Annotated in this window: 126 protein-coding genes, 1 pseudogene, 1 riboswitch and 1 other annotated feature (2 of these 129 running past the window's edge); of the genes and pseudogenes, 39 read left to right on the top strand and 88 right to left on the bottom strand. The window is 32.9% G+C overall.

From position 1 onward, the window contains the following. The 3 genes from RAH41_RS08925 to RAH41_RS08915 all read right to left on the bottom strand — a co-directional run. On the bottom strand, positions 1-282 hold the 5' end (the start) of the coding sequence (locus tag RAH41_RS08925) for an alpha/beta fold hydrolase (RefSeq protein ID WP_331221947.1). It extends 585 nt beyond the left edge of the window; the window shows 282 of its 867 coding nt (coding positions 1-282); the start codon lies at positions 280-282; the stop codon falls past the left edge of the window. A 122-nt stretch (positions 283-404) separates the two neighbouring features. Continuing rightward, positions 405-1,091, bottom strand: coding sequence for a DUF975 family protein (locus RAH41_RS08920; RefSeq protein WP_331221946.1), 687 nt, complete (start codon positions 1,089-1,091; stop codon positions 405-407). Between the two features lie 75 nt (positions 1,092-1,166). After that, positions 1,167-1,712 carry an NUDIX hydrolase gene (locus RAH41_RS08915; protein WP_331221945.1) on the bottom strand — a complete coding sequence of 182 codons (546 nt, stop codon included), beginning with the start codon at positions 1,710-1,712 and terminating at the stop codon, positions 1,167-1,169. A gap of 90 nt (positions 1,713-1,802) precedes the next feature. Between RAH41_RS08915 and RAH41_RS08910 the strand changes: the two genes are divergently transcribed. Both RAH41_RS08910 and RAH41_RS08905 read left to right on the top strand, forming a co-directional pair. Further along, complete coding sequence (locus RAH41_RS08910; RefSeq protein ID WP_331221944.1) at positions 1,803-1,952, top strand: hypothetical protein; 150 nt, start codon at positions 1,803-1,805, stop codon at positions 1,950-1,952. A gap of 38 nt (positions 1,953-1,990) precedes the next feature. Continuing rightward, a complete protein-coding gene (locus RAH41_RS08905) occupies positions 1,991-2,902 on the top strand; it encodes an aldo/keto reductase (RefSeq protein ID WP_331221943.1) in 912 nt (303 codons plus the stop codon). Between the two features lie 91 nt (positions 2,903-2,993). On the opposite strand, the gene RAH41_RS08900 is transcribed toward RAH41_RS08905, so the two are convergent. After that, complete coding sequence (locus tag RAH41_RS08900) at positions 2,994-3,428, bottom strand: GrpB family protein (protein WP_331221941.1); 435 nt, start codon at positions 3,426-3,428, stop codon at positions 2,994-2,996. A gap of 362 nt (positions 3,429-3,790) precedes the next feature. Here RAH41_RS08900 and RAH41_RS08895 point away from each other — a divergent pair, with 362 nt between their 5' ends. The 7 genes from RAH41_RS08895 to RAH41_RS08865 all read left to right on the top strand — a co-directional run bounded on the left by RAH41_RS08895 (position 3,791) and on the right by RAH41_RS08865 (position 12,453). Continuing rightward, positions 3,791-4,267 (top strand): MarR family winged helix-turn-helix transcriptional regulator, encoded by a 477-nt coding sequence (locus tag RAH41_RS08895; RefSeq protein WP_331221939.1) that lies wholly within the window; start codon positions 3,791-3,793, stop codon positions 4,265-4,267. Further along, positions 4,267-5,784 (top strand): MDR family MFS transporter, encoded by a 1,518-nt coding sequence (locus RAH41_RS08890; protein ID WP_331221937.1) that lies wholly within the window; start codon positions 4,267-4,269, stop codon positions 5,782-5,784. Before RAH41_RS08895 ends, RAH41_RS08890 begins: the two co-directional genes overlap by 1 nt. A 175-nt stretch (positions 5,785-5,959) precedes the next feature. Next, complete coding sequence (locus RAH41_RS08885) at positions 5,960-7,039, top strand: glycerophosphodiester phosphodiesterase (protein ID WP_331221936.1); 1,080 nt, start codon at positions 5,960-5,962, stop codon at positions 7,037-7,039. A 288-nt stretch (positions 7,040-7,327) separates the two neighbouring features. After that, positions 7,328-8,617: a hydroxylamine reductase gene (hcp, locus tag RAH41_RS08880; protein ID WP_331221934.1), complete on the top strand. Its 1,290-nt coding sequence runs from the start codon at positions 7,328-7,330 to the stop codon at positions 8,615-8,617. 368 nt (positions 8,618-8,985) lie between these two features. Next, entirely contained in the window at positions 8,986-9,702 is a 717-nt protein-coding gene (locus RAH41_RS08875) for a Crp/Fnr family transcriptional regulator (RefSeq protein WP_331221933.1), read from the top strand. Positions 9,703-10,193: 491 nt separating this feature from the next. Beyond that, entirely contained in the window at positions 10,194-11,702 is a 1,509-nt protein-coding gene (locus RAH41_RS08870; RefSeq protein ID WP_331221931.1) for an MFS transporter, read from the top strand. Positions 11,703-11,916: 214 nt separating this feature from the next. Continuing rightward, positions 11,917-12,453: a hypothetical protein gene (locus RAH41_RS08865; RefSeq protein WP_331221930.1), complete on the top strand. Its 537-nt coding sequence runs from the start codon at positions 11,917-11,919 to the stop codon at positions 12,451-12,453. A 309-nt stretch (positions 12,454-12,762) separates the two neighbouring features. On the opposite strand, the gene RAH41_RS08860 is transcribed toward RAH41_RS08865, so the two are convergent. From RAH41_RS08860 to RAH41_RS08845, 4 genes are read right to left on the bottom strand one after another with little or no spacing between them, the layout of a single operon-like run. After that, on the bottom strand, positions 12,763-13,296 hold the full coding sequence (locus RAH41_RS08860; RefSeq protein ID WP_331221928.1) for a Rieske 2Fe-2S domain-containing protein: 534 nt from the start codon (positions 13,294-13,296) through the stop codon (positions 12,763-12,765). A gap of 29 nt (positions 13,297-13,325) precedes the next feature. Beyond that, the gene (locus RAH41_RS08855; RefSeq protein ID WP_331221927.1) at positions 13,326-13,868 is read right to left on the bottom strand and encodes a 4Fe-4S dicluster domain-containing protein; all 543 of its coding nucleotides are present in this window, start codon (positions 13,866-13,868) and stop codon (positions 13,326-13,328) included. Between the two features lie 15 nt (positions 13,869-13,883). Next, positions 13,884-16,016, bottom strand: coding sequence for a formate dehydrogenase subunit alpha (gene fdhF / locus RAH41_RS08850; RefSeq protein WP_331221925.1), 2,133 nt, complete (start codon positions 16,014-16,016; stop codon positions 13,884-13,886). Then, positions 16,013-17,191 (bottom strand): MFS transporter, encoded by a 1,179-nt coding sequence (locus RAH41_RS08845; protein ID WP_331221924.1) that lies wholly within the window; start codon positions 17,189-17,191, stop codon positions 16,013-16,015. The genes fdhF and RAH41_RS08845 overlap by 4 nt, the downstream gene beginning before the upstream one ends. A 508-nt stretch (positions 17,192-17,699) precedes the next feature. Here RAH41_RS08845 and RAH41_RS08840 point away from each other — a divergent pair. After that, positions 17,700-18,578 carry a DMT family transporter gene (locus RAH41_RS08840; protein ID WP_331221922.1) on the top strand — a complete coding sequence of 293 codons (879 nt, stop codon included), beginning with the start codon at positions 17,700-17,702 and terminating at the stop codon, positions 18,576-18,578. Positions 18,579-18,801: 223 nt separating this feature from the next. Then, complete coding sequence (locus RAH41_RS08835; RefSeq protein WP_331221921.1) at positions 18,802-19,809, top strand: serine hydrolase domain-containing protein; 1,008 nt, start codon at positions 18,802-18,804, stop codon at positions 19,807-19,809. Between the two features lie 138 nt (positions 19,810-19,947). Here RAH41_RS08835 and nfsA read toward each other — a convergent pair whose 3' ends face one another. The 14 genes from nfsA to asnS form a co-directional block, all read right to left on the bottom strand. Further along, complete coding sequence (gene nfsA / locus RAH41_RS08830) at positions 19,948-20,697, bottom strand: oxygen-insensitive NADPH nitroreductase (RefSeq protein ID WP_331221919.1); 750 nt, start codon at positions 20,695-20,697, stop codon at positions 19,948-19,950. A gap of 279 nt (positions 20,698-20,976) precedes the next feature. Then, positions 20,977-21,159 carry a 2-hydroxymuconate tautomerase family protein gene (locus RAH41_RS08825; protein ID WP_331221918.1) on the bottom strand — a complete coding sequence of 61 codons (183 nt, stop codon included), beginning with the start codon at positions 21,157-21,159 and terminating at the stop codon, positions 20,977-20,979. 6 nt (positions 21,160-21,165) lie between these two features. Continuing rightward, positions 21,166-21,936: a 2-keto-4-pentenoate hydratase gene (locus RAH41_RS08820; protein ID WP_331221917.1), complete on the bottom strand. Its 771-nt coding sequence runs from the start codon at positions 21,934-21,936 to the stop codon at positions 21,166-21,168. Between the two features lie 16 nt (positions 21,937-21,952). Further along, positions 21,953-22,972: a 4-hydroxy-2-oxovalerate aldolase gene (gene dmpG / locus RAH41_RS08815; RefSeq protein WP_331221916.1), complete on the bottom strand. Its 1,020-nt coding sequence runs from the start codon at positions 22,970-22,972 to the stop codon at positions 21,953-21,955. Between the two features lie 30 nt (positions 22,973-23,002). Then, positions 23,003-23,884: an acetaldehyde dehydrogenase (acetylating) gene (locus tag RAH41_RS08810; RefSeq protein WP_331221915.1), complete on the bottom strand. Its 882-nt coding sequence runs from the start codon at positions 23,882-23,884 to the stop codon at positions 23,003-23,005. Between the two features lie 12 nt (positions 23,885-23,896). Then, positions 23,897-24,673, bottom strand: a complete 777-nt coding sequence (locus RAH41_RS08805; protein ID WP_419471581.1) for a 2-keto-4-pentenoate hydratase — start codon at positions 24,671-24,673, stop codon at positions 23,897-23,899. 29 nt (positions 24,674-24,702) lie between these two features. Next, positions 24,703-26,175: an aldehyde dehydrogenase gene (locus tag RAH41_RS08800; protein ID WP_331221912.1), complete on the bottom strand. Its 1,473-nt coding sequence runs from the start codon at positions 26,173-26,175 to the stop codon at positions 24,703-24,705. 57 nt (positions 26,176-26,232) lie between these two features. Next, entirely contained in the window at positions 26,233-26,694 is a 462-nt protein-coding gene (locus tag RAH41_RS08795; protein WP_069033372.1) for a RidA family protein, read from the bottom strand. Beyond that, positions 26,663-27,700 (bottom strand): amidohydrolase family protein, encoded by a 1,038-nt coding sequence (locus RAH41_RS08790; RefSeq protein ID WP_331221909.1) that lies wholly within the window; start codon positions 27,698-27,700, stop codon positions 26,663-26,665. Before RAH41_RS08790 ends, RAH41_RS08795 begins: the two co-directional genes overlap by 32 nt. Further along, positions 27,685-28,224, bottom strand: a complete 540-nt coding sequence (locus tag RAH41_RS08785) for a 3-hydroxyanthranilate 3,4-dioxygenase (protein ID WP_331221908.1) — start codon at positions 28,222-28,224, stop codon at positions 27,685-27,687. The genes RAH41_RS08790 and RAH41_RS08785 overlap by 16 nt, the downstream gene beginning before the upstream one ends. 52 nt (positions 28,225-28,276) lie before the next feature. Further along, positions 28,277-29,023 carry an IclR family transcriptional regulator gene (locus tag RAH41_RS08780; RefSeq protein WP_331221907.1) on the bottom strand — a complete coding sequence of 249 codons (747 nt, stop codon included), beginning with the start codon at positions 29,021-29,023 and terminating at the stop codon, positions 28,277-28,279. 59 nt (positions 29,024-29,082) lie between these two features. Beyond that, positions 29,083-30,582 carry a 4-hydroxyphenylacetate 3-hydroxylase family protein gene (locus tag RAH41_RS08775; RefSeq protein ID WP_331221906.1) on the bottom strand — a complete coding sequence of 500 codons (1,500 nt, stop codon included), beginning with the start codon at positions 30,580-30,582 and terminating at the stop codon, positions 29,083-29,085. Between the two features lie 265 nt (positions 30,583-30,847). Next, complete coding sequence (locus RAH41_RS08770; protein WP_056475570.1) at positions 30,848-31,102, bottom strand: YqkE family protein; 255 nt, start codon at positions 31,100-31,102, stop codon at positions 30,848-30,850. Positions 31,103-31,286: 184 nt separating this feature from the next. Next, positions 31,287-32,678, bottom strand: coding sequence for an asparagine--tRNA ligase (gene asnS, locus RAH41_RS08765; RefSeq protein ID WP_331221905.1), 1,392 nt, complete (start codon positions 32,676-32,678; stop codon positions 31,287-31,289). Positions 32,679-32,729: 51 nt separating this feature from the next. Beyond that, positions 32,730-32,967: a binding site (T-box leader), on the bottom strand. A gap of 496 nt (positions 32,968-33,463) precedes the next feature. Between asnS and RAH41_RS08760 the strand changes: the two genes are divergently transcribed. Beyond that, positions 33,464-33,601, top strand: coding sequence for a zinc ribbon domain-containing protein (locus RAH41_RS08760; protein WP_331221903.1), 138 nt, complete (start codon positions 33,464-33,466; stop codon positions 33,599-33,601). 110 nt (positions 33,602-33,711) lie between these two features. Then, entirely contained in the window at positions 33,712-34,632 is a 921-nt protein-coding gene (locus tag RAH41_RS08755) for an alpha/beta hydrolase (RefSeq protein ID WP_331221901.1), read from the top strand. Positions 34,633-34,670: 38 nt separating this feature from the next. Here RAH41_RS08755 and RAH41_RS08750 read toward each other — a convergent pair whose 3' ends face one another. Both RAH41_RS08750 and RAH41_RS08745 read right to left on the bottom strand, forming a co-directional pair. After that, the gene (locus RAH41_RS08750; RefSeq protein ID WP_331221900.1) at positions 34,671-35,834 is read right to left on the bottom strand and encodes an iron-containing alcohol dehydrogenase; all 1,164 of its coding nucleotides are present in this window, start codon (positions 35,832-35,834) and stop codon (positions 34,671-34,673) included. Positions 35,835-35,892: 58 nt separating this feature from the next. Then, the gene (locus RAH41_RS08745) at positions 35,893-36,480 is read right to left on the bottom strand and encodes a GNAT family N-acetyltransferase (protein WP_331221899.1); all 588 of its coding nucleotides are present in this window, start codon (positions 36,478-36,480) and stop codon (positions 35,893-35,895) included. 197 nt (positions 36,481-36,677) lie between these two features. Between RAH41_RS08745 and RAH41_RS08740 the strand changes: the two genes are divergently transcribed. From RAH41_RS08740 to RAH41_RS08730, 3 genes are all read left to right on the top strand, one after another. After that, complete coding sequence (locus tag RAH41_RS08740) at positions 36,678-36,887, top strand: CDGSH iron-sulfur domain-containing protein (protein ID WP_331221898.1); 210 nt, start codon at positions 36,678-36,680, stop codon at positions 36,885-36,887. A gap of 146 nt (positions 36,888-37,033) precedes the next feature. Then, positions 37,034-38,107, top strand: coding sequence for a processed acidic surface protein (locus RAH41_RS08735; protein WP_331221897.1), 1,074 nt, complete (start codon positions 37,034-37,036; stop codon positions 38,105-38,107). Between the two features lie 3 nt (positions 38,108-38,110). Beyond that, positions 38,111-38,731, top strand: a complete 621-nt coding sequence (locus RAH41_RS08730; protein ID WP_331221896.1) for a class D sortase — start codon at positions 38,111-38,113, stop codon at positions 38,729-38,731. Positions 38,732-38,794: 63 nt separating this feature from the next. On the opposite strand, the gene RAH41_RS08725 is transcribed toward RAH41_RS08730, so the two are convergent. The 9 genes from RAH41_RS08725 to RAH41_RS08685 all read right to left on the bottom strand — a co-directional run bounded on the left by RAH41_RS08725 (position 38,795) and on the right by RAH41_RS08685 (position 45,393). After that, positions 38,795-39,724: an aminoglycoside phosphotransferase family protein gene (locus RAH41_RS08725; protein WP_331221895.1), complete on the bottom strand. Its 930-nt coding sequence runs from the start codon at positions 39,722-39,724 to the stop codon at positions 38,795-38,797. A gap of 142 nt (positions 39,725-39,866) precedes the next feature. Next, the gene (locus tag RAH41_RS08720; protein WP_331221894.1) at positions 39,867-40,361 is read right to left on the bottom strand and encodes a DinB family protein; all 495 of its coding nucleotides are present in this window, start codon (positions 40,359-40,361) and stop codon (positions 39,867-39,869) included. Positions 40,362-40,540: 179 nt separating this feature from the next. Next, positions 40,541-40,987 (bottom strand): BclA C-terminal domain-containing protein, encoded by a 447-nt coding sequence (locus tag RAH41_RS08715; protein WP_331221892.1) that lies wholly within the window; start codon positions 40,985-40,987, stop codon positions 40,541-40,543. Between the two features lie 615 nt (positions 40,988-41,602). Next, on the bottom strand, positions 41,603-41,854 hold the full coding sequence (locus RAH41_RS08710) for a DUF4279 domain-containing protein (RefSeq protein ID WP_419471580.1): 252 nt from the start codon (positions 41,852-41,854) through the stop codon (positions 41,603-41,605). A gap of 285 nt (positions 41,855-42,139) precedes the next feature. Next, a complete protein-coding gene (locus RAH41_RS08705; RefSeq protein ID WP_331221890.1) occupies positions 42,140-42,979 on the bottom strand; it encodes a Cof-type HAD-IIB family hydrolase in 840 nt (279 codons plus the stop codon). A 201-nt stretch (positions 42,980-43,180) separates the two neighbouring features. Next, positions 43,181-43,396 (bottom strand): DUF2922 domain-containing protein, encoded by a 216-nt coding sequence (locus RAH41_RS08700; protein WP_331221889.1) that lies wholly within the window; start codon positions 43,394-43,396, stop codon positions 43,181-43,183. A 17-nt stretch (positions 43,397-43,413) separates the two neighbouring features. After that, a complete protein-coding gene (locus RAH41_RS08695) occupies positions 43,414-43,638 on the bottom strand; it encodes a hypothetical protein (protein ID WP_331221888.1) in 225 nt (74 codons plus the stop codon). Between the two features lie 77 nt (positions 43,639-43,715). Continuing rightward, a complete protein-coding gene (locus RAH41_RS08690) occupies positions 43,716-44,048 on the bottom strand; it encodes a YolD-like family protein (protein WP_056475525.1) in 333 nt (110 codons plus the stop codon). A gap of 82 nt (positions 44,049-44,130) precedes the next feature. After that, positions 44,131-45,393 carry a Y-family DNA polymerase gene (locus RAH41_RS08685; RefSeq protein WP_331221885.1) on the bottom strand — a complete coding sequence of 421 codons (1,263 nt, stop codon included), beginning with the start codon at positions 45,391-45,393 and terminating at the stop codon, positions 44,131-44,133. Positions 45,394-45,557: 164 nt separating this feature from the next. On the opposite strand from RAH41_RS08685, the gene RAH41_RS08680 reads away from it, so the two are divergent. Then, positions 45,558-45,752 carry a YqzH family protein gene (locus RAH41_RS08680; protein WP_331221884.1) on the top strand — a complete coding sequence of 65 codons (195 nt, stop codon included), beginning with the start codon at positions 45,558-45,560 and terminating at the stop codon, positions 45,750-45,752. A 47-nt stretch (positions 45,753-45,799) separates the two neighbouring features. Here the strand turns inward: RAH41_RS08680 and RAH41_RS08675 are convergent, their stop codons facing one another. From RAH41_RS08675 to RAH41_RS08665, 3 genes are all read right to left on the bottom strand, one after another. Next, positions 45,800-46,099: a DUF2653 family protein gene (locus RAH41_RS08675; protein WP_331221883.1), complete on the bottom strand. Its 300-nt coding sequence runs from the start codon at positions 46,097-46,099 to the stop codon at positions 45,800-45,802. A gap of 16 nt (positions 46,100-46,115) precedes the next feature. Then, positions 46,116-46,544 carry a hypothetical protein gene (locus RAH41_RS08670; protein ID WP_331221882.1) on the bottom strand — a complete coding sequence of 143 codons (429 nt, stop codon included), beginning with the start codon at positions 46,542-46,544 and terminating at the stop codon, positions 46,116-46,118. A 76-nt stretch (positions 46,545-46,620) separates the two neighbouring features. Continuing rightward, on the bottom strand, positions 46,621-47,223 hold the full coding sequence (locus RAH41_RS08665; protein WP_331221881.1) for a metal-dependent hydrolase: 603 nt from the start codon (positions 47,221-47,223) through the stop codon (positions 46,621-46,623). A 343-nt stretch (positions 47,224-47,566) separates the two neighbouring features. Between RAH41_RS08665 and tatC the strand changes: the two genes are divergently transcribed. Continuing rightward, the gene (gene tatC / locus RAH41_RS08660) at positions 47,567-48,295 is read left to right on the top strand and encodes a twin-arginine translocase subunit TatC (RefSeq protein WP_331221880.1); all 729 of its coding nucleotides are present in this window, start codon (positions 47,567-47,569) and stop codon (positions 48,293-48,295) included. A gap of 54 nt (positions 48,296-48,349) precedes the next feature. On the opposite strand, the gene RAH41_RS08655 is transcribed toward tatC, so the two are convergent. Both RAH41_RS08655 and RAH41_RS08650 read right to left on the bottom strand, forming a co-directional pair. Next, positions 48,350-48,667 carry a hypothetical protein gene (locus RAH41_RS08655; RefSeq protein ID WP_331221878.1) on the bottom strand — a complete coding sequence of 106 codons (318 nt, stop codon included), beginning with the start codon at positions 48,665-48,667 and terminating at the stop codon, positions 48,350-48,352. Positions 48,668-48,957: 290 nt separating this feature from the next. After that, positions 48,958-49,347 carry an FtsB family cell division protein gene (locus tag RAH41_RS08650; RefSeq protein ID WP_331221875.1) on the bottom strand — a complete coding sequence of 130 codons (390 nt, stop codon included), beginning with the start codon at positions 49,345-49,347 and terminating at the stop codon, positions 48,958-48,960. Between the two features lie 424 nt (positions 49,348-49,771). Between RAH41_RS08650 and RAH41_RS08645 the strand changes: the two genes are divergently transcribed. From RAH41_RS08645 to RAH41_RS08635, 3 genes are all read left to right on the top strand, one after another. Continuing rightward, positions 49,772-50,113, top strand: coding sequence for a YojF family protein (locus RAH41_RS08645; RefSeq protein ID WP_331221873.1), 342 nt, complete (start codon positions 49,772-49,774; stop codon positions 50,111-50,113). Positions 50,114-50,130: 17 nt separating this feature from the next. Next, positions 50,131-50,811: a bacillithiol biosynthesis deacetylase BshB2 gene (bshB2, locus tag RAH41_RS08640; protein WP_331221872.1), complete on the top strand. Its 681-nt coding sequence runs from the start codon at positions 50,131-50,133 to the stop codon at positions 50,809-50,811. An 84-nt stretch (positions 50,812-50,895) separates the two neighbouring features. Then, positions 50,896-51,276 carry a VOC family protein gene (locus tag RAH41_RS08635; protein ID WP_331221871.1) on the top strand — a complete coding sequence of 127 codons (381 nt, stop codon included), beginning with the start codon at positions 50,896-50,898 and terminating at the stop codon, positions 51,274-51,276. Between the two features lie 47 nt (positions 51,277-51,323). Here the strand turns inward: RAH41_RS08635 and RAH41_RS08630 are convergent, their stop codons facing one another. From RAH41_RS08630 to RAH41_RS08605, 6 genes are all read right to left on the bottom strand, one after another. Beyond that, the gene (locus tag RAH41_RS08630; protein ID WP_331221869.1) at positions 51,324-52,469 is read right to left on the bottom strand and encodes an ABC transporter permease; all 1,146 of its coding nucleotides are present in this window, start codon (positions 52,467-52,469) and stop codon (positions 51,324-51,326) included. A gap of 1 nt (position 52,470) precedes the next feature. Next, positions 52,471-53,595 carry an ABC transporter permease gene (locus tag RAH41_RS08625; protein ID WP_331221867.1) on the bottom strand — a complete coding sequence of 375 codons (1,125 nt, stop codon included), beginning with the start codon at positions 53,593-53,595 and terminating at the stop codon, positions 52,471-52,473. 36 nt (positions 53,596-53,631) lie between these two features. Next, positions 53,632-54,567, bottom strand: a complete 936-nt coding sequence (locus RAH41_RS08620) for an ABC transporter ATP-binding protein (protein ID WP_331221866.1) — start codon at positions 54,565-54,567, stop codon at positions 53,632-53,634. Positions 54,568-54,727: 160 nt separating this feature from the next. Next, entirely contained in the window at positions 54,728-55,828 is a 1,101-nt protein-coding gene (locus RAH41_RS08615; protein WP_331221865.1) for a sensor histidine kinase, read from the bottom strand. A 16-nt stretch (positions 55,829-55,844) separates the two neighbouring features. Then, positions 55,845-56,486, bottom strand: a complete 642-nt coding sequence (locus tag RAH41_RS08610; RefSeq protein ID WP_331221864.1) for a response regulator transcription factor — start codon at positions 56,484-56,486, stop codon at positions 55,845-55,847. A 339-nt stretch (positions 56,487-56,825) separates the two neighbouring features. Further along, entirely contained in the window at positions 56,826-57,812 is a 987-nt protein-coding gene (locus tag RAH41_RS08605; RefSeq protein WP_331221862.1) for a zinc-dependent alcohol dehydrogenase family protein, read from the bottom strand. 200 nt (positions 57,813-58,012) lie between these two features. On the opposite strand from RAH41_RS08605, the gene RAH41_RS08600 reads away from it, so the two are divergent. After that, positions 58,013-58,312, top strand: a complete 300-nt coding sequence (locus RAH41_RS08600) for a hypothetical protein (protein WP_331221861.1) — start codon at positions 58,013-58,015, stop codon at positions 58,310-58,312. A 76-nt stretch (positions 58,313-58,388) separates the two neighbouring features. Here RAH41_RS08600 and RAH41_RS08595 read toward each other — a convergent pair whose 3' ends face one another. From RAH41_RS08595 to RAH41_RS08585, 3 genes are all read right to left on the bottom strand, one after another. Continuing rightward, the gene (locus RAH41_RS08595; protein ID WP_331221860.1) at positions 58,389-58,961 is read right to left on the bottom strand and encodes a TetR/AcrR family transcriptional regulator; all 573 of its coding nucleotides are present in this window, start codon (positions 58,959-58,961) and stop codon (positions 58,389-58,391) included. Between the two features lie 15 nt (positions 58,962-58,976). Then, positions 58,977-59,669, bottom strand: coding sequence for an MBL fold metallo-hydrolase (locus tag RAH41_RS08590; protein ID WP_331221859.1), 693 nt, complete (start codon positions 59,667-59,669; stop codon positions 58,977-58,979). 152 nt (positions 59,670-59,821) lie between these two features. After that, positions 59,822-61,291, bottom strand: coding sequence for an amino acid permease (locus RAH41_RS08585; protein WP_331221856.1), 1,470 nt, complete (start codon positions 61,289-61,291; stop codon positions 59,822-59,824). Between the two features lie 199 nt (positions 61,292-61,490). Continuing rightward, positions 61,491-61,668, bottom strand: a riboswitch (Lysine riboswitch). 202 nt (positions 61,669-61,870) lie between these two features. On the opposite strand from RAH41_RS08585, the gene pdxK reads away from it, so the two are divergent. Further along, entirely contained in the window at positions 61,871-62,686 is an 816-nt protein-coding gene (gene pdxK, locus RAH41_RS08580) for a pyridoxine/pyridoxal/pyridoxamine kinase (protein ID WP_331221854.1), read from the top strand. 591 nt (positions 62,687-63,277) lie between these two features. Here pdxK and RAH41_RS08575 read toward each other — a convergent pair. From RAH41_RS08575 to RAH41_RS08505, 15 genes are all read right to left on the bottom strand, one after another. Then, positions 63,278-63,871: a YdeI family protein gene (locus tag RAH41_RS08575; protein WP_331221853.1), complete on the bottom strand. Its 594-nt coding sequence runs from the start codon at positions 63,869-63,871 to the stop codon at positions 63,278-63,280. Positions 63,872-64,170: 299 nt separating this feature from the next. Then, positions 64,171-64,878 (bottom strand): nitroreductase family protein, encoded by a 708-nt coding sequence (locus RAH41_RS08570; RefSeq protein WP_331221852.1) that lies wholly within the window; start codon positions 64,876-64,878, stop codon positions 64,171-64,173. A gap of 120 nt (positions 64,879-64,998) precedes the next feature. Further along, entirely contained in the window at positions 64,999-65,421 is a 423-nt protein-coding gene (locus RAH41_RS08565; RefSeq protein WP_331221851.1) for an Rrf2 family transcriptional regulator, read from the bottom strand. Positions 65,422-65,586: 165 nt separating this feature from the next. Further along, entirely contained in the window at positions 65,587-66,213 is a 627-nt protein-coding gene (locus tag RAH41_RS08560; RefSeq protein ID WP_331221849.1) for a class I SAM-dependent methyltransferase, read from the bottom strand. A gap of 93 nt (positions 66,214-66,306) precedes the next feature. Beyond that, positions 66,307-67,818 carry an MDR family MFS transporter gene (locus tag RAH41_RS08555; RefSeq protein WP_331221848.1) on the bottom strand — a complete coding sequence of 504 codons (1,512 nt, stop codon included), beginning with the start codon at positions 67,816-67,818 and terminating at the stop codon, positions 66,307-66,309. 156 nt (positions 67,819-67,974) lie between these two features. Beyond that, positions 67,975-68,154 carry a hypothetical protein gene (locus RAH41_RS08550; protein ID WP_069033425.1) on the bottom strand — a complete coding sequence of 60 codons (180 nt, stop codon included), beginning with the start codon at positions 68,152-68,154 and terminating at the stop codon, positions 67,975-67,977. Positions 68,155-68,437: 283 nt separating this feature from the next. Further along, positions 68,438-68,980, bottom strand: coding sequence for a hypothetical protein (locus RAH41_RS08545; RefSeq protein WP_331221847.1), 543 nt, complete (start codon positions 68,978-68,980; stop codon positions 68,438-68,440). Positions 68,981-68,984: 4 nt separating this feature from the next. Continuing rightward, positions 68,985-70,421 (bottom strand): FAD-binding oxidoreductase, encoded by a 1,437-nt coding sequence (locus tag RAH41_RS08540; protein WP_331221845.1) that lies wholly within the window; start codon positions 70,419-70,421, stop codon positions 68,985-68,987. Between the two features lie 109 nt (positions 70,422-70,530). Further along, the gene (locus RAH41_RS08535; protein ID WP_331221843.1) at positions 70,531-71,949 is read right to left on the bottom strand and encodes a PH domain-containing protein; all 1,419 of its coding nucleotides are present in this window, start codon (positions 71,947-71,949) and stop codon (positions 70,531-70,533) included. Continuing rightward, positions 71,939-72,418, bottom strand: coding sequence for a PH domain-containing protein (locus tag RAH41_RS08530; RefSeq protein WP_331221842.1), 480 nt, complete (start codon positions 72,416-72,418; stop codon positions 71,939-71,941). Before RAH41_RS08530 ends, RAH41_RS08535 begins: the two co-directional genes overlap by 11 nt. Before the next feature lie 224 nt (positions 72,419-72,642). Then, a complete protein-coding gene (locus RAH41_RS08525) occupies positions 72,643-73,428 on the bottom strand; it encodes a polysaccharide deacetylase family protein (protein WP_331221841.1) in 786 nt (261 codons plus the stop codon). A gap of 506 nt (positions 73,429-73,934) precedes the next feature. Further along, positions 73,935-75,203 (bottom strand): peptidase, encoded by a 1,269-nt coding sequence (locus tag RAH41_RS08520; protein WP_331221840.1) that lies wholly within the window; start codon positions 75,201-75,203, stop codon positions 73,935-73,937. A 5-nt stretch (positions 75,204-75,208) separates the two neighbouring features. Further along, positions 75,209-75,856, bottom strand: coding sequence for a 3-oxoacid CoA-transferase subunit B (locus RAH41_RS08515; RefSeq protein ID WP_419471579.1), 648 nt, complete (start codon positions 75,854-75,856; stop codon positions 75,209-75,211). 11 nt (positions 75,857-75,867) lie between these two features. Then, positions 75,868-76,563, bottom strand: coding sequence for a CoA transferase subunit A (locus RAH41_RS08510; RefSeq protein WP_331221839.1), 696 nt, complete (start codon positions 76,561-76,563; stop codon positions 75,868-75,870). Continuing rightward, positions 76,563-77,891 carry an aspartate aminotransferase family protein gene (locus RAH41_RS08505; protein WP_331221838.1) on the bottom strand — a complete coding sequence of 443 codons (1,329 nt, stop codon included), beginning with the start codon at positions 77,889-77,891 and terminating at the stop codon, positions 76,563-76,565. The genes RAH41_RS08510 and RAH41_RS08505 overlap by 1 nt, the downstream gene beginning before the upstream one ends. 522 nt (positions 77,892-78,413) lie before the next feature. On the opposite strand from RAH41_RS08505, the gene RAH41_RS08500 reads away from it, so the two are divergent. Next, positions 78,414-78,947 carry a GNAT family protein gene (locus RAH41_RS08500; protein WP_331221836.1) on the top strand — a complete coding sequence of 178 codons (534 nt, stop codon included), beginning with the start codon at positions 78,414-78,416 and terminating at the stop codon, positions 78,945-78,947. 48 nt (positions 78,948-78,995) lie between these two features. Here RAH41_RS08500 and RAH41_RS08495 read toward each other — a convergent pair. The 3 genes and pseudogenes from RAH41_RS08495 to RAH41_RS08485 all read right to left on the bottom strand — a co-directional run. Next, a pseudogene (locus tag RAH41_RS08495) lies at positions 78,996-79,379 on the bottom strand (IS1595 family transposase); the annotation flags it as partial. A 384-nt stretch (positions 79,380-79,763) separates the two neighbouring features. Then, on the bottom strand, positions 79,764-80,552 hold the full coding sequence (locus tag RAH41_RS08490) for an SDR family oxidoreductase (protein ID WP_331221835.1): 789 nt from the start codon (positions 80,550-80,552) through the stop codon (positions 79,764-79,766). A gap of 15 nt (positions 80,553-80,567) precedes the next feature. Next, a complete protein-coding gene (locus tag RAH41_RS08485; RefSeq protein ID WP_331221834.1) occupies positions 80,568-81,548 on the bottom strand; it encodes an MBL fold metallo-hydrolase in 981 nt (326 codons plus the stop codon). A 325-nt stretch (positions 81,549-81,873) separates the two neighbouring features. On the opposite strand from RAH41_RS08485, the gene proC reads away from it, so the two are divergent. Both proC and RAH41_RS08475 read left to right on the top strand, forming a co-directional pair. Beyond that, complete coding sequence (proC, locus tag RAH41_RS08480) at positions 81,874-82,713, top strand: pyrroline-5-carboxylate reductase (protein WP_331221833.1); 840 nt, start codon at positions 81,874-81,876, stop codon at positions 82,711-82,713. A 78-nt stretch (positions 82,714-82,791) separates the two neighbouring features. Continuing rightward, on the top strand, positions 82,792-83,043 hold the full coding sequence (locus tag RAH41_RS08475) for a hypothetical protein (protein ID WP_331221832.1): 252 nt from the start codon (positions 82,792-82,794) through the stop codon (positions 83,041-83,043). Between the two features lie 90 nt (positions 83,044-83,133). Here RAH41_RS08475 and cbpA read toward each other — a convergent pair whose 3' ends face one another. The 5 genes from cbpA to rnz all read right to left on the bottom strand — a co-directional run bounded on the left by cbpA (position 83,134) and on the right by rnz (position 87,345). Next, entirely contained in the window at positions 83,134-83,781 is a 648-nt protein-coding gene (cbpA, locus tag RAH41_RS08470) for a cyclic di-AMP binding protein CbpA (RefSeq protein ID WP_331221831.1), read from the bottom strand. Between the two features lie 634 nt (positions 83,782-84,415). Further along, positions 84,416-85,057, bottom strand: coding sequence for a PspA/IM30 family protein (locus tag RAH41_RS08465; RefSeq protein ID WP_331221830.1), 642 nt, complete (start codon positions 85,055-85,057; stop codon positions 84,416-84,418). A 15-nt stretch (positions 85,058-85,072) separates the two neighbouring features. After that, complete coding sequence (locus tag RAH41_RS08460; protein ID WP_097974594.1) at positions 85,073-85,402, bottom strand: flagellar basal body rod protein; 330 nt, start codon at positions 85,400-85,402, stop codon at positions 85,073-85,075. A gap of 158 nt (positions 85,403-85,560) precedes the next feature. Continuing rightward, on the bottom strand, positions 85,561-86,313 hold the full coding sequence (locus RAH41_RS08455; RefSeq protein WP_419471577.1) for a polysaccharide deacetylase family protein: 753 nt from the start codon (positions 86,311-86,313) through the stop codon (positions 85,561-85,563). Positions 86,314-86,418: 105 nt separating this feature from the next. Then, the gene (rnz, locus tag RAH41_RS08450) at positions 86,419-87,345 is read right to left on the bottom strand and encodes a ribonuclease Z (RefSeq protein ID WP_331221827.1); all 927 of its coding nucleotides are present in this window, start codon (positions 87,343-87,345) and stop codon (positions 86,419-86,421) included. A 146-nt stretch (positions 87,346-87,491) separates the two neighbouring features. Here rnz and RAH41_RS08445 point away from each other — a divergent pair, with 146 nt between their 5' ends. The 4 genes from RAH41_RS08445 to RAH41_RS08430 all read left to right on the top strand — a co-directional run bounded on the left by RAH41_RS08445 (position 87,492) and on the right by RAH41_RS08430 (position 91,321). Continuing rightward, positions 87,492-88,607, top strand: a complete 1,116-nt coding sequence (locus RAH41_RS08445) for a BMP family protein (protein ID WP_331221825.1) — start codon at positions 87,492-87,494, stop codon at positions 88,605-88,607. 72 nt (positions 88,608-88,679) lie between these two features. Then, positions 88,680-89,063 (top strand): hypothetical protein, encoded by a 384-nt coding sequence (locus RAH41_RS08440; RefSeq protein ID WP_331221824.1) that lies wholly within the window; start codon positions 88,680-88,682, stop codon positions 89,061-89,063. Positions 89,064-89,199: 136 nt separating this feature from the next. Then, positions 89,200-89,811: a DsbA family oxidoreductase gene (locus tag RAH41_RS08435; protein WP_331221822.1), complete on the top strand. Its 612-nt coding sequence runs from the start codon at positions 89,200-89,202 to the stop codon at positions 89,809-89,811. 568 nt (positions 89,812-90,379) lie between these two features. Continuing rightward, positions 90,380-91,321 carry a Gfo/Idh/MocA family oxidoreductase gene (locus RAH41_RS08430; RefSeq protein WP_331221821.1) on the top strand — a complete coding sequence of 314 codons (942 nt, stop codon included), beginning with the start codon at positions 90,380-90,382 and terminating at the stop codon, positions 91,319-91,321. A 401-nt stretch (positions 91,322-91,722) separates the two neighbouring features. Here RAH41_RS08430 and RAH41_RS08425 read toward each other — a convergent pair whose 3' ends face one another. Both RAH41_RS08425 and RAH41_RS08420 read right to left on the bottom strand, forming a co-directional pair. After that, complete coding sequence (locus RAH41_RS08425) at positions 91,723-92,586, bottom strand: AraC family transcriptional regulator (protein ID WP_331221819.1); 864 nt, start codon at positions 92,584-92,586, stop codon at positions 91,723-91,725. A gap of 81 nt (positions 92,587-92,667) precedes the next feature. Beyond that, positions 92,668-93,591, bottom strand: coding sequence for a DMT family transporter (locus tag RAH41_RS08420; protein ID WP_331221818.1), 924 nt, complete (start codon positions 93,589-93,591; stop codon positions 92,668-92,670). 195 nt (positions 93,592-93,786) lie between these two features. Between RAH41_RS08420 and RAH41_RS08415 the strand changes: the two genes are divergently transcribed. Further along, positions 93,787-94,710, top strand: coding sequence for an NAD(P)/FAD-dependent oxidoreductase (locus tag RAH41_RS08415; RefSeq protein ID WP_331221816.1), 924 nt, complete (start codon positions 93,787-93,789; stop codon positions 94,708-94,710). A 128-nt stretch (positions 94,711-94,838) separates the two neighbouring features. Here the strand turns inward: RAH41_RS08415 and RAH41_RS08410 are convergent, their stop codons facing one another. The 3 genes from RAH41_RS08410 to RAH41_RS08400 form a co-directional block, all read right to left on the bottom strand. Continuing rightward, positions 94,839-95,216, bottom strand: coding sequence for a hypothetical protein (locus RAH41_RS08410; RefSeq protein ID WP_331221815.1), 378 nt, complete (start codon positions 95,214-95,216; stop codon positions 94,839-94,841). Positions 95,217-95,447: 231 nt separating this feature from the next. Continuing rightward, positions 95,448-96,212, bottom strand: a complete 765-nt coding sequence (locus RAH41_RS08405; RefSeq protein ID WP_331221814.1) for a MerR family transcriptional regulator — start codon at positions 96,210-96,212, stop codon at positions 95,448-95,450. Between the two features lie 162 nt (positions 96,213-96,374). After that, positions 96,375-96,875: a hypothetical protein gene (locus RAH41_RS08400; RefSeq protein ID WP_331221813.1), complete on the bottom strand. Its 501-nt coding sequence runs from the start codon at positions 96,873-96,875 to the stop codon at positions 96,375-96,377. A gap of 215 nt (positions 96,876-97,090) precedes the next feature. On the opposite strand from RAH41_RS08400, the gene RAH41_RS08395 reads away from it, so the two are divergent. Further along, positions 97,091-97,528 carry an SET domain-containing protein gene (locus RAH41_RS08395; protein WP_331221812.1) on the top strand — a complete coding sequence of 146 codons (438 nt, stop codon included), beginning with the start codon at positions 97,091-97,093 and terminating at the stop codon, positions 97,526-97,528. Positions 97,529-97,546: 18 nt separating this feature from the next. On the opposite strand, the gene RAH41_RS08390 is transcribed toward RAH41_RS08395, so the two are convergent. The 3 genes from RAH41_RS08390 to RAH41_RS08380 are packed head-to-tail and all read right to left on the bottom strand — an operon-like array spanning position 97,547 to position 100,290. Next, on the bottom strand, positions 97,547-98,074 hold the full coding sequence (locus RAH41_RS08390) for a chromate transporter (protein ID WP_331221811.1): 528 nt from the start codon (positions 98,072-98,074) through the stop codon (positions 97,547-97,549). Beyond that, the gene (locus RAH41_RS08385) at positions 98,071-98,652 is read right to left on the bottom strand and encodes a chromate transporter (RefSeq protein ID WP_331221809.1); all 582 of its coding nucleotides are present in this window, start codon (positions 98,650-98,652) and stop codon (positions 98,071-98,073) included. The genes RAH41_RS08390 and RAH41_RS08385 overlap by 4 nt, the downstream gene beginning before the upstream one ends. Before the next feature lie 21 nt (positions 98,653-98,673). Beyond that, the gene (locus RAH41_RS08380; RefSeq protein WP_331221807.1) at positions 98,674-100,290 is read right to left on the bottom strand and encodes a gamma-glutamyltransferase family protein; all 1,617 of its coding nucleotides are present in this window, start codon (positions 100,288-100,290) and stop codon (positions 98,674-98,676) included. A 435-nt stretch (positions 100,291-100,725) separates the two neighbouring features. On the opposite strand from RAH41_RS08380, the gene RAH41_RS08375 reads away from it, so the two are divergent. Beyond that, positions 100,726-101,406, top strand: coding sequence for an N-acetylmuramoyl-L-alanine amidase (locus RAH41_RS08375; protein WP_331221806.1), 681 nt, complete (start codon positions 100,726-100,728; stop codon positions 101,404-101,406). 110 nt (positions 101,407-101,516) lie between these two features. Here the strand turns inward: RAH41_RS08375 and RAH41_RS08370 are convergent, their stop codons facing one another. After that, positions 101,517-102,755 (bottom strand): DNA polymerase IV, encoded by a 1,239-nt coding sequence (locus RAH41_RS08370; protein ID WP_331221805.1) that lies wholly within the window; start codon positions 102,753-102,755, stop codon positions 101,517-101,519. A gap of 511 nt (positions 102,756-103,266) precedes the next feature. On the opposite strand from RAH41_RS08370, the gene RAH41_RS08365 reads away from it, so the two are divergent. After that, positions 103,267-103,644 carry a hypothetical protein gene (locus tag RAH41_RS08365; RefSeq protein ID WP_025672250.1) on the top strand — a complete coding sequence of 126 codons (378 nt, stop codon included), beginning with the start codon at positions 103,267-103,269 and terminating at the stop codon, positions 103,642-103,644. A gap of 19 nt (positions 103,645-103,663) precedes the next feature. Continuing rightward, positions 103,664-104,080, top strand: a complete 417-nt coding sequence (locus RAH41_RS08360) for a thiol-disulfide oxidoreductase DCC family protein (RefSeq protein WP_331221804.1) — start codon at positions 103,664-103,666, stop codon at positions 104,078-104,080. A 50-nt stretch (positions 104,081-104,130) separates the two neighbouring features. On the opposite strand, the gene RAH41_RS08355 is transcribed toward RAH41_RS08360, so the two are convergent. Further along, positions 104,131-104,295: a hypothetical protein gene (locus RAH41_RS08355; RefSeq protein WP_331221992.1), complete on the bottom strand. Its 165-nt coding sequence runs from the start codon at positions 104,293-104,295 to the stop codon at positions 104,131-104,133. Between the two features lie 250 nt (positions 104,296-104,545). Between RAH41_RS08355 and RAH41_RS08350 the strand changes: the two genes are divergently transcribed. Next, positions 104,546-104,830 carry a YiaA/YiaB family inner membrane protein gene (locus tag RAH41_RS08350; protein WP_098847085.1) on the top strand — a complete coding sequence of 95 codons (285 nt, stop codon included), beginning with the start codon at positions 104,546-104,548 and terminating at the stop codon, positions 104,828-104,830. A gap of 49 nt (positions 104,831-104,879) precedes the next feature. On the opposite strand, the gene RAH41_RS08345 is transcribed toward RAH41_RS08350, so the two are convergent. The 3 genes from RAH41_RS08345 to RAH41_RS08335 form a co-directional block, all read right to left on the bottom strand. Beyond that, on the bottom strand, positions 104,880-106,220 hold the full coding sequence (locus RAH41_RS08345; RefSeq protein ID WP_331221802.1) for a glycosyltransferase: 1,341 nt from the start codon (positions 106,218-106,220) through the stop codon (positions 104,880-104,882). Between the two features lie 135 nt (positions 106,221-106,355). Next, positions 106,356-106,550, bottom strand: coding sequence for a DNA-binding protein (locus tag RAH41_RS08340; RefSeq protein ID WP_331221801.1), 195 nt, complete (start codon positions 106,548-106,550; stop codon positions 106,356-106,358). A gap of 17 nt (positions 106,551-106,567) precedes the next feature. Then, positions 106,568-107,251 carry an alpha/beta hydrolase gene (locus tag RAH41_RS08335; protein WP_331221799.1) on the bottom strand — a complete coding sequence of 228 codons (684 nt, stop codon included), beginning with the start codon at positions 107,249-107,251 and terminating at the stop codon, positions 106,568-106,570. Positions 107,252-107,444: 193 nt separating this feature from the next. Between RAH41_RS08335 and RAH41_RS08330 the strand changes: the two genes are divergently transcribed. Continuing rightward, a complete protein-coding gene (locus RAH41_RS08330) occupies positions 107,445-108,041 on the top strand; it encodes a DedA family protein (RefSeq protein WP_331221797.1) in 597 nt (198 codons plus the stop codon). 306 nt (positions 108,042-108,347) lie between these two features. Here RAH41_RS08330 and RAH41_RS08325 read toward each other — a convergent pair whose 3' ends face one another. The 3 genes from RAH41_RS08325 to mce are packed head-to-tail and all read right to left on the bottom strand — an operon-like array spanning position 108,348 to position 111,452. After that, positions 108,348-109,466 (bottom strand): M20/M25/M40 family metallo-hydrolase, encoded by a 1,119-nt coding sequence (locus tag RAH41_RS08325; RefSeq protein WP_331221796.1) that lies wholly within the window; start codon positions 109,464-109,466, stop codon positions 108,348-108,350. A gap of 38 nt (positions 109,467-109,504) precedes the next feature. Continuing rightward, on the bottom strand, positions 109,505-111,046 hold the full coding sequence (locus RAH41_RS08320) for an acyl-CoA carboxylase subunit beta (RefSeq protein ID WP_331221794.1): 1,542 nt from the start codon (positions 111,044-111,046) through the stop codon (positions 109,505-109,507). Further along, positions 111,033-111,452: a methylmalonyl-CoA epimerase gene (gene mce / locus RAH41_RS08315; protein WP_331221792.1), complete on the bottom strand. Its 420-nt coding sequence runs from the start codon at positions 111,450-111,452 to the stop codon at positions 111,033-111,035. The genes RAH41_RS08320 and mce overlap by 14 nt, the downstream gene beginning before the upstream one ends. A gap of 441 nt (positions 111,453-111,893) precedes the next feature. Here mce and RAH41_RS08310 point away from each other — a divergent pair, with 441 nt between their 5' ends. Together RAH41_RS08310 and prli42 are read left to right on the top strand one after the other, a co-directional pair. Beyond that, positions 111,894-113,555 carry a M4 family metallopeptidase gene (locus tag RAH41_RS08310; protein WP_331221790.1) on the top strand — a complete coding sequence of 554 codons (1,662 nt, stop codon included), beginning with the start codon at positions 111,894-111,896 and terminating at the stop codon, positions 113,553-113,555. 242 nt (positions 113,556-113,797) lie between these two features. Then, positions 113,798-113,890: a stressosome-associated protein Prli42 gene (gene prli42 / locus RAH41_RS08305; RefSeq protein WP_156339731.1), complete on the top strand. Its 93-nt coding sequence runs from the start codon at positions 113,798-113,800 to the stop codon at positions 113,888-113,890. Positions 113,891-113,960: 70 nt separating this feature from the next. On the opposite strand, the gene RAH41_RS08300 is transcribed toward prli42, so the two are convergent. Then, positions 113,961-114,476 (bottom strand): L,D-transpeptidase, encoded by a 516-nt coding sequence (locus RAH41_RS08300; protein ID WP_331221788.1) that lies wholly within the window; start codon positions 114,474-114,476, stop codon positions 113,961-113,963. A 22-nt stretch (positions 114,477-114,498) separates the two neighbouring features. Next, positions 114,499-115,343, bottom strand: partial view of an aromatic acid exporter family protein gene (locus RAH41_RS08295; RefSeq protein WP_331221787.1) — the 3' portion only. The gene runs 151 nt beyond the window's last position; only the last 845 of its 996 coding nucleotides appear in the window; its start codon lies off the right edge, out of view — the gene reads right to left on this strand; the stop codon is at positions 114,499-114,501.

The raw sequence follows: 115,343 nt of genomic DNA, 5'->3' as shown, positions 1-115,343 counted from the left end.
AGAATGCCCTACAGCAATTAATGGACTTTTAATATTTAATGCTAATAAAATATCATAGCATTCAAAAGCCTGTTGCTCTGTTGATCTTTCTGTTGTCCATATTCCACTTTTTCCATACCCTAATCGATCGTATGTTATAACTTTGGCATATTTACTCAACTCTTCTTGTAAATACTTCCATTGATGAAGAGTATGCATCATTCCACATTCTAAAAGAACTGTGACTTTTCCATCCCCTTTAACTCGAACGTGATATGTGCCAAGCTCACCATAAACAAACAATATTCTCACCTTCATCGTAATTGATTAGTTGTCTTATTGTATTCATTTTTCCCGATTTCTATTTTATCATTAAAAACGTCAAAAAAGACGTTAATAAAATTAACGTCTTAGTCGTTAGATATTTAAATTGTTTCCTTTTTTTCTTCATAGGCTACTTTTACTTCCTGATAAAATTGAGCCTGGGAAGCATAATAATATGGTCCTACATAGAACAATGCAAGCCCAAAAGTGATAATGACTAAAAGACCCCAACCGATGAATGAAAGCCCTAGTAAAAACAATTTCCATTTATATCCATCCATCATTCTTCTGCTTAGTGTAATTGCATCCAACGCTTTCATTTCTGGATAATCTTTTAAAATATAGCCAACTTGTGAATAAGAGAGTCCTTTTATAATTCCAGGAATTATTAGTAAAAGAGTCCATAATACTGTAAATAAAGTTACAAAGAATCCAACTAAAAATGCTCTAATAAATTGGGGTCCACTTATAAAATAGTTAAATAAGTCCGATATGTTTTTTTCTTCATCACGAATCAACTTTAAAAAGTAACTAATTAATCCATAACCAAGTAATGTATTAATGATTGCAGATATAACATCAATTACTGTAAGTACTCCACCTGGAATTAGTTCTTGCTGTTTAGAACTTGGAAATATAGTTCCTGTGTAATGCTTATCTACTGGTCCATTAAGTAACATATAAATAAGTCCTTCTAAAATACCAAAAACTACTAGCGTTAAAATCGCTTTTCCCCAATTACTGGATAAATGATTTTTAGCTGTTTTTTTAACTGATGAAATTCTCATCTACTCATCCTCTCAAAAAATGTCTTTTATTTAAGATGTTTATTATCATTTTTTGAGATTTATTTTTAATTTTTTTTAATTTTGTTGTAATAATTGTAAATATTGGACTGCAAAACATGTTTTTGCATCATGAATTGAACCTTTTTTTAGTTCGTCTAGACACTCGTCTAATGTTAGCTCAAAAATTTCAACAAATTCATCTTCGTCTAAATCAGCACTATTTTCTAATTTCTTTAAACCTTTTGCTACATAAATATGTATATACTCATCTGCAAATCCCGGTGAAGTATAAAATGATTGTATATGCTCCCAATTTGCTGCTTCATATCCAGTTTCTTCTTCTAGCTCTCGTTTAGCCGTTACAAGTGGCTCTTCGCCTTTTTCTAATTTGCCTGCTGGAATTTCTAGTAGACTTCTTTCTAACGCTTTTCGGTACTGCTCTACAAAAACAATTTTCCCCTCATTTGTAATTGGAATAACAGCCACTGCGCCGGGATGCTTTACAATTTCACGCGTACTCGTATTTCCATTCGGTAATTCTACCTTTTGGTGATAGAGTGATATAACTCTTCCTGTAAATACTTTTTCTTCTGCTAGTGTTTTTTCTTCAAATTTTTTCATTTTTTTCATCACCTTGTTCTATTTAATATGGTTGTCACATACATTTTATCATTTATTTCATTTAAATACTTTCTGAAATGAGGTAGTCTGATGAAAATGTCTATGACGGAAAATTCTGTTGTCCTTGTGGGCTCCAAAACAGAAATTTTAAAAACCATCGAAGTTATTAGTATGCAATATAAAACCGTTCAAGAATGGATTCAAAACGCCAATGGCAAGTTGCTCTATGTTGTAAAATAATTCTCTTTTCCCTACAATTAAATTTGGAGGGATTTATATTGAAAAAACGTAAACTTGGTTCTACTTTATTAGAAATATCCGAAATTGGTTTAGGCTGTATGTCTCTTGGGACAGAAGAAAATGAGGCGATTTCAACAATTCATGCCGCAATCGATGCTGGAATTAATTACTTTGATACTGCTGATTTATATGATTTCGGTAAAAATGAAGAAATTGTTGGAAAAGCTTTAAAAGGTCGTAGAGATCAAGTGGTTATTTCAACGAAAGTCGGAAACCGTTGGAATAATTCAAATGATAATACATGGTATTGGGATCCTTCAAGAGCATATATTAAAGAAGCAGTAAAAGACAGCTTACGTAGGCTTAATACAGATTATATCGATTATTATCAACTTCACGGTGGGACAATCGAGGATCAATATGAAGAAACTGTTTTTACTTTTGATGAATTAGTAAAAGAAGGTTTAATTCGCCACTATGGAATCTCTTCAATTCGTCCGAATGTTATTAATCGATTTGTAAATCATTCATCTATACAAGGTGTTATGATGCAATATAATGTACTAGAGCGTAGACCTGAAGAATTTTTTCCGCTTTTCGAAAAACATACGATCTCTGTCATTGCACGCGGGTCCGTGGCAAAAGGCCTATTAACAAGTAAATGGGAAAAGAAACTGTCTAATAAGGGCTATATGTCATATTCAGAACAAGAATGCCGCGATACAATTCACAAACTTCTCGGGATTCTTGATGATGAACAATCCTTACATAGCTTAGCTTTACAATATGCTCTTTCTCATAAAGCCGTTTCATCATTAGCTGTCGGAGCTAGAAATAAAGATCAATTATTAGATCATATTAACGCTTATTTTGCAAAACCATTAAAATTACAACAAATTGCGCAAATAAAAGAAATTTCACTTCTTACAAAATATGAGGAACATCGTTAAGCCACTCCTTCCTTCCATGGAAGGAGTGTTATTTCTTCCATTTACTTGCTTTTCTATCGATTTCATCTAAAAATTCTTTTTGCCCTCTTTTCTATTCTGTTTTGTCTTTTACAAGTTCTTTTTTTAATTTTATATATTCCATTGCTTGATCAGTATGCGCAATCATATATTCTCTAAATACGATATTTCGTTCTACAGCTGCATTTCCTTTTGAAAATACTTGAATATGGAAACTACAAATATCATCACATTTAATAAAAAATCTCCTGTCTTGCTTAGATTGATCCCCCATTTGTTCGTAACCTATCGTTTTTAGGACATCACTATACTCATCAAACTTTTTTAAGCATTTTACTACAATCATTAAGTCAATGATAGGCATCGCAAACAGATTGGGAATTGAAGTACTCCCTATATGATAAATTGCTACTTTCTCTGGTAATAATAGATCAATTGCCTTTTTTTCAGACTGAAAATCTTCTTCCCAGGAAGTACGATAAGGTACAATCTCAATATTCTTTTTCATTGTTTAACACCTACACTTTTTCATTAACTTCCTTTCATATCATTCGTTAAAGGACAAATAATTATTGAAAGAATTAATTGGTGAAGTAAGTGCATAAAAAAAGATTTTATACATTCATGACTTTTTACCTACCACCTAATCCATCTATTTAAACGATTTCAATTTAAATTACCTAATCCCTTTTACCCTTCGTCATCCTAAAAAATGATCAAAAATCATAATTTAATACTAAATTAAATTTTGGTTAAAATACTCACAATTTCTACTTTAATTGGTTACTTTGAATTATAATTATTTTAGTTACTAAGATATTTAGTTGCGTTAACTTTTTTGTACTTCCTATATTTTAAGGAGAGAATGAAATGTCAGAAAACCCAATCAATCGAAGTGAATTTATTCCATCACTAATAATGGAATTTAGAAAATTTAGCACTTCAATCGTCCTTTTTAACGAAGGGCTTGCCTCAATTCTTCATTTAAATGCGACTGATTTACGATGTCGAGAATTACTTTGTCACACTGGTCCGATTACAGCTGGAAAGTTATCTCAGTTAACACATTTAACTACTGGTGCTATCACAGGTGTTATTGACCGACTTGAAAAAGTCAACTTTGTTGAACGTATTCAAGATCCTAATGACCGTCGACGAGTAATTATTCAACCAGTGTATGAACGTGATGATGAATTAGCAGTACTTTTTAAACCATTATCTGACTCTCTTTCTAATATTTTTAACCAGTATAATGATAAAGAGTTAACATTATTATTTAATTTTTGGAATGATATTAATGAATTGATTCCAAAAGAGACTAAAAAATTAAATAAGGGGGAAACTTAATGGTTTCAAAAGACAGCAAGGTTGGCTTTGTCGTAGCAGGTCTATTATTAGGAATGCTCATGGCGGCTATGGATAACACAATTGTATCAGCTTCGATGCCGACAATTGTTGGAGAACTAGGTGGTTTAGACCAATTTATTTGGGTAACTTCTGCATATTTGGTTGCTACTATGGCAAGTATGCCTATATTTGGTAAGTTATCGGATATGTATGGACGTAAGCGATTTTATTTATTAGGACTTTTAATTTTCTTAATTGGTTCGGCATTGTGTGGAACAGCAAATAGTATTGTTCAATTAAGTATTTATCGTGCGATTCAAGGAATTGGCGGAGGCTCACTTATGCCAATTGCCTTTACAATTATTTTCGATATTTTCCCACCTGAAAAACGAGGGAAAATGACTGGTTTATTTGGTGCAGTTTTTGGTCTTTCTAGTGTATTTGGACCACTTTTAGGGGCTTATATTACTGATCAAATTGATTGGCGTTGGATTTTCTATATCAACTTACCTTTAGGTATTATTTCTTTATATTTAATTTCTCAGTTTTATAAAGAAAATCTGCACCTTAGAAAACTTAAAATCGACTGGTTTGGTGCTATTACACTTGTCGGTTCAGTTGTCAGTTTAATGTTTGCACTTGAACTCGGTGGAAATGAATACGAGTGGAATTCTGGTCCAATTATTTCCTTATTTGCAATCTTTGCAGTATTATTTATCGCATTTATTCTAATTGAAAGAAAAGTTGAAGAACCAATTATTTCATTTAGCTTATTTAAAAAGCAGCTATTTGCGGCAACTCAAGGTGTTGCATTTTTCTACGGTTCTGCATTTATTATTACGACTGTATTAATTCCTCTTTTTGTTCAATCCGTTTATGGTGGTACTGCTACAAATTCTGGTATCATTCTTATTCCCATGATGCTTGGTTCTGTTGTAGGTAGCCAGGTAGCAGGACAATCGGTACGTAAATTTAGTTATCGAAGCATCATGTTAGTTTCAGTTGTTTTATTCTTTATTGGTATGTATTTATTAAGTACATTAGATATTAATACAGCTCGATCAACAGTAACATTTTATATGATTATCGCTGGTCTTGGAATGGGTTGTTCATTCTCATTATTAAGTATGGCAACTCAACATAAAATCGAACCTCAAAAACGAGGCATCGCTACTTCAACTAATACTTTCTTTAGAACATTAGGTATGACAATTGGGGTTACTATTTTTGGTACAATTCAAAATCACGTTTTTAAAAATAAAGTAAGTGATTTACTTGGTAATTTAGGTGCATTTGGCGGAAAAGTTGACTCACGTGCATTATTATCCGCTGATGCTAGAGCTAAAATTCCACCAGAAGTACTTCATAAAATCTCAGAAGCAATGGCCCATTCAGTTGCAACTACTTTCAAATGGACGCTAATTCCAATTACTTTAGGTTTTATCGCGATTATCTTAATGGGTAAAGAAAAATTAACATTTGAAGTAAAAGAAAATAGAGCGAAAAAAGCTCAATAGAAATAAAGCCAAATCCTAATTCAAATGGATTTGGCTTATTTTTTTCTCTAAAAAACTAATTATTTTTACATTTTTCAACATTTATTTACGTTTATTTATTATTTTAATCATTTGAACTTTAAATTTATTATCTATTCTTATAGAGTAATAGATTTATATGAGGAGATGATTAAAATTGAATAGGAAAAAGTTAATTTTAGCAGCAATGACATCACTTATGGTATTTTCAGGAATTAACCAAGTTTCGGCACAAACAATTACTGCGAACCAGAATACATTTAAGTCGTTTGGACCAAAAGGTTTTGACCTTCAAGCTCACCGTGGAGGATTAGGTCTTACAGTTGAGTCGACTATAGCTTCATTCTCTCATGCACTTGAACTTGGCGTTAGCACTCTTGAGCTTGACGTACAAATAACTGAGGATCACCAAGCTGTTATTACACACGATCGCAAGATTACAGGTACTAAATGCTCTGACACGAAACCAGCATTTGTTGGTGATCCAAAGTACCCATACGTTGGAAAATACATAAAAGATTTAACGCTAGCTCAAGTAAGAACGCTCGATTGTGGTTCAAAAAGTCTACCCCAATTCCCTGGCCAACAACTAAGCCCTGGTGCTCGTATGCCTCTGTTAACTGAGGTATTTAATCTTGTAAAGAAATACAAAGCTAAAAAAGTGTGGATGAATATCGAAACGAAAGTTGAAGCTGGAGCACCAGAACAAACAGCTCCTCGCGAGGAATTTGTTCAGATCGTTGCCAAACAAGTTCGTGAAGCTGGGATGTTGGACCAAGTGTCAATTCAAAGTTTTGACTGGGGATCGCTCAAGCTTATGAATGAAGTTGAACCTCGATTGCCTCTTATTGCGCTAACGAACGGACCAGAATTTCTACAACCTAACAAACCTGGGAAATCACCTTGGTTAGGTGGAATCGATATTGATGATTTTGATGGAAATCTTGTTACTGCGGCCCATTCATTAGGTGTAGATGCAATTTCTCCAGTCCATGGATTCCCACAGGATGGCAAAATTACTGATGCGAACTACACGCCTTATATTACTAAAAGTATGGTTCAAGAAGCTCACAAATACGGTATGAAGGTTATTCCATGGACAGTTGATGATCAACCAACTATGCAAAAGCTTATTGATGATGGTGTTGATGGCATTATTACGGATTATCCTGACCGACTACGCGATGTGATGAATCAGAATCATTTTAAGTTACCTAAAAGTTACTTTGCTAAGTAATTCATAAAATTTACTCTATTAATCTCTCAATATATCATCTCTTTAAAAATTAATGCTTTGTTCAATCTAACTATAGATTGTTGAAAAAAAGGCTGTCTATTAGGCACCCTTTTTTTTATTAAAAGATAAATATCTTTCCTGCTCTCTATTTGTTTTTCTATGAATCTTGATTTTATATTTTGGAAAAATTTATTTTTTAGTTTAGCGATTCCATGTGATTTAAGTCACAAACAATGATTATATCCCCCCATATAATGAAGTTAGTAAAAATTGTTAGGGGGATGAAGGATGTTTTGTAACCAATGTGAACAAACTCCGGTTGGTGGTTGTAAGATTGTAGGTGTATGTGGAAAAGATGAAACAATTGCAAGTTTACAAGATACAATGGTTTATGGGTTAAAGGGAATTGCAGCTTATCGAACACATGCAGCTCAATTAGGATATACTGATCCATTTGTTGATCAAGTAACACATGAAGCTCTATATATGACTTTAACAAATTCTAATTTTAACTTACAAGAACACATTGATATGGCTATGAAAGTAGGTCAAGCCGCAATTCGTGTAATGGAGCTATTAGATGTAGCTCATATAAAACATTTTGGCATTCCTGAACCAGTACAAGTTTCTTCTAATAAAATCGAAGGAAAATGTATTGTTGTAACTGGTCACAATTTATTTGCATTAGAAGAATTGTTAATACAAACAGAAGGTAAAGGTATAAATATTTACACTCACTCTGAAATGCTACCGGCTCACGGTTATCCTGCATTGAAAAAATATCCACATTTAAAAGGAAACATCGGAAAAGCTTGGTTTGATCAACGTCGTTTATTTGAAAAATTCCCTGGAGCGATTTTAGCAACCACAAACTGTGTGATGCCAATAAAGGGAAGTTATGCAGATCGCTTCTTCTCATATGAAGTCGCGGGATTAGAAGGCGTAACAAAAATTATAAAGGAAGATTTTTCACCATTAATTCAACGTGCATTAGAACTACCAGTAGCAAATATCGAATCGGAAGAAGTAATGACTACCGGGTATCATCACGAAACCGTTTTGTCGATTGCGCCTGAAATTGTAGAAGCTGTAAAAAATGGGAAGATTCAACGCTTCTTTGTTGTAGCAGGCTGTGACGCCCCAGGTAAAGGTGGTGAATATTATCGTGAGCTTGTAACTTCTTTACCTAATGATACAGTCGTTTTAACAACATCTTGCGGTAAATTTCGCTTTAATGATGTAGACTACGGTACTGTAACTGGTACTAACATTCCTAGATTTATTGATTTAGGGCAATGTAATAATTCAATTTCAACAATTAAAATTGCGGCTGCATTAGCAAAAAGCTTTAATTGTAGTGTCAATGAATTGCCAGTGAGTATTATACTTTCTTGGTTTGAGCAAAAAGCTGTGGCTATTTTATTAGGGTTATTTAGTCTTGGAATCCAAGATATTCGAATCGGACCAAAAGCACCTGATTTTATTAACGAAGGCGTATTAAATGTATTAGTTGATACGTTTGGTTTAAAATTAATTACAAATGCACAAGACGATTTGAAAACAATATTACAAGGATAATATCCTAAAAGAACAAGGAGCTTCTCTTAAATGAGAAGTTCTTTTTTATTTTTATTTTTTAGTTCCAATACAAACAAATGCAAAATTTGTTCTAGATTTTATGACTTTCTTCTGTACGGGTTTCGGAGTATCTGTCATCTTGTTTTTCCCATATTGATTGTATGTTGTTGATGTATTTATCTGTAACACTAGTTCGCAGCATTTTCCTTAAGTCACTACAAGGCAATCTTTTATCTCCAATCTCCTTAGAGTTCTATGCTAAACAATTGCAAGGTATTATAATAATAAATGTAATACCTAAAATACTTGTTTACTTGATAAATACATAAAACATTTGTGTTCAACTATAACGGGGCGGAGATACTTTGATGGAAAAAAATAATAATCGAAAAAGTGACCTTTCAATTGTTTCTAAAGATTTGGCTTCTTTATTACAGTCAATCGGCACGACACGTTCAGTAAAAAAAGGCACCTTCTTATTTCAAGAAGGAGAAGATGCTAAAGAGTTGTATCTAATTAAATCAGGAATGATCCAAGTAAGTAAGCTAACTCTATATGGTGACGAATTGAATCTTCGCATTTGTCAAAAAGATGATTTAATTGGGGAATTGACTCTCTTTTCAGAAAATGCAAATTATATGCTTAGCGCTTATACTTTAGAAGCTGCAGAAGTACAGGTCATTCCAAAAGATGTTTTGGAGAAAAAATTAATTAACCATGCTCCTTTGACATTTGAATTTATGAAATGGATTTCTACTCACCTTAGAAAAAATCAATCTATGATTCGAGACTTAGTGTTAAATGGTAAAAAAGGTGCACTTTACTCCACACTCATCCGTATATCAAACTCTTACGGGGAATTAATAGAAAACGAAATTCTACTTAATATCCATCTTACCAATCAAGAATTAGCTAAATTTTGTGCTGCTACAAGAGAAAGTGTTAATCGGATGTTAAGTGATTTAAAGAAAAAAAATGTTATTAGTTATTCTCCTGATGGAAAAATTATTATTAAAGACTTACAATTTCTTAAAAATGAAATTGGCTGTGATAACTGCCCAAAAGATATATGTAATATAGATTAGTTCTTTACAAGACTATTAAAGTAGTCAGCTGATTAAACTTGCCTTTTCGTGATATTATTAAAAAACAAGTAACCTTAACCTAGGCTCTAAATAGTTAAGGTTATTTTATTTTTTATTGCTTTAATTATCTATAAAAATGATTGGTCCACGATAGATGCCACTTGTATAATCAAAAAAGCATACTCACGTTAACAATTCCATTCTTCTTGAAGTTGCCCAGTCTACGACATTTCTAAAAGTCCTATGTTTTTTCATAAAAAAAATTGTCTTTTAAAGAGATTTTTTTAAAACGTAATATTTTGTGCTCTTTCATAAAAATCTTCTAAGTATTTACGAAGAAATTTTTAAACTGATAAGGTAACGAATAGTTTAAAATAAGTTATTAACCCTTCCCTCCTTTGTGTGATATAGTTCACAACAATCCTTTCAATTGATTGGTAATATTTAGTTAATAAATTTTATTATTGATCCATTGAAAGGGGCATCATTATATGAAAAGTTCTAAAATCCAATTACCTCTTCAAACATCAAGTCTCATCGTAGGGTTCATGGTATGGGTACTTATTTCTTCACTTATGCCAAATATTCGCCAAGATATTGAATTAACTAATGGTCAAGTCTCCTTAGTAACTGCCATTCCTGTTATTTTAGGAAGCATCCTACGTATTCCAATTGGGTATTACACGAATCGATTTGGAGCAAGACCCATTTTCATCATCTGTTTTCTTGCACTTTTATTTCCTGTATTTTTCATTAGTCATGCTGATTCACTTTTAGATTTAGTTATTGGAGGATTGTTTGTTGGTATAGGTGGTGCAGTCTTTTCAATCGGAGTAACTTCACTACCTAAGTATTACTCTTCAAATAAACATGGTTTTGTAAATGGAATCTATGGATCTGGTAATATCGGTACAGCTATAACGGCATTTTCCGCACCTGTTTTAGCAAAATCATTTGGTTGGGAAACAACAGTCAGATTTTACTTAGTATTACTAATTGCGTTTGCCCTATTAAATTTTTTGCTTGGTGATAAAAATGAGAAGAAAGTAAATGTTCCTGTTGTAAAACAAGTAAAAGATGTTTATCGTAATTCAACTTTATGGTCACTTAATTTATTCTATTTCATTACATTTGGATCATTTGTTGCTTTTACAATTTATTTACCTAATTTTTTAGTGAATAATTTTAATTTAAGTCCTGTTGACGCTGGTATTCGAACAGCTGGTTTCATTGCTCTAGCAACACTTTTCCGACCAATCGGTGGCCTTCTTTCAGATAAATTCAATCCTTTCAACATATTATTGTTTGTCTTTGGTGGATTAACATTTTCTGGAGTTCTATTATCTTTCTCTCCTACTATTAAACTATACACTGTAGGGGTTTTATTAGTAGCAGTTTGCTCAGGGATCGGAAACGGTACAATCTTTAAATTAGTACCACTTTATTTTACAAAACAAGCCGGAATTGTAAATGGTTTGGTTGCTGCTATGGGAGGTTTAGGGGGCTTCTTCCCTCCATTAATTTTAACATCAGTGTTTAGCTTGACAGGACATTATGCGATTGGATTTATGGCATTATCTGAGTTTGCGCTTCTCAGTTTTGTAATTGTTGTACGGATGACTTTCCGTGAAAAATTGAAAACGGAATATAAAATATTGGAAAATACAGCACAAGCAATGATGGTAACAAATGAACAAGGAGTAATCCAAAAAGTAAATCCATTCTTCACTAAAGTAACAGGATATAATAAAGAAGAAGTCATTGGGAAAAAGCCAAGTATCCTTCAATCTGGACATCATAACAAAGCATTCTATTCACAACTTTGGAAACAGCTCAAAGATCGTGGTAACTGGCAAGGTGAAATTTGGAACAAGCGTAAAAATGGTGAAGTTTATTTAGAATGGCTGACAATCACTCAAGTGTGTAATGATAATGGCAAAGTGATTTATTATATCGGTCAATTTAGTGATCTATCCACTAGTAAGAGTAAAATAAACTAGCTTATAAAAAGTTTATTCTAAATTGGTAACTGGTAAAACTTATGCTTTATTTAATGTGGTCCATTTTAATAGGGACCACTTTCTTATTGTGTGATGACCAAGTTTATAATTCTCCCCCACCTACATGTAATAAATGTCACAGGATCTTTTTTCGTTATCTTCTATAATAAGGAATGGATTGATTATAAGTAAGTCACAGGAGGAGATATTCATCATGTTAACTGTTGAATTACACGCTATTAACCCTGAAATTTCTATAGCAGAGAATCTTAAGATGAAGGGATTTAAAATACAAGGTGGTACGTATTTTTACAAAAAAGGTAACATTAAATTAAAAGCTGTCATAGATTCTGATAAAAAATCTCTAAAAATCAATATTCCCCCACAATTAAATCTAAAACAATATACCATTATACACCACATTATAAAGAATCTTATTCTAGTTCTTAATGCCGAATGTAATGATTCTCAAAGTTTATTAGGCTACTTAGCTACTGGAGAAGGAGCATTCATCATTACAAATTGGGACTATTGGGTTGTCTTTCTTCAAAAAGCGAGACTACGTAGTTTAGAAGGAAAAAAAGTGCAAGTTTTCGATGAAAAAAATAAAGAAATTGCCTCTGGTCTGTTCATTAGCTACAAGATGAATGAACAGTCATCAAATATTACAGAATGTATATTGATTACACGTCTTGGTGAGAGATCCTTTAAAGGAAACAATTTATTAATTGAAGCAACAAACGAGTGGTAACTTAAAAATACTAACCTATTTAACATGTAAAATTTATGATTAATCATCAATAAAAATCCCCCAGTAGATTAAAAACCGGGGGATTTCGATGATTATTTTTAAAGCCTACATTCTATCAACCTTGATTATTTTTGATATTCTTTCTTACTCCATTTTAAGTAGGTTAGAAAGCAAACTATAGATGAAAGAACTCCTATGACAGTATATAACCTAACATGTTCATATTTTTCTCCATAAAAAGACTCGATCGTCCATTGAAGCATCACTACATTAACAATTAAGGTTACAAATATGATTATCCAATATTTTTTATGCACCATGACGAACTTTCCTTCCAACTGCGTAAACAACCCCATCTATTACTTCTAATTTAATGAGTGGTAATTCACGCTGAGGTGGGCCAGCTAGCGGCTGACCATTATCCACACTAAAAAATCCGCGGTGACAAGGGCACAATAGCTTTGATTCTTCTTTATCGTAAAAAACAGGACATTGTAAATGAGTACATTTATTATTATAAGCTTTTAGATTACCATCTTTTGTGTGTACTAGTATCGCAGGTTCATCGGCTGTTGGATAGTTAAAGTTTATTGAACTATCTTTTGGCAAGTCTTTCAACTTTATAATCTTTTGTCTGTTTATATCTTCTTTCTTGTTAGTAAGGGCAATAGCTGAAAATGGAACCGTTGCTAATCCAAGCGTAACAGAAGCACCTACAACGGATTTTAGAAATGATCTTCTGTTTAATTTTAAATCTTCATTCCTGTTTAAGTTATCGATTAAGTTAATCATATCATCATTTGTTTCTTTTACATTTCGTTTACCTTTATTTTCTTGTGGCATAGGTACGTCTCCTTTCGCCTTATATGATTTTATTTTGTATATACTCCAAAGAACTCTGGAACATATTCCCACTTATTTCCTTCTTGTGGTTTTTTACCTTCAATGAGATTCATCTGAGATCTTTTTCTACGCAGTTGCTGCATTTCATCAAAGTCTATGAAACGAATTGCATCACTAGGACATACTGAAGCACACATTGGTGCAATATCGTATTTTGAGCGATCGTAGCACATGTCACATTTGTACATTTTATTTTCTTCAAAATCAAACTTTGGAATACCGAACGGACACCCAAAAGTACAATTCCTACATCCTATACATTTCTCTTCCATAGCTGAAAGAACTACACCTTCTTCTGTTATTTGAATAGCATTCGCGGGACAAACTCGTGCACAGGCTGGATCTTTACATTGCATACAAAGCATCGGATAGGTTTGTCGACTTTCCATGAAATCAACATATTCTACATAGTTTCTTTCTTTTGCGTCATGATCACCGCATTCTCGGCAAGCTGCTTGACAAGAACGACATCCAATACATCGCTCAAACTCTAAATACATGATTTTATTCATCTATCCCGACTCCATTCAAAAGTTATTTAATTTCTCAATCTTCAGTGAGCATATTTTAAATTCTGGCATTCTCGAAATCGGATCTAAACATGGATTGGTTAATTGATTGACCGCTAATTCTTTTCCCCAATGATATGGAACAAACACCGTATCTCTTCTCGTAGCTTTTGTTAATTTCGTTTTTACAATCATAAAAGAGCGCGGTGTGGTCAATTTTACAAGGTCACCATTCTCCAATCCATATTGGCTAGCAAGTGCCGGATGCATCTCAGCAAATGGCTCTGGACATTGTTCCATAAGAAATTTGACTCTTCTTGTTTGAGCCCCAGATAAATAGTGAAACACTACCCTTCCTGTCGTTAAGAACAAAGGATACTCCTTCGTTGGAGTTTCACCTGCTTCTTTCCATTCAACACATGGGAGATTAGCTTTTCCGTCTGGCGTACCAAACTTGTCTATAAACATCGTTGGAGTTCCTGGATGGTCTTCGGAAGGGCAAGGCCAAAACACTCCGTCTTCCTTATCAATGCGATCCCATGTTATTCCGTAGTAATCTGCTTTCCCACCTTTAGATGCTAAGCGGAATTCTTCAAAAACTTCTTCAGCATCTTTATATGGAAAATATTTACCTTTACCCATTCGTTCAGCTATTAAGCTAACAATCTCCCAATCTGGCTTTGATTCACCTAAAGGTTCACGTACTTTACGAATTCGAATCACTCGACCTTCGAGGTTAGTTGTTGTTCCTTCATCCTCTGCCCAAGTAGTAGCTGGCAATACTACGTCTGCAAACTCAGCTGTTTCTGATAAAAAAAAGTCACTGACAACTAAGAAATCAAGCTTCCTAAACCCGTTCCAAATATGTTCAAGATTCGGTGCAGAGACTGCTGGGTTACTACAAATAACATGCATACCACGAATGTTACCTTTTTGAATTTCATCGAACATTTCATATGCAGAAACACCTGGCTTTGGCATTTCTTTTGGATCGATTCCCCATACTTTTGATACATACTTCACCGCTTCTGGATCTGTAAGCTTCCTATATCCTGGTAAAAGATCGGCTTTTTGCCCATGCTCTCTTCCTCCTTGACCATTTCCCTGTCCAGTAAAAGTAGCAACCCCGGAAGCAAATCTACCTATTTGACCTCTAAGCAGTGCCATCGATGTATAAAGTGAAACGTTATCTACACCTTTTGACTGTTGCTCAACACCTCTTGCAAACATAACGACTGATTTTTGAGATAGTCCATATATATGAGCAGCTTTTACGATTTTTCCAACCGACACGCCTGTTATCTTTGAAGTGTATTCGGGTGTATACTTTTCAACTGTTTTCTTTAGTTCTTCAAAATTATTACATCTTTCGTTTACATAATCTTGATCTACATAGCCATTTTTAATTAGTAGATGAAGCATTCCGTTGGCCAATGCAGAGTCTGTACCTGGCTTTAGATCCAAATGTACATCTGCAACACGCGCTGTTGGAGTCTCGCGCGGATCTGCTACAATCAGTTTGGCTCCCTTGTCCTTTGCTCTCCACAACCATTGAATACTCGTAGGATGACACTCGGCTGTATTTGAACCAGCGATAAAGAAACAATCAGTATGTTCTAATTCAGGCCAAGGAAGAGTTGAACCTCGATCAGTGCCGAGTGTCTTAAGGAATCCACCTGCAGCAGAACTCATACAGAATCGACCATTGTAATCGATAAACCTTGTGCCAAGACCAACTCTCGCATATTTACCTACTAAATAGCACTTTTCATTCGTCATAGATACCCCACCAAAAACAGATAAAGCATCCCTCCCACTTTCTTTTTGAATCCGTATAAAGTTTTCTTCTATAAGGTCTAGCGCTTCTTTCCATGTAGCTTTTATAAATTGACCGTTTTTCTTAATAAGTGGTGTAAGGATTCGTTCATCATGCTCAACAGTTTGATATGCTGTTACTCCTTTTGGACACATTTTCCCTCTTGTAACTGGCCAATCATATCTTGGCTCTACCCCAACTACCTTTCCAGTTTTCTCATTCACACGTATATGCATTCCACACTGCATACCACAGTAACAACAATGGGTAGTAATTAATTTTTCTCCTTGTTTATGAAGGTTTTTAACTCCTTCTTTGCCGATGTATTGGCTCATTCTTCACTGTCCCCTTTTGTATATTGATTAAGATCCTTTTGTACTTCCTCTGGAAAACGATAATAGTCATCTGATCTTTTTTTACTAAAACCAGACATTTGTATTCCATTTAATGTAGATATTGGGTCATTGCTTTTAAGATGTGGCTCTGAATTTAGCTGCTTCATAACTCTAATTCTTCTTCGACATGGTAAACAATAGTCTGAGAGATAACTTTTATCTTCAAGTTGTAAATCAAAGCTTTGGGCAGCTAATATATCTTTTACATCACTAATTTGATCATCAGAACTATAGAGTGTCCCACATCTTTTACATGGCCTTGTATCAACCTGAAGTTCTTGTTGATAGTTCAGCGGTACTGCTGTTGCTAATGGGCGGATCGGTAAATGAAATAACTTTCCAAATGGAAAATAGATTAGTAGAATAACGACTGAGACTTGGTGAATAAGTGTTAAGTAATGATGCATCCAACCACCTAAAAAAACATATGAAACAGTTAATAGAAGTCCCGTTATAGTTACAGCAAGTAGTAAATATAAAGGTAATAAATCAAATTCAGCTCGTTGTGTCACCTTCACATCTTGGTTCATTATTCTTCTTACAATTGCCATGATTAAACCAATAAGAACCATACTAGCTGTTATGTTTAGCCCGTTGTAAACCATTTCAGCGAATATACCGTGTGCTGCCATTGTAATAGTATCTACACCCATAACGACAATTGTGTAAGTATTCGAATCAACAAGTTCAAAGTGCATCCAACCAAATGTCAAACCAAAGGTGATTGCAAACGAACCAATGCATCCCCATGAAATTAGAAAATGCTGTACACCCCTGTAAATTCCCCTTTTAAAGATAAATTTCTGTAAGAAAATATTTTCAAATGCTGTTTTAAAAATTGAAACTAGATTACGTTTTTTTCTAGTATTTTCTCTTAAATTTTTTAAACTACGCTTTATAACCTGATGAGTTGCCGGCCTGATTAGCCATGCTGACATCCTGATTGTTAAACCTACGGCAAAAATGAGCGAAGATATAAAATAACCCATTAATGCCATATCGAAGTGTAAAAACCGGTCCGTTCCAATCCATGTTGTAAAAAGTAAAAATAAAATAATGAAAAATGAATACTTACTGTTTTTTGAGTAAAATGATCGCTCGAGGGTTTTTCTCATCTCATGTTCAACCTCCATGTGACTTTTTTAACATCGAAGTGCCTGATTAATTGATAAAATTGGGTACAAGATGCAGTCTTCTTCTATGTCATAATTGTACAAAAAGACTATATCCAAGACTGTGAAGTACATCACACAAATTGGCTCTTAAAATTAAAATGATATTCGTAAAATGCCGGGTTAATTTGTTAGCTGATCGATTAAGAACAGAAGTACTTGCAAAATTCCGATTGAGGAAGATATCGATTCATTTAGATGTTAAGGATTGAACTATATTAAAATAGCGACTTCAATTAGCAGAAGTCGCTATTCTATAATGAACTAATCAATATTCTTTGCTACAATTAAAAACAAATATCGTAGTTTGAGGTGAATTAATATGTATTGGACTCCATTATTTGAAAATGATGTACCAGTAGCACGCTTCTGCTCTTAATGGAGTGATTGAAGGTGACTACATCTCTCCGTTAGGGCAATTTGACCCAATTAAAAGACGGAGGATTTTAAAATGAAAAATACCTTATTAGGTTCCTTATATTTAACCCTAGCTTCCAGTATCTGGGGTGGTATGTACGTTGTTGTGAAAATTGTAGTATCGGTCATACCCCCATTAGAACTTGTGTGGATGCGATATTTAGTGGCAATTGTTGCACTTCTCGTTATCGGCTTCATTACACGTCAAAATTTGCGAATTGAGAAACGTTATTTCTTATTAATCGTAGCTATTGGGGTAATTGGAAATGCCATTTCAATTGTTGCTCAGGAAACTGGTACAATGTTATCTTCGGCTCAAATGGGAGCTATAATAACATCTTCAACACCAGCATTTATGGTTATTTTTGCTCACTTAATCCTTAAAGAACAGTTGACGTTAAGAAAGGGCGTTTCAGTTTGTTTAGCCACAATTGGGGTCATTCTTATTGTTGGAATTGGTGATGTGAATACGTCCAGTTTACTTGGAGGTATTTCACTACTTATAGCTGCTTTAACTTGGGCACTTATGTCTGTGCTTGTAAAGCGTTTGCCAAATGATTATTCACAAATTGTGGTTACCACTTATTCCATACTAGTGGCCCTAATCACGTTAACTCCATTCGTTTTGCCAAGACTAAACGAAATAAATATCTCTCAACTGACTCACCCTACAATTTGGGGAGGACTCTTGTATTTAGGAATTGTTTCAACAGCAGGTGGGTTTCTACTTTGGAATCGTGGATTACAAATGCTTAACGCTTCAAGTGGTGGTTTGTTTTTCTTCTTTCAACCAGTGGTTGGCACATTACTTGGATGGCTTATTCTAGGAGAAAACATTAATGTAACGTTTTGGATCGGCTCTATCTTAATTCTCACAGGTGTTTTATTCGTAATCAAAGAGAAAAAATTGTAAAAAAAAATCCCCTTCAGACTGAAGGGGATTTACTAATCTAATAGTACTACTATTAATAAATAATGATTCTTAACTTATTGAACTAACGCATGCTTTAGTTTAACAATGATCGACTGCTTTTTGCGGTCGTTTTTATTTGACTAAATAACAAGGTTAGTTGAACAAGGAAATCCTAGTTTGACGTTGAATTTATAGAAATAAAAGTAACTTAGGAGAATAAAAAATGTGTGATAAATTCAAGAAAATAATAGATTGGGTCGAGAATATAAAAGTAAGAAATCAAAGTTCGGCTTCAGCTTTAATAATTATGAAAGATAATAATATCGTACTTGAAAATTATAATGGGTTTCACAGTAATACAGATCTTTCTACACCAATATCCGCAACATCTCAGTTTAATGTTGCTTCTGCAAGAAAAAGCTATTTAGGATTAGCAGTTGCATTTGCGCTATACGAAGGTAAAATTAAAAACCTTGATGATTTTGCTATTGAATATTTTGATGATTTTGATGAAGAATTACTAGGAAAAACAACTATTAGACATTTAGTTACACATTCACATGGTTTAAGTGAGACTGATGAAGGTAATATTTTTAGAGAATTTGAACCAGGTCAAGGGTGGGCTTATAGAGGAATTAACGTATTAATGATGACAAATTTAATAAAAAAGCTTTATGGGAAAAGCTTTCCAGAATTATTAAAAGAAAGAGTCTTTACACCACTAGGATTTAAGGAAACAAGTTGGGAAACAAGAGGAAATAAGAATTTAGTAAAAGTAATTGATAATCCTAACAAAGAAGCTATATTTAAATTAGGAGATTCAGAGGATGGTTCCGAGTCTAACCTTCATGTTTCCACTAGGGAATTTACATTCTGGGGTAATCTTCATTTAAACAAAGGAAAAATAAATGGAAAGCAAATAGTCCCTACAGAAGTTATTGAAATAGCTACTCAAGTTCAAAATCTTAATTATAAAAATCAAGATTCACCTCAAAATGGGTTGTTTTGGTATGTTCAAGATACATCAAGCAAAAAAAGCGAGATTGGTGATAGAGTACCACTAGGATCTTATCAAATTTTAGGTATAACAGGTCCAACTGTTCTAGTAATTCCTAAATATAATGTGGTTGTTGCTAAAATGTATAACAAAAGATATAACTATGGTGGAGATAATTACCTCTATTATTTAAGGGAATTTAGTAATTTGGTAGCTGATGCAATTGCGGAATAGTACAAAATTAAGAACTAGCTCATGTATTTGTACAAGATGAACAAAAATCCTTCCATAATGAAAGGATTTTTTTAAGTTACTTTAATCGATTAAAGTCATATTTCTTAAAGAACTTGACTGCCAAATCGGCAGTCTTCTCTAGTTGAGATCCAGTTTATTTTTTTGAACAAAGTCTTTCATATACACTCTTTTTTGTCTTTCAAGCATAACTGCCATTTGTTCTGTCCATCTGTCTTTTCTTTTGCCACCGGTTCTTTGTTCATAATAACTTGAAACTACTTCATCGAACTCTTTTAATTGCTTTACATAGACCTCTTTATCTTGCTGATATTCGTTCTCATGGTAAATATGTTCGTACGGTAATCTCGGTTTACGGTCTGTAATCTTTTTCGGATATCCCACTGCAATTCCAAACAAAGGTAAAACTCGCTCAGGCGTTTTTAACAATTTTTTCACTTCTTCAAGATTATTTCGGATTCCACCAATATAACAAATTCCAAGCCCCATGGATTCTGCTGCAATTACAGCATTTTGTGCGGCTAAAGATGCATCGATCAATGCAACCATAAAACTTTCAGTGCTTTCTATTGATGGAAGGACACTTTTCATTTCATTTTCTCCTATAACGGAATGGCGGTAGAGATCAGCGCAAAATACAAAAAAGTGACCATTTTGCTCAACATACTCCTGGTTTCCAGCTAGCTCGGCTAACTTTTTCTTACGGAGTTTATCTTTTACACCGATGATTGAGTATGCCTGCATATAACTAGAAGTCGCGGCTGATTGAGCACAGGAAACAATCGTTTTTATTTGTTCATCCGATAGAGACTTATCCTCAAAATCACGGATCGAACGGTGTTCAATTATAGTCGATATTACATCATTCATGGAATAATACATCCTTTCTGATTTGCAATGTATTTTAAGAATTTATGTATTCTTGTTCGTTTATGCAAAGACACCTTTTACTGTGACTAATTAAGAATAAAACAGTAATTAGTAAAACTCTACCTCAAACTTTAATAATTATCATAATTAATCTGTCCCAAACAACATGTTTTAATAATTGATTGGTACTCAATTGAAAGATTGTAAAGAAATGTATTTACACCAAAAATAAAAAACTAATCTCTACAAGAAAAAAGCCCCTATAAAATAGGGACTTTCTTACTCATCCTTTGCAACTCCACCAACGGACCAATTTGCTTTTTCGAATTCATTTATTAAAATTCTTACCTGCCCTGGCTGAACATCCAATGTACGACAAACTACTTCATTTATTTCTCTCATTAATTGTTTTTTTAAATCTGGACTTCTACCTTCAATCAGTTGTATTTGGATGATTGGCATAATGTACTACCTCGTTACTTGTAGTGACATTGTCTCAATTCCGTCAAAACGCGCTTCAACAATATCGCCCTCTTCAACATGGATCGCTTCTGTAATACCACCCGTTAAGACAATCATCCCAGGATCGATTTGTTCACCGTTTTTACTTAACATTTGAACTAACTTTACGACAGATTCCACAGGATGATCTAGTACATCGGAGCTGACACCACTTTGTACTTTTACACCATTTTTATATAATTCAACATTAATTTCATCCCATGAAGTATATGTAGGTGAATATTGTTGTTTACCAATGATAAATTTTGATGAAGATGCATTATCTGCTACAACATCTGTCAGTGTAAATGAGAAATTTTTATAGCGACTATCAATTACTTCTAATGCAGGTACAATATACTCGGTTGCTTTCCATACATCTTTTGCTGTTACATCATGTCCAAATAATGGCTTGTTAATCATAAATGCGATTTCTGGCTCAACCCTAGGATGGATTGAACCTTCCATCTTTAATTTATTTTCTTCTAATTCCATCGATTTTGTTAATCGTCCATAAATCGGCTCTTCAACATTTACAGATTTTTGTTTAGCAATACTTGTTAATCCCATTTTCCAACCAATTAATGGATCGCCATTTTTAATGGCATTTTCAATACTTAATTTTTGAATTTCATAAGCATTATTAACGTTTAATTCTGGGTGATCAATCGTAATTTTATCCATTTCTAGACCGTTTTTTTGGTGCAGATATATTTTATTCGCGATTTCAGTAATCATATTACTCGTCTCCTCTTTAAAAAACAGATAATTTTTTATTTGCTAACATACAAGCAACTTCTTGAATCATATCCTCTTGCCCACCGACTACTTTTTGTTTTCCTAATTCAATTAAGATATCTCTTGCATCAACATTCCATTTTTTAGCTGCTCGATTGGCATGTAATAGAAAACTAGAATACACTCCTGCATAGCCTAAAATTAGACTACCTTTTGTAATCTCTTGTGGTGTTTGAAGGATTGGTGCTACGATTTCCTCTGCCAAGTCCATCATCTTATAGAAATCAATTCCTGTCTTGATTCCTAATCGCTCTAATACACCAATTAACACTTCAGTTTGTGTATTACCCGCACCTGCACCTAAGCAGCGTACACTTCCATCAATTCTAGTAGCTCCTTCTTCAATTGCTACTAATGTATTTGCCATTGCTAGAGAAAGATTATTATGCGCATGGAATCCAACTTCAATAGCAAGAGACCCGCGTAAAGCAGCAATACGTTCTTTTACTTCATGTGGAAGAAACGCTCCTGCTGAGTCAACCATATATACGACATCCGCACCATAGCTTTCCATTAACTTGGCTTGTTCTACTAATTTTTCAACTGGTGCCATATGGGACATCATTAAAAATCCTACAGTTTCTAATCCAAGCTCTTTGGACTTTGAAATATGTTGTTTCGAAACATCAGCTTCAGTAACATGCGTAGCGATTCGAGCCATTTTTGCTCCGATTTTTGCTGCCGTTTTTAATTCTTTTACTGTTCCAATACCAGGTAATAGTAAGACAGCAATCTTTGAGTGATTACAAGAATTTACCGCTGCTTCGATTAATTCAAATTCATTTGTAGTTGATAAACCATATTGTAGTGAAGAACCACCTAAACCGTCCCCATGTGATACTTCAATATAAGGCATTTTTGCATCATCAAGAGCCTTCGCAATTCGAACGACTTGATCTATTGTATACGAATGAGCAATTGCATGGCTTCCATCTCGAAGTGCTACTTCAGTTACAATGACTTCTTTTCCAAACATTGCACTCCCTCACTTTCTTTAGGCACTTTTTTAAACAGTTTTTACAACTTCATATTGTGCAATCTCTTCCGCTACTTTTACTGCTGATGCAGTCATTATATCTAAGTTTCCGGCATAGCTAGGTAAGTAGTCCCCTGATCCTTGAACTTCTAAATAAACAGTTACAGTTGAACCATCTATGATTGGATCCATTCTTAAACGGTATCCTGGCACATACGCTTGAACCTTTTTGATCATTTGTTTAATGGAATGAATCATGCTTTCATGGTTGAACTCTTCATTCGTAACTTTACAATAAACTGTATCTCTCATCATAATTGGTGGTTCTGCCGGGTTTAAAATAATAATTGCTTTTCCTTTTTTAGCTCCACCAATTTCTTCAAGTCCTCGAGCAGTTGTTACAGTAAACTCATCAATATTTGCACGCGTACCAGGACCGGCACTTCTTGAGCTAATTGTTGCAACAATTTCCGCGTACTCAACTTCTGCAATTTGGCCTACCGCATGAACGATTGGGATTGTTGCTTGCCCACCACATGTTATTAAATTGACATTGCTTTCATCTATATGTGAACCTAAATTTACTGGCGGTACGACAAATGGCCCAATTGCCGCTGGCGTTAAATCAATCACACGCTTCTTTAATTCACCAAGTACTTTTGCATGATGAAAATGAGCTTTTGCTGAAGTTGCATCAAACAGTAAATCAGCCAATTCTTTTCGTTCAATGAAGCCTTGAATACCATTATTGATTACTTCAATTCCTATTTCTTTTGCACGATTTAACCCATCAGATTCTGGATCAATTCCGATCATCGTTGTTAATTCTAGAAATGGATTATTCTGTAATTTCATCATTAAATCTGTTCCAATATTCCCTGAACCAATAATTCCGACTTTTAATTTATTCATAATTCACCTCGTTTATTTAAATGAAATCGAGACTTCACCTAATAATGGAAACTTCGCAGTAAAACAATCACCTGCATTTGCATTAATGGCAGCTGATAAAGCTCCTGATAAAATAATTTCTCCTGCATTTAGTGAGATTCCAAACTCACTTAATTTATTTGCTAACCATGCTACACAATGAATTGGATTTCCTAATACTGCCTCTCCCTTACCTGAATTCATCAATTCTTCGTTACGATATAATTCCATCGTAATATTCGGTAAGTCAATTTCCTTTACATCGAAACGCTCATTGCCTAGAACAAATAAGCATGATGATGCGTTATCGGCAACTGTATCTTCTAATCGAATTTTCCAATTTTCGATTCTACTATCAACTACCTCTATTGCAGGCACAATATAGTCTGTTGCATTAATTACATCCTCAAATGTAATATTTGGCCCGATTAAATCCTTTTTTAAGACAAATGCAATTTCAGCTTCTACTTTTGGTAAAATCATATTTCCAACTTGTACTTCACCGAAATTAGGTATATTCATATCAGTTAGTAAGTGACCGTAATCAGGTTCATCTACTCCTAATAACTCCTGCATGGCAATCGAAGTTAATCCAATTTTTTTCCCGATAATTTTCTGCCCTTTTTTCAATTTTTCTTCAATATTTGTTAATTGAATTTGATAGGCTTCTCTTTCAGTTAATCCGGGAAAAATCTCAGTTAAAGCTTTTATACTAACACCACTCTGTTCTGCTTCTTGTAGCAGAAGCGTCAGCTCGTCAACACTAGTAATCTTCACTTTCTTTTGCCCCCTTTTTATTCTTATAATTTAATCGTGATATTCGATAATTCACTATAGAACTCAAAGCTATGAATTCCACCTTCACGACCTAAACCGCTTTGCTTCATACCTCCAAATGGTGTACGTAAATCTCTTAAATACCAAGTGTTTACCCAAATTATTCCTGCTTCAATTTGATGAGCAACACGGTGGGCTCTGCGTAAATCATTTGTCCATATTGTTGCGCCTAGACCATAATGAGTGTCATTTGCCCATTCAATTACTTCGTCTTCAAAATCAAACGGCATAACTGTTACGACTGGACCAAATATTTCCTCTCTTACACATCTAGAGTCACGGTTTAATCCAGTAATAATTGTCGGTAAGATAAAGCATCCTTTTTCAATTGAAGCAGGTCTGCTACCACCAGTTAAAATCGTTCCGCCTTCTTCTTTTGCAATCTCGATATAAGATAATACTTTTTCATAATGTTCTTTACTAATAACCGCACCGACATTTGTTCCTTCTTCAAACGGATCGCCAATTTTTAATTCCTTTGTTTTTGCGACAAATTTATCAATAAATTCATCAAAGATTGACCTCTGAACATAAATTCGAGATCCACATAAACAAACTTCTCCCTGATTCATAAAAGATGATTTTAAAGTTGTTTCAATCACTTCGTCTAAATCAGAATCAGCAAAGATAATGTTTGGATTTTTTCCACCAAGCTCAAACGATAATTTTTTTAACGTTGGAGCTGCCGCCTTCATAATTGCTGAACCTGTTTTTGTTTCACCAGTAAACGTGATAGCATCAACATCGCGGTGCTCTGTTAAAGCTGAACCTGCCGCATTTGCTCCAAATCCATGTACAACATTCACTACCCCGTCAGGTACGCCTGCATCTTTACAAATTTCAGCTAAAACTGTTGCTGTCATTGGTGTCCATTCTGCTGGCTTCATAACTGCTGTATTTCCGGCAGCTAAGCAAGGTGCAAGCTTCCATGTCAATAATAATAAAGGTAGATTCCATGGGTTAATCATTCCGACTACACCAACTGGCCTACGATATGTATAATGTAAGGCAGTTTGATCTTGCATATGAGATTCAGAGCTTAAAGTTGTAATATAGTCAGCGAAAAAATAAAAATTATGAGCCGATCTAGTAATATCAACTTCTAAAGCAAGATCATATGGCTTTCCAGTGTCCATTGCCTCTAACGCTGCTAATTCTTCTTTTCGAGCTAATATTCCGTCGCCGATTTTTCTTAAAACTGCCGCTCTTTGATTGCTAGTAAATTGTTTCCACTCACCTTTTAATGCTCGTTTTGCTGCTTTTACTGCTAAATCAATTTCTAACTCGCTACCTTCAGAAACAGAACCTAATACTTCTTCAGTCGCAGGATTAATATTTAAAAAGGTTTTTTGATTAAAAGATGGAATCGATTGTCCATCAATAAAATGCTTACAATCGATTGGTAATATTTTATTTTTCTTCTCTGTAACTTGCATAATAGGCACCTACCATTCTAATAGAATAAAAGGTGACACAAGTGCCACCAATTTTTTTCAATCCTCTATTTCTACAACCATTTCAATTTCGATCGCTGTATTATGTGGAAGCTGTGCCATCCCAACAGCTGACCTAGCATGTTTTCCTCTTTCACCAAACACTTCTACTAAAAGATCAGAAGCTCCATTCATCACTTTCGGATGATCATAGAAATCTTCTGTACTATTTACGAAACCTAATATCTTTACAATTCGTTTTACTTTTGAAAGTTCACCTAATTCATACTTTAATACACTAATTAAATTTAACATTGACTCTCTGGAAGCTGCATAGCCTTCCTCTAGCGTCAACTCTCGTCCAACTTTTCCATGGTATTCATCTACACCTTGACCAGATGTAAATAATAGATTACCTGTACGAACAGACTTTACATAATTACCTGAAGCCGGTCTTATTGGTTTAAGTGCATAACCTAAACTTATTAATCTATCTTCTGGAGTCAATACTTTGTTTTCCATGAAGTAAATCTGCCTCCTTAATATTTAAAAATTTCAGGGCATTTTTTCCTAAAATCGCTTCTTTCATTTCTTTATTAATATCCATTTGATTAATCACTCTTCCAGGTGGCGTTTCTCTTAATAAGAAAGGATAATCCGAGCCCATCACAATTTTGTCATAACCAAATCGGTTAATTAAAAATTGAATATTAATCGGATCGTAGTGAAGAGAATCAAAATAGAAATTACTTACATAATGACTTGGTGGATAGGCAGTTTTGCGCAAATGAGGCCATACTTTCCATCCTTGATCTAATCTAGGTAGAATAAATGGAAATGAACCTCCGCCATGTGCAAAACAAATCTTTAATTTTGGATATTTTTCAATCACTCCACCAAATGTTAAGCTTGCAGCAGCCAAAGCTGTTTCACTCGGCATTCCAACCGTGTACATAAAGTTATGATCGGGTGTACGATCCTTCGCTAATGTTTCCCATGGATGAATAAACAATGGGACATTCCATTTTTCAGCCATTTCAAAAAATGGACTAAACTCGTCACTGTCTAAATTTGTTCCATTTACATTTGTACCAATTTCCAGTCCATTTAATCCAAGTGTATGAATACAGCGATCCATTTCTTGAATAGCTATTTCAGCGTTTTGCATTGGTACAGTCCCTAATCCAATAAACTTTGAAGGATTCTTTTTAACGGTATTTGCAATGAAATCATTTTGAATTTGAGCCATTTCCAATGCAGCTAGAGCTGGTGCCCAATACGAAAATGTAACGGGAATTGGCGAGAGCACTTGCATTGTCACATCTTCGTTATTCATGTCCTCAATTCTCTTTTCAGGACTCCAAACCTGATCAGTTACTTCCCTAAATACTTTTCCAGCAACCATAATATTGGCACCGCATGAACATGTCGGTTGTAAAATAGGCCATCTTTCATGACCGTATTTTTCAAAAAAATTCGGTAAATCTTCAGGAATTATGTGTGTATGAAAGTCTATACGCATACCCATTCGTCCGCTTCCTCTTTCATGACATGACCACAGTTTTTACATGTTCTTAATTCAAGGCTAGCATTGAACTGTTCAATTGCTTCTTTTACTTGCGTACCAATATCTGTTAATTGAACTGTCGTTTTATGCATTTCTTCATTACACTCATCACAAAACCAAACAAAGCTTTCTAATTCACCTTCTGCTCTTTTTCGTTCAAGCACAATTCCATATGAATCTTTTACTCTATGAGGTGAATGTGGAACAAAAGAAGGAAGCATAAAAATTTCTCCTTCAGAAACTGTTACAACTTCACGTTTACCATCCGGTGTAATACACTCAACATAGCAATTGCCTTTAATTTGATAGAAAAATTCATCTGCAGGATCGATATGGAAGTCTCTACGTTTATTTGGTCCTCCGATAATCATTGCAGCATACTCTGAATCTTCCCAAATAACTTTATTATTAACTGGTGGTTTTAATAGCTCTTTATTATCCTCAATCAATTTGAAAATATTAAAAACTCGACTTTTAAGATTCATCTCTAATCCTCCAATTAATTCATTTTTATTTAAACTTAAGTAAGCGCTATCATTATGCATTAATATAACCAAGCTGATTTGAGACTGTTTTAGCAGTTTTCACAACATCCTGAATCATTCGACCAATGTCTTGGCTCATCATATATGAAACTGGTCCAACCATATTTAATGCTGCAAAAGTTTGACCAGTATATGTTTGAATTGGAGCTGCAATTCCAAATAATCCTAGATCATTTTCATTGTTGCTAATGCTATAGCCATTTTCTTTAATCGCAATCATTTCTTTTTTTAATGCATCAATCGTCGTAATTGTATTTGTTGTATAGGCTTTAAAGCCTCTTTCAATCGTTGTTTTTAAGTATGCTGGATTATATGATAGTAGAATTTTACCGGTACTCGTACAATATGCAGGTCGTTTATCACCTATAAATGTTGGGACAGGTATCGAATGTTTAGAGGAAACTTTTAAGACAAATCTTACGTCCCCTTTATCAAACATTCCGATATGAACGGTACTATCATAATTTTTCAGTAGATTTTCTAATAATGGAATGGCTTCACTATATATGTCTTGTTGATACATAACGTGATTACTCCATTCAAGCAACTTCCAACCAAGTCGATACTTTTTCTTACTATCCTGAATTAAAATCCCTTCAGCACAAAGAGTACGAACTAAATGATGGACCGAGCTTGCATTCATATTTAACTTTTCAGCTATATCTAAATTTCCTAGGACTGGTTCTTCCTCTGTAAAGCAATCTAATATTCTAGAAATCTTTTGAACTGAAGAGATCATTAGATCCACTCCTCTTTGATGCTAAAAAATTTCATAAAATCCCTGCTTTCTAAAATTAATCAGTTAACTTTAGAATTCGCTAGATTAGTCGATACTCCTTTTAAGTTTTTTGCTCCGTTTAATGCATCATCCACCATACTAAACGTTTTCTTACGCTTCATTTGGTTATAGTAAATTGCTCTTTTTCGAATTGGATCACCAGTATAATATCTTTCATATTGAAGTGCTCTTTGTCCAAAAGCTTCTCCACATAAATCCCATGCAAGTTTGAATAATTGAACTCGGTCTAACGAGGATACACCTTCACGTCCAACATAGTATTTATCCATCGCATCTCTTAGCTCAGGATGTTCAAAGTCTGCTTCTGTTGGCGACATTAATAAGCCACCTGCACCGATTGTTTGAATCACTTCAATTGCTCTTGGGTACATAGTTGGAAGCAAGCCACGAATCGTCTCAAGTGGTTCCCATGCCGGTCTTACTTCTCCTGAAGGTAGTGTTTCATACTCTATTTCGGAAACTCGAAGTAAAGCACGAACTGTTTCAACTGATTGAAGTAGTTCACCTAAGTCATTTTGGACATTTAAATAAACATCTACTCCAATTGAATCAGCTAACCTGCATGCTACCTCTACTGCAAAAGCTAATTTTACATAACCTCTTACGCCAGACTGGTGAGCAGGCTGTTGTGCAATACCTGTTTTTGGGTATAGATTATTTGCAGCTTCAACATTATTATGAATAAATACACGATTCCAAGGAACTAACACATCATCAAATACAAGAACAGCATCCATTTCTTCGAATCTAGATGCTAATGGATGATCAAAGAATGATCTTTTACCATCTTGCATTTGTTCTCTACATAAAATTTTTAATCCTGGCGTGTCAATCGGAAGTGCAAATGCTAAAGCATATCGCTCATCGCCTTCGTGGAACCCAGGGAAAGAATATATAATAACTTCATCTGTAATCGGTGCTAATGTTGCAAGCATTTTAGCTCCTCTAACGACTAATCCATCGACCGTTTCTTCAACAGCACCTAAATGAGTAAATAAATCTTTTTGTTCATAAGATGGCTTGCTGCGATCATTTTGTGGGTTGATAATTGCGTGCGTTAAGAAGATGTCGTTATCACGAACAAATTTGAAATAATTTTGGACATTTTTTGACCACTCTGGATTATATTTATCTAAAAACCATGAATTACTTGCCATTGAAGTTAAGACAATGTTCAAGAAATCTGGTGTTCTTCCCATTAAACCAAATGTTGACTTTGCATATGTTTCGAACAAATCTCCACGCTTTTTAATATCTTCAGATGATTTAGGCACTAAAAATGCATTAGAAATTCGCTCACCAGTTTCTTCACAAATATGTGTGATTTTGTCTTGATAAGCTGGATCGAACTGCATATCATATAATTTTGCAATCTCTAGAATCGGTTGTTTGAAAACAGGATGGTTTACGATATCTTCTACCTTTTCTCCACCTAGCCATACTTCTGGCTTTCTAGATCTTAGTCCATCGATATATTGCGCTCCTGTACGAATACCCATTAAATAATTCCTCCACTCCGATATGTAATTTTTTAACATTTGTTTTTTAAATCGAATTCGGAAAATTTTTAAAGCGCTTTCAAAAGAACAATTTCACTATCTTAAATTTTTCACACCACCTACTACCTTTTGTTAACTTAATTTCACTATAAAAATTTATAAAATTTAGAACAATCAAAAAATTTCATAATATGAAATTACTGATAAAAAAAAGATCGAATTAATGTTTTTGCACGTGCAAAAAAAATAAGACGCCATTTGCGTCTTATTTAAAGTCCTTCCAAGAGATATTACTCTCGTTTAGTAACTCTTCGAATGATTTATTTTTCTCGCGTAATCTTTTTTCTTCACGAATACGTGCTTCTTCTTCCTCTTTAAGTTTTGTTTCATTTTCTTGCAATTGTTTTTTTGTATTTTTTAATTTTTGAAGAATTTCTTCATTCATTAAGGATCCTAATGATATTTTTTCCTTCTGTTCATATGCCGGTTTTACAGGCTGCTGTGGTTTTCTTTTTTTCATTTTAATATCACCTTCCATTTCCATTATTTTATCATTAATTTATAGTAGAAAGAGAAGTATTTCATGTTTTTTTATATTATAAAACTACTATTTCTCTTTTTTCAAATACTAAAACTCAGATTCTTTTTATTCTTCCTAAAAAAAACAATAGGATGCCGCAGCATCCTATTGTTCATTTTTATATTTAAAAATCTGCATTTCCTGGTGTACGTGGGAATGGTATTACATCACGGATGTTTTTCATTCCTGTTAAATACATAACAAGTCGTTCAAATCCAATTCCATAACCAGAATGTTTTGTACCGCCGTATTTTCTAAGTTCCAAATACCACCAGTAATCTTCTTCATTCATACCAAGTTCTTTGATTCGCTCTACAAGGACGTCTTCTCTTTCTTCACGTTGACTTCCTCCGATTAATTCGCCAATACCAGGAACTAATAAGTCTGTCGCAGCTACTGTCTTGCCATCCTCATTCGCTCTCATATAAAATGCTTTAATTTCTTTCGGATAGTCAGTTACATATACAGGACGCTTGTAAATTTCCTCACTTAAGTAACGTTCATGTTCAGTTTGCAAATCTGTTCCCCATTCAACTGGGTAGTCAAACTTTTTACCAGAGTTCTGTAATAATTCAACAGCTTCAGTATAAGTAACTCTACCAAAGTCAGATTCTAATGCATTCTTTAATCTTTCAATAAGAGTTTTATCAATAAAGCTATTAAAGAAGTCCATTTCTTCAGGTGCATGTTCAAATACATAATTAATGACAAATTTAACCATGTCTTCACCAAGATCCATGATATCTGGTAGTTCTGCAAAAGCTACTTCCGGCTCAATCATCCAGAATTCTGCGGCATGTCGTGCAGTATTTGAATTTTCAGCTCTAAAAGTCGGACCAAATGTATACACATTACGGAAAGCAAGGGCATAAGCTTCACCATTTAATTGGCCACTTACAGTTAAGTTAGTTTCTTTGCCGAAGAAATCCGCGCCGTCATCCACTTTTCCGCCTTCAGCTTTTGGAAGTTGGTTCAAATCCATTGTTGTCACACGGAACATTTCTCCTGCGCCTTCTGTGTCACTTCCAGTAATAATCGGTGTATGTACATATACATATCCTTTTTCTTGGAAGAATTTATGAATGGCATATGATGCAAGTGATCTTACTCTGAAAACCGCTGAGTATGCATTCGTTCTTGGACGTAAATGTGCGATTGTTCTTAAATATTCAAGAGAATGTCTCTTTTTTTGTAATGGATAATCTGTATCTGATAATCCCTCAATCACAATTTTTGTAGCCTTAATTTCAAAAGGTTGTTTCATTTCCGGAGTTGGAATAAATTCACCTTCTACTAAAACAGTTGAGCTTATAGGTAACTTTGTAATTTCTTTGAAGTTCTCAAGATTGTCCTCAAAAACTACTTGTACACTCTTAAAGAATGTACCGTCGTTTAACTCCATAAAACCAATCGTTTTAGAATCGCGAAGAGTACGAATCCATCCTGAAATTTGAACAGTGTTGTCTTTAAATTTTTCTTGATTTCTGTATAAATCTTTTACTACAGTCTTTATCATAATTTGCCTCCTTATATTAATTTCCAATAAAAAAAGCCTTCTATCCCCTAAAAAAGGGACGAAAGGCTAACTTCCGCGGTACCACCCAAATTGTCATACTATGACCAACTTTAAGCTAAAGCTGCTTATTCCAGTTAATAACGTGCTGGTAACGTCTAAGCCTACTTAAGAGATCCCTTTCGGTTAGAACTCAAAGGTGTTCTTCATTTATGCTTCATCACTAGGCTTCCACCGTCCCTAGCTCGCTATCGAATATAGCAAAAACTACTTTCCTTTTCATCGATTTAAAATATGTAGTTTTTAAAGGAATTTTTCTTGTATAATTTATCATAAATCATAATCCCTTGTCTAGTTGTCCCCTAAAATATATTCATTTGAATCTCTACTTTTAAACATCTAAATGAATTGAATCTATTAGATATACAGCATATTCGAAGTAACACAGTTAGTAGAAGAATGACTGTCCAAATTATATTACTGTTCTATGTTTAGTTTTTTGTTTGTTACTTCTTCTCGCTTTTATACTACTTATGAACACCTCATGAGGAACCAAACTCCTTCTTTTTTCTCTTTTTACTTCCTCAAAGACATCTTCTAGATAATCCAACTCAATTACTCATGAATCTCGTTAAATCTTTGGAGGAGTATTTATGAACAGTAAGCGACAATGTTCAATTTTCAAAATTGTGATTTTTGATTTAATTGTCAAAATCCCTTTATTAAATTTTCTTTTTGCTATGATACACTTTACTAAAAAGGATTTTTTTTATGGCTAGGCAGAAGAATTGATAAAGGATAAATTTGTTTGTTCAAAATGTAAACATACACACGCTAAAACGAAAGAAGAATTATCAATGTCTGGTTCAGGTTTAAGTAAGGTAATAGATATTGATTATAATCATTTTTATTTGTTTCTTGTTTAAATTGCGGTTTTGCCTGAGTTTTATAATCCTTCAATTTTAGAAGGTAAAACTCGTAGTGAGTTAACTACAATTCTTGATATTCTTTTTGGATAGAGGGTGATGGTTCTATTATGATGATCTGGCTTGTTGTAGTTGTTTTTTTTCTCATTTATTTTATTGGAGTTGGTTACTATTTTACGCAGCAAGTTTTGTTTATGAAAACAAATTCACTTGAGTTTATTTATCAGCGCGAGTTGGAAAATTTCCGATTTGATGAAGGGTTGTATCGTTCTGTTCAAAAACAGCCCTTTTCTATTCAATCTCGTTATGGGTATGAATTAAAGGGATACTTGTTTGAGGCCTTTGATACAAATAATTGGGTCATTGTTACACATGGTGTAACGGTTAATAAGAATAATTCGATTAAATATGCTGAGCTATTTTTAAAACTTGGTTTTAATGTACTTACTTATGATCATAGGCGACATGGGGAGTCAGGCGGACATACAACTAGCTATGGATATTATGAGAAATATGACTTACAAACTGTGGTTCAATATTTAAAGGATTTAAAAGGTGAGATTGTTCTTGGCATTCATGGGGAATCAATGGGAGCTTGCACAATGTTACAATATGCTGGTTTTGTTGAGGATTCTGCTGCTTTCTATATTTCAGACTGCTCGTTCTCTACTTTCGAGGAACAGCTTACATATCGTTTGAAAATGGATTATAAACTTCCAAAATGGGCAATCCTTCCAGTTTCTAGTATTTGGTTAAAGCTTCGGAATGGATTTTTCATTAAAGATATTTCCCCATTACTGGCAACACATAATATTAAAAATCCCGTTCTATTTATTCATAGTAAACCTGACCCTTATATTCCATTTACACATACACTTAAATTATATGAAGCGAAAAATCAAAATAAGAGAGAGCTATTCATTGCTGAAAATGGTGCACACGCTATGAGTTTAAATGAAAACAAAGATGAATACTATTCAATTGTTTCTTCTTTTTTAAAGAATATTGGTGTTAACCATCATTCTATATAAAAACTGGACAGAGTTACTTCTCTGTCCAGTTTTTATTTTTAAAGAGCTGCCTCTAAAATTTTCAATGCATCTTCTTGATCTAATTTTTTGAAATTACCAAATGGTCCATACTTAACCGTTTTAGTAGCCATTTCAGGTAGTTGTTCTTTTGTAATATCGTACTCACTTAAACGACTTGGCGCACCGATTGAGTTCCAGAAAGTGCGTAAAGCTTTAATTCCAGCCAATGCCCATTCTTCTTTTGACATTGATTCTTGCTGAATATCAAATACTCTTTCTGCAAATTGACAGAAACGATCAACATTTTCGCTCATTACATATTCCATCCAATGAGGGAAAATAATTGCTAATCCTCCGCCGTGTGGAATATCTGTTACTGCAGAAACTGCATGCTCAATATTATGTGTAGCCCAATCACCTTGGACACCCATACTTAAGATTCCATTTAATGCCATCGTTCCACTATATAATAGCGTTTCACGCGCTTCATAATCATCCAATTTCTCTACTGCGATCGGAGCAGTTTCGATAACTGTTTTTAAAATACCTTCACAAAAACGATCTTGAATTTTTGTATTCGTTCCATGGTGGAAATATGACTCAATTACATGTGACATGATATCCACTGACCCATAAACTGTTTGATCACGAGGAACTGTAAACGTATTTTGAGGATCTAATATTGAAAACGTTGGGTAACTAAATTTACTTCCCCAACCTAATTTTTCATTTGTTTCCCAATTTGTAATAACTGAACCCGCGTTCATTTCTGAACCTGTTGCTGCAAGCGTTAATACGGTTCCAAATTTTAATGCATCTGTTGGGACTGCTTTACGTGTAATAATATCCCAAATCTCACCTTCAAATTTCGCTCCAACTGCAATAGCTTTTGTACAGTCGATTACAGAACCACCACCAACGGCTAAAACAAAATCAATATTTTCTTCTTTACAAATTTGTATACCTTTATGAACTGTTGATAACTTCGGATTTGGTTCAACTCCGCTTAGTTCATAAACAGTTTTATCAGTTTCTTCAAGAATACCTACTATTTGATCGTATAGGCCATTTCTTTTAATACTTCCACCACCATATACAATTAAAACATTCTTTCCAAAGCTAGCTGCCTTTTCTTTTAACTTTTGTACACTGTCTTTACCAAAAATTAATTCTGTTGGATTTGCGAATGTAAAAAAATTCATATGTATCCCTCCTATTGTTCAAACTTAATTTTAACTTAAACAATCGAAAGGATGCATCTTAAACGACTTTTGTTTCGAATATTTTTTCATTTATTGGGAACACTAAATAATCGTATGAATGATTCATAATATATCTAACTTTCTCATATTTAAATCCCACTTTTTCATATAATCGGCGAGCAGAAGGTTTATCTTGATCGACATTTAATGAAACGCGTGAAATCCCTTTGTTTTTGGCAAAAGTAAGTAATTCTTCTAATAATTCAGTTCCAATTCCTTTGCCTTGATATTCTGGATGCACTGACAATGTATCAATATAAAAATCTTCATCATCTGCTTCCTTATCAACTTTAACATTTTGGATATTTAAATTACGACTTATTATTTCAAGCATTTCACGATCAAGTACTGATAATTCCAAGGAATGGTAGGCTATAATCACTCCTACAACTTTTCCTTCAATTTCTTTCACTAAACAATTATGGTAACTTAGTCGATTTTGTTCAGATTGAACATAATATTCTAAAATTGGAGTTGCTTGTTCGTATGATGTTGTCCCTGTTAACATAAATACAATATCTTCAATCGCTTGTACAATTAGAGGGACAATTTGTTTGGTATCTTCTTTTTTTGCTATTCGAATCATGAATTGTCACTCCTTAATTTAAATTTTTATTAGTTTGTCTTTACTATTTTTTAAGATAAAAAAAAACAACCTTTCCATTTTATAATAAATCCAAGTTAATTTCATGTTAAAAATTAATGTTTTATTAAAATAAACCCATTTATTTTAACATAAATGTAATATATAATAACTTTAAGATGTGTAGGAGGAATTTTAATATGTCTGATGTTCAAATTAAGGTTTTAGATAATGGTCCTTTACGTGTCACTGGTACTGTTGAGTTAGTTGATGCTGAAGGGAATACATATCCGCAAAAAGCAGCTTTCTCATTATGTCGTTGCGGCCTGTCAAGTAAATTACCATATTGTGACGGTAGTCATAAAGGAAAATTCGAATCTGTCGTTCGAGCTCCTAAAGAAGCAGAATAATAATTTTATTTTTCTGGCGCCGATTATTGAGCAATTCAAATAATCGGCTTTCTTATGCCCTCATACCTTTATTACTTTTGAATCATTCATAAAACTGATCTAATCACATTTACATTTATGGAATGAACTATTAAGGGGGAAATAATATGAAAAAGGTATTAGCTTCAGTCGTTTTATCTGCAGCATTAGTAGTACCAGGCGTAACTGCATATGCAGCGCCAGATGCAAATGAGTTAAAAACTTATTTAGTTAGTATCGACCTAACTCAAAAACAATTAGAGGATTATTTAAATTCTTACTATGGTGAGTCGATCTCTGATTTCGATTCAGTTGATGAGTTAAAAGATACTTTAGGTGAAAGACTGACTCAAAAAACGTTAGACGATCTTCTAGATGAGTACGGTTACACTGAAGATGAAATTATCGATCTAGCAGTCTACTATGATGATATGGACAAAAATGCATCATTACTAGATACGTATTATTTTACTTCTGATATCGAAAACTTAATTTATTTAGATGAAGATGAGTCAGGTAGCGAAGATGAGTTCCCTTCAGTGGATGATATTTCTTCTGCTCTTTCAGAGTTCGGAATTACTGAAGCAGAGATTAATAATCTATCTGCATATATTGAAAAAGTTGTGAATGACGACCCTGCTGTTGAAGCAAAATTAGAAGCGTTAGGAGAACGTGCATCTGCTTTAGAAGAAAAATACCCTGAATTTTTCTCAATGGATACTGAGGCTACTCCAGAAGAATTACCAGATGGGTTAAAAGTAGAATTAATGAATATTGTAAAAGAGCTTCAATCTACTTTAAAAATTGATATTAAAGTTGCAATTGATCAAAACGGTGTTAAAACTCCTTTAACTTTTGCTAAATTACTTACAATGGATGATTCTATGGATTCTATGGAAAATGTAAAAGTATATTTAGAGATTTATGACAACGCTGGTAATCTATTATTAGACGCTGTATTTTCACCTGAGGAACTTATTGGTGATGACCAAATAGTAGATATCGTTAAAGATACTCAAAAAGCAATTAAGAACCCAAAACCAGCAATTAAGAAGAACTCAAAACCTACTGTTACTGTAAGAACAGAAAATGGCGGAAAACTTCCAACTACTGCAACTCATACAACTGAATGGACAATGGTTGGTGTGTTAATGATGTTAACTGCTGTTGTTCTACGTAAAAAGGTAATAGTTAAACGATAAGCTATGAATCGTAAACGAAAAGTTCTACTAATTTTTACAGCACTCCTTTTTATTGTTGGATTATTTTTTGCTACAACAAATGCTTATTCTTTAATTAAAACCTATGTACTGTATAAACAGTCAAAGGACGATTTCAAAAAAGAAATCAAAGCAGAAACAGCAACTAAATTGAAGCAAATAAAAAGAGATGAACCGCTATACAAGACTTATCCTAAATTTGGCGATGAAATGGGTTCATTAACAATTCCTAGAATTTCTGCAACTCTACCAATCTTCCACGGGACAGATGAAGATGAGCTTGCAAAAGGAATAGGTCATTATGCTAAATCTGTGATGCCAGGTGAAAGAGATAATAGTGTTCTTGCTGGACATCGAGATACTGTATTCCGTGAGCTTGGCAAAGTAAAGGTAGGCGATCCGTTAATTGTTAAAACTTCGGCTGGTACATTTACTTACAAAGTTCATAAGATTCGCATCGTTGATAAAGATGATCGCACTGTTATTATCCCAAAACCAAGACCAACTTTAACGGTAAGCACTTGTTATCCATTTAATTTTATTGGACATGCACCTCAGCGTTATATACTTGTAGCTGGTTTAGTTAAATCAGAAGTAAATAAATAAACAAAAAAAATGCTTACTATTTAATAGTGAGCATTTTTTTATTAGTAGTTTCATATTTTTTCATTAATTTTCTAATGCATCCCAAAACTTTTCGTTATTTAAATTGCGAACACTCCATTGGTAGTGTCCATCACTGCAAGTTTCCGAAAAGAAATTTGCCGAATAGATACTATAAAAAAGAACGTACAAATGGATTGTACTTCTAACTTCTTCGCCTAATCGATTAACTACTTTATTTATATATTTTTCTAGCTTTGTTTCACCCAATTCATCATATAAATCAAATAAAATCCAACTTAATGCAACATCAAATAACGGGTCCCCATATAACGTCATTAATCCGAAATCAATTACCCCATTAATTTGTCTCTCTGCATTTACTAATAGATTTGATGGATAATAATCACCATGTACTAATGCATATTCCCCTTCATATCCAACTGAAAATGCATCCATTAATCGTTTTAATTTCACTTCATAATCTAATACATCTCTTTTTAAATACCGTTTTACTTCTGTATTCTTTCTTAGCAACGATTGTTTTAAAAAATCGTTCCAATCCTTCGAAGAAATTTCATCATAATCACTTAATAATTTAATGCTTTTAAATGGTTTTACTAATTTAATATTTTGAATACTTAATATTGTAGATAGATAGTTTTCAAAGAAAGAATCTAATACTTGCTCATCATAATTTGATAAATCCTTTTGAATATTCCTGCCTTCTATTCGTTTTTCAATTGTTAAAACAACGTCTTTTTCTTTTATAATCTCGTGAATTTCTGGTAATTCAAAATTTGCATCACTTGAATTCATTGATTCATAAAATTGCTTTAATATTTCTAGCTTTGGATATGCGGTTGGTTTATATAATTTTATGACTCTCATTTGATCATAAGAGTAAACTTCCGCTTCTTGTCCCTTTCCTAAAAAATTTGCTTCACTAATTTGGTACTTAGCCAAAATGTAATCCCTAACATTTTGTGTTATCATCTTTTGTTCCCCATTTTCCCTTAATTATCTTTTTTCAATTCTATTTCCATCTTTTTCTACTTCTTCCAAAATAGCCTACTATTCCTTACACGGCAATATAATTTATTTAATGATTACTCTGTTTATGATCCGTATTAGCTTTCTACTCTTCTTTTGATACCCATGAACCTAGTGATTTTCGTATGTAGAGTATTTGCCCAATATGATAAGCATTATGCGTACATAGATTAGATAACGCTCTCCACCAGACTGCATCTACTGGAAAATTTGGAATTTGTTCATAAAGTCTAGATTCATCTACTTCTTTTATAGCTTGTTGCCAATTCGCTAAATTCTCATCTAACCGGTTAACAAGCGCCTGCCAATCCTCTTTTGTTAAATTCTCCATCTCCCGAAAAGTTGAAGCATTACTTTCAATTACTTCAGTTGGTATTTCTCCTTTAAACCTTCTCAACCATCGTTCATTATAGAAATACAGATGGTATACAATTTCACCAATCGTATGAGTAAAATCATTTTGTCTCCAACTTATATCCTCTAAACTTAAATTCTCCAATGCAACACTTAGAGGTTGAATCCAACTTTCAACATTTCGGCAAACTTCTAATTGATCCAATAGAAATTCTTTTTTACTCATAGATCATTCTCCCTTATTAATTTTATACTTTACGATATGTACTTTCGTGGTTATTACTAGATTCACCTTTATTACTTTATGATTTTAACCTATAAAAAAAATACACTACTTCTTAAAAAGCAGTGCATTCTTGTAACGGAATAAGGAATCTTTTCGAGGAGTAACGATTAAAACTTGTACTAATGAACTCTGAATAAATTAATTGTAGCTCCAGCGCCTTGTAACAGCTTAACATCTCCAACAAAGTCAAACAGTTGAAGCGAAATTGTATCTCCAGCATCTAATGGTAAGATCATTTGGCTACCGTAAATGGATCTATTCACTTCATTTACGATTGCTGATGCATTTATAGGTCTACCATTTACTAATAGTCTTGTAGATACGTCTAATAGTGCATTTAAATTCACTGTGTAAGTAATAAAATAATTACCCGGTACCTCAACTGTTAATCGATCATTTGCTTGATCAATTGTAATTCCTTCACCTAAATACTGAAATGATGGGAAAGTTACAATTGTACCTTCTTTTGTTACGGAAACTGTTCCACCACTATTCGTAACAAATGCAAAACTTTCGCCAGGAGGTATTGGTGGAAAATGATGTCTTGGCGGTCTTGGATATCTCATACTATCACCCTTTCTTATTATTAGACATAAATCCTCTTAGGAGTAACATATGAAAGGCTTGTCTATAATTCTTGATATAGTTTATTAATATGAAAGTTTTTTCATTTCGTTACAGCATGTCCACTAGTTTTTTATTTTTTATTAAAAAAACTTAGTCACAATCGGACTAAGTTCTTTAAAATCATATTGTATTGTGCGAAAGTCTATGACCTCTCTAGTACATTTACAATCCGGTTTAGTAGTTCATTTTGCTTCTTTAGTTCCTCGTTACGGATTTTAAATAATTTATAGAAGTAGGAGATTACTACTATAAGACATACAGGAATTGCTATGTAAAAAAGCATCATAATGATTGGAATTATACTCAAGGTTGCATCCATTTTAACTTCCCACATCCTTTATAGTTTATATTTAGATTATGTTAGTCCACACAATCTTTATGTCTATAAAATAGGTGGAAGGAAACATTTGAATTGAATGCCATTACTATTTGACCTAACTCAAATTAAAACAAATGGATTAAAACTAAAAAAGAGTTGCCAAAAGCAACTCTTTTTGTACAACTATCTCAGAGCGTTAGTTGCATAAGAAAATGCATTTTAACCATCAAAATTTTCATTGTATGGGTTTCGTGTACAAATCAATATCAATTTCAGCTTTTACACTATTTGCGAATTCAATTTGTTCATTATTAAGATGCAAGCCTGGAGTGTATCCATTTTCCATAATTATTACTATTGAAAAACAACAATCAAGTTCATATTTTGTTTTTAAATTATTTATTATTGATGATTTATTTTTTAATAACTGTAAAATCTGATCAAATTGTTCCTTTACATCAAAGGACTCTTGGTAGCCAGTACTAATTTCCCAGGCTGATTCTTTTCGAAATTTTGTTTTTGTTGAATCAACATTGGTATTTCTCCAAATAAACTAAAATAAACCATAACTTGTGTTTTGTCCAATTCGAATTTAACCTCTCAAGTCTCAAAATTCATCTGTTTATTATACCATCCTTATGCAGCTATCCTGGCATTTAGCTAGATAAGATAAATCGACTTAAATCAGCAAAACATTCCATAAAAAAAAGGATTTCAAAAGTACTTTAACTTTGAAATCCCTCTTTTACGAGTCGACAAACAAAAATTTTAATTAGTTTTGCTTCAATTTTTGTTTTTGATCTAAAAAATGATAGATTGCATGGGCTACTCCTGCTTCTTCATTTGTTTTTGTAACAAATGAACAGTAGCTTTTTAGTTCTTCTTTCGCATTTCCCATTGCTACTGGAAAACCTACTCGATTAAACATAGAGACATCATTAAAACTATCTCCAATTGCCATGCTCTCATTTAAATCTACTCCAAGGATTGGTGCAAGCTTTAATAATGCTGCTCCTTTACTTACATTTGCTGCATTAATTTCAACGTTATTTGAGCTTGACGAAGTAATTAGTAGATCCTCTTCTTGCATTAGTTTTAGTCGAATGCGACTAATAGCCTCTTCATTATTAGAAAGAAATAAAATTTTGTATACATCAAGGTCTTTAAAATCTTCAATAGAAGAGTAATTTCGAACCTTTCTTAAAGTAGCTGTCACTTTATGTGTCTTGCCAGTTTGCTTATCAGTAAAAAATTCATCATATAGTGTATCTCGACACTTTGTAAACGATCCTTCACTAGTACTAATAATAAATGTTTTATTTTCTGCTTCACATATGCTTAAAGCTTTCGCAAAAATTTCTTTATTCATTGAATCGTTGTGCAAAATTTTTGCCTCATAGTCATATATTTGAGAACCATTTAAACAGACAATCGGACAAGTTAGACCAGCTTCATCTAATGCCTCCTTTGCACTTTCATACATTCGACCTGTAGAAATGACTACATGGATTCCTTCCTTTTGTGCCGCCCGGATGCTTTCAATATTTTCTATTGGTATGCCATTCTTACCATTTACCAGTGTACCATCCATATCTATTGCAATTAGTGCCATGTCGTTCTCTCCTTTTCTACTATTCTCTTATAATCTGAATGCTAACAATTCACCAATTCTACTAAAGCATTTTTATTACAATTTAACTATTTTCTATTTTATGATTTCATTCTTTATTATTATAACGCAAAAAAAGACCTTCTGCATTTTTCAGAAGGTCTTTAGTCTGCCTACAAAACTCTTTTTCTAATAGAATAGAGCCTATAACTCAATATCAATAATCTCCTTGCCAACCAAGCGTGCGCCTTGTTTGGCTACGACAATTCCGGTTGTAGAAGTGAATACGTTGTTTGCTACGATTTTATCCATTACTTGATTGATTAATGTTGGATTAACTGGAATTGTTGGATTGTCTACTGTTAGTGTTACAACTTTTTCGTTTTCATTTAAAAATTTAAGTTCTAATGTTTGAATCATATCACTTTCCTCCTTTTTTACAGACTGTTTAAAAGTAATCCATTGCTTAATACTTCTAGCTCTACTAATGGTAGGTCTTGCAATGACGCTAAGGCATTACCGATTTCACTTAGCTTCACTAAATCAACATCAACTCGGACATTTTTATATGCCTTCTTCTTGATCATGATTTTTCCTTGTGCATCTTTTCCTGCATGTAAATTTACATACAATGTTAGTTGTTGAGTAGCAATTTGTGCCATTTTCAACTCCCCCTTTCGATGTATATGTACTTAGAAAAGGGGGGATTTTCGTTAACGGTTAATTATTTTCTTGATGTTCAAGACCCAATTTTCACGTCCACAATATCACTTAATAACAGCTCCATATATCCAGCCTGTTCTTCATAAATAGATAGCCTATTTTGGTGTAAATTAATTTTCCCTATTTTTCCTTTTACATTATGGTGATAGTGGTCTTTATAATAAGTAATTTGTACACTTTCATCTTCGTGAATTGCCTGTTGAAGATGACGGTTCATTTCCTCTAATAGTTGTTCATCTACATCTTTTTGTTGTTCATAATTTTGTGATACTTTCCAATCACGAAGCATTTTTACATGTTCTGGTAACATCATTGACGTCCATTTAATCGTGCCACGGTCACGAATCATCGGCATTCTTCTCCTTTTCTTCTCTTTTTATCTTAGGTAGAACTAGTGGCTTTGCATGGGGAAAAGGACAAAAGGAAAATTTTTAACCTTTATGTCCACCGACCAACTTGCTTCGGGCAAGTGCTGTTCCTCCTTCCGCATAAGAAACAGCCCAGAGGAGCGAAGACGATCCGTATTTTTTTCGAACTGCGTCCATCACATATCCTAAATTGCGCTTTTGAGGTTTTTTCTGATCAAACAAATTTAACTGCATGATTTCATCACTTACAATATTCGAAAGAGAAATGAGAATTTGCCGAACTGTCTTCCCTTCATAGTATTGATCAAATAGTTTTGTACAGATTTCATACAAATCTGAAGTAATATTTGTAGGTTCATCCATTGTATACGCATGGGAAAATCCTCCACCGAATTCCTCACGACTATATCCAATTCCCAGTGTAATCGTACGTCCTGCCTTCTTAGCATTACGAGTTCGGCGTGCAACCTCTTCACACATTTCACGAATGACAAATTTAATTTCTTCGACTTTCGTATAATCTCTCATTAATATTTGGCTTTTACCAAAACTAATTTGTCCGTTCATTATTGGCGCACCTAGCTCAGACAGATCTACTCCCCACGCATGATGATATAGTTGATTTCCCATCACTCCGAATTTCTTCTCCAACAAATGAAGAGGATATTTCGCTAACTGTCCTACGGTAAAGATACCCATTGTATTTAAAGTTCGTTCGGTTCTTTTACCAATACCCCACATTTCACTAAGAGGACTCACCTGCCATAGTTTTTTTTCTACATCTTCATAAGTCCACTCCGCTATTCCTTCTTTTTTTCCTTCTAAATCTAAGCAGAGCTTCGACAAAAGCATGTTCGGTCCAATCCCAATCGAACAAGGTAATTGAAATCGTGCCATAATCTCAGTACGGATTTTTTCGGCAATCTCCCATGCATCGCCCCATAATCTTTTCACTCCATCCACCTTTAAAAAACATTCATCAACACTGTATACATGTAAATCCTCTAAAGGTGCAAATTCATTTAGTAACTTTACTATGTTCGTTGAGATTTCTAGATATTTTGACATTGAAGGATTTACAATTTTGATTCGCGGATCTTTTGGTATTTCAAAAACCCTTGATCCTGTTTTAATCCCAAATTCCTTTTTTAATCGAGGAGAAGCTGCAAGTACGATACTTCCTTCCCTCTCCACATCTCCAACAACTGCTAAATAACATTCTAATGGATCTAATTCGAGCATGACCGCAGAACAACTTGCATAAAAGCTCTTCATATCGATGCATAATATCCGATGATGTGGTAACTCTTCATAACAAATGCTCATACATATCACTCCGATTTTCCAAAAAATAGCAGAACTAATGTTCTTGTTTTTATTATAAACATATATTAAACGAATATACGTTCGATTTCAATAAAATTTTTTTCACTAGGAACAAGATAAAATTTTGGCTATACTAAAATTAACTTAAGGGAGGAAAGACTAAAGTGGATGGACAGTTTGTAAAGCAGATGATTAAACGAGCGTTAATGCAGTATAGAGGAGAACACGAACAGTGGATAACAGTTGATCTGTTAAATAAACTGTACGAACAAATCGTTACCGAACAATTAAATGATGACCGTGAATTATATGAATTAGTACAAGATATTGTTTACGAATACGTAACGAATTATGCCTAAACAATCGAAAAAACCCGAGAAAGAACATCTAGTTCTTTCTCGGGGTTTTATGAATAGGTAAAAGATATTTCACTCGTAATGCCTTCTTCTTCATCAAAACCAATTATGATTTCCATCGAATAGGAAGAAAAACGATGAATCTCCTCTAAATAAAAACCAATTGCGTCAGATATTTGTTGCTCGAAATAAATTAAATTCCGATGATTAGCTAATACTTCACAGCTTACGCCATCATCTTCATTAAATAGAAATTCAATTTGTACACTTTCTGGTGGAACCCCTTCCAAATCAGCCGCATATACACAAATTGCATTGGCAACATCTTGTTCATCAAAAAAGATTTTCACAAGTCACCTCACAGGGTTAATATTGGTTTCTACGAAAAATTCTCTTAATAAACCAAATAATAGCTACTATTACTAAAATATCTAGTAGTAATCCAAAAAATGAAAACCCAAAGTGTTGACCACCATAGTAGCCACCAAATGGATTTAGCATCGAGCCAAAAAGCGATCCTAACCCAAATGCACCTGCATACCCTAAAAAATTCCTCCCAGGGCTTCTATAAGGTCGATAGCTCGACCCAGGCGCTGTTGGTCGATAGCTTCTATTCGAACGATACGATCTTCTAATTGCAAGGTGTTGAAAAGAAGTTTGTTTACTCGTAACAAATGTATTCGTATCTATCTTATTCGTTTGTAAATTATAAGTACGACTTGCATCTACTGGAAACGATAGAGCTAACATAAAAAACATTACAAAAATTGATATTAGCGAATTTCTTTTTTTCAAGATTAACCCTTCTTTCATCATCACATCATTCTTAGTATGGTTCATTTTAATAAAAAAATGTGATAATGAAAGAGGTCTATAACCACTTAATTCTTTGTTTAGTAAACAACTGATCCGCTAATAGGTGAGAAAAATAACCGACCGTACCAGCTAACCATAATCCATTTATCGCTAAGTCTTTTTGTAGTAAATAACAAATTCCACTCCAAATAGCTAAAAAGTAAAGAGAATGAGTTGGTCCACGATGCTTTAATCTCGATGAAACAGCAACAAATAATCCAATCGTAAAGATTGACCAATAACCATAAAAGAAAAACCAACCAATTGCTGCAATTAATAAGCCTGTTAGCATTAAAATTGTTTTTAAATTCCGTAACCAGCTAACACAAATAATAAATAATACTAAAATACCTACTGCATAAATCCATGATCCAGAATAAATTAACTTTCCTGTTTTCACAACAATAAATAATGTAACTGCTAAAAATAATAAGCTGAAAAGAACTTTTAGCGGCATTGAAACTTTTTTTGTTAATGAACCATTATGATGATCTAAATCAGGAACTAAACTACTGATTGCACCAACTATAAGTGGGACGGTCATAGAATCATTTTTTGTTGCATACATTGTGACACCAGTTGCAAATAATCCTACAATTACATGACTTTTTCCATCCAAAATAAATACCTGCCTTATCTTACATAATCATACTTTTATTATAGTCGGATAAGGTTAGTTTTCATATGAATAAATTAACAAATGATGGTAATTTAAGAATAATTAATATCTTTATATTCATTGACGATTGTTGTTTTTTCTGACAAAATATAGGAAGCTCAATATTATAAAAAACGTCGATTACCAAGCCTTTTAGGCAAATACTAAAGACGTAGTTGTACTTACACTTTATTCCTAGGATTGGCAAACTAAAATCGAGTAACGTACATAATCGACATCACTAGCCAATTTATATTTATTAAAAAGTAATAAAATACTTTCACAGTTTGCTTTGGGGGAAATTATGCAAGAAAAAGAAATGAGTGTCATTGACCATTTAGATGAGCTTCGAAATCGAATAATAAAAGTTATTGTTGCATTCGTTATTTTTTTAGGGATTGGATTATATTATACGAAAGCTATATTTAATTTCCTTGTCCAAGGTTTGCATGGCAAGCTTCTAGCGCTTGGTCCAAGTGATGTGCTTTGGATTTATCTAATGATTGGTGGAGTGTTCGCGATCGCGTGTAGTATCCCTGTCATAGCTTACCAAATATGGGCGTTTGTAAAGCCGGCCTTGCATGTAAAAGAACGAAAAAGCACAATGCTTTACATACCAGCTTTATTCTTATTGTTCGTTTGTGGATTAGCATTTGGCTATTATTTCATCTTTCCAAACGTTTTAAAATTTTTACAGGACATCGGAGAAGACTTAGTAACAGTTACATTCACAGCTGAACGCTATTTTAGCTTCTTATTTAACTTAGTTGTTCCTTTTGCGTTTTTCTTTGATTTACCAGTCATTATACTATTTTTAACAAGTATCGGAATCGTATCACCAGCATTTTTAAGAAAATCTCGACGATTTGCATATTTTATTCTTATTATTATCGGAACAGCAATTTCACCGCCTGATTTTGTATCTGATATGATGACAAGCTTACCATTGTTAGTTATATACGAATTGAGTATTCTTGTTTCATCAATTGCATATAGAAGACGTATTAAACGCCTACAATATGAATCGGAATAAAAATAAAAAAATGGACAGCAATTAATCTGCTTGTCCATTTTTTTTGGCTATTGATTATAATAAAATATGTGATGTATACAAAGTAACAACTAAACCTGAGAAACTATAAATTAACGATGCTTTAATAGCAATTTTTCTTTGAAAATCTTTATGTAATTCATTAAATTCTAATCCAGCAGCACGCAACCATTGATACCGCTGCAGAGGAGTATAACTTACTTTTTTAGCTGTTTTCCAATAAAGGAAGACCGTCGTAACGAATCCTACCATAATAGCAATATTACTAGCCGATGAATCCGAGAGAACACTAACAAGGAACGTCAAAATTACTTGTACAATTAAAATAGCAAAAACGTAAAAGAACTTTTTCATGTTAATCCTCCTTATTTAAGCTTATTTAAATTATAACAAAGATGTATTTTTCAGAATAGTAAAAATTTTGTAGAAACCATAGGTAATTAGAACCAAATAGACAACAAAGTGATAAGAGAAAGAGTCTGTTTATAAAACGAAAATTTAAAAGATATGAAAAAATCCTATTTCCTTCTTCCTATTTAAGTTGTTACGTTCGACTTTAAACTTGTATAAAACGAACATTAGTTCTATAATGAAGATAGAAAAAAGATTCCCACATATATGAGAATCTTAAGTTTAATTAATGATTAGTTTGTGTTAATCTCATCTTTTGATTTCGGCACGATGATGATTGTTTCTCCTTTTTTAGAGAACATGTATTGATCACGAGCATAGTTTGCTATGAAATCCGGATCATTTAATAGTCTAATTTGTCTGTTTAATTCTTTTTCAGTTTTAGCCACTTTTTTTTGTTCGACATGTAATGTTGAAAGTTCATGTTCCTTTGCCGAAGCGATCTTATGTTGACTAAACATATATATTCCAGATGCGACTATTAAAGACAAAAATAATGTTGTCAAAATAATTCGATGGATTCGTATTGTTTTTCTTTTTTTAGTCTGCGGAAATTGATTACGAGAAGGCTTGTTTAATTCTTCTCTTTGTGGATTATATAGTTTTCGCGCTTCTGCCTTCACGTTAAAAACCTCCCTTTAAAAATATTATTCTACTCTAGTTTAACAATTAATATCTTTTTAGAAAAGAAAAAAAAGGTAAAACAAGTAAAAATTTGACTATTTTACACAAAAACTAGCCTTTTTTGTCGAGTTTCGGTCAAGTATGTTATCAATAAAAAGATACTAATTACCTCATTCTCTTATTTTTTGAATATTTTAAATTTTTTTAATAAAAGTAGTTGACGAATATTTCCCCATCATGTATATTAAATATAAATTAACTGAATATTTAAACAGTTAAATTTTAGTAATCATGTTATACACATCCCCCCAATCCCTATCACCCAATTAGATAGGGATCTTTTTATGTTCAAAATTACAAGCCAACAAATTACCAATTTAGAGAAAGTTGGATTATAATACTTTTTAAAGGAGGTACGAGAAAATGCAAAAATTAGAAATTGGTGCTGTCCAAGATGCACTTCAAAATTATATAAATCAAACAGTCTATTTACATTTAGAAACTACAAATGGTGCATATGCTAATCACTTTAATGAAAAAGTAATGACGGTAAATGCCTTTATCAGAAATACGAAAGTAATCATTAGTCGTGCTACGATTACAGGAAAATACCCATACCGAGTCGGATTAAAGCTTGAAGAAGGATGGGTTGTTGCAGAAGGATTAACTGATTTTGAAGTTGACCAAGGTCGCCTCCTTCTAGCAGGTCATAATGAGGATGGAAAGCTTGCAATTGCAATACATTTAAGCCATACGCCATTTTAAGAGAGGAGCACTAAAAAATGAGTCAAAAACAAGAAAAAGTATTACTTGTGTTCCCTCACCCTGATGATGAAGCTTTTGGGGCTGCTGGAACAATTTCGAAGTTTACAAATAAAGGGATTCCGGTTACATACGCTTGTTTAACTTTAGGAGAAATGGGACGAAATATGGGAAATCCATTTTTCGCAACAAGAGAATCACTTCCTACAATACGTAAAAACGAATTAATCGACGCTTGTAGAGAAATGGGAATTCAAGATTTAAGAATGCTAGGATTTCATGATAAAACGATTGAATTCGAAGACCCTGAGAATGTAATTAGTCCAATAAAAGAAATCATCGACGAGATTCAGCCAACTTTATTAATTACTTTTTATCCAGAACACGGTGTCCATCCAGACCATGATGCAACTGCAAGAGCCGCTGTTGAGGCAGTTCGACGAATGGATAAGGAAGATCGTCCAACAGTATGGTGTATCGCGATTACAAAAGAACGCTTTGAAGTATTAGGGAAACCAGATGTCGTGAATGATGTAATGGATGTTGCAACCCAGAAACTAAGAACGTTGAAAGCACACCGTTCTCAAACCGAATCGATGCTAAAAGATGTTGAAAAAATCGAAAAATTTGAGGATATACCCGACGATCGATTAAAAACATTTTTTGCGAAGGAATCGTTCTATACCTATCAGTTTGAATAAGCACTTGCCACAACCAATGAAGAAGGTAAAAACCTTATATATGTAGAAAGAAAAAGAGATTAAACTATTCTGGAGGGTAATGAAATGTTGAAAATGAGGTATTTAATTTTATATGTTTCAAATCTAGAAAAATCTCTTACTTTTTATACTGAGTCTTTAGGCCTTCCTATTCGTGGGAATCATGGTACGTATGTAGAATTAGATACTGGCAACACCGTACTTGCTATGATTGAACGTGGCAATGTTCAAGAACTTACTGGATTAAATTATAAAAATACTGAAGAATCCTCTCAAACATTTGAAATCGGATTTGTAACAGATGATGTACATTCTACAATAGAAGATTTACGAACAAAAGGTATAAACATCATCAAAGAACCAATTACAAAACCATGGGGCCAAACAGTAGCATATGTAGCAGATCCAGACGGTCATTATATTGAAATTTGTAGTTCAATGGACTAATAAAATAAAATCCATCTCTAAAATAAAGAGATGGATTTTTTTATTACTTACACAAAATTTCTAGTAGAGCTATTACGACTAAACTTATAAATAGCAATTAAGAAAAATGCGGCCGCAAAAACTAGAAGGATTAAAATGTTTAAATATAAGCTTCCTAAACTACTTCCTTGTTGCAACTTCGTCAATGTCTCTAACGTCCATCTTTGTGGAAGAAAATCCGCAATTCTTTGTACTGAAGATGGCATAATCTCGATTGGCCAGAAACAACCAGAGATCATAACAGTTGGAACAACGATTAAGTTCTGCAATGCTCCAGATGATTTTGAACTATTAGAGAACGCCACAATCATTAATGAGATCCCGACTGAGACCAAAGCAAAAAGCATCATCACAACTGCTGCTTCCCAAAACGGAATATGAATATCGATATGAAACACTTTAGTCATAAAGAGGAGCGTAATAATTACTTGGATCGTCATCACAATCATATTTACTACAACATTTGAGAATATATATTTTCTAGCATTAATAGGTGCTGACAAAAGTCTGTAGTAAATTCGATTTTCTTTTTCCTTTAAAATAATTTCAGAAAGATTCCCTGCAGACATTAACATAATCATAATCAAAAATCCTAAACTATATGTTGTCATATTTTCAGATTGAGATGAATCTGATAATGTTTTTGTTGCTACCTTGAAGCTTGCATTTTGGTAGTTGGAATACATTTGATTAAATTTAATTTGATCTGTTTTTGCCACTCTACTAATTGCTGAAACATTATCAATATAATTGTATAAATAAGATTTTACAAAACTCGTAATTTGAGCACCTTTTATAGAAGATATTTGAATATGATCTGGGTCTCCAGAGCGTACACTATTTGTAAAACCATCATGGAACGAAATCACACAATCAAGTGATCCTGAAGCGATCTTATCATTGGCATCAGAATTGTTTATTATTTCAATACGAACGTTATCTAAGTGTTGTAAAAACTTAATCGTATCATTTGCAATCAATCGATGATCCTCATTGACAATCCCAACATGAACGATCGTTTTATTGGAACCCCCATAAGCTAAAAAGGAAATAAAAATACCAATTAGAGGCACTAAAATATACATAATAATATTTTTCTTATTCTTAAAAGTAGCTCTTAAAGTATTCGAAATTAGCCAAAAAACTGTCTGCATCCTACAGCCCCTCCCTTCTTTGTAGAGAAATAGATGCAAGAAATAGGAATAAGAAAGAAAAACCTATATTAAAGACAAGCGCCGGGATAGCAGCTGACAAGTCGTTTGCATAAATAATTTTTGTAATTGCAGTATTAACCCATGTAAGTGGTGAAAGCTGGGTAATGATTTTTAAAACACCACTAGTATCGCCTAATTTAAAGTAAGCTCCACCAAAGAATGAAGATAGCTGTACAACAATCATGATGATTGCTCTAGTTGATGCATTTGATTTTGTGATATAGCTTACAACTAACCCTAAACTAATAGATAAAAGGACTTCCGTTAGTAAAACAATAAAGACAAATAATAGATGGCTACCCCAGTTGGCTTTGAAAAAGAATTTACTGAAATAGACAACAACAATAATGCACAGAAAGTTAGCAACCAAACTTCCAAGTATTTTCCCTATAAAAATCTCAAATTTAGAAATAGGAGAAACGATTAATCGATCAGCAGTTTTTCTCATTCTTTCTCCAGTAATCAACTTACTTGCAGACATTGCTGCATAAAGAGCAATCATAGTCGTCATGGCAATCGCGTAATAATCCATTGACCCTGGTTGTTTATTTGATGCAATCGACGTATCCTTAATATAATCATCATTAGAATTACCTAAAAAGACTTCTTTAACTTGAGTTGGATCGACTTTCGCAACTTCCATGCCAACATTATATTTATCAACAAAAGAAGTTAGCATTCCTTGGATAACACTACCCTCAACACTGTTTCCTTCATTTATATAAAGCTTAATTCCGCTATCTTGAATAGAAATATAGCCATCATAGTGATTTCGTTTGACTTCATTCTCGCCATTTGTTTTACTCGTAGCTTTTTTAAAATGAATCCCAGACTTTTTCGTACCTTTAATAAATTCATTAAAATACTTTGAAAACTCACCAGTAGTTGATTGATCTTTATATAAAACATGTACATCCTTAATTGGGACGGATGTAGTAAAAGCATTTGAAAGTGAAGTACCTAACACTAGCATTAAAATGATTGGAAATGCCAACATAAAAAATAAGGTCCGTACATCTCGAAAGTCGCGCTTAATTTCCATGAAAGCAATATTAAAAATATTCAAGTCAATTGCCTCCCTAATAAATGATTTTTCATGAAGTTAATCACGTAAATTTCGACCTGTTAATGTAAGGAAAACAGTTTCTAAGTTAGGAGCATTTTCCTGTAATGAACTGATTTCGATTTCATTATTAATAAAATGTTGAATGATATTATTTAAATTATTCACACCATTATCTGAAGTAATCGTAATAGCATTATCTAAAATATGAACGTTCTCAACGCCATTAATCGCTTTAAGCTCCGTAATATCAATATTTTCAGTCGTTTTAACTTCAATTCGAATATCCCTTGTATTCGTAATAATCGATTTAAGCTGTTCTTTTGTTCCTTCAGCGATGATTTTTCCATGGTCAATAATCGAAATACGTGAGCATATTTCTTCAACTTCTTCCATGTAATGGCTCGTATAAATGATTGTACAGCCCATTTCATTAAGCTTACGTACACTATTAAGAATATAGTTTCGTGAATGTGGATCAATCCCAACAGTTGGTTCATCCATAATAATCAGTTTAGGTCGGTGTGCAATCGCACACGCAATATTTAACCTTCTCTTCATTCCGCCAGAGAAATTTTTTGGATATTCCTTAAATTTATCTTCTAACCCTACAAATTGCAGGGCTTCTTCTACTCTTTCATTTAATTCCGAACCTCTTAAACCATATAGACCAGCGAAAAATCTAACATTTTCATAGGCAGTTAAATCTTCATAAATAGCTAAGTCCTGAGGTACCATTCCAATATTCATTTTTGCGAACTTACTATTCTTCTTACTGTTTTTACCTAAGATTTCTACAGTACCTTGATTACTTCGAAGTAGCCCTGAAATAATATTAATTGTCGTACTTTTTCCCGCTCCATTTGCTCCAAGAAATCCAAAAATTTCTCCTTCTTCAATTGATAAAGACATATTATCTACTGCTATAAAATCCCCGAACTTTTTAGTTAAATTTTTTATCTCTAAAACTTTCATCCTCTCACCTCTTAAGCTTTCTAGTATGATGCTATTATAAGCAAAAGGGTGAACTAATATCAGTGTATTAGTTCACCCTTTTCACATGAGAATATTCATGTTTTTATTTAGGCAAAATGATGATGGACTTAATAGAAATTCATATCACACGATGAAATTATTAGATTGGAAGCAAAGTTGTAACTGAAAAACCATCATGACCATCCACTATTATTTTCCCGTTTATAGCCGCTGTTCTCTCTTCCATCCCAATGATGCCCAAACCTTTTTTAATTTTCACTTTCCCTTTACCATTGTCTTTTACATTTGTTTTAATCATTTTATTCATGACATGTATTTCAATCGAAACCTCTGTAGCATTTGCATATTTCATCGTATTTGTTAGAGCTTCAACTACATTTTCTTGAATTACTTTCCATTGAATTGGCGTAATAAGGTCGAGATTTCCTTTATAGACAAACAATGTTTTTAAGTCATGCTTAGCAGAAAATTCATCTATGAATAATTTCATATGATGAATTCCCATCTGTTCAGTTGGAGGCTTCATATTTTTTAAAGTAAGTCTTATGTTTTCAATTCCATCCTTTGAAATATTAATGGCATTTTGAAGCAATTCTAATGCTTTATCTTGATTCGTACTCATTAAATGTTTAGCTGCTTCCATTTGATAGAGCGCACCTGTCATTGAATGCCCTATTTTATCATGTATTTCTTGAGAAATACGATTTCGTTCTTCCAATTTAAAGGTATATTCCGATTGCTCAATAAACTCATTATGGTTATTTATTTTTTTTGACAGCTTTTGAATGGTACTTCTCATCTTGTCAATTTGATCTTCTTTAAACTGTAATCTGGTGTTATACAAATTAACAAGCGAAAAGACGATAAAACTAAATAATGAAATTAATCCATAAATAGGCTGTAAAGAATTAGATAAGTAGATAATTGGAAGTAGCGCAAGAAGGCAACCAATCCATTTTTTCGAAGTAAAAAAAGAAACGAGCTCTAAGATTGACATTGGCAGTAGTAAAACAAATAAAGGCTGAATCTTTAAATTTGAATAGACAATTAAATAAATTGATAAGATTAGTAAAAATTTTATAAACGCCCTACTTTTTATTAAATAAAGACTAATATTTAAACAAAAATAAACAAGCAATGCAAAAAGTACCCAAGAAAAATTAGGAATTTCTTTTTGAATACAAATTAAAGCTATATACAATATAACAGTAAGCTTATTTAAAATAATCCAACGCTCCATATGTAACTCCTTCGCGTTAGTCTACTTTCCCAGTAATATAGAAAATAGCAATTTGTGTTCGATGTTCTAGACCAGTTTTTCCGAGAATTGAAGTAATATAGTTCGCAACTGTTCCTTCCGAAATATAAATTTGCTTAGAAATTTCCTTATTCGAAAACCCTTTTGCGATTAACGCCATTACATCTAACTCTCTTTGGGTAAACAAACTCGTATCTATTTTCGTATCTGCTGTATTTGCATTGCTTGTTAAATTCGTTCTAATTTTATCTAGTACTAAATCTTGCATGACTGTATTTCCATGATAAACACTTTTGATTGCTTCTCGAATTCGTTCTGGTTCATTATTTTTTAATAAATAGCCCTTTGCCCCATTTTTCACAGCATCAATAATGTACTCATCATCATCAAAAGTCGTTAAAATCAGTGGCTTTGTTTTAGTTTGCTCGGAAATATGCTTCGTTGCTTCTACTCCATTCATATTTGGCATTCGAACATCTAAAAGCGCAACATCCACTTCATTATTTTGACAATATTTGAACGCTTCATTCCCATCATTTACTGTTTCTAATACTTCAAACTCTTCATAAGAGCTCAATATGATTTTAAGCCCTTCCCTAATAAATGAATTATCATCAGCAATAATTAATTTTATTTTCATTTGAATAGAGGGAGAAAATGTCTACCTCGTTTTCACATCCTTTATTCCGCGAATTATATTTCCATTATATAACACTATTGACTTAATACCATGAGAAGTAAAAGATTAACTTATTGAATTCACAAAACAAATCACTTAATTACATAATTTTATTGTTTTACGAAGCATTGACGTCATTAAAAAGGTAAACAAAATAAACGAACCCTCTTCTTGTTTATTGATTTCACAAATTATTCAAGGCCAGAATTCTGAGCTTTTTTATTGAGAGGTGTAATTTAGAGTTCAAAATGAAATGATATAAAAAAATCCCAATGCATAGGCAAAAGGGATTCAATAAAATTATTTATTTTCAATTAATACTTTACCAAATTGTACTTCATTATTTTCAAAGTAATCATGAGCGTCCTTCACTTGATCAAATGTAAAAGACTTTGGATTGATCAACGGTTTTAGCTTACCTTCTTCAACTAAAGTAGCAATTTTATTTAAAATAGCACGATGCTCTTTACGCCCTTCCTCAGTTTTTTGAGTAAGCAGAATAAAAATTACATGTAAAGATAAAGATTTATTATGTAAAAGTGTTAAATCATGCGTCGATCGTGCAGCGATTGCTAGAACCGTACCTTTTGGTTTCACTGCAATAAATGATTTATCTAAGTTTTCTTTACCAACAGTATCAAAAACAAGATCAAAGCCTTGCCCATTCGTTAGACGGTTAACATATTCTTGGACAGTCTCTTCCTTGTAATTAATGACATAGTCTGCACCTAGCTTTTTAACTAAATCAGCTTTTTCATTTGACGAAACAGTTGTCGTAACAGTAGCCCCAAAAGCTTTCGCCAACTGTATAGCAAGATGACCAACACCACCTGCCCCGCCATGAATTAAAATATGATCACCTTGTTTTAAATTCCCTCTTTCAAAAAGTGCTTCCCATGCAGTAATAGCTGTTAATGGTAAACTTGCCGCTTCTTGAATTGGTAAATTTTTTGGAGCTTTAGCAATTACTGATTCTTCTATTAAAAAATAATCTGAAAGAGTACCCGTAAAGACATTTAAGCCGAAAACAAAATCTCCAACTGAAAAACGTGAAACATTTTCACCAACTTCTACAACTTCACCAGAAAAATCACTATGTAAAATCATCGGAAAGTTAGGATGGAAAGCATTTGGTACAATCCCTTTTCTAATCTTTGTATCAATCGGATTGATACTAGTCGCAGAAACTTTAACTAAAACTTGATGACCAGATGGCTTCGGAATTGAAAGTTCAACATTTTTAAATTCAGAGCTATCTCCATATTGATGAATGACAATTGCTTTCATAATAGCCTCCTCTTTCGAAAAAAATATTTTTAAGTCATTTTAGCATACATCAGATGGAAATAAATACAAATTTGACCTCGAATCGATTCATAAGGTTTTGATTATAATGGTTAAAAATTTATAATTTATATTGTTTTTTCACATTGATTCAGTATAATCAATATAAATCTTTTAATCTTAATTCATGGAGGAAAATAACTATGGTAAACAAATTAGAAGAATTAAATGAGAGAAATGCGTTAAACCATAGAAATATTGTAAAGTATGTAAAACACGTCTTTGATGAGTTAGACTTAAAAGTTAAAAGATTTCGTGAAGAAACGGCAATTAAGGCAGCTCATCATGCAAAGCCAGATTTAGAAGAAGAAAAATTATTTTATAACAATATTCACCATATGAAGACGTTACTAATTGACGTGTTAGAACGTACTACTGAAGATCTTGAACATATGGGAGATAAAAACTGGAATAAAAACTTTAAAGATGGCGTAAACGCATAATTATAAATAAAAACGTATTTTCTCTATAAATTCTACAAAGAAGGATAGGAGGGTATTTACCTTCCTATCCTTTTAATTATTTCTTTCTATCCTGCTTCAAATTTCTTACATAATTTTTCAATACAAAAAGTACACTTTCATCAATTGGAATATTTATACCAAATCCATCACTTTTTTCAAGCGAAACAAAGCCATGAAGCAAACTTCTTAAACCTCTTACCGCATGAATAAGTTCAGTGTCAGTTAAATTATATGGTTTCAAGACTTCATATATTAAATTCAAAATTTTATTCCCGGTTAAACGATACTCATCACCTGGTGTTTGAGATGGAGATAAGGTCGCTTTATATAAACCAGGATGGCTTCTCGCATAATCAAGATAAGCAAAAGCTAATGCAAAAAGTGCTTTCTCATTATTTTTACCTTCTACTGATTCATGAAGTTTTACATAAAGTTGTGAAATGCCATATAATGCAACACTATTTTTTAGTTCATCCAAATTCTTAATATGATTATAAATCGATGGTGGTTGAATCGTTAGCTTTTTTGCAAGATAACTAATCGTTAAAGCCTCCCACCCTTCTGTATCCACAATTTTAATTGAAGTACTCAGTAATTGATTAAAATTCAATCCAATTCTTGGTGACATTACGTATACTCCTTCTTACTGCTTTTTAAGAGCACGGTCAATGGCTTCTTGTGGATGACTTAACATCGTACCATGACCGACAGCTAATAATGTAGGTTTTAATTCACTAATTTTCTTAGCACTATTTAGTGCAGCATCTTTATTCCATGTTGCCATTGATGGAAAAGGAAATAAAATTCTTAATTGGCCAGAAATCGCAAAACCACCTCTCAATGAAAAAGCATCACCAGCGATAATGGCATTTGTCCGTTGATCTAAAAATGCCATAGAACCTGGTGTATGACCGGGAACTTCAACTGCTATTAAAGACCCAATCAAATCACCTTCCTGTAGTAAACGATCCGGGATGGTTTGTATATTTTTAGGAACGCCGCCTTTGATAGGCGTATTTGGCTCGCTAGCTTCTAAACTAGTGTCTCCTTTTAATAATTTTGAATCTCTTTTAGAAATGGAGACCACTGCATCAGGAAGTAGTGATTTTAATTGATCAAGCGCTCCCACATGGTCGCCGTGAGCATGAGTTAAAACGATATTCGTAATTTTTTTGCCTATTTGATTAGCTGCTTCAATAATTTTAGTCGCACTAAAAGATAGCGCTGTATCAATTAATGTAAGCTCATTTTCTTCTTCAACTATAAAACAATTTACAGGAAAGACATTGGGTAAAAAGCTTAACTCATAAAGATAATTATTTTTTGTAATCTTCATTGTATACCCTCCTAATACTAAAAACTAATACCTTTAGTTTTATAATACTAAAGGTATTAGTTTTTGTGAACAAAAATTTCAAATTTACAAAAAATATAATTAAAATAACTAAAAAACCCTTCCATCATAGATGAAAGGGCGATACTTTATCATTATTTTCTAGAAAGATCCATCTCTTTATAAGAAACAACCTTTGTTTTATGTTTAACTTTATAACCTAACCAAACGATTAAAAATACAGGAATTCCAATGTATGAAACAAGTACACCTTGCCAATCAATTGCATTACCAGTGAATGCTTGCCAGTTTTGAGCTAGTACAATAAATAAACAAGCTAAAAATGCTAAAATTGGACCTAGTGGGAACCATTTTGCACGATAAGGTAAATCTTTCAAATCCTTTCCTTGAGCAACATAAGCTTTACGGAAACGGTAATGAGAAATCGCAATACCTAACCAAGCAAGGAAACCTGATAATCCGGATAAATTTAATAACCAAGCATACACTTGACCTTCACCGAAAAATGATGATAAACATGCAAGTGAACCAACTGCAAGTGTTACATATAAAGCATTTGTAGGAACACCATTTTTATTTACTTTTGTTAAGAATTTAGGAGCTTTTCCTTCAATTGCTAGCGTAAATAACATACGAGTAGATGCGTAAGTTCCACTATTACCTGCTGATAAAACTGATGTTAAAATAACTGCATTCATTACAGAAGCCGCAAATGCAACACCTAATTTTTCAAATACTAAAGTAAATGGACTAACAGCTACGTCGTTTTTCATTAGACCAGGGTCTGTATATGGAATTAATAAACCAATTACGATAATCGCTAAAACATAAAATAAAAGGATACGCCAGAAAATTTGACGGATAGCTTTTGGAACATTTTTTTCAGGATGTTCTGTCTCCCCTGCTGCAACACCGATTAACTCTGTACCTTGGAATGAGAAACCTGCAACAATAAAGATCGATAATACACCTAAAAATCCATTATGGAACGGAGCATCTCCAACAGTAAAGTTTTTGAAACCTGTTTCATGTCCACTTATAATGCCAAAAATCATTGCAATACCAACAACTAAAAAGACAACTACAGTTACAACTTTAATTAATGAAAACCAAAATTCTGATTCACCGTAGCCTTTAACTGAAAGTAAATTTAAACCTAAAATAATGACTAAAAAGATTCCGCTCCATAAAACAGCTGGAGTATGCGGGAACCAATATTTCATCAGCATTGCTGAAGCTAATAATTCAAAAGCTAAAGTGATTGCCCAGTTATACCAATAATTCCAACCCATAGCAAAACCAAATGCTGGATCAACGTAGCGAGATCCATAAGTACTAAAAGAACCAGAAACTGGTAAATACGTCGCCATTTCACCTAAACTAGTCATTAAGAAATAAACCATAATACCAATTAATCCGTAAGCTAAAACTGCTCCACCAGGACCAGCTTGACTTATTGAAGTCCCACTAGCTAAAAACAAACCTGTTCCAATTGAACCACCAATTGAAATCATCGTTAAATGTCTTGCTTTAAGGCCCCTTTTTAAAGAACCATCGTGAGTATTCGATACTACTTTATCATTTTTAGGGTTTGTTAGTCCCATCTTATTGCCTCCTCTTAATTCTTGCAATCTTATCTTTACGCGAGAATATGGGACGGTATAAAAGTGTTGTATGATGTGTATTTTACTCAGTATTTTCCTGAATATGTAACGAATGGAAATCTGATAAAATACAAAAAAACACGTGAAGCAATGTTCACGTGTTTAAGACTCAATTATATGTGTCAAACAGCATCAACATCTCTTCAATAGCCCTCCACAAGAAATCTTGTGACAGTCCTATGCTTATTCAGCAATAGGCCCAGTAATAAATTTAAATGGTAAATTTATTACTTCGGCAGTTTCACCTTTTATTACTTTTCACAGGTACCATAAACCTCTAAGTAATGACTAATCAAAACTGCGCCTCTATCCATACGAGATAAAGATTATATTAAATTAATTTTTATAAACTCACTATACAATCTATTAATCTAGTTTGTCAATAAATTTTTCGACAAAAAACAGACTCAACCTAAGAGATGAATAATTATGTATTAGCTTTAGTATGCTCTTGTCTTGTACCGAACATATATGTTTTTGTATAATAATTCTATGTACTTCAAAGGAGGAATTTTTCACATGACAATTTATAAAGCATTGACACTTGCGGGTTCTGATAGTAGTGGTGGAGCGGGGTTACAAGCTGATATTAAAACATTTCAGGAACGTAATGTTTATGGTATGAGTGCAATTACAACTTTAGTAGCGATGGATCCTCATAATCATTGGCATCATCAAGTATTTCCAATTGATATAGATACAATTGCAGCACAATTAGAAACAATCGTCGTTGGCGTTGGAATTCAAGCAATGAAAACAGGTATGCTTGGTTCAACTGAAATAATTGAGTTAGCTGCAAAAACTATAAAAAAACATAATATTGATCGAGTTGTCGTAGATCCTGTTATGATTTGTAAAGGAAATGACGAGGCTCTTCACCCAGAGACGAATGATGCATTAAGAGAAATTTTAGTACCACTTTCAACTGTTGTAACGCCAAATTTATTTGAGGCAGCTCAATTAGCTAAAATGCCTCCAATTTGCACTGTTGAACAAATGGAAGAAGCAGCACGAAAAATCCATGAATTAGGTGCTAAATATGTTTTAGTTAAAGGTGGAAGCAAAATCCAGCATGAAAATGCTATAGATGTATTATTTGATGGGGAAAAAATCGAGCATCTAGAATCTGACAGAATCGAAACTACATATACTCACGGTGCGGGTTGCACTTATTCTGCAGCGATCTGTGCAGAGCTTGCTAAAGAAGCAGAACCAAGAGAAGCAATCTACACAGCAAAGAAATACATTACTGAAGCAATTCGTCACTCATTCCCACTTAATCAATACGTTGGCCCAACAAACCATATGGCATATCGATTACATGGAGAAGGCTAATATCAAATAATGGGGCTGTCTCATAAGTCAAATTAACTGACGTATGAGCTGCCCTTTTTTTATTGTAAAAAAAAATGGAATGTACTGACGGATCTCCACAGCGCTTTAACTTGAAACTAATATGGTTAATCTTATTTATAGCTAATTAATAGAATTTTATCAAGGTTTTATTCGATTTGGAACAGAGTTGCTAGTATTGATTTAAAAGTATCTACTACTGTTAAATTTAGAGGTCACTATACCGTAACTGGTATGGGTAATTTTTAATTTTAATTGCGATTTCCTGGAATTTTATTGCAGTTTCACTAAATTTATTTGCGATTCTCTAATTTTATTTGCTGTCTTGCCAAATTTAAATGCGATTCCCAATTTTATTTGCAGTCCATGATTTTAAAGAATAAAAAAGGGAAAAGGTTACCCTATCCCCCATGTTCGTACTATTCATTTGACGGCACTCTTAATTGCCTTAAATGCATTTCTTCTTTTGAAATAAATGAATCTTTCCCATTTAGCTATGATTTTATGATTCATCTAAACAAAGATCGAGATCAATCTTAATCACTCTTTATATTTTTATTAGTTTTAATAATACTAATCATTTAATCCTTTTCCATCGAGAATTTGATTAATGTATTTTTCAACCCTAGACGTACGTGTTTTCGATTGTTTTGGTTGAGAAAAATAATAAATATAAGCTCTTTGACGTCCAGGTGTTAATGCTTCAAAAGCTGTTTTTAAGGCCGGATTTTCATCTAATTTAAATTGTAATTCTTCAGGAACTTCATAATCTGAAGTCTTTTTTAATTCTACTTGCAAACCAGCTTTTTCCACTTCAATAGCTTCTTTGATATAGTCCTTTAAAACGCTTTCCATTTCAATTATTTCTTGAATATTTGTGAACCGAATCTGACGTGCTGATTGTACATTTTCTGTTTGTTGAATGAGAATGCCTTTTGGATCTTTAAGCAATGCACCTTTGTGAAACAGAAGTGCACAATATTCTTTAAAACCATGAATTAAAACGATATTTTTATTATTAAGTGTGTAACAAGGATGCATCCATTTAAAATCTTCAGTCAGTTCACAGTCCATGACGATTTCCCTTAACTTATAAAATTCTTCTTGCCACTTTTTCGCCCTCAATAAAAATGCTTCAACTTTAGGATGCATATTATGATTTGTCATCGATAAACACCTCTCATTCATTCGACTTTTTTAGCATTACTTAAAAAATATAAATTAACCTTAGAATTTTCATCTCAATATTATTAGTAGTATTTTTATCAAAAATCTTCTAATTAAATTTTACTATACATGTTTTTATAAAACCAATCGGATTGGCATATCTTTTTTTCTCGCTTGTTAGATGAACAATTACTCCCCTCCAAAAAGTTATTCTTTAAACGAATGCAAATTTCCTTCAAACAAAAAAAGAACAGGTCCAAGGTTTCCCTTATCCCTGTTCTTCATACTCTTCTTAGTACTTAGTAATGATCCCAAGCAACAACTTCATCTAAAGTTAAACGGACTTTTTCAAAGCCTGCTTTGATTCCTTTACCAACTGAAATTAACATAACTGGTTTGAAGTTTGCTGGTACATTGAAAGCTTCTACAAATTTTGCTTGGTCAAATCCACCCATTGGAACTGTATCTAAACCTTTTGCTTTTGCTGCAAGCATAAATTGCATTGAAACTAATCCACCATCAACCATCGCAACTTTTGTTGCAATTTCTTCTGGTAAACCACCGTAGTTTTTCACGATTGATCCTACGTAGAAGTCTTTTACTTCCTGAGTCATCATACCTTTTTCAACTAATTCATCATAAATACGATCAGCATTTTTATAAGCTTCTGTATCACCTAATACAGCGATTACCGCAGAAGCATCCACAACTTGTTGTTGGTTATTAGCGATTGGTAATAATTTTTGTTTAGTATCTTGGTCTTTAATTACAAGGAATCTCCATGGCTGTAAATTTGAAGAAGATGGAGCTTGAACTGCAACTTCTAGTAACTCCTTAATTTCATCATCAGACATTTGAAAGCTTGGATCATAGTGACGAACTGATCTTCTTTCCTTTGCTACAGTGAAGAAATCAGTACTATCAAGTTCTTTTGGGGCTTCCTTACCAAAATCGATTTCGTTTACTTTATTTAAATACTCTTCTTTTTCAGATTTAACATTAGACATATTTAATCTCTCCTTGATTAACTGTGTTATTTACAAATACAGTATATGACTTCAACTGTATAAAAGTCAACTACAGTTTATAAAAAAATAAAATCGAAACATTTTAGTTTCGATTTTATTTTACCCATTATCCTTTGGTAATAAGTCTGAAATTGTTTTCTTTGCTAGGCCTTCAACAAGCCAACTTTCCATCTCATCTTTTAAATCATATAAAGCAGATCGTGTAGATGGCGCAAAACATTCCTTACTATTCACATCTAAGAAGCCTTTTGAATATGGATCTGATCTCATCGCATCATAAACATCTTTTAAAGTAATTTCATTAGCACCTTTGGATAGATAATATCCACCATCTCGTCCTTCTTTAGCTGAAATAATGCCTGCTTTCACTAAATTGGCAAGAATTTTTCTTAAAAAAGTAGATTGTGCTTCAAGTTTTTGAGCTAATACTGCGCTTGGACAAATTCCGTCTTGCTCCGCTAAAACTAGTAGAGACTGCAATGCTAGTCCAAACCATTTCGTACTAGAAACCTTATCTTTCAAGAACATTCACCTCAGTTACTAGTCTAAACTATTTTAAAAAAAAGACAACCTTATCTCAATTAGAAAGAGATAATCTAATAAAGTGGTGAAAAAATAGAAAAGCCCTACGCTTTTACCTAAATTCGGAAAAATAATTCGTAGTGCTAAGTGACAATTAAATTAATATTATTTCTTTTGACATTTCACCATCGTAAATTTAAACGGAGGTTTACTTTCCATATTCTTATGTGGTTCAAGAATTTCGGAAACTTCGATCAATCCATAGTTTCCAAATTCTTGTTTGATCGAGTCAGAATCATAAAAGAACATTTTTATCCCTTCCATTAACTCGAAGTAGTCTCTATCTAGCTGTTTGCCCTTTCCGTACATTGGTGCATCTTTTGAAATCGTAGTAAATATCATATAGCCATTTGGCTTTAACTGATTATAGCAATCTTTAATAAACTTCTCTCTCTCATGATTATTCAATAAGTGAATAAGTGCGTAACAAAATATACCATCATAAAGTTTTTGATCAAAAGGCATATCGGTTACTGAACCATGAAAAATAGTCAAATTAATCCCATTTTGTTTTGCTAATTCAATCGCTGTTTTTGATATTTCAATACCTGTTATGTTTATTCCGTTGTCAGTAAAAATCTTTGCGTTTCTTCCATATCCAATCCCTGGAATCAGTACATCCTTAACTTTCTTTTCAAGGAAAAAATCCTTTGTTAAAATTGCGGAATCTGAAGGCTCAAATCCCCACATCATTTGATTTTCTATAAAACTCGATTCCCAAATTTCTGCCATATCTGAGTCCCCTTTCAAAGCCTTTCAATTAAAATACCTATCTTATTGTCTTCAAAAAAAGAAAGACCAAAGGTCTTTCTTTTTTATTTCTATTTATGACGCATTACTCTTAGCCATTTCTTTATCTGATAAACGCTCGTTACCCATTAAGAAAATTGAAATCAATGCTAATCCTACGGGAACTAATGTCCAAAGGAATGTATGAGCAATTGATGTTGAGAACACGTCAATAATTTTTGTCAGTATTGGTGCTGGAATCAATTTGGTAGCTTCAGGAGTAAATGCTTGATTAATATTCGAAAAATCCTGTGGTGCGCCACTTTTTGCAAATGCATCAGCAATTTTATCAGTAAATACATTTCGTTGAATAACACCAAAAACAGTAATACCGACCGTCATTCCTAAAGCACGAAGGAATGCGTTAGTTGAACTTGCTGAACCACGATTTTCATTATCAAAATGATGCATCGCAGACATACCAAGTACTGAGAATGATGCCCCTACACCTAGTCCGACGATGACCATATAAACGATTACTTGGAATTTAGTCGTATCAGGGGTTAACGTACCTAGGCAAATAATACCCGCTAAAAGTAGCGCAACTGAAACGACCATAATATTACGATAACTAGTTTTATTCGCTAATGCTCCACCAAATGAGGCAGAAATACTAACACTTACCATCATCGGTAATAAAACTAAACCAGAATTTGTAGCCGTTCCACCTTGAACAAACTGGATAAAGATTGGAATGTAAATTGTTGCAGCGATGAATGCCGCTCCATAAAATAATCCAACAAAGTTACTAGCAGCAAAAAGACGATATTTAAACATGCTAAACGAAATAATCGGTTCAGTTGCTTTACGTTCAATGAATAAAAAGATAATAAGGAAAACAGCAAATCCAGCAAATAATCCAAGAATTTGTACAGAATCCCAAGCGTATTCTTTTCCACCTAGTTCAAGTGCAAACATTAAACAGACGATACTAATAACAAAGGTAGTTGCACCCCACCAGTCGATTTGTTGCTTTGTGTGGTTTTTCGATTCGATATAAAAATAACTAATTAGACCAAGTGTTAAAAGTCCAAAAGGGATATTAATATAGAAAATATATCTCCAGTTAATATAATCTGTAATATAAGCACCAATTAATGGGCCAAGAACACTTGATAATCCAAAAACGGCACCAAAAATACCGCTCATTTTACCACGCTTTTCAACAGGAAACACATCCCAAATAATTGAAAAAGCTATTGGCATTAAAGCACTTCCACCAATACCTTGAATTGCGCGGTAAATACTAAGCTGAATAATAGAATTTGCCGTCCCACAAAGTACAGAACCTAAAATGAATAAAATAATTCCTAACATAAAAAATCTTTTTCTACCGTACATATCGGAAAGTTTACCGAAAATTGGCATCCCAGCCATTTCTGTAACTAAGTAAGCCGATGTTACCCAAACAAATTTATCATAGCCACCTAAATCTTTTAATATTGTAGGCATCGCCGTAGAAACAATTGTGTTATCAAGGGAAGCGAAAAAAATCCCAAGTAATAACGCAATCATAACAGGAACCAATTTTGTTTCCCTTTTTTGCATTTTAATCTCTCCTTTTACATTTCAAGCAAAATTTTAATTTCAATACTGTATTCATAGGCTAGCTTAATTATGTGACTGACTAAAAAGCGCTTATCTTTCGAGGCACCTATTCTATTGAAGAGCTAACCTTGGGCGATCATTAGCACAAAGTCAAAATCAGTCTCTATTAATGTATAAAATAGCATTGCTTAATAGACCTAAACCTATTCCGATTCCAAAACCAAGAAATCCTCCTACGATTAAATGTGATGTAAAATAACCTACACCTAAACCAATCGTTAATCCTAAAATTACAAAAGCAGCATAAAAAATACCTACAGCTTCCTCATGTCTCATAATATTTTATCATTCCTTCCATACAATTTAACTTCAAATAAAGTAATGAATGTCTCCATAAATACTTTAATTAATTAAAGTTAATATAACATTGTTTCGTTACTTAAACAATATATAAATTAAAATTTATTATTTTATTTTTATTACAAATCAGCACTTTATATGTAAATCTTGCTATTTCTCATTAATTCCATTGTATGAATAGGATATAACAACGTTACGCATAAAAACCCACAAAAAACAAAACATTGTTGTGTTACTAAGGCATAAATTATAAATTTTATTACTTAAGACTAGTCTGCACCTTGCTCATTATCATTTTATAACAAAGACCAAGTGCACTTAATAAGAAAAGCCAAGCCGCTAAATGAAACATAAATTGAATGTCAATTGATTCAAGTAAAGTTCCTATACCAATAATACAAATAGCTGTTACAAAAGAAGTCCAAAATAAGTAACTTCTATAAAAATCAGATGAAGCGTTCAAAAATAATTTCTTTTCAGCAATCTTGAATAATGCAGTAAATCCTCCAAATAAAACTTGCCCAATATAAACAATTTTTATATTATCGATGAAAGGCAGTGAAAAAAACAATAAACAGCAAAATAATGAATGGAATATCATTAATAAAAATGGTGAAACCCGGTCAACAAATCTGCCACCAAAGTAAACAACCACACTTAAACTTAATGAAAAAAGTCCATATAATAAACTAAATATGTCATACGCATCTCCTATATTCCTTAAGAAGAGGACATAGTATGGAAATACTAAAGAGCTGCTAAATCCAATAATACTAAGTAGTGCAATTAAAAAACGGTTCATAAGATTACTCCCCATAATTTTCATAAAAAGTATTCATAAATATACTATTTGGATCAAACTCTTTTTTCTTATTGAAAAAATCCTGTGCTTTTGGATATGCTGATACCATTTGTTTCTTAGACTGATATGGATAATAAGGTAAATAATAAGTTCCTCCATGCTTCAAAGTTAGATCAGTCCACTTTTGAATTACTTCTTTTGCATATTGAACAGAATCTTTATCTTTTCCATGTTGAATCAAAACAACAAAAGCAAACATATTATCTTTCGCATAATTCATGACTGTTTCATCATCTTTTTCAACGTATCGAATCGTAATATTTAATATATTTAAATTTTCAAATTGTAGATATTCTCTAACATCATCAATATATCGAGTAAATTCATTTACAGGTACAAAAAATTCCTGTAAAACTTGTGTATCTTGACGGTCATCGAACTCCATAAACTTACTTTCAGAACGCATTACATTATTACGTGATTCATAGTTTCCATTTAGGGAGTGAATAAAGCGATATTGAAAATCCCAAAAAAGATCTTTACCAATATCCGAAGTTCTTGACATACCTAGTGCAAGCTTCGGCAAAAAAGCGGAATGATCTTCCTTCAGCTCTTCATCTGAATCGGTCATTTTACGGGATGTTGCCATATAATTAATTGCATAAACCTTTTCTAAAAAACTATCTGGTGCTACAGAAATCCTAGCAATATGCATTCTTGCATTTTGGTTTTCTAAAACATTATTGTTCAAATAATTTGGATACTTCTTATAATCCATCGTTTTTGTTTCTACTCGATATAATTCATTATTTGTTAGTTGAAACTCTACTTCCAAAATAATTCCAAACAAGCCATATCCACCTAATACATACGGGAATAATTCTTTATTCTCAGTACGACTTACTTTAATTACTTTCCCTTCTGGTGTTAATAATGTAAACCAATTAACAGTACTAGCTAATGAGTGATTCCGAATGTCACGACCATGTGCGTTCACACTTAATGAACCACCTACTGAGAATATCTCTTGTGACTGAGTTACCTTTAAGGCAAGATGATAAGGATTAATCGCTTTTTGTATATCTCCCCATGTTGCACCACTTTGAACAATTACTGTCTTTTGAACAGGATCGACTTTTTCAACCTTATTAAATGTTTTTAAATCAATCACCACACCATCTTTATAATATGTATGACCTCCTTGACTATGTCGCTCGCCTGCAATTGAAACTGTCTTACCTTGTTTTTTTGCATCGATTACAATTTTCTTTAATTGATCTACTTCCTTTCCTTTGACTATACGATCAATTTTAGTAGGAAGAAGATGGCCAACATCATCAATCACTCCATGCTTTAATGGTGCAGGTTTATTCCACAATGTATGTAAAACTGTTACAAACACGGTTAAGAGGAGTATTCCTACAAATATTCTTTTCCCCAAGTTCTTTTCCTCCTAATAGAAAAAATAAAATTTAAGCGTTAAAAAAAGACGTGCTTACACTAATGTATACACGTCTTCTTTTTTCAATTTGTGATTGTTCAAAATGGTATTAACTAAACCAACCAATCATCCGATTTACGTCTTTTTCATCTAAATGTTTAACCTGATAAGTACGACCAAATTGGCTCGAAAGAATCGTAATGTAGATAGATTTTAGTTTTACTCTTTTTTGAAGGAAACTTTGTTCACCGATTAATACTTGTATTCGCTCTTTTGGTAAAATCGCAGTTGTTCTTGAGAAATAACCAGACTGAATGATCACAGTTCGATCTAATAATGTATAGCCTGCATTTCTAAATCCTAATTCAGCAATAAAAATACCGATTAAAACAATCCCATAAGCCCAGAAATGAACAAATGGAAGTAATACTACTCCACTCGCTATTAGAACAAAAGTAATAATCATTCTTGAATAATATGTTTTTCGAGCTCTTTTTGGTGCTCGGTTTGATATTTCTTCATAGTTAATAGAAGGAATAAAATTTTTTAGGAATAAGTGGACATCCTTCGTTTTAATAAATGGATGGAGAACATGTCTACCTTGTTCCTGCTTATCCCCCATTCCGACAGCTTCGACGTAAACGGTAGAATAGCCAAACAATTGACGAAGAATCCCTTCTTTTACAACTACCCCTTGAATTCGTTTTAAAGAAACCGTAAATTCATTTTTTTCGAATAACCCTCTAGTAATAATAATTCGATCATCTTTTCTTTGGACAGTAAAGTTTGCAAATTTTAATATGTATCGTATGGTTGAAAAAATTAAGGAAAGTAATAAACTACCTAAAAATACAATGAAAAACATCATGTAAGTGAATGTTTGTATTTGATTATATATTGCCACATAAATACTATGTGGAAGTAAATCCTCAATTTGTGAAAATAATGATGCTAATACGGCAAAAGCTAGCCCTACTTCAAAGGAAGTGATCCCAGCTAAAAAAAGTTTTCTCGTTTCAATTGTTAAACTTATATCTACTAAAGGTACTGCTTGTACACTATTTTCCTCAGCTACAACCAAACCTACTTTTTTCTTTTTAGAGTTTAATACTTCATTTTTTAATGAAAGTGCCACTTCTTTAGGTATTGCATTTAATATGCCTTCAGCTTTTTTCCCACCAGCTGTTTCAATTCGTACGCTCACCACATTAAAAAGCTGTTGAATAAATCCAGCATTAATTGAAAAAGACTGAATTCGTTCTTTTTGAATGAATGTATTTTCGATGACAAATAATCCAGAACGAATTCTAAATTCATCTTCAGTTATATAGTAGGTAAATCGATACCATTTTATGATTGCTGAAGCAACCGGAAAAACGATTAGAACAGCAGCAAACAAATATTGAAACATTGACCCTTTCCCACCTGAAACTAAAAGTATAATAAGTGGTATTAGTACGTTTTTAATTTGCTCTAAAAATACGGAAAGTATATAAGCTGGATGTTGTCTTTTTGGCTCATACATCATCATCACTTATCCTTGCTAAGTAGATAATTTTATCTCTAAGCTTTTCTGCGACATGGTGTTCTAAGCCTTCAATTTCATGTGTGGTGGCAGCCGTGGAAATATTCACTGTAGATAAACCGTATCGACGCAGTATTGGTCCTACTTCTGTCGTAACGTGTTGAACTCTAACCATAGGAATTACAATTCGTTTAATAACAAATATTCCTTTTTGAATTTCTAACTCATTTTCATAAATCTCATATGCAGTATATTTCAATTTAAGTGTAGGTAAAAATAAAGTTAAAAAAATAATTAACGCTATTACGACACCTATAATAATCATTAAAATAAAGAAGGGAAGTGAAAAATATCTCATAAGAAAATAATAGATAATTGGTAAAGCAACTAAAGAGATACTGCTAAGTAGTGATGTAATTCTCCATACTGACCTCATTTTTGGTGATGGTCTTTGTGATGGATTTGCTCTCATTTAATCACCTTTTCTATCTCATTAATCTATCACTTACTATATCATACCATGAGACAAACTATTCACAAACCTCCTATTTATCGACAAAGTAAAAAAAAAGGTAAATTTCCCCATAATTGATGAAAAAATAATCATTAACTAAGCAAATATCTTTAAGCTAATTAAACAATAAAAAAGGATAACTCATAGAGTCTAATGTTCAAAGACTTATGAGTACCCCTATTTCAATCGTAATAAATCGTCTCAGTTTCTCTAAAATTTACAATTACCTTAGCCTGTCCTTCTACAATCTTAGCAAATTCATCCATCGTAGTGTCATACTTAATATAGATTCTAGGTAAAAGATAGTCTTCATTCTTTGTACCCTTTTCTAGAAAATATTTAGGATCTGTCGCCACTGCAAATTTATAGTATTTTTTTGTTTCCTCAATTACTTTATCATTATGATAACCATAAGGATACGAGAGGGCTATCACAGCTTTTCCAGTAATTGATTGAATCTTATCTTTGGAATCTTTCAACTCATGCTTATAATCATCAATCTTCCTTAAATCCGGGTGTGTTGCAGAGTGCGATTGGATTGAAAACATCCCTGTATCAGACATCTTTTTTAAATCCGTGCTAGAAAGACGATCCGGCCATCCTATATAGTCTGATATCGCAAAGATCGTTGCTCTTGGTGTAAACGTATCCGATTTCAATTTTTGAAAGATTTTTAACACGTTTAAGTTGTTTTTATAACCATCATCAATGGTTATAAATACAGGTTTCTTTACGTTATTTCGCTCTCCCCATTGTTCAAAAGTTAAAAGCGTAAATCCATGATCACGTAAATAGATTATTTGCTTTTCAAAATTGTCTGGTGAGACAAACAAATCTCTTACTCCGTGACCAGTAAACTCATCAATGGAATGATAAATTAAAATTGGAATTTTGTCCGCAGCATGTGTCTTTTTTGGCAGCTGTGTCAACAAAAATAGACATAGAAAAAGTAAAGTTATCTTTCGCATTTAAATCCTCCTTTTATCTTTTTACTATTTAGTGTTCCAATTTCCATTTTAACTATCATTATTTCTATTAATTTTCTACTATTGAAAAGATATTTTACCTAGTTTAATTAAATCAATTGCTTAACTTTTCGATTAATAAAAGATGGCCCGTTACTAGTGATGAAGTAACGGGCCTTTCTATTTATTGGTTCATTTTGAAAGGTCAATTTGGTTGAATATCCCTTCTATTCAAAAATTGAAAGAGCTTTTACTCACTTTTTGACGAGTCTTTTAAAAGTCGTAATTTGTTTTATCCTATCAACATCTTCAATCTAACGTCTCTGTTTCATCAATTATTTACAATTTATTTAGTATAAAATCTCAAATTATTTCCGTGAAAATATTTAAGGACTGCAACTTCTTTTATCTATCCATGATGTTGAAATGATCCCGCTCATTAAATAAGCAAAACAAATATCCCAACAAAGTTTTCACTTGTGATCTATTTATTTAGATAAAATACTTCATTATTCATCTACTCCACACCAATCTAGTAAGGTGTAGGCAATAACCTCCGAACAACGAAATAATTCGTCTAGATCAATGTATTCATTGGGATAATGTGCAACCTTTGTTTCCCCTGGTCCAAACACAATAGTAGGTATTTGTTTTATTTGTGAATATAGTCCGCCGTCCGTACCCCATGGAGAGGATTCAATAATCGGTTCATTTTTATAAACAGATTGATAGGATTTCTTCAGAGATTCCATAAATGGATGCCCAAGATCGATACTACTAGGTAACCATCTTGCTCCAAAAAATTCAACCTCAACAGGATTTTCAATAAACCAATCATCAATTAATGAGAGTGTTTTAAGCCACCTCGTTATTTCAAGTTTAGCTTCTTCAATCGTTTCATTTGGTGAAACACCAAGCCTTCCCTCAAGAGTAACTAAATCTGAGACGGAGGAAGGCCAAGTACCCCCATTTATTTTTCCGATATTAATCGGAATTGGAATTGGCACATTTTTATATAGCGGATCTTCTAGCAATCTAGTATTTCTAACTTTTTCTAATTGATTGATATGATTAATAACCATTATACTTTTTTCAATTGCACTAACACCTTCATATCTCGTTCCACCGTGGGCAACTTTCCCTTTTACTTTTATTCGAAACCAAACACTACCTTGCTGTTTCGGAAATATTTTACTTTTAGTTGGTTCAGGAATAAGGACAGCATCTGCAACGTATCCTCGTAATATCGTTGCTAGCGTACCTGCCCCTCCGCTTTCTTCCTCAATTACACTTTCAAAATAGATGTCGCCTTTAAGTGGGATATTTAATTTTTTTATTGCCTCAATCGCAAATAATGCAGCAACATTTCCGCCCTTCATATCTGTTGCTCCCCTACCATATAAGCGATTCCCTACGATTGTACCACTATACGGAGGGCGCTCCCAACTACTGATTTCACCTTCAGGAACCACGTCAATATGTCCATTTAATATGATCGATCTACCATTTCCGGTTCCCTTTAAAATTGCAACAATATTCGGACTGTATTGAAATGAAGTTCTTTCTGAAATAAAAAAAGGAGATTTTGTTAATTCCTCAATTGACGGCTCAAATCGATCAACCACTAATCCAAGATTCTGTAAATAATTTGAGACAATTTTTTGTGCAGCAGCTTCATTTCCTGAAATACTTTTTTCACGAACTAAATTCTGAAGTAATTCAATTGCCTTATTCTTATTTTTATGAATATAGTCACTAATTTTAGCTTTCAAATCCATTTTGCTCACTCCCAACGATGAACAATAACATTTGGGTTCACAAATAGTGGAGCACCAGTTTTCTCAATCACATCGCTGACTAAATATGGAGACATTACTTCATTTAACCAAAGCTCTCCACTTTCTTTTTTTACTTCAATTACAGCCATTTCGGTAATAATTAAATCTACGCAACTTGGAGATGTAAGTGGAAGTGTACATTCAGAAACTATTTTAGGGTCACCAGTTTTATTTGTATGGTTCATTAAAACAATTACTTTTTTTGATTTTTGAGCTAAGTCCATTGCTCCACCAATTCCTGGCACTCTTTTACCAGGAACAATCCAATTGGCTAAATCACCATTTTTACTGACTTCGAGAGCACCTAGTACTGTTAAATCTAATAAACCTTTTCGAATAATGGCAAAGGCTATGCTACTATCAAAATAACTTGAACCTGGAATTAGTGTTACAGGCAATCCTGCGGCATTACATAAATTTTCATCTTCTTCACCTTTTTGTGGAGTAGGCCCTAAACCTAACACGCCATTTTCTGCATGGAACATTACTTGGCAATCATCTGGTAAGTAATTGGGGATAAGTGAAGGAATTCCAATCCCAAGATTCACAATCATACCGCTCTTTACTTCTTTTGCTGCACGTTTTGCCATCATTTCCCTAGCATTTATTTTTCCCAAACCCACTTCCAATTCACCCCTTCCGACTGAACAATGTGGTTAACGAAAGCACCAGGTACGATAATTTCTTCAGGATCTAATGCTCCTAAAGGAACAATTTCATCAACTTCTGCAATTGTGATTTTTCCGGCCATTGCTACATAAGGATTCGTATTGCGAGCACTTTTATCAAAAACTAAATTCCCAAAAGGGTCTGCTTTCTTCGCATATACAATTGAAACATCTGAAATGAGAGGCGTTTCAATTAAATACTCTTTTCCGAATACATTCACTCTCTGTTTATCAACATCTATTACACTATCAATCCCGATATCCACTAAAACCCCACCTAATCCAACTCCACCCGCTCGAATCCGTTCGATAAATGTACCTTGAGGACTGAACTCTATTTCTAACGTACCATCTGTCATTTGTTTTCCAGCATTCGGATTTGATCCGATATGAGTTGTAATCATTTTTTTTACTCTTTTAGCCGTCACTAATTGTCCGATCCCTACATCAGGAAAACCCGTATCATTTCCAATTAGAGTAAGATCTTTCACGCCTTTCTCTAAAATGCTCCTAATTAATGTTGGTGGATTACCGATTCCGCCAAAGCCACCGAACATTAACACCATCTCATCTTTAAAATAAAGCAAAGCTTCTTCAATACGAATGATTTTCCCGAAAGTATTGATTGCCATTATTCGATCTCCTTTGCTTCTTGATTTAGCTCATTAAAAACTTCCTTCAATAAAGTTAGTAATTCATTGACTTGCGCATCTTTAATGACTAAAGGTGGAGAAAGCAAGAAACTATTTTCAGATCTTCCATATGGGCCACTAACAGACGGATACAGTAATAATCCATGATTTTTTGCAATCTCAATTACACGATTTGTTACACTTTTACAATCAAAGAAATCTTCATTTATTTCTATACCGATCAGTAATCCTTCTCCCCTGACATCGAATAGAAAAGGATACTCTTTCTGCCATTCTTTTAGTTTTAATTTAATCTTTTCACCTTGTATTTTAGAATTTTGTACTAATCCATTTTTTTCGACGTAGTTTAAAACGGCTAAAGCTATACTTGCAGAGAGAGGATTCGCACTAAACGTATGTCCACTCATAACAAGTCGACTACCTTCTAATATTGGTTGCATTACACGATCACTAGCAATTGCAGCAGCAATTGGCGTATAACCAGCCGCCAAACCCTTACCAAGAACTAATATATCGGGCACACAATTCCAATGATTCATTCCGAACATTTCTCCAGTTCTACCTATTCCTGTCATTACTTCATCCGTAATAAATAACACATCGTTCTTATCACAAATTTCCTTAATTTTTTCATAATACCCTATAGGGGGAGTTAACGCAGATCCTGCCGCACCAACAATAGGCTCAGCTATAAAGGCTGCTACATTTTCAGGACCTAATTTCTGAATTGTACGATCAAGTGCAGTCGCACAAAGTAAACCACAATTTCCAGGCTCTAATTCAAATGGACATCTTTTGCAATACGGCGCTTCAACCATTGGATAATCCTCTAGTAAACTAGTAAAACGTTTCCTCCGTAAAGGATGCCCTGACATCGATAAGGATCCGATGGTGATTCCATGGTAGCTCATACTCCTTGATATAATCTTCGTTTTCGTATCAATTCCTCTTTCTTGAAAATGCTGTATTGCCATTTTCATAGCTGTTTCAGTTGCTTCAGTACCACTATTAACAAAAAAACTCCAGTTTAAATCTCCAGGTGCTAGCTGAGCTATTTTTTCAGCTAATTGCTCTGCCGCCTCACTCGTAAACTGTGATCTATAAACAAACGCCACTTTAGAGGCCTGTTTTACCATTTCATCAATTATTTCCTTAACACCATGACCAATACTTGCAGTAACTGCACCCGAAGAACCATCAATATATTTCTTACCTTGCTTGTCCCATAGGTAGATAGTTTCTCCTCGATCAATTGTCGGATAATGATCACCTACAAGTGGTTTTATTAAATAATCCCTTTTAGTCATACGATCCCACCATCTTTCACTTAGATCTCATTTCTATATATATAGTTGAAAGCGCATGAAGTTAGACTAATGAAAAATAATAGGGTTTACTTCGAATAAAAGAATGTTGATTTCAATTGAAAAAGACCACAAAAATGTGGTCTCAGACTGCCCGCCAAATGCTCGCTTTCCATGGGGCGAGATTCTTTCGCCTCCTCGGCAAGCCTGCGGGGTCTTTAGCCTTCCCGCATATCCCATAGGAGTCGAGCCCCCCTCCATTCCAATCAACTTATTCATCAAAAAATGTGTGCGTTAAACACTAATCAAATACATTTACTTAGCGTAATCTAACTGTTTTAGATTCATCAGATTGTAGATCAATTAATATCGAACATATAGTAGACTAAACAATCAAATTTGTTTTCTAAAGGCTCTTTTCGTAAAGTTTGTTGCTTTTAAAAAATATAAATTTTGGAAGGAAAAATATTCCTATTTGTAGAATAAAGCAGAATAATGTTATTGAATAAAAAAGGAGTTGTAATAATGTTTCCAGTATTAGAGACAGAAAGACTATTACTAAGAGAAATAACAAAAGAAGATGCAGAAAGTATTTTTACTTGTTTTTCGAACGATAATGTAACACAATTTTATGGGCAAGACACATTGCAGAATAAAGAACAAGCTGAACAATTCGTTGATTTTTTTTCAAAAAATTATAATGAAAAAAGAGGCATACGTTGGGGGATTGAAATAAAAGGGACCAAAGGGTTAATTGGGACAATTGGTTTTAATGCTTGGCTACCTAAACACAAAAGAGCAGAAATAGGATACGAAATCCATCCTGAGCATTGGAAAAAAGGATATGCAACAGAAGCAGTATCAAAAGTTCTATCATATGGCTTTGATGGTATGGATTTAACACGAATAGGTGCAGTTGTATTTATTGATAATGAAGCATCAAATAATTTGTTAACTAAAATTGGATTTCAAAAAGAAGGAGTATTGAAGAAATATATGTATCAAAATGGTTCTGCACACGATACCTACGTCTATTCATTACTTAAAAACAATCTGTAATTCTTTAAAAGTCATATCATTGATATGGCTTTTTCAATTCAACTACATTTAAACTTCTCGTAAATATTTAACTGTAATGTAATTAGGATTTTGACAAGAACCTAACATCATACCCTTCACTCTATCCTTGATAGCTAACTTCTTATTCTGTTGTAAGAATTTGAACTAAAATAGGTAGTTATAAAGGTATTTAGTGGCTACTCCTTGAAATCTATCCATCCAATCTCCCAGACGTTTATGGAAGCTGTTTACATGCTGAACATGGTATATACCTTTTTTCACATACCCTTCTTTACTGACATTAATTGTTTCGTGTTTTAGACCTTTATCCAAAGCAAACTTTTTATAGTTCGTAGCAGTATCTGTGCATAACAAAGCAGAGGGGTCTATATACTCCCCAATTACTGCATCTATTTCTTCTGCTCGGACACGACTTAAAATAATTTTAAATTCTAAAAAAATCATTTCTAGTGTTATTGAATTAATGAAATTGCTCTAACATCTTAACTTTTAAAATCATTAAAAGGTCATTCAAAAAATGCTATTTATCATAATTAAATGATCCATTAAAGTCTATTTTCCCTAAGAGCCCAATTGCACTTACAATATTTAAAACACAAGCAAGTATTAAAAGAATCCAGTTTAAAATAGCTGACAATTTCATGGTAAAGGCGGTTTTCAAAACCTAATATCCACTTCATATAAATAAATTTTTTGTCTATTTATAGGATGATAAATAAAAAGAGCCTCGAGAAAATTACTTCCCTTAGCTCCTTTTTCTATCTTCATTTAAGTAGTCTTTATGAACTGGTTCTGTTATTTTTTATTTCCGAATTTCATCATTAAATAATAACTTACTTTAGGGAATACTGAATAAACTTTTGCTCCAAATCCCATCCATGAAGGTAAATCGATTTCATGAACATTTTTACCAATTAAAGAAATAACTTTTGAAGCAACTTTTTCAGGGTCTAGCATCATTTTCCGAACAGATTTTGCATACGATCCTGTCTCATCTGCTATATCAAAAAACGGTGTATCCATCGGACCTGGATTTATATTCGTAATATAGATACCGTCTTTTTCAACTTCTTGTCTTAGGGCATTGCTGAATCCTAGCACTGCATGCTTAGAACCTGCATATGCTGCAGCCTTCGAAGTCGCAATCTTACCAGCTAAAGAAGCGATATTAATAATATGTCCCTTCCCTTTCAGCTTCATAGACGTAAGGGCAAGCTTTGAACAAATCATCACTCCAAATACATTGACATCAAACATTTGCTTCATATCTTGAAGTGACATTTGTTCAACGGTTTGAAATAGACCAAACCCTGCATTATTTATTAAAACATCGATTCCATCAAATTGCTCCTCGATTTGGTGAAATGCATCGTATACTGCATTTTCATCTGTCACATCTACAACAAAATAATGACATTTAACTGGAAAATCTTCTTGTATTTTTGCCTTTAAGTTTTTTAGCTCTGTTTCTCTTCTAGCAATTAAGACGATATTAGCGCCTTGTTTTGCTGCAGTTAAAGCTAAATCTTTCCCAAGACCACTAGAAGCACCTGTTATGACTACCGTTTGGTTACTTAACCTCAAAAATTCCCACCTCTATTATTGACTGACTGAATGCTCATTCGTTTTATACTCAAGTATACCATCATTTCGTTCATTTAAACTAATAAAACCTAAGTTTTCCAAGTAGTCTAATTGACCAATTGTTTCAGATAAAGTAAGTGAAAGTTGCTTTTGATAAACTTTTGGAAATAACATTTGGCAAACTTCATATGCAGTTAACGGTTGTTTTTTTATCATTTCATATACTTTTTCAGCTCTAGCCTTTTGCTTATCTAATCTACTTTTTACTAACCCTTTAATATCTGTAACTGGATCACCATGTCCAGTATATAATTTTGAAATGGGAAGTTCTGCGATTCTTTGTAAAGAGTCATTATATTGTAATAATGGTTTTACACGTTCGGTTTCACCATTTAATGGCGGCTCTATAATTGGGTTTGACGAAACCTTATCTAATAATAAATCTCCTCCGAATGCAATGCCATCATCCTCACTAATTAAAGAAATGTGAGAAGTTGCATGACCAGGTGTGTACAATACTTTCAACCCAAAAATACTTTCAATTCGATCGCCTTCATCTATCGTATGAGTTAAAGAACGAATACTAGTATATGGCATTTTCTCTGTTGAACGTGGCATTCTTTTTACATATTCTTTTGGTACACCGTATAATAGCGCATTTTTAATAAAGTACTCATTATAGTAATTTAAAAATGATTCGTCCTGCGTTAAATATGGAATATTTCGTTCATGACCTAATATTTTTACATCCTCATTAAACTCCTCTAATAGCCCTGCATGGTCTGGATGATGATGAGTTAAAATGACTTGTTCAATATCTTCTAAATTATACCCTAATTTATCTAATTCACTTTTAAGTGCAGCTAACGTATCTTGCGTATTCGTTCCTGTGTCAATTAAGGTCAATAAATCTCCTTCAACTAAAAAAACATTTACTGTATTCATTGCATAAGGTACCGGGAGTGTAATTTGGTGAATCTTATCTTCAGGGATCATACTTATTCCTCCTTATCTGAATCTTCTTACAGTTAATTCTAATATACATTTAAAAAAATACAAACAAAGATGATTAGAATTTTACATTAATGTAAAGTGAGAATCTAGAGTTTACAAAAAAACACGGGGATCAGAAAAGGTATTATTCGAAACAAAGCTAAGAAAAATTTCTTAAATGTTTCTTTTCTCCTTAATATTTTTCCTTCAACTAAAAATTATTTAAAAATATTTTTGAAAAATTATATAAAAAGTAATATGTCAACAAGGAATATAGCATTTATTTCTCTAATATAAATAGCTATTACAATAGAGTGAGGTGAGTGTAATGTTTCTAGGAAAAGTTGCGTTTATAGGTGCAGGTAGTATTTCAGAAGCATTAATAGCAGGGTTAATTGATAGTGGATATATTGAGAGTGATCAAATTGCAATCACGAATAGGGAGGATTTAGAGCGTTTAGATAGTTTACATACAAAATATGGTGTATTAGCTACTACTAACCGTCAGCTAGCAATCTCAGGTTCAAGTGTAGTTTTTTTAGCGATGAAACCTAAAGATGTTACAGTCGCTCTTGATCAAATTAAAAATTTTTTCAATGAAAAACAATTAATTATTTCCTTAGTAGCAGGTGTTACAATCAATACAATTAAACAGTTACTAGGAAATGAAAATCTGAATATTGTTCGTGCAATGCCTACTACGTCTTCACTGGTTAGAAAATCTGCTACAGCACTTGCCTATCCAGATGAAGTTCCTTTTGAAAAAGTGCAAATAGCAAAAAGATTATTTGAGCGTGTTGGTATTGTCGCAAAAGTTGAAGAAGACGAATTACATGCAATGACTGGATTATTTGGTAGTGGTCCAGCCTATATATATTATGTCATCGAACAATTTGAACGAGCTGCAATGGCACTAGGCATCCATCGTGATATTGCCAAGCCATTTATTCAACAAACTTTAATGGGTTCGATTTCAATGCTTCAAGAAACGAATAAATCTCCATTGACATTGAGGAAGAAAGTTACAAGCCCAAACGGCACTACTCAAGCTGGAATATCTGTTCTTGAAGACCGCGAAGTGGCTAATTCATTTTTAAATTGCTTTATTGAAGCAACTGTTCGATCACGTGAAATCCAAGAGGAATATGAAAAAATTAATAAAATTTAATTAGCTTGTCATGACTCTCTTCTATAGGTAATAAAATGATACAGGTAACTGTGTTGTCCTAAGGGGGAGAGTTTTCTGATGAAAATTACAAACAGTAGTGTATTACGAGCAAGTATTAAGCGTATTCTCATCACAATTGCTTTGATCGTTACGCTAGTTTTAATTGTTGGCTTTCTAACAATCAGTTATGTTGTTGGCAATTCAATGGTAGAAGCAAAGGGCAAACCACCTAGCTACCCTCAAAAAGTATCAACTCTCCTACTATTAAAATTCGATTCATTAAAGAAAAATAAAGAATCAAATCACGAAGTACATAAAAAGCTAAATTAAGGGTTTAACGAGGTCTAAGCCTTTCAAACTAGTATGAAACTTAAAAAAGAGCAAGGGACCAAATAATGATCCCTTTGTTCTTCTTTTTACTCATTTTAGAGTAGCTTGACTTGTTGCAACTTCTTCATGCATAATATGAAATTCTTTTTTTATGATCTCTTTTTTCAACTTATTATAATCATCTTCACTTATAGTTGGTGGCAGCGTAATTAAAATTCTTCGATAAACCGAATCACTATCTAGTGTTAAACAGCTTTTCAAATTAGAATATTTATTTACAAGCTTAGCTAATCTAGCTAATGCACCTTCATGTTCCATCGTACTAACAGTTAATGAATAACCGCCGTCCTTCAGTCCCCATGCTTCTTCTAATAATTCAAAAACTGTTTTATGCGTTAAAATTCCAACAAATTCATTTAGATCATTTACAACTGCTAAATATGGAAAACGTTTAATCGTAAAGAATACTTTGAAAAATGGTGAATCCTCCTGTATTGGTGGACATTCTTTACGCACAAAATCATTTACGGTCTTGCCTTGCAAAGAATCGTTATCTACTAAATACTCAGCTAAATCAACACGATAAAGATTTCCAACATACTCTTTATCGTTTTCACTTAAAACCGGAATACATCGATATTTTGTTTTCTTTAAAAGATCCCATGCAAACTGTGCCTCAGTTGAAACCATACAATGAACTACATCATGTTTTTTTACGATATTACCTTTAATTCTCAATCATAACCCTACTTTCAAAATTTATTTTACTAATCATTCTTAATTTTTCTCTTTTATAAACACATTTACAAAAACTCCATTAAGTCGCATGATTTTTATTAAAAGCACTGTTACATAAATAGAATCGATTAAAAGCCCCTCACCCCAAAGATTGACATTCTAAAAACCTCCTTATACGCTCCTTAAATGTAGGATCTTTTGTTGTAATTATGTGGGAATCTTACGAATCTTAAGTGCTAAATAACAATGTCTTTTAAAACGCTCTCGGAGCCTTTCATAATTAATTCGCCCTTTCTCAAAATGTACCTTTTTTGTTTCATAAACTAATTCTAAATTTTCAAATAAATTTATATTTCTATTAAAAGTCAACATCATATCTATATTTTTAAAAGAGAAATTTATTCCAAATTAAACAAAAAATCTGGTCCATGAGGCCCTTAGATTACATTTTCTTGTATTTTACTTCCCCATAATGGGTTTTCTTAAAATGCTAATGCTTATCTTAAACATTTACTTAATAACCTCATGTAGCGGAAATCTACTACACTATCTTCTCCAGTTAAAAAAATTGCAATTATTCCTTTTTAAATCCACAAAAAAAGAAGAGATAGGTGATCTCTTCTCTTTAAAACGATTATGCTTCTTGCTTTACTTTATCTGTCAGTTCTTTTTTTAATAAGTCAATTTTGTAATCAAATGATTGAAGATCAAATTCTGAACGAACTCTTAGCTCTAAATCTCGAATTTGTTTTTCAAAGTAGTTGAAGTCAATTGATGGCATTTTACTATTAAGTAAATGGTGAGTTTCATTTATTTTTTTTGTCGCGTGAGCCATGTTTTGACGAGACATTAAGTCATATTTTTTCGTATGAAGCTCTTTTAACTTTTTTTCAATTTGATTAACTTGCTCATGCATAAAGCTAATTTCTTCTTCTGTTTTAGCGATTAACGTAACAAACTTTTCAGCTTGCTCTTTATAAAAAGCTAGATCTTCAGTTGCACGTTTGATTAGATCTTCTGCACCAGCTTCGTTTGCAACCTTTAATTGCTCTTCACGTTTTTGCACCATTTGAAGTGCTCCTTCACGTTCGACTTGGAATTTCGTACGTAATGAATAATGTCTTTCAAGTAATCCCCTTACTTTTCCTAATTCACTTTCAGATTGTTTAATGAAGTAATTTAATTGTAAGATTGGATTTTGTTGTTCTTTCTCATCTAATAAGCCATGTAAATCCGCTGAGATTTGATTTTTAATACGAGTAAATAAATTTTTCATCTTCATACACTCCTCTTATTTTATAGGGTTGAAATTTTCATCATAAATATTAAATTCATCATCTTTAAGTTTTTTTTGATTTTTATAATCTTTATATAGGTAATAAAGCAAAATTGCTGCTGCAGCACCTATTAAAGAAGGAAGACCACTTATTGCAATCGATAAACCGATTAATCCAATAATTGTCCAGATGATTTTCATTAAAATCGAATCTGTTTTCATAAACTTTTTAAAACTGAAGTATGTGATTACTAATCCAAGTGCTAAAGTAATCAAGCCACCTAAATTCGCTAAAGCAACTCCAATTAATATTAGTACGAGGATAAAAGTTAAGAACTTCTTCATGACCTCGTCGCCTCCTTTCAACTTATACTCTTATCTTATACAAGTTTTTATTTCGGAATAATGGCCTGAGGAATGGTTTTATATCAGACTTAAGAAGTAGAAAAGCAAGACAAATAAAAAACCAGACCAATTTGGATAATCCATTGATCTGGTTTTGACTAAAAATTAGGAAGTTTAACACCGGCTTTTAATTGTAATAGTTGTGATACCGTTACGAACTGATAGCCTTGCTTTTGAAGAGCCGGTAAGATTTGCTTCAGTGCTTCGATTGTTTGACTACGGTCCCCTCCGTGATCATGGAAAAGAACAATATCTCCTTTTCTAGTATCTTTTAATACATTTGATACGATTTTATATACTCCAGGATTTTGCCAATCAAATGTATCTTGATGCCAAGACCACATAACAGTTAAATAGCCAAGATCATGCACAGTATTTATCGAACGCTCACTATAATAACCAAATGGTGGTCTAAATAATACTGGTTCGACATGAGTTGCAGCTATAATGGCATCATGAGTTTTATGTAATTGATCTCTTATTTGTTCATCAGTTAAATATTGAAGTCTAGCATGCGTATATGTATGATTCGCAACTTCATGCCCTTCTTCTATTTCTCTCATTACAACTTCAGGATATTTCGCAACTCTCTCACCGACTAAAAAAAATGTTGCTTTCGCGTTATACTTCTTTAGCAAATCTAACACTTCTGGGGTATAGTCATCATTGGGCCCATCATCAAATGTAATTGCTATTACTTTCTCTTTTACGGGTACTTCCCAAATTGCAGTACCTTGCTTTTCGTAATAATATCGATTTTTACTTTCAGCTGATGCATTAATTGAACTGTAAAAAATAAATTGGAAACCAAAAATAAATAAAAGGATAACTTTTAACTGTTTCAAAGCCATGACCTTCCTTTTACACAGAATACTTATATCATGTCTCTAAACTATTCTTTTATGTACACTTACCAACTTTTTAAAAGCTCTGCTGATGCATCTTAACTGAAAAATTCAATCGTTTCTTGTAATTTCGAATTCATCAAAATCATTCGCTATATATGTATGATCAAAGATTTCACGTGCTTCATCTAATAATTTTTTTGAAGCTTCCCCTTGATAGCGTGCACTTATATGCGTTAAATAGAGAGTTTTAATTCCCTCACATTTAGCAACATTTGCAATTTGAGTACTTGTTGTATGGAAATAATCATATGCATGAGCTGTTTCATCGTCTGCAAAGGTTGATTCATGAACTAATACATCCATGTCTCTAGCAAGCATATTACTTTTTTCAGTTATACGAGTATCCCCTGCTATTGCAATGCGTCGACCTTTTTTTGAAGGTCCAATAAAATCATTTCCATTTAAAATTCTTCCATCCTCTAAAGTTACTGTTTTCCCTTCTTTTAGGAATTTATAAATTGGCCCTGGTTTTACACCAATTTTCTTTAATTCCTCAACGTTCAATTCTCCAGGTAAATCCTTTTCAATTATTTGATAACCGAATGATTGAATTCCATGTTCAAGTTCTACTGCTTGAACAATAAATTGGTCATCTTCAAAAACGATCCCTTCAGAAGTTTCAACATAATGAATCGGATATTTCAAATAAGTACCACTAATTTTAAAGCTAGTCTCTACATAATCCTTTAACCCTTTAGGTCCATAAATTGTTAATAAATCTTCTCCACCTAAAAAAGTTCTACTACTTAATAATCCAGGCAATCCAAAGATGTGATCGCCATGACAATGAGTAATAAAAATTTTCTCAATTCGTCGTGGCCTAATTGACGTATGTAATATTTGATGCTGTGTTGCTTCACCACAATCGAAAAGCCAAGTCGCTCCTCTTTCCTCTAAAAGCTGTAATGCAATACTTGTTACATTCCTACCTTTTGATGGCATTCCTGCTCCCGTTCCTAAAAATACAAGCTTCACGTTAATGCCTCCATCTTAATCATTTCTAATTGTTACAGTACCACTTGTATATAAAAATGCCAACACTTTAAAGAATGATTTATGAATTGATTGGGAAATTTACACAATAGAGCTTAGTTTTTAAAAATAATCTATGGAGGAAAACAATGCGAAGACGTTTTTTCCAAATCGCCACTGTCTCACTAATTGCTAGCATTGCTTTAACTAGCTGTGAAAATAGAAATAATAATATCAGTGCATCGGAGAAAGAAAAAGAAAGTGATTTTAAAATTGGAATTGTTATGGGTAAAACTGAAATTCACGATAAAGGATTTAATCAAGCCGTTTGGGATGGAATTATAAAAACTGGAAAGAAACATGGTTGGAAGGAAAATAAAAATTACGTAAAAACTGATGCCCCAACAGACAAAGCTGCAAAAAAAGAATTAATCAAGTATGCAGAGAAGAAATATGATTTAACATTTGGAATAGGCTATTCATTTCAAAAAGTGATCTCTGAAGTTGCAAGTAAAGAAAAAAAATCTGATTTTGTCATAATTGATGGGATTGTTGAAAAACCAAATGTCGTAAGTGTTACCTATCGTGAAGAGCAATCAGCATTCCTTGCCGGTATAGCAGCAGCCATGAACACTAAAACTCATAAAATTGGATTTATCGGTGGTACAAAGGATCCATTTATAAAAAGGTTTGAATACGGATTTAAAGCAGGTATTATGTCCGTCGATCCAAAAATAAAAGTATTGACCGAATTTGCAAATTCATATGATAAACCTGCTGAGGGAAGTAAATTAGCAAAATCCTTATACAATGATAAAGGTGTAGATATCATTTTCCAAGTAGCAGGTAAAACAGGATTAGGTGTATTTACTGAAGCTAAAAAATTAAAGAAAAATGGTAAGAAGGTTTGGGTAATTGGTGTTGACAGGGATCAATATAAACAAGGATTACCTGAAAATGTCACCCTAACATCCGCAATTAAACGAATTGATAAGGGCGTAGATGAAGTCATCACCAAGAAATTAAGAGGGAACTTTCAAGGCGGACGCATTTTGAGATGGGGTATAAAAGAAAATGGCGTTGATCTTGCAAAAACAGATAAGAATTTAAATAAAGACACAAAAGAACAAGTTGATTTATATAAAGCAAATATAAGAACAGGACATATCGAAGTACCAGAAACAAAAAAGGATTTCGATAACTTCTCTCCTACAAAGCCTGAAAAAGCAGAAATTAAAAAGAAAAAAGTAAAAATTGGTAAATAAAAAAAATCTTGTCCAATTATATGAATATTCTGCATATAGTATAGTACCAACAAAAAAGTTAGGTGTGATACTATGTCAATTCGAGATTTCATATTACTCTTCTATTGTTTTATCATCTTTTTATCTGTACCAATTGGGTATAAATATGCTTCAAAGAAAACAAAAGAAACTGGACAATTTTTACCGTATTTAGTAGTATCCCTTGCCATTGTTTTAGCAGATGGAATCCTTTCTATATTAGTTTGGTCACTATTTACATCACAAATGGATACATTCATGTATATAGGTGGATTACTTACAGGAATGATTTTCACATCAATCTGTGGCCTTTTACTATTATTCGTTTTACTTTTAAGAAGAAAATATTTTTTAAACTCATTTGTTAATTTGAAAACTGCTAGTATTGGAACAAATCCACCACCTGATGATCAATCTACTAATGATTTAAAGAAATAGAGCTCTCATACTCTATTTCTTTTTTTACTTGTAGAACAGTTATTTCCTTAAAAAGTTTTCTAATTTGAAGCTAAAAAATTGAGATTTAGTTCTAAAATTGTATATACTTTCTTTAATTGATTTAGGAGGTTTCATAATGAAAGTTACAATTTATTCGGACTATGTATGTCCGTTTTGCTATTTAGGAAAAAAACCACTTGAGGACGCAATTAAAGAAGTTAGCGATGTAGAGCTTGAATGGAAACCATTCCAATTAAGACCTGAAGGAGCTGAACCTTTAAGTCCAAATAGTTCTTATATTCAACAAGGATGGAAATTCGGCGTTCAGCCACTTGCGCAAAAACTTGGTGTTGAGATGATATTACCAACTATGGATCCCCACCCTTCAACTAAAAAAGCTCATAGAGGCTTTTTATTCGCAGAAGAAAATGGAAAAGGTGCTGAATATGCTCAAGCAGTTTTAGCAGACTTTTGGACAGAAGGTAAAGAAATTGGTGAAGTAAACGTATTGGCAGATATCGCTGAAAAACTTGGCTTAGACCGTTCTCAATTCATAGAAGCTGTATCAAATACAAAGTATGACTCATCAATCCAAAACCCTAATTTTATAAATGCCGTACCAACATTTATAATTGGTGACCAAGTTTTACAAGGTGTTCAAAGTAAAGAAGCATTTATTCAAGCATTAAACAACCAAAAACTTGTTGAGCAGTCTTCATTAAGCTGCGACATTGATGGAAACTGTTAATAATCTTTAATTAAAAAGGATGTCTCTTAAGTTTGTTTTATTTATTAACTTATTGGACATCTTTTTTAATTTTAATAAATCATCTGGGATAAACAATTTTTTAATTCATTATTTTGTTAATAATTGATGTGTTCTTTCTCAATTGAGAACAAATAAGAACAAATAAGCACAAATAAAGATCATTTCCCAGCTACATTAACTTGACTCCAATCAATCACAAACGGATTACCAGTTAAATTTTTTCTTACTTCAGTAACCGTACTCATTCGCTTTTTTATAACTTCGGATTGAATTAATTTTTCTCCATCCCCCACTACCATCATAATACAAAGGCTTATTCTCCATAAAGTCACCTCCATTACTTATCGATGATTTATATTCTCTTTCTGTGTCTAAAATCTTTTTGAATTTGGTAATCCCCAAAACTTTTACTCAAAAATTATTTTTATATGAGCAATTTATAGGACCTTAAATTTAATAAGCTATGAACATGGTAGCTAATTCTTTAATTATTTAATTTTTCTTACTATAATTACAATATAAATCTATTTCGAAAGGTGTTTTTCTCATGATAAAAGTTGGGATTATTGGTCTTGGCGCAATTGGACAAAGATTAATTCCTTTATTTTCAAACAACCAAGAAACAAAAATAGTCGCAATATGTGACACATTAGAAGAAAGAGTTCAACAAACAAGTAGCCAATTAGAATCAGTTTTAACTTTTACAAATCATCTTGAGATGCTTGAAAATGCTGAACTTGATCTCGTTTATGTTACTGTACCTCCAAAATATCACTATTCAGTAGTAACAGATGTAATCGCAAAAGGAATTAATGTGCTTTGTGAAAAGCCTTTGGCAAACTCAACAGAGGAAGCTCTAGGACTTTATACTCAAGCTAAAGAAAAAGGTATTTTTCATGCGATGAACTTTCCATTAAACTACAATGTCGGTAGTAAATCTTTTGCTAGCCTTATAAAATCGGGATATGTTGGCGACGTAAGAAGAATCGAATTAAAGATGCGTTTTCCTAATTGGCCGAGACTATGGCAACAAAATGAATGGGTTGCTACAAAAGAACAAGGCGGATACGTATTAGAGGTTGGTGTACATTATATTCAACAAATTCAAAAGATTTTTGGTAAAATGAAATTAGGCACGAAACATATTCAATATCCCGCTGATCCTCTTGCTTCCGAAAATGGAATTATCGCCTTTTTAGAATTAGAAGATGGCACTCCTGTTTTAATAGATGGCTTAAGCCAAATTGCAGGTGAAGAAGAAATTAAATTTACAGCATACGGTTCGAAAGGAACTCTTTCATTAGTAAATTGGGCTAATTTAGAAGGAGGAAAAATCGGCGAGCCAATTCAACAAATTGAAGCCGATCAAACTTTAGCTGATTCTTTAATTGACAATTTAGTAAAAGCTCTAAAAGGTGAAAAAGCTACAATCATAGACTTCTCTGAAGGCTACAAAGCACAAGAAGTGTTAGAAGCATTAAGAGGATAAATCCTTACATAAAAGAAAAAGGTGCTTTCTTAAGAAGCACCTTTTTTTCACGTTGTTGAAAAACTACCTTGTCAATTAATTATCAATTTTTCGTAAAAGGAGTAGAGTGATGTTGATTTCCAATACATGTTGCTCGCTTTCCATGGGGCGAGACCTAAGCCTCCTCGGCAAGCCTGCGGGGTCTTAGCCTTCCCGCTAATCCCATAGGAGTCGATCATCCCTCCATTCCAATCAACTTATTCAGCAAAAAATGTTTGCGGTAAACCCTAATCAAATAGCCTTTACTTAGCGTAATCTAACTCTTTAAATTAATCAGATTGTAGATCAATTAATTTCGAACATATTATAAACTAAATAATCGAATTTGTTTTATATCTTTTTTTCGGTTTTAAAAATCGGATCTATTTTACCGGAATCCAAATTTCAGTATAATAATCTTCACTAAATGGATTTCCTTCTGGATATAGTTCAAATTCTGGGATACCTGCATGTGAATAACCGCTTGAAGGAAACCATTCCGAAAAAATCTTCTTCCATGCCGATTGCATTGCGAGTGGCATTGCTCCGCGAACACCAAATACTGCCCATTTTGATGCAGGAATTTCATGATAATAAAAACCTTCTGGTACATCACCTTCGTATTCGGTTGCAACCCAATATTCAATTAGATTTTTTGATTTTTGCTTTTCACTCATCATACACACACCTAAAACACCTTTAATGTCACCGTTGTTAATTTCGTACAAACGATCACTTGTACCATTTTCATTAACCTCTTCCCACATTTTTGGAATCAGTTGCTGTTGTTGATCATTCAAATAAGAAAACTCTTTTTTCACTCCAACTACTTGAAAAGCACTTTTTTCAACAATATTAAATTGCATTGGTTCTGCTCCCTTCAAACTCACCTGAATAACGAGGCGGTTATATGATTTTAGATTCCCAATAAACTTTCTTGCTTCACTTGGTGTTACACCATGCTGCCTTCTAAACGCTTTTGCAAAAGCCTCAGGAGAGTCATACCTATATTTCAAGGCAATATCAATTATTTTATGATCAGTAGTTGTTAATTCATTGGCCGCTAGTGTCAATCTTCTTCGTCTAATATATTCAGCTATATTAATGTCAGTTAAAATTGAAAATGTTCGCTGAAAATGAAAAACAGATGAATTAGCTTGTTTAGAAATTTCTTCAATCGTTAACTCGTTTAATAAATTGTCTTCAATATAATCAATTGCCTTTTGTAAAGATTCAACCCAAGCCATATGACGCCTCCCTTATTTATATCCTAACAAGTTAAATTTATTGAGTCCTGTCTTTTTATGCTCTTTTGTGACAGATAATCGTCAATTAGAATCTTTTCGATCAGCCATTGATAAAATGACAATTGTACTAATAATACATAGGCTTCCAATCCAGTCTAGCATTTCAAAATTTACGCTTAACCAAATTACTGATAGTACAGCTGCGGATAATGGTTCCACACATGCAAGTAAGCTAGATTCAGAAGCATTAATATACTTTAAACTCTCTAAATAGCAATAAAAAGCTATTAACGTTCCAAATATAACAATAAAAATTACTCCGAAATATGCACTTATCGACCAATGACCTTGGAAATTAAAAGGTGAATGTATGAAGCTAAAACAAATTCCACCGATTAGCATTCCCCAACCTACTACAATTGTCGACCCAAATTTTTTTAAAAGATTTTGAGGTTGTATTGAATAAAATGCTAAAGCAAAAGCTGAAGCTAGCCCCCAAAATAATGCCCATCCAGTAATAGACAATCCTCTAATCGTTCCATGTGTTACCAATAAAAATGTCCCTGCAAGCGCTAAAATGATAGCCAGTACTTCTTTTCTAGTTGGTACTTTTTTTAAACTAATTGCCAAATAGCATGTAATAATGACAGGTGCTAAATATTGCAAAATTGTCGCTGTAGCAGCATTTGAAGCTTTTATTGCAGCGAAGTATGTATATTGAACTGCTAACATCCCAAGAATACTAAATAACAATAAACTTAAGACATCCTTTTTATCCTTCCAAATTTCTGTTATATTTCTTTTTTCTTTCAGACTAGCAAAAATTAATAGGATGATTCCTGAAAACAATAATCGAATAACTACTAACCATTCTGGACTAAAATGATTTCTTTGAAATACAAATTGTGCAACAGTTCCAGATATGCCCCATAATATTGCGGCAGTTAATACGAGAATAATTCCCTTTGTTCTAGAATTTGTTAAGGCAATCTTATCTGCGCTCATTCTTGCTCCCTCCACAAAAAACAACAATTTAAAATAAGTTAATAGAAAAATCGTACCTAAATATTCAGAATATATCAATCAAAAATCTTTTAATTTTCTACAATTAGATTAATTGAGAAATCGTGATTAGAAATTGCTTAATTGGAAAAATTGAACATATACGATTTTGCATTAAAAGATTTAGGAGACAAGTCTATGAATGAGTTATATGAATGTATTATAGTAGGGGGAGGTTTCGCAGGTTTACAGGCATCAATTCAGCTTGGTCGATACCAAAGGAATGTACTCGTAATTGACTCAAATTATGGGCGCTCAACATTATGTAAAACATATCGTAATATATTAGGTTGGCCAAATAGTGTAAGTGGACAAGAGCTAAGGCAACTAGGAAGAAAACATGCTGAAGTTTATGGTGTATCATTCACCCAAGATAAAGTTTTAAGTATACAAAACGTAAACAATCAATTCATCATAGAGACGAAAGCAGGAAAATCTTATTCTGCAAAAACAGTCTTACTAGCAACTGGACTAATTGATCGAATTCCTCAAATTAAAAATCTAGTCGATTGTCTTGGATCGACAATTTATGTTTGTCCAGACTGTGATGGATATGAAATATTAAATAAAAGCGTTTTAATACTTGGATCAGGTAATGTTGGTGCAAATCTTGCCATAACATTAGCTTATTGGTCAAAACAAATTACATATATTAATCATGATGGAAATGATCTTGATTCCAAATTAACTGGCCAACTACAGAAATTTGGCATTCACTATCGAAAAGAAAAAATTAAAGAAGTACTAAAAGAAGACGATTCCACTTTTAAAGGAATTTGTTTACAAAATGGTGAGATAATTTATGGGGACCGAGCTTTTATTGGTTTTGGTGGAAATGAAGTACAAAATAATCTTGCTATACAACTAGGAGTAAATCTTTTAAATAATAAGCATGTTATTGTAGACCCACGGACAAAGGAGACGAATGTTCCAAATGTATGGGCAGCCGGCGATTTAGTAGCCCATTCTCAACAAGTCACAATAGCAATGGGCGATGGTACCCAATCCGCTGTATGGATTCAAAAAAGATTATTAGAAATGAGTGTAAAAGATTCAAAATAAAGTGATTTGAATCTCCCATCTATAAACTAAAGAATTTTCTACACTCCTTATCTGATCGCCAACAAACTAAAAAGTATTACATCATATTATGAAGTAATACTTTTTGCTGTTTCCCTAAGCAAAAACCTTTAGAAAAATACTTTTATTAAAGTATACATAGTGACGATTGCTAATATAAAAACTAAAATTGGTATTAAAATTCGGATAAAAGTTGAAGGCATTCGATATCTTCTATAAGTATCCTCTATACAAATTATACATAGTAAATAAATTAATCCAGATATGATTGCTCTAGCCAAATCAAAATTCCCAAGTGATTTAATGGTGTGATTAACATGCTGAAATATATAAAATTGTACAAGATTAAAAATTAAAAATAATAAAAAATAATAAAATACACTTAATAGATAAGTACTAAATTTTATTTTTTCACGCTCAATATTTTGACGCTTTCTAATAAAGCGCTTCTTATGTCGCTCTTTCCTCGGTATAAATTGTTCGTCCATTTTAGTACATCCTTAGTTTAAAAATTGAATTATTTAAATCAAATTCTTACCTATATTGTACAGAAACATTCCATTATTTAAAAATTTATAATACTTCTCTTCAAAATTTACGTCAAACTAAATAATCATAAAAATAATTATACCAAATTTCATTGAATACATTTACTACTTTTTTCCAAAAAAATATAAAAAAAGTGTACATAGAAAGAATCTAAGTACACCATTCCAAAATTAATTTGTATGTTGCGTGTAAATATGAATTGCATCTCTTAAAAATTCAGCAGTTCCAGGTTGTTCCTTATCGTAATGTGCTCTAAAGCGCTCATCGTCTACATACATTTGCGCTAAGCCCGCGTGCGCTTCCTTACTATATTTGCTCCAATAAAAAGTTAACCATTGTTTATGCAAATCAGCTGCTTTTTGTGCAATTTCACTTGATGGATCACCTGTTTTAAATGCTTCAGCTAATGTTTTTGTTAATTCTTCAGCAAGACGTGTTACTTCTTTATGATCATCTTCTGTCATATTCATTACTTTTTGATTTGCTTTATTAACAACTTCATCTCCATATTTTTCACGTACTTCTTTTCCATATTTTTTTTCATTTTCTTCGATCATATCTTTCTTAAAACCTTCAAATTTTTCTTTATTTGACATTTTAATTTTCCCCTCCGTTTGTGCAATTGACTTTTCAACGTTTGAAATTAATAAATCCAATTGCTTTCTTTTATCAAGAAGCTTCTTACGATGCTCAGTTAACGCCTTGGCACTATTGAAATCAGGCGATGTAATTATTTCTTTAATATTTTCTAAATTCATACCAAGTTCTCTATAAAATAAGATTTGTTGCAAGCGATCTACTTCCGCTTGACCATAAATCCGATACCCCGATGAGTTAATTCTTGCCGGCTTAAGAATCCCAATCTCATCATAATATCTTAATGTCCTAGTGCTGATTCCTGCTAGAAGTCCAAGCTTTTGTACTGTATATTCCATTGCGACTACCTCCTGACATCTTTACAATACACCTTCACGCAACGTTAAAGTCAATTCAATATTTTATATTTTTTTAAGAATTTTTTGGGAGTAAGCTAAATGTTCCATAAAAAGCAAAAAACCCCCTCTTTTATGGGGGATTTTAGTTTGTAAGCATAATAATTATTTACCTGTGAATACTTTCATACCATTCATACCATTAAATGGTTTTCCACCGGGAGCGTGCAAATGACGAACTGCTAGTTTAAATCTCTTATTTGAAGGAATTTCTTGTTTGAAGGTTAACAAGAATGAATTGTTATCTCCTTGTACCTTTGTAATTGTAACTTGATTATTTGATAAAGCATTCCTTGCATTAAATTGACTTTTGCTTCCTAGAGATGCAATTCCGGTAGGGATTTTATCAGTTAAACTTTGAATCCAATAAAATGAAGCTTTTGTACCTAAATTAAGATCAACTTGTGAATCAAAAGTTACTAGAATCTGATTTGTTGAAACCTGGAAAATATCAGCTAGATAAGGAATTTTGTTTACAGTTTGGTTTGGCTTATATCCTTCGATTCGCAGAAATTCCTTTTTGCTAGTTGCATTTACCTGCTTATTTCCTGGAAGAATAGAAGACATTACAATCAATAAAATCATAATCTTATAAAAAAACTTCATTATAATCTGCCTCCCTATATATATATAACAATTTTATAATTTGATGTTTTGGCAAAATATATACTTAGATTTTTTTAATTTTATCAGTTTTTCATAGAAGACGTTTCTCAGTTTTACTACTTCTTTCTCTCGAAAAGTTAGATAAAAAAATTGATTTATATCTAAAATAGTGGCAAACTATCTATAAGACTTAAGAGAGAATTATAGGTGTAATTATGATTGAAATAAAAACTTCTACGTTGAGTGACGGTGAATTTAATCGAGGTGTCTTTGCAACACGTGATATTGCAAAAGGTGAGTTAATACATGAGGCGCCAGTTATTTCTTACCCGAACGAGGAACATGAACATATCGAGAAAACTTTATTAGCAGACTATGCATTTGAATATGGTATAAACCATTCAGCGATTCTTCTAGGATACGGAATGCTATTCAACCATTCTTATGATGCAAATGCAACATACGATATTAACTTTGATAATCACACATTTGATTTTTTCGCTTACAAAGACATTAAAGCTGGCGAAGAAATTTTGATTAATTATAATGGTGAAGTAGATAATATGGATCCACTTTGGTTTAATAAAGATTATGAAGAAGTTATGAGTAAGGAAAAAGAAAAAGAAAAAGAAACAGAAAAAGAAACCAATTAGTTGGTTTCTTTTTTATTTTTATAGATTAATGGCACCGTATATTAAAGCACCAAGTACTACAAAAGCCGGGTGAATTTTAAATTTTTCCATTAAGAAAAATGTACAAACTGCAATAAAAATAACTTGGAATGCTCCAATATTATGAAACGAATCAGAAAAAGATTGATATGTAAGTACGCCTAAAAGGACAACTATTGTCGGTTTTACATATGCTGTCATTCTCTTCACACGAATTGATTCACGATTTTTATAAAGAAGCCCAATTAGTAGAATCATTAACAATAAAGAAGGGAATACCGTTGCAAAGACTGCTGTAAAGGAACCAAAGATTCCTCCAATTTTATATCCAATATAGCCAGCCATTTTTGTGGCGATAGGTCCTGGTAAAGCATTTCCCATTGCAAACGCTTCATGAAATTCTTGCCCTGTTAACCAGTGTTTTTGTGTAACAACTTCATTTTGAATTAATGGGATTGTTGCGGGTCCTCCACCATATCCTAAAAGATTCGTTATAAGAAATGAAAGAAATAATTTCCAATAAATCAATTGTTTGTACTCCCCTTCCTCGTCTGATGGTCATTTGAGGAATTTGCTTTTACTGGTTGGAAGATTGCAAATAGTAGTAATCCACCAATAATAATCGCTGGGTGTATATGTAAAAATTGAATTAGAAACAAACCGCTAACAAGATGAATTAAGATAGTTGGTGTTTTCAATCCTTTTTTTGAACTTTGATAAAATTGCCATGTTAATACACCTAACATTACCCCTACAACAGGTACGATTGATTCCTTCATCCCATTAACCCATTTTATATCTTTAAAAGACGATAATGATGTTAAAAGTATAATCATTAAAATGATAGTCGGTAAAATCGTTGCAATGATTGCATTAAGCATTCCGATTAAACCACCAATACGATAACCGATATAACCTGCTAATTTTGTATTGATTGGACCCGGGAGCATATTTCCTATTGCTAATATTTCAGAAAACTCTTCATCTTTCATCCATTTATACGTATCAACGACTTCTTTATATACTAGAGGAATCGTAGATGGTCCTCCACCGTATCCTAAAATACTACTTCGAAAAAACGCGATAAATATTTCTAATTGTTTCATTCAATCAATTCCTTTTCATATTTACCAACTTGCTATACAACCATCCGTTCTTGATTCTGTTCCACCCATTAAAACGCCAGAATCTTCATTTCTCCAAATAATTTGGCCTCTCCCGAAACTTCCAGTATCCTTTGCAACGTTAATTTCATGCCCTCTAGCCTGTAACTCTTCAATAATCTCTTGAGGAAAACTAGGTTCAACTTCTACTAACTTCCCTTCAATCCATTGCCATCTAGGAGCATCTAAAGCTTCTTGTGGATTTAAATGAAAATCGATACTATTCATGATTACTTGAACATGGCCTTGAGGCTGCATATAACCACCCATTACACCGAATGGTCCAATTGCTTTATTATTTTTTGTTAAAAATGCCGGAATAATCGTATGATATGATTTTTTTCCACCAATTAAAGCGTTGGCGTGTTTTTCATCTAAGCTAAAATCACACCCCCTATTTTGCATTCCAATTCCAGTTCCAGGAATTACGATACCTGACCCAAAACCCATATAATTACTTTGAATAAAAGAGACCATATTTCCATCTCCATCAGCAGTTGCTAAATAAACAGTGCCTCCACTAGACGGTCTTCCCGGTAATGGTGTATGAGCAGTTTCAGTGATTCCTAAAAAGCGTTCTTTTCCATATTGATCACATAATAGGCTTTCTACCGAAGTCTTCATAAACTTTCGATCTGTTACATATTCCTTTCCACAAGCAAAAGCTAACTTCATTGCTTCAACTTGTTTATGATATGTAGTTACATTCTCTTTGTCATCAAACTGGTCATTTTTCAACATATTTAAAGTCATCAGTGCGACAATTCCTTGACCATTAGGTGGAATTTCCCATACATCATAGCCTCTATAATTTATGCTAATTGGATTTACCCATTCCGGTTTAAAAGACTCTAAATCTTCTTTAGTTAAAAAACCACCATATTGATTTGAAGAAGCAATCATTTTATCTGCAATATCACCTTTATAAAAATCTTTTCCATTTGTTTCGCCTATTTTTTCTAAAGTTATTGCATGATCCAGTGACGACCAAATCTCTCCTACTTCAGGAGCTCTTCCATTTGGAGCAAACGTATCAAACCAAGCAACAAACTCCTCAGAGTTTAACTCTTTTTTGTATATTTCATAAGCTTTCTTCCAAAACTTACCTAGTGTAGGTGAAATCGGAAACCCTTCTCGAGCATATTCAATTGCAGGTTGTAGTACTTCCTTTAACGAAAGTCTCCCAAACCGATTCGATAATTCTACCCAAGCAGCCGGAGCTCCAGGAACAGTTATCGGTATCCAACCATACTTAGGCATGCTTTCATACCCTAAATTTTTTACTTTATCAATCGATATATTTTTAGGTGCTGGTCCACTTGAATCTAAACCGTATAACTTTTCGTTCATCCAAACTAATGCAAAAGCATCTCCACCAATACCGTTTGAAGTAGGCTCGACTACTGTAAGGCAAGCAGCTGTAGCGATCGCGGCATCTACTGCATTACCACCCTTTTTTAATATATCCAGGCCCGCTTGTGCAGCCAATGGTTGGGAAGTAGCGACCATTCCATTTCTAGCATAAACCACATTACGATGTGATGCATAAACGTGTTCATTCGCTTTCATTTTTGTATACATATACTTTCCTCCTTGGCTCTTTTGCAATAGTTACCTTGGAAAACAGAATAACTTACTATTTAAATTCGACAATATTTTAGGATTCCCCTACTAAACTATCTATCAAAATAAAGAATCGATTAGAATAATGTCTAATTCAACTAAATATCTAAAATTTGATTATATACATTAGATGCTTGTCCACTTCAACTAAAGGCTACTTTGAATACATTATCATTAAGAGGGTCATTAGCAGATAAAACGCAATAATATTCTGTAATACTTCTAAAACTTTGTATAAGAAAGGAGGTAACGTTGCCTTATTGTTTGCTTTAAAATAATAATTTTAAGATATAATATTTACCCCCTTGGAATGTTAGACCAAAGGAGAGTAGCTTTAAGCAAATCGATCGAATAGGGGAGCAAACTACAATTTATGGCAACGAGATTATTATAATGTTGAAACTATATTTAGATCCAGGGCATGGTGGCTCTGATTCAGGTGCAGTAGGAAATGGATTAATGGAAAAAGACCTAACTTTGGATATCGCATTAAGAATAAGAGATTTATTGAATAACTATAATGACGTTGAGGTTAGAATGAGCAGAACTACAGATACTGATCGTTCTTTATCTGACCGCACTAACGAGGCAAACTCATGGGGTGCCAGCTATTTTTTATCTGTTCATATCAATTCATTTAATACAACAGCGTCTGGTTACGAGGATTATATACATGATAGTTTGTCAGATACGTCTACTTCAGCTCAATACAGAAACGATTTACATCCAGAAATCGTTAAGCTTAATGGACTAACTGATCGTGGTAAAAAGAAAGCTAATTTTCATGTATTACGTGAATCAAATATGCCAGCGATTTTAACTGAAAATGGTTTCATTGATAATGCAAGCGATGCTGCAAAACTAAAAGACCCTAATTGGCGTCAAAAAGTAGCACAAGGACATGTAAATGGATTAGTAAAAGCATTTAACTTAACTGCTAAGGCTAAGCCAGAAATGCATAGAGTAATCGTGGACGGAGTACAAGTCGGTGCATATCAAGATGATCAAAATGTACTGAATGCAGTGAAACAATATCTTCCTACAGCAACTAAAATTATTATTGAGAAAGTTTAAACGGTTATATTAACTATTTTGAAGACTGTCTAATTAATAGATCGTCTTTTTTTTCGTTAAAAAACGAAGGCAACAAAAAAAGGACCTTCAATTGAAAGCCCAACTACTGTTTACTCTGTAGATTTCAATATATCTAATATATTGTTTGAGTCAATTTTCTTTTTTTGTCTCCCTAAACTAATAACTTGTTCTCCGTATTTATTTTGCAATTTATGTAATGTTTCAATCAATGGTTCTTGTTTGGCATCCTTTTCAAAAGAAAAAAGATCCAATTGCTTTGATATTTCATCTTTTGGATTTAATTGTGATGCAGTTACTCCAATTAAACGTAATGGTTCTCCATTCCAATTTCTTTTCCATAGATCAAATGCCTCTTTAAAGATTTCATTAGCTTGTTGTACAGGTGTAGTAAGTTTTTTACTTCTATTAATTGTTTTTCGGTCACTAAATCGAAGTGTAATTGTCACTGTATCAGCAACTAACCCCTTCTTAATTAATCGTTCAGCTACTCGTTTAGATAGAGCTTCAAACTTTTCTCCAATAATTGGTTCCTCAAAAACATCAAATGAAAATGTCGTTGATTGGCCAATTGTCTTATGTGAAAGCATACGACTAGGATCGACTTCTCTCTCATCTATTCCATTGGCCTTATTTCTTAAGGATTTACCGTTTACACCTAATAATTCGTGTACTTGTTTTTCATTACTTTTTGCCAAATCTTCTATTGTAATAATGCCAATTTCATTTAATTTTTCTTCAGTTTTCTTACCAACACCATGCATCTCTCCTACTTTTCTAGGCCATAAAAGAGTAGGAACATCCCTCTTACGAAGAACAGTAATTCCTAGTGGTTTTTTCATATCTGAAGCTGTTTTTGCAAGAAATTTATTTGGACCAATACCGATACTACATGGCATATCAAGATCTTCTAACAACATTGACTGGATCAATTCAGCTATTTTAATTGGATGACCTAGTTTTTCATCACAATCAGTTATATCAATATAGCCTTCATCAATTGATGCCACTTCAATTTTTGGACTTATTGCACCTAATTTTTCAAATATTTGCCTTGAGACTTTTCGGTAAGCTTCAAAATTTGGAGTTTTCACAATCATCTCAGGACATTTTTTTCGAGCTTCCCATAATGGCATTGTTGCCCGAATTCCATAAGCTCGAGCTTCATAGCTCGCAGTTACAATAATTCCCCTGCGCTCTTTTTCATTGCCCGCGACAACTACTGGTTTTCCTTTTAATGATGGATCATTTGCTATTTCAACAGAAGCAAAAAATGAATTCATTTCAACATGTAAAATGACTCTTCCGCTCTTTGGTGCCCATTGATTCATTGAGTCACCTCCTATGCTAGTATAATATCAATTTTTTTATATTTCCTATTTACGTGTATTTATTGTTGAATAAAATTAAAACTGATAAAGTTTAAATCATATCTATTCTAATATCTAATTATTATAAACGTTTTTGTAATAAAGGAGAAAAGCTATGCAAAATAAAATTCAAAAAATATTAACGAATCTATGGTTTGATACACAACTTTTGACTGAACGACTTTTTATAGATATTTAGAAGATTAGTTCATATAAATTCTTTATGAGTAAGTAAATTTCATATTTTTGCTTTTTTACTTACTGATGAACTTTTTTAAGTATGTTTTATTCATCTTCATCCTTTTTTACTTACTCATGAACCTCCTATGAGTAATCATCATCATTTAATCATAAATTAAATAAATGTATTTTGAATACTCCTAGGCTCCTATTTACTTCTCATAAAGTCCAAAAAGAGATAAAATAAACCTATCTAAATTGTATTTTTTGAAATTAATGGAGGTTTTTTCTTTTGAGTAACGAAAATCAATCAATGTATGATTATATAGGGAAAGAAAAATTAGAAGAACTAGTGGATACTTTTTATTCTTATGTTTCAAAGCATGAGAGACTTTCACCAATATTTCCTGGTGATTGGGAGGAAACGGCACGTAAACAAAAGCTATTTTTAACACAGTTTTTAGGTGGACCACAATATTATAGTATGGAACGTGGTCATCCAAGAATGCGCGCACGTCATTTACCGTTTCCAATTACAATTGAATTAGCTCACGACTGGTTAGATTGCATGGGAAAAGCGATGGATGATGTCGATTTAGATGAAGAAATTAAAGAGCCTTTATTACAACATTTAAGAAATGTTGCTTACCATATGGTGAACCAAGAATAATCTTTTTAGGGGATATTTTATGGATGAGAGATCAATTATTTTATTTGATGGAGAATGCATATTATGCAATGGGGCTGTTCAATTTATTATTAAACATGACCAAAAAGGTTATTTTCATTTTGCCGCACTACAATCCTCATTCGGAGGAAATCTCAAAAAGGATCACCCCGAACTTAGTTCAATTGACTCGATAATTCTTGTACAAAATGGAAATATAAAAATTGAATCTTCAGCTGCACTTTCTATTGCAAAAAATTTAGAAGGTTGGCCAAAATTTTTCTATACTTTTATAATAATCCCAAAAACAATACGTGACTTTTTATATAGACTAATCGCAAGAAATCGTTTTAAATTTTTTGAAAAAAAACAAATCGTGTATGATCCCCTCAAAAGAAATAAGAGATCGATTTTATTTATAAAGTTCCTCTTCACTTGAAAGAACCACAAGGTTATCATTTCACCTTTTGGTTCTTTTTAGTTCACCAATTAACTTTTTATTAGAAATCTTGTTAAGGCAAGGCCTAAAAATCCAACTCCCATTCCAATTAGCCAACCTGAATGTGATTCATGTAATAAACTTCCAATGCCTCCACCTAGAAACATACATCCTACAAAAACGATTCCTCCAATACTAGTACCTCTATTACTCAATATCAGACCATCCTCTCCAAATAAATATAGCCTCTTTTTGTATTTCTCTATTTTTTATTTAGATTTCCCCTAAAAAATTCCAGTAATATTTTATAATTTACAAATTTATTAGAATTTTATTACTATTTCTTAACAAATTTTATATAATAATATCAGACAATAAGAATTTTTTGAAATTATTTCTATCTTTTTATAAGCATTTTTTAACGTTAAACAATTATGTAAAATCTTATCCGGAGCGTGATTAAATTTGCAGAAGCACAGACGTAGAAACACACCAGCATTTACTGTTTTAGCTTACTTTACATTAGTTGCAGGAGTATTCTTGTTTTGTATCGGACTTTATAATGCAGATATGGAATTAAACGAAAAAGGTTACTATATTGCAGTAATGCTATTAGTAGCTGTAGGCTCTATTTTAACTCAAAAGGTTGTTCGTGATAATGCTGAAGATGATGATATTATCGCGGATCAAGAAGTTCAATTAAAGATGAAGTTAGATAGCTCAACAAAGAAAGAAACAAATAATTTATAAAAAAGGGGATCACAAAAAGTACTTTGACTTTTGTGATCCCTTTTTGTTTTTATTCCCAAACTCGTTTTAATTTAAAGAATTCTTGAATATAGCCATAAAGTGAAACTGGTGACATAATCATTTGATAACATAATAGGAAGAACAGAAATCCTATACGATTATTTCTTATTCTTAAATTTAAATTACGGAATACATAGTTTTTCTGGTAAAAATAAAGGATTGAATAGCTAATAAATGTTAATGGGAGAACTAATAATGTCATTGGACCGACAATAATGTTGATTCCAAAAAACGCTAAAATCAAACCAGGAATCCAGCATAAAGTGTAAATAAAATCTAAGTAAACCATCATGAGATTAATACCAGTTAAATACTTTGTATAAATTTGTGGCTGTTGCCACGGTTTTATTTCAATCAGTCCTTCAACCATACCTCTTGCCCATCTTGATCTTTGTTTAGCAAAATGGCCAAAAGTTGTTGGAGCATCAGTAAATGCTACTGCTAGTGGTTCGAAATATACCTTCCATTGCTTTTGTAGAAGTCTCCATGTTAAAACGATATCTTCTCCAATTGCATCTGGCCAACCTTTAACTTCTTTTACACAATCAGTTTTATATAAACTAAAAGCCCCTTGTGCAACAAGTGTTCCTTGATATAATCCCTGAAGCCTTTTTATTGACGCAATTCCTAAGAAGTAGTCCCACTCTTGAATCTTAGTCCAAAAAGTTTCACGACTATTACGAACTAACATGGAGCCAGCAACAGCACAAACATCAGAAGGGCTACTTTTTATTCTTGAAACTAAGTATCTTACTGCAGAAGGATGGATTAATGTATCTGCATCTAATGTAATGACATAAGTTGTTTTTACATACTCCAAGCCTAAATTAAGTGCATGAAACTTACCTGGTTTTGGTTGATGTAATAAAGTAATCTTTGAATTCAACTCTTTTTTCGCCCTCATTACTTCCCGATCTGTACCATCAGTTGAATTATTATTAATTACGATAACGTTTATTTCACCAGTATAGTCTTGATCTGATATATATTTTAACGTATTAAAAATAGCACCTTCTTCATTATAAGCAGCCACTAATACAGTTACCGAATCACTTGGAAATTCATTTTTAAAATTCGGTTGGTTATCAAGTAGTAAACTTATGACTAAAAACGTGCTCATATAGCCTGGTATATAGGCAATACCACCTATTATGATAATTGCTACTGGCGTAGTAACAACCTCTGACAAATCCTTTACCCAAGGAATTGATATATAAATAGAAAAAAGTAACCAAGAAAATGAAATAAAATGGCTAATCCAAAATTTCTTATTTACAGTTAAATAATATCGGTTTCCTTTTTTTTGTATAGGAGTCAAGTTTGGTTTCAATAGCCTTCCTCCTTTTTTTAAATAACTCGATAAAGCTCATTATATCACTATAATTTATAATAATATCTAAGCAACTTTTGGTAAAAAAGAATTAAAAAGAACTGAAAATCAATCAGTTCTTGAGTCTACTCAATATTATTTTTTAAAAGATAATCCTTTCTCTTCCAATGCATTTTTAATTGTCATAATCGCCTTAGGTCCCATCCCATGTAATTTTAATACTTCCACTTCTCTTAATTGTGTGAATTGCTCCAAATGTAAGTAACCAGCTGAAGTTAATGCTCTAATAGCAGGTTTAGCTAATCCATTTGGTAGTGAATTTTCACTCATATAAAATCCCCTTCTTTTTAAAATTTTGTATTAAGCCAATTGATTATGTCGTTTTTCATACTACTTGTGATCGTATGATTTACATCCTTATATTTAAGTAAATCTATATCATCATTATGTTTTGTTGTTAAAAAATCCAGCTGCCCTCCTATTGGAATAACCAGATCCTGTTCGCCGTGTAAAAATAAAACAGGCTTTCTTATCGTACTTTCTTTAAATTTAGGATCATATTTTACAAACGTTTCCAATTCACTTTCATTTAATGGTACTCTACTATCTTTTTTACGAAAATCCTTCTCAGAATAAATAAAAGAACTTGATCCATTAACATTAATTAGTCCAGCATAACTATTATTTGTAAAAAAAATTCCACTTGCAATAAAACCACCCATCGAACTACCGAAGAGAATCGTATTTTCTTTATGCAAATTAAGCAGATAGATCATTTCATCTTCTTCATCAATTGTTTCAAATATCGTTTTCCAAAAATATGTTTGTAAAATCTCTTGATCGAAATGATTATTTAGGGCTTGTCTCGAATCATGGTATTTCATTTCGGGAATAACAACTTTAAAGCCTAATTCAGATAACTCTTTTCCAAGTTGTTTTTGTGATTCTATCGTTGAACCCCAACCATGAAACATGATGATTGTTTCTTTCCTACTAAATATACTTGGGGTTATTTCATAATAATTAATCATATTTCCCACCTAAATTTCATTAATTTCTATAGTAGTATTAAATCATTCTAATAATAACAAAATAATTTGAAATTTAATTGCCATATTTAAGAAAATACTATAAAATACTTTTGTTTGTATACAATGATATTATTTTTAAAATAAATTTTTGCCTATTTACTTCACGGGAAAAAATCGAGGATGTGTATGATCAATGGTTCAACATTTAAACTTATTAATTAGTCACTATGGTTATTTAGGCATCATTTTAGCATTAATAGGAGGAATTATTGGGTTACCACTACCAGATGAAATTCTTTTAGTATACATAGGTTATAATGTATTTATAGGTAGAATGTTATATTTACCTTCATTAGCTTGTGCGATTATTGGAATCATTTGTGGAATCTCATTAAGTTATATACTTGGATACATATTTGGTCTACCTTTACTTAATAAATATGGACCAAAAGTTCATATTACAGAGAAAAAAATTAAACTGACAAAGAACTTATTTACAAAATTTGGACCATATATTCTTATAATAGGATTTTTTATACCAGGAGTCAGGCATTTAACTGCTTATTTTGCTGCCATTAATAAATATTCTTATAGAAAATTTGCAACGTTTGCATTTATTGGAGCTATCCTTTGGGGATTCACTTTTATTACATTAGGAAAAATTTTTGGTGAAGAATGGGATAAAGTAGCGTCTATTTTTGCAAAGTATAGTTTAGTCATATTTTCATCTGCCTTATTGATTGCGATTGTATTCTTTTTCCTATATAGAAAACGTTTAACTACAAGTTAGAGTTAGTTTTTAGACTTCTTAACTATTTAAAAGACGAGGCATTGTTTTGTCTTTTTTGTTCGAAAATGAAAATCAATTGATTGTGGCTGATTTCCACACTGGATGCTCGCTTTCTATAGGGCATGAACTTTTAGTCTGGTCATTCCTGCTTTGTATTTCGCTTTTCTTAAACAGTGGTCTGTAAATATAATCTGAAAATAGCCATTAAAATTAGCAAAAATACTATTAAACTCCAAAGAATCGCAAAAAAAGAGGGCGCTTATTTATCAGTTTTCTGATCGATAAGACAGCCCTTTTTTTACTTAATTATTTAGCAACTTCTTCTACAATTGCAATGACCATTTCAGCAGTTTTTACTAACTCTTTAATTGGCATTCTCTCATTTGTCGTGTGGATTTCTTCATAACCGATTGCTAAGTTTACAATTGGGAAACCATGACCTGCGAATACGTTCGCGTCAGATCCACCACCACTTTGTTTTAATGCAGGAGTACGTCCAATTTTTTCTGCTGCACGTTTTGCAACTTCAACAACGTGGTCTCCATCACCAAATTTAAATCCTGGGTACATAATTTGAACTTCTACTTCAGCACGTCCACCCATTTCAGTAGCTGCTTCTTCAAAAGCCGCTTTCATTTTAGCTACTTGAGCTTCCATTTTTTCACCGATTAATGAACGAGCTTCAGCTAAAATATTCACTTGATCGCATACGATATTTGTTGCACTTCCACCTTCGAAACGTCCGATATTAGCAGTCGTTTCTTCGTCGATTCTACCAAGTGGCATTCTAGCAATTGCTTTAGAAGCAATCGTAATTGCTGAAACGCCTTTTTCAGGTGCAACACCAGCATGTGCTGTTTTACCATAAATAGTTGCAATTACTTTAGCTTGAGTAGGAGCTGCTACGATAATGTTACCTACTTCTTCATCACTATCTAGTGCATATCCAAATTTAGTAGTGATTAATTTTGGATCCATTGCTTTAGCACCATGTAATCCAGATTCTTCACCAACTGAGATAATGAATTGGATTTCACCATGCTCAATATTTTGTTCTTTAATGATTTTTACAGCTTCTAAAAATGCTGCAATACCAGCTTTATCATCTGCACCTAGAATTGTCGTTCCATCAGTAACGATATATCCATCTTTGATTGATGGCTTGATTCCTTTACCTGGAGTAACTGTATCCATATGACAAGAGAAGAAAATACCGTCAACGCCTTCTTTAGTAGCAGGAATTGTAGCAACAATATTTCCAGCACCGTGACCAGTAACACCCATCGTGTCGTCTTCAAAAACATTCATTCCAAGGGCTTCTAATTTTTGTTTTAAAACCTTTGCAATTTCAGCTTCAAACTTAGTTTCAGAGTCTACTTGTACTAATTCTAAAAATTCTTCGACTATACGTTGTTCATTTATCATTTGTGTTATGCCTCCATATTGAATATGTAAAAAAATGTCTACAAAGGTATATTACCATGTTTTTTTGCTGGGCGCTTTTCATTTTTGTTTTTTAAAACTTCTAATGATTGAATAAGCTTTTTTCTAGTCGACCTTGGATCAATTACATCATCAACTAAACCGTATTTTGCAGCAACGTAAGGATTAGAAAATTTCTCTTTATATTGATTCATCCATTCTGATCTTAACTCATCTGGTCGATTACTTTGAGAGATTTCTTTTCCATATAATATATTTACAGCACCTGCAGCACCCATTACAGCGATTTCAGCGTTTGGCCATGCAAATACTAAATCCGCTCCTATTGATTTACTATTTAATGCAACATATGCTCCACCAAATGCTTTTCTCGTAATGACTGTTACTTTTGGAACTGTTGCCTCAGAATACGCATATAAAAGCTTAGCACCATGTCTTATTATACCTCCATGCTCCTGTTTTACACCAGGGAAAAACCCTGTCACATCAACAAAAGTAATGATTGGTATATTAAAACTATCACAAAAACGAATAAATCTTGACCCTTTATCTGCTGAATGTAAATCTAATCCTCCAGCCATAAATTTAGGTTGATTACAAACAAGACCTACTACTTCACCATTTAATCTAGCAAATCCCACAACTAAATTTTTAGCGAAATCTTTTTGAACCTCAAAAAAGGAGTCATCATCTACTATCATTTCTACTATTTTTTTAACATCATAAGGTCGACTACTTTCATCCGGTATTAGCTCCATTAAATCATCTATATCTTTTTCAGTTTTCATTTTAATAGGTGCTTTTTCTTCCCAATGGGCTGGTAAATACTCCATTAAATTTCTAACAACGTTAAGGGCTTCTTCTTCTGACTCAGCTTGGAAATGAGCGTTTCCACTTATCTCATTATGGACTTTAGCTCCACCTAAATCCTCTGCAGAGATTTTTTCACCTGTTACACTTTCGATTACCTTTGGTCCAGTAATAAACATTTGGCTAGTACCATTAACCATAATAACGAAATCAGTAATTGCTGGCGAATAGACTGCACCACCTGCACAAGGCCCCATAATAACTGAAATTTGTGGTACGACCCCAGAATAAATCGTATTTCGATAAAAAACATGTCCATAACCATCTAAAGAAAGAACACCTTCTTGGATTCTCGCACCACCTGAATCATTTAAACCAATAATCGGAGCCCTACACTGTACTGCCATGTCCATTAATTGACTTATTTTTTTCGCATGCATTTCGCCTAAAGCACCACCGAACACAGTAAAATCTTGCGAAAAAACAAAGACTGTTCGATTGTTAATTTTTCCATAACCTGTAACAACTCCATCACATGCACCATTTTGTTCATCCATACCAAAATCTGAACAACGATGCTGGACAAAACTAAATAACTCAACAAAACTCCCTTCGTCTAATAGCATGTCTATTCTTTCTCGTGCTGTAAACTTTCCACGTTCATGTTGTTTCTCAATCCGTTCAAATCCTCCACCTTGCTCTATTTCAGATTTCTTTTCATATAGTTTATAAAGATCATCATACTTGCTCATGAAACTCCCCCCTTTTTTGAACAATTTCAATTAATACTCCGAATTGTTTAGGGTGTATAAAGGCAACTTTTGAACCCTCACTCCCATTACGTGGTGAATGATGGATTAAATTGAATTGGCGTTTTTTTAGTTCAAATAGTGATTTTTCGATGTCATCTACTTGAAAAGCAATATGGTGCAAACCTTCACCTTTTTTTTCAATATATTTATGTACAGGATTTATGGATGTAAGTGGTTGGATTAATTCGATATTAATTTTATTTGTTTTAAAGAATGCGATTTCCACACCTTGGTCTTCAACTATTTCTCGATATGAGTATGATAAACCTAAATCACCCTCATATTTTTTAATACTATCGTTTAAATTTTTTACACAGATTGCCATATGATCTATATTTGTGAACATTTTTTTGCCCTCTCCTTCAAATCAATGCTTTTTTTAGAAAAATATGAGATTTTTTATGTACTGTAATCTGTTCAAAAGTACATAAGCTATTATTTAAACAATATTCAAGAAAGTGGACAAACATGATTAAAAACGTAGCTATATACAACTGTATTTAAGAGATAACAATAAAAATGAAGCACTGATTTTGTATGATTGAACATAAAGCTAAACAGCAAAATTACTAGCAATTAAAAAAGTTCGACAGCATTCCCCTCACTTTTCTCTTTTAATAAAACAATATGACTATTTATCCTCAGAGTAGTTTAATAGACTCGATATAAAAGACTTATTTTTCCTAAAATAGTGCAATTATTGCAGTTTTTTGTAGTTTGAAAACCTACTAGATTACATGATAATATTAGCTCGTTATTACCATTTGTTAACTAGGGAGGAATTTAAGTGAACAAAAAAGTTTTGGCAGTTGGGTTATCTTTAGGATTAGCAGCAAGTAGTTTTTCAATAACAAATACATATGCAGCCCCCAAAAATGTATTATCTAGCTACAAGTATAATAAATCTGTAGGTTCTCCTGAATTTGTATCAGGACAGCTGACAAAATCATCAACTCAAAGTCCTGAGAGCATTGTACTTGGATATGTGAATGCAAACAAAGATAAATTCAAACTCGGTTCGAAATCCTCAGAAGAATCATTCATCATTAAGTCAAGTCAGAAAGATCTGTTAGGTACCGCTCTTCGACTGCAACAAGTATATAATGGTGTACCTGTTTGGGGTTCTACTCAAACAGCACTAGTTGCAGATGATGGGGTTTTAACAGCATTCTCTGGTACGGTAGCACCTAATCTCGATACGAAAAAAGGATTGAAATCTGAAAAGAAAGTAAATGCCAACAAATCAATTAAAATTGCAGAAGCCGATCTTGGTTATACTCCTATCTATGAAAAATCCCCTACAGCTGATCTAGTAGTTTATACAAATGGTGATGAAGCATCTTACGCTTATCTTGTAAACTTAAATTTCCTTTCTCCTAAACCTGGTAACTTTAATTATTTCATTGACGCATCAACGGGAAAAATATTAAATAGCTATAATAATTTAGATGAAGCAGATAGTAGTGCCCCTGCGACAAAACCAGGTGGTACAACAAGTAGTACGAATACAACTGGAACAGGAGTTGGCGTACTTGGTGATACAAAAACAATAAACATGACCTTATCAGGTTCAACTTATTATTTACAAGATAATACTAGAGCCCAAGGTGGTATTTTCACTTATGATGCGGCAAACCGAACACGTCTTGCTGGTACACTTTGGACAAGTCCGGATAACCTCCTAAATAGCACTTATGATGCAGCTGCAGTTGATGCACATTATTTTGCTGGATTAACATTTGATTATTATAAAAATGTTTTTAATCGTAATTCCTATGATAATAAAGGCGGTGCACTTAAATCGAGTGTCCACTATGGCCGAAATTACAACAATGCTTTTTGGAATGGTACGCAAATGGTTTATGGCGATGGTGACGGTACAACCTTTATTCCATTATCAGGGGGGATTGACGTTGTAGCACATGAATTAACTCACGCTGTAACAGAAACTAGCTCAAATTTAACTTACCAAAATGAATCTGGTGCACTAAATGAAGCAATATCTGATATTTTTGGTACTTTAATAGAGTTCTATAATAATAAAAACCCTGATTACGAGATTGGTGAAGATATTTATACGCCAAAAATTGCAGGTGATGCTCTTCGTTCGATGAGTAATCCAACTAAATATGGAGATCCAGATAACTATGCAAATCGTTACACTGGAACATCTGACAATGGCGGAGTTCATACAAATAGCGGTATTATTAATAAGGCTGCTTATTTAATTGCTCAAGGTGGAACTGCTTACGGTGTGACTGTTACAGGAATCGGAAATGATAAACTCGCTCAAATTTTCTATCGTGCAAATACTGTTTACTTAACAGCTTCCTCTACCTTCAGTCAAGCACGTGCAGCATTAGTGAAAGCAGCTTCTGACCTTTTCGGTACCAGCTCCTCTGAAGTAACTACAGTAAATAAAGCATTTGACGCTGTTGGAGTTAAGTAAAATATTCAATACATGTGAATAAAAAAGGATGTCTCGTAAGCTAAAAATGCTTGTGAGACCCTTTTTTATTTGGGTAAAAGAACGCGTATTTAATAGGGAATCTGATGAATCACGTTTAATCGAGAGAGTTACTAATTAAGTAGCTTAGACTGTAAAAAATATCCTACATGTGCTAAAATAGGACAACACTTGTATTATTCTAATTAATAAATTGTAATTCTTTAATATAAGGTGGTAATCACATGAGAAAAAAAACACAAAAGGTAGTCGTTATGATTATGTTAATATCAATGCTTGCTACTACTTTACTTGCAGGTATCGCTGCAATGTTATAAAAGGTCAAATAATATGGAAAAAGAGGGTTCATCATCAACATCTTTAGATGTTAATGGTGAATCCTCTTTTTTATCTGATCGCACCTTGTTCACGTGCTAGTTCTTCAAATGAACTTGATGATGTTGTGATTAACACTTTCGTTCCATATGGAATTTTATCAAAAAGTTCATTCACATCATTTGTATACATTCTTACACAACCGTTTGATATATATTTACCAATTGATGAAGGGTCATTATTTCCATGAATACCATAAATGGAACCATCAGTACCTAATGCGTCAAAACCAATCCATCTAGTTCCTAGGGGATTTTTAGGATTCCCACCCGGAATATTCTTTTTGCGCCAATATGGATTTTTGGCTTTATATGTAATATTAAAAATACCTTCAGGAGTTAAATCTGGTGTTTTTCCAGTAGCAATTCGATAAATCCTTAGGACTTTACCATCTTCTATATAAGCCAAATTATTTACTTTTTTATTAATAATAATAAAGGGTTCCCCTACCCTTGGATTTTGACCAAGAGGCCATACTGGACCAATTACTAAAAGTAGTGATAGAACTAGTTTAAGCAAATAAAGCAACTCCTTTTTAAATTCGCTTAGCTTATTTTCCCTTAAACCTTGATTTCATAATCAAAAAACTTTCCATTTCATTGATGATCGTTAAAACCGCTGCTCTAGTTTCAAAATCATCTGATGTTTGTGGTAGTGGCATTGCTCGAAACATATGATAGATTTCTTCTAACTGATGTAAGCATATAACGCCACTTATAATTGGATTTATTGAAAAGCTTAAATCATTAAAAAACTTGGATAAAATATGAGATTGTTCGTTACTCACTTTAATGTCACAGACCGTTTCAATAATACGGTGAATAATTTCAAGTTGCCTCTCTCTTAATAAAAAGTATTCATAATCTTCATCATTCGAAGATTTAAAATAATGATTATCGATTTCTAATTTAGAAATTCTTTTCGCTTCTTGAAGCATTTTTACTGTTTCATCGTATTCTTCTAAAAAACATTTAGTAGCTGGTTCTTTTAAATAAATAGAAATCTTCTCAAAAATAAAGCAAAATTTAGAATCAATTTGAACTTTATAGTTTTTTATTTGATCATCTAAACTGGGCATATATAAATTACAAAGTAAAGCTACTCCAATTCCTATTACAATTACAGTTAACTCATCTGCTATTATTGGAAGTGTAATTTTTTTAAGACCATATAGATGTAGCATGATAACTGCACTAGAAATGACTCCTTCCTGAATTTTAAGTTTTACTAAGCTTGGAATAAAAAATAAAAGTAATATTCCAATCGCTAAAGGTGTATAACCAAAAATATGAAAGAAAAAAATACAAAACAAGATAATCAGCAAGCATGCAGAAAACCTTCTCAATGCTGTATCTAATGAACGCTTTTTAGTAGTTTGTATACATAATATTGTTA

The sequence above is a fragment of the Gottfriedia acidiceleris genome, assembly GCF_036421055.1.
GTDB lineage: Bacteria > Bacillota > Bacilli > Bacillales > Bacillaceae_G > Gottfriedia > Gottfriedia acidiceleris_C.
The sequence above is the reverse complement of the archived record's forward strand: the minus strand, read 5'-3'. Positions and strand labels throughout refer to the sequence as shown.

Excerpts from the sequence above, each read along its gene's own strand:
- RAH41_RS08920 (WP_331221946.1), bottom strand. The coding sequence starts at position 1,091 with ATGAGAATTTCATCAGTTAAAAAAACAGCTAAAAATCATTTATCCAGT.
- RAH41_RS08915 (WP_331221945.1), bottom strand. The coding sequence starts at position 1,712 with ATGAAAAAATTTGAAGAAAAAACACTAGCAGAAGAAAAAGTATTTACA.
- RAH41_RS08910 (WP_331221944.1), top strand. The coding sequence starts at position 1,803 with ATGAAAATGTCTATGACGGAAAATTCTGTTGTCCTTGTGGGCTCCAAA.
- RAH41_RS08900 (WP_331221941.1), bottom strand. The coding sequence starts at position 3,428 with ATGAAAAAGAATATTGAGATTGTACCTTATCGTACTTCCTGGGAAGAA.
- RAH41_RS08895 (WP_331221939.1), top strand. The coding sequence starts at position 3,791 with ATGTCAGAAAACCCAATCAATCGAAGTGAATTTATTCCATCACTAATA.
- RAH41_RS08890 (WP_331221937.1), top strand. The coding sequence starts at position 4,267 with ATGGTTTCAAAAGACAGCAAGGTTGGCTTTGTCGTAGCAGGTCTATTA.
- hcp (WP_331221934.1), top strand. The coding sequence starts at position 7,328 with ATGTTTTGTAACCAATGTGAACAAACTCCGGTTGGTGGTTGTAAGATT.
- RAH41_RS08875 (WP_331221933.1), top strand. The coding sequence starts at position 8,986 with ATGGAAAAAAATAATAATCGAAAAAGTGACCTTTCAATTGTTTCTAAA.
- RAH41_RS08870 (WP_331221931.1), top strand. The coding sequence starts at position 10,194 with ATGAAAAGTTCTAAAATCCAATTACCTCTTCAAACATCAAGTCTCATC.
- RAH41_RS08865 (WP_331221930.1), top strand. The coding sequence starts at position 11,917 with ATGTTAACTGTTGAATTACACGCTATTAACCCTGAAATTTCTATAGCA.
- RAH41_RS08860 (WP_331221928.1), bottom strand. The coding sequence starts at position 13,296 with ATGCCACAAGAAAATAAAGGTAAACGAAATGTAAAAGAAACAAATGAT.
- RAH41_RS08855 (WP_331221927.1), bottom strand. The coding sequence starts at position 13,868 with ATGAATAAAATCATGTATTTAGAGTTTGAGCGATGTATTGGATGTCGT.
- fdhF (WP_331221925.1), bottom strand. The coding sequence starts at position 16,016 with ATGAGCCAATACATCGGCAAAGAAGGAGTTAAAAACCTTCATAAACAA.
- RAH41_RS08845 (WP_331221924.1), bottom strand. The coding sequence starts at position 17,191 with ATGAGAAAAACCCTCGAGCGATCATTTTACTCAAAAAACAGTAAGTAT.
- RAH41_RS08840 (WP_331221922.1), top strand. The coding sequence starts at position 17,700 with ATGAAAAATACCTTATTAGGTTCCTTATATTTAACCCTAGCTTCCAGT.
- RAH41_RS08835 (WP_331221921.1), top strand. The coding sequence starts at position 18,802 with ATGTGTGATAAATTCAAGAAAATAATAGATTGGGTCGAGAATATAAAA.
- nfsA (WP_331221919.1), bottom strand. The coding sequence starts at position 20,697 with ATGAATGATGTAATATCGACTATAATTGAACACCGTTCGATCCGTGAT.
- RAH41_RS08825 (WP_331221918.1), bottom strand. The coding sequence starts at position 21,159 with ATGCCAATCATCCAAATACAACTGATTGAAGGTAGAAGTCCAGATTTA.
- RAH41_RS08820 (WP_331221917.1), bottom strand. The coding sequence starts at position 21,936 with ATGATTACTGAAATCGCGAATAAAATATATCTGCACCAAAAAAACGGT.
- dmpG (WP_331221916.1), bottom strand. The coding sequence starts at position 22,972 with ATGTTTGGAAAAGAAGTCATTGTAACTGAAGTAGCACTTCGAGATGGA.
- RAH41_RS08810 (WP_331221915.1), bottom strand. The coding sequence starts at position 23,884 with ATGAATAAATTAAAAGTCGGAATTATTGGTTCAGGGAATATTGGAACA.
- RAH41_RS08800 (WP_331221912.1), bottom strand. The coding sequence starts at position 26,175 with ATGCAAGTTACAGAGAAGAAAAATAAAATATTACCAATCGATTGTAAG.
- RAH41_RS08795 (WP_069033372.1), bottom strand. The coding sequence starts at position 26,694 with ATGGAAAACAAAGTATTGACTCCAGAAGATAGATTAATAAGTTTAGGT.
- RAH41_RS08790 (WP_331221909.1), bottom strand. The coding sequence starts at position 27,700 with ATGGGTATGCGTATAGACTTTCATACACACATAATTCCTGAAGATTTA.
- RAH41_RS08785 (WP_331221908.1), bottom strand. The coding sequence starts at position 28,224 with ATGAATCTTAAAAGTCGAGTTTTTAATATTTTCAAATTGATTGAGGAT.
- RAH41_RS08780 (WP_331221907.1), bottom strand. The coding sequence starts at position 29,023 with ATGATCTCTTCAGTTCAAAAGATTTCTAGAATATTAGATTGCTTTACA.
- RAH41_RS08775 (WP_331221906.1), bottom strand. The coding sequence starts at position 30,582 with ATGGGTATTCGTACAGGAGCGCAATATATCGATGGACTAAGATCTAGA.
- RAH41_RS08770 (WP_056475570.1), bottom strand. The coding sequence starts at position 31,102 with ATGAAAAAAAGAAAACCACAGCAGCCTGTAAAACCGGCATATGAACAG.
- asnS (WP_331221905.1), bottom strand. The coding sequence starts at position 32,678 with ATGATAAAGACTGTAGTAAAAGATTTATACAGAAATCAAGAAAAATTT.
- RAH41_RS08755 (WP_331221901.1), top strand. The coding sequence starts at position 33,712 with ATGATGATCTGGCTTGTTGTAGTTGTTTTTTTTCTCATTTATTTTATT.
- RAH41_RS08750 (WP_331221900.1), bottom strand. The coding sequence starts at position 35,834 with ATGAATTTTTTTACATTCGCAAATCCAACAGAATTAATTTTTGGTAAA.
- RAH41_RS08745 (WP_331221899.1), bottom strand. The coding sequence starts at position 36,480 with ATGATTCGAATAGCAAAAAAAGAAGATACCAAACAAATTGTCCCTCTA.
- RAH41_RS08740 (WP_331221898.1), top strand. The coding sequence starts at position 36,678 with ATGTCTGATGTTCAAATTAAGGTTTTAGATAATGGTCCTTTACGTGTC.
- RAH41_RS08735 (WP_331221897.1), top strand. The coding sequence starts at position 37,034 with ATGAAAAAGGTATTAGCTTCAGTCGTTTTATCTGCAGCATTAGTAGTA.
- RAH41_RS08730 (WP_331221896.1), top strand. The coding sequence starts at position 38,111 with ATGAATCGTAAACGAAAAGTTCTACTAATTTTTACAGCACTCCTTTTT.
- RAH41_RS08725 (WP_331221895.1), bottom strand. The coding sequence starts at position 39,724 with ATGATAACACAAAATGTTAGGGATTACATTTTGGCTAAGTACCAAATT.
- RAH41_RS08720 (WP_331221894.1), bottom strand. The coding sequence starts at position 40,361 with ATGAGTAAAAAAGAATTTCTATTGGATCAATTAGAAGTTTGCCGAAAT.
- RAH41_RS08715 (WP_331221892.1), bottom strand. The coding sequence starts at position 40,987 with ATGAGATATCCAAGACCGCCAAGACATCATTTTCCACCAATACCTCCT.
- RAH41_RS08705 (WP_331221890.1), bottom strand. The coding sequence starts at position 42,979 with ATGGCACTAATTGCAATAGATATGGATGGTACACTGGTAAATGGTAAG.
- RAH41_RS08700 (WP_331221889.1), bottom strand. The coding sequence starts at position 43,396 with ATGATTCAAACATTAGAACTTAAATTTTTAAATGAAAACGAAAAAGTT.
- RAH41_RS08695 (WP_331221888.1), bottom strand. The coding sequence starts at position 43,638 with ATGGCACAAATTGCTACTCAACAACTAACATTGTATGTAAATTTACAT.
- RAH41_RS08690 (WP_056475525.1), bottom strand. The coding sequence starts at position 44,048 with ATGATTCGTGACCGTGGCACGATTAAATGGACGTCAATGATGTTACCA.
- RAH41_RS08685 (WP_331221885.1), bottom strand. The coding sequence starts at position 45,393 with ATGAGCATTTGTTATGAAGAGTTACCACATCATCGGATATTATGCATC.
- tatC (WP_331221880.1), top strand. The coding sequence starts at position 47,567 with ATGCAAGAAAAAGAAATGAGTGTCATTGACCATTTAGATGAGCTTCGA.
- RAH41_RS08655 (WP_331221878.1), bottom strand. The coding sequence starts at position 48,667 with ATGAAAAAGTTCTTTTACGTTTTTGCTATTTTAATTGTACAAGTAATT.
- RAH41_RS08645 (WP_331221873.1), top strand. The coding sequence starts at position 49,772 with ATGCAAAAATTAGAAATTGGTGCTGTCCAAGATGCACTTCAAAATTAT.
- bshB2 (WP_331221872.1), top strand. The coding sequence starts at position 50,131 with ATGAGTCAAAAACAAGAAAAAGTATTACTTGTGTTCCCTCACCCTGAT.
- RAH41_RS08635 (WP_331221871.1), top strand. The coding sequence starts at position 50,896 with ATGTTGAAAATGAGGTATTTAATTTTATATGTTTCAAATCTAGAAAAA.
- RAH41_RS08630 (WP_331221869.1), bottom strand. The coding sequence starts at position 52,469 with ATGCAGACAGTTTTTTGGCTAATTTCGAATACTTTAAGAGCTACTTTT.
- RAH41_RS08620 (WP_331221866.1), bottom strand. The coding sequence starts at position 54,567 with ATGAAAGTTTTAGAGATAAAAAATTTAACTAAAAAGTTCGGGGATTTT.
- RAH41_RS08615 (WP_331221865.1), bottom strand. The coding sequence starts at position 55,828 with ATGGAGCGTTGGATTATTTTAAATAAGCTTACTGTTATATTGTATATA.
- RAH41_RS08610 (WP_331221864.1), bottom strand. The coding sequence starts at position 56,486 with ATGAAAATAAAATTAATTATTGCTGATGATAATTCATTTATTAGGGAA.
- RAH41_RS08605 (WP_331221862.1), bottom strand. The coding sequence starts at position 57,812 with ATGAAAGCAATTGTCATTCATCAATATGGAGATAGCTCTGAATTTAAA.
- RAH41_RS08600 (WP_331221861.1), top strand. The coding sequence starts at position 58,013 with ATGGTAAACAAATTAGAAGAATTAAATGAGAGAAATGCGTTAAACCAT.
- RAH41_RS08595 (WP_331221860.1), bottom strand. The coding sequence starts at position 58,961 with ATGTCACCAAGAATTGGATTGAATTTTAATCAATTACTGAGTACTTCA.
- RAH41_RS08590 (WP_331221859.1), bottom strand. The coding sequence starts at position 59,669 with ATGAAGATTACAAAAAATAATTATCTTTATGAGTTAAGCTTTTTACCC.
- RAH41_RS08585 (WP_331221856.1), bottom strand. The coding sequence starts at position 61,291 with ATGGGACTAACAAACCCTAAAAATGATAAAGTAGTATCGAATACTCAC.
- pdxK (WP_331221854.1), top strand. The coding sequence starts at position 61,871 with ATGACAATTTATAAAGCATTGACACTTGCGGGTTCTGATAGTAGTGGT.
- RAH41_RS08575 (WP_331221853.1), bottom strand. The coding sequence starts at position 63,871 with ATGACAAATCATAATATGCATCCTAAAGTTGAAGCATTTTTATTGAGG.
- RAH41_RS08570 (WP_331221852.1), bottom strand. The coding sequence starts at position 64,878 with ATGTCTAATGTTAAATCTGAAAAAGAAGAGTATTTAAATAAAGTAAAC.
- RAH41_RS08560 (WP_331221849.1), bottom strand. The coding sequence starts at position 66,213 with ATGGCAGAAATTTGGGAATCGAGTTTTATAGAAAATCAAATGATGTGG.
- RAH41_RS08555 (WP_331221848.1), bottom strand. The coding sequence starts at position 67,818 with ATGCAAAAAAGGGAAACAAAATTGGTTCCTGTTATGATTGCGTTATTA.
- RAH41_RS08550 (WP_069033425.1), bottom strand. The coding sequence starts at position 68,154 with ATGAGACATGAGGAAGCTGTAGGTATTTTTTATGCTGCTTTTGTAATT.
- RAH41_RS08545 (WP_331221847.1), bottom strand. The coding sequence starts at position 68,980 with ATGAACCGTTTTTTAATTGCACTACTTAGTATTATTGGATTTAGCAGC.
- RAH41_RS08535 (WP_331221843.1), bottom strand. The coding sequence starts at position 71,949 with ATGATGTATGAGCCAAAAAGACAACATCCAGCTTATATACTTTCCGTA.
- RAH41_RS08530 (WP_331221842.1), bottom strand. The coding sequence starts at position 72,418 with ATGAGAGCAAATCCATCACAAAGACCATCACCAAAAATGAGGTCAGTA.
- RAH41_RS08525 (WP_331221841.1), bottom strand. The coding sequence starts at position 73,428 with ATGCGAAAGATAACTTTACTTTTTCTATGTCTATTTTTGTTGACACAG.
- RAH41_RS08520 (WP_331221840.1), bottom strand. The coding sequence starts at position 75,203 with ATGGATTTGAAAGCTAAAATTAGTGACTATATTCATAAAAATAAGAAT.
- RAH41_RS08515 (WP_419471579.1), bottom strand. The coding sequence starts at position 75,856 with ATGATGGCAAAACGTGCAGCAAAAGAAGTAAAGAGCGGTATGATTGTG.
- RAH41_RS08510 (WP_331221839.1), bottom strand. The coding sequence starts at position 76,563 with ATGGCAATCAATACTTTCGGGAAAATCATTCGTATTGAAGAAGCTTTG.
- RAH41_RS08505 (WP_331221838.1), bottom strand. The coding sequence starts at position 77,891 with ATGACTAAAAGGGATTATTTAATAAAACCACTTGTAGGTGATCATTAT.
- RAH41_RS08500 (WP_331221836.1), top strand. The coding sequence starts at position 78,414 with ATGTTTCCAGTATTAGAGACAGAAAGACTATTACTAAGAGAAATAACA.
- RAH41_RS08485 (WP_331221834.1), bottom strand. The coding sequence starts at position 81,548 with ATGATCCCTGAAGATAAGATTCACCAAATTACACTCCCGGTACCTTAT.
- proC (WP_331221833.1), top strand. The coding sequence starts at position 81,874 with ATGTTTCTAGGAAAAGTTGCGTTTATAGGTGCAGGTAGTATTTCAGAA.
- RAH41_RS08475 (WP_331221832.1), top strand. The coding sequence starts at position 82,792 with ATGAAAATTACAAACAGTAGTGTATTACGAGCAAGTATTAAGCGTATT.
- RAH41_RS08465 (WP_331221830.1), bottom strand. The coding sequence starts at position 85,057 with ATGAAAAATTTATTTACTCGTATTAAAAATCAAATCTCAGCGGATTTA.
- RAH41_RS08460 (WP_097974594.1), bottom strand. The coding sequence starts at position 85,402 with ATGAAGAAGTTCTTAACTTTTATCCTCGTACTAATATTAATTGGAGTT.
- RAH41_RS08455 (WP_419471577.1), bottom strand. The coding sequence starts at position 86,313 with ATGGCTTTGAAACAGTTAAAAGTTATCCTTTTATTTATTTTTGGTTTC.
- RAH41_RS08445 (WP_331221825.1), top strand. The coding sequence starts at position 87,492 with ATGCGAAGACGTTTTTTCCAAATCGCCACTGTCTCACTAATTGCTAGC.
- RAH41_RS08440 (WP_331221824.1), top strand. The coding sequence starts at position 88,680 with ATGTCAATTCGAGATTTCATATTACTCTTCTATTGTTTTATCATCTTT.
- RAH41_RS08435 (WP_331221822.1), top strand. The coding sequence starts at position 89,200 with ATGAAAGTTACAATTTATTCGGACTATGTATGTCCGTTTTGCTATTTA.
- RAH41_RS08430 (WP_331221821.1), top strand. The coding sequence starts at position 90,380 with ATGATAAAAGTTGGGATTATTGGTCTTGGCGCAATTGGACAAAGATTA.
- RAH41_RS08425 (WP_331221819.1), bottom strand. The coding sequence starts at position 92,586 with ATGGCTTGGGTTGAATCTTTACAAAAGGCAATTGATTATATTGAAGAC.
- RAH41_RS08420 (WP_331221818.1), bottom strand. The coding sequence starts at position 93,591 with ATGAGCGCAGATAAGATTGCCTTAACAAATTCTAGAACAAAGGGAATT.
- RAH41_RS08415 (WP_331221816.1), top strand. The coding sequence starts at position 93,787 with ATGAATGAGTTATATGAATGTATTATAGTAGGGGGAGGTTTCGCAGGT.
- RAH41_RS08410 (WP_331221815.1), bottom strand. The coding sequence starts at position 95,216 with ATGGACGAACAATTTATACCGAGGAAAGAGCGACATAAGAAGCGCTTT.
- RAH41_RS08405 (WP_331221814.1), bottom strand. The coding sequence starts at position 96,212 with ATGGAATATACAGTACAAAAGCTTGGACTTCTAGCAGGAATCAGCACT.
- RAH41_RS08400 (WP_331221813.1), bottom strand. The coding sequence starts at position 96,875 with ATGAAGTTTTTTTATAAGATTATGATTTTATTGATTGTAATGTCTTCT.
- RAH41_RS08395 (WP_331221812.1), top strand. The coding sequence starts at position 97,091 with ATGATTGAAATAAAAACTTCTACGTTGAGTGACGGTGAATTTAATCGA.
- RAH41_RS08385 (WP_331221809.1), bottom strand. The coding sequence starts at position 98,652 with ATGAAACAATTAGAAATATTTATCGCGTTTTTTCGAAGTAGTATTTTA.
- RAH41_RS08380 (WP_331221807.1), bottom strand. The coding sequence starts at position 100,290 with ATGTATACAAAAATGAAAGCGAATGAACACGTTTATGCATCACATCGT.
- RAH41_RS08375 (WP_331221806.1), top strand. The coding sequence starts at position 100,726 with ATGTTGAAACTATATTTAGATCCAGGGCATGGTGGCTCTGATTCAGGT.
- RAH41_RS08370 (WP_331221805.1), bottom strand. The coding sequence starts at position 102,755 with ATGAATCAATGGGCACCAAAGAGCGGAAGAGTCATTTTACATGTTGAA.
- RAH41_RS08360 (WP_331221804.1), top strand. The coding sequence starts at position 103,664 with ATGGATGAGAGATCAATTATTTTATTTGATGGAGAATGCATATTATGC.
- RAH41_RS08340 (WP_331221801.1), bottom strand. The coding sequence starts at position 106,550 with ATGAGTGAAAATTCACTACCAAATGGATTAGCTAAACCTGCTATTAGA.
- RAH41_RS08335 (WP_331221799.1), bottom strand. The coding sequence starts at position 107,251 with ATGATTAATTATTATGAAATAACCCCAAGTATATTTAGTAGGAAAGAA.
- RAH41_RS08330 (WP_331221797.1), top strand. The coding sequence starts at position 107,445 with ATGGTTCAACATTTAAACTTATTAATTAGTCACTATGGTTATTTAGGC.
- RAH41_RS08325 (WP_331221796.1), bottom strand. The coding sequence starts at position 109,466 with ATGATAAATGAACAACGTATAGTCGAAGAATTTTTAGAATTAGTACAA.
- RAH41_RS08320 (WP_331221794.1), bottom strand. The coding sequence starts at position 111,046 with ATGAGCAAGTATGATGATCTTTATAAACTATATGAAAAGAAATCTGAA.
- mce (WP_331221792.1), bottom strand. The coding sequence starts at position 111,452 with ATGTTCACAAATATAGATCATATGGCAATCTGTGTAAAAAATTTAAAC.
- prli42 (WP_156339731.1), top strand. The coding sequence starts at position 113,798 with ATGAGAAAAAAAACACAAAAGGTAGTCGTTATGATTATGTTAATATCA.